Consider the following 115,343-nt stretch of genomic DNA (forward strand, 5'->3'; position numbering starts at 1 on the left):
AACTCTTCCTTCCGGGGACCCCGTCATTTTCAACTCGTTGTGGGCTGTATAATCGTACCAGGTTTCTCCACCTTCTCCATTTACTTTTTTGTAAACCAGAAAGTTTTCATCATAATGATATTCCTCGGTTTTATTGTTTTGCTTTGGATAGATAACTTCTGTGTAACCTTCCTCATCATGGTAATGAAGTCTTCCTTCCATATATCCATCCGTACCTTTGGTATGAACTACTCTTCCGTTTTTATCATATTCCCATTGATAGCTCATCCCGTTCCGGTTGGTTCTTTTCACAACATGGTTTTCTCCATCATAGTCAAACACAATGGCCTTTTTGTGAATATCCCAGACATGGGTAAGGTTGCCACGTTCATCATAGTCGTACCTAACCTGCAGATCTCTCTGGTTTTTATAACAATAGTAAACTTCTGTTACTTTTTTATATGTCGGGTGAATTACAGTTTCTATACTGCAGCCAGTTTTTACATCTTTTATACTTTTCAGTACAATGTTCCTGGCTTCATACTCATATTCCCTGATTGTTCCGTCACCATATTCAATACGGGTTACCTTATAAACAACTCCTTCCGAAATATGATGAAAACGTTTATATGTATAAACATCAGTTCCTTTACGAACAATCCAGATACTGCTATTGGGTCTGTACTGCCATATTTTCTGATCTCTGAAATAAGTCATTTCTTCTCCAATCTCCGGTGCAGGAATCAGCATTGCCATATTTTCGTCCGGATGCATCCAGCCTGCAAACTTATTATCTTCATCAGGAAGAATAAACAGATCATGATTATTGAAAACACCATTTCCAAGATGTCCGAAATCATAAGGTCTGTCGCTGTGCCAGATATTTTTCCAGCTTAATGGTGTACTGCCCTGAATTATAAAATCATCCCATTCGAAAACCATGGCACCGGTTGCAAAATTCACAGGTTCAAGGCCGTAATGACATAATTTTTTGGATAAAGCATTGGCTAATTTGAATTTATTGAAAGGAGCTTTTTTAAGAACACTGTTGTTTAGCTTTTTTAAACCGTTAGCACCAAGTTTTCCTAATTTCTTGGTTAAACTTCTCATTAAAAACATTCCGGCAAGACGCATCACCATTTCTCCGGGTGTATAAACATGGGGTACAAAAGCGCCTCCTACCAATACAGGTCCACCCGTATTGATCTGAATATACATGCTTGAAAAGTTATTGTAGAAAGCAAAATAGGCCAGCGGATTTTTCTTCGGCTTATCAGGCATTGCGGGCAGCATTGTCATTCCGAAAGGAAATCCCATACAGGTTAATACCTGCTGAGGCTGGTTACCGCTCATTTTACTTCCCTGCGCCAGAACGGTCTGCGAACCGTAATACACTTCTCCTTCGTGTGGAGCTTCCTGAGGAAAAGGAATGATATACACCGGAATAAGCGATGTGACATGTCTGAACGGAATGACCACTCCCATCACACTGGTCGTGGTGGTTGCTTTGTGTCTTCCATGAACATATATAGAGCCTCCCAGCGGAATAGTTTCCGGAAGAGAAGGCATCAGGTTTCTGGCAAATTGTGGAATTGTAATTTTAATGGTAATATAATCCATTATATCAAAAACAATCCCGATAAACGGATGGGGCAGCGGCAGTGGAATAAACATGAATGAAGGCGGCGGCGGAATGAGAGTCCAGTGGATATCAATGGCCAGTACGATATCAAAATGTTTACTTGTATGCTGAATGGCTGTGGAAGGCATTGCAGGATTATTGACCTTAATCAGTTTCACTTTGCTTTCCGGAGCGGCCTTTTCTACTGTCACGGCACTGTCACCACCTCCGCCTCCGCTGCTTTTTTCCGGCTGTCCGGCGTCTCCTCCCACTATGGATTTAGCCATGGAAACAGGATTCAGGGAATCGAAATTATTTTTCATTCCGTTCTTCCATCCCTGTTTGGTTTTATCCCAGCTTACCGAAGTAACATCTGTATTTACCTTCCATGAGCGGTCTGGGTTCATGTCCGGTTTTGCTACTTTAATGGGTTTTACTGTTTTTTTATTCAGATCTGCCATGATTCTTTTAATTTGAGATTACCCTGCTTTTGGTTTTTCCACGCTCACCTTCCAGTCATCACCAAAATAAGTCTTCATTTCACTATCCAGTTTTGTTTTTTTATCAGTATCGCCTTCATATTTGAGAATAAGCATTGAGGCAACAAACCTCAGACTGCTATGTTCTCTTGCTGAAGGATCCATCAGTTTTGCTATATCCAGACATTTTTCAAAATACCGGATCATTTTATCTTTTGTCAGCACCGTATCATTCAATGTAGCGATGATCCTGTAACACTCAATCGCCATTGCATATTCTCCTATTTTATGAGCCGTCTCTGCGGCTTTTTCAAATGCTTTTTCTGCCCTGGACTTTTTGGAGTTGCCTAATAAATGGCTGCCATAATTCATATACATCTGAACTTCCAGAGGAGTATCAGGTTCTACTTTTTCAAATATTGTCCGATAGGTATCTTCTGCCCTATCCTTCTTCCTGTCCGCTATATATGCCTGGGTAAGCATAAAATAGGCAGAAATTTCGCCCTGTTTATTTTTTTGTTCTCCGGCGAGCTTCACCGCCTTTTTCAATGCGTGCTCTGCTTCTTTGAATCTTTCTTTGCTTAAATGATTACTCGCTATAAGAATCTGCTGCTGGAAGTCTGTATCCGGGCTGTTCTTCTTACGGTTGGTATGAGCGGCAGTATTCTGCATTAACTGATGAATGTCTACCTCTATTCTGAAGCTATGGGCTGAAGAGATACCGGGCAGAGTCCTGTAATGGTGATGTTCCGCCCAAACCAGTTTAATATCTTTATTTCCCGTTGCTTCACAGATCCTGCACCATTCTTTCACCCATAAAGAAAGTTCTTCGGTATCATTAATCCTGAGCGGAGCAATGTAGATATAGATTTTAGAATCCTTAATATTCGGGAAGTTTTTCTTTAGTTCCAGCAAAGGGTAAAAAGCTTTGTAAGCATCTGTTTTAAAACTTTCATCCGGCTTTTCCAGATTCCAATGGGGAATATCTGCCTCGCTTTTCCTCAGCATTTCATAGAACTCAGTCCATTCATCCAATAAGGTTTGTCCGAAGGAGTTCATTCCGTTAAATTCCTGGTAATGGAGTAAAAAAACATCATCTCCTTCTTCATCTTCAGAAAGTTTCGACTTGATAAATCCATCAAAAAGATCGGTTTCATGTTTTTCTCCCAAACAGATCAGCATAGGCTTTTCTTCGTTTTTTGAAACCACTTTCTGCCATTGTCTTTTTAATTTTACCAACTCCAAATCTACCGGATTCATTAATTCAGCTTTACAGTTCCACTTACAATATTCGTCTCGCTTCCTCCACCGACATTGATTTTTCCTCCACTGCTGAGATTGGCTTCTGTATCACCTCTCATGGAAAGCGTATTGGTTCCGATATCCAGTGTATCAGATTTGATTCCGACACCTGAAGTAGGTTCACCGTCTTCAGGCCCTACTCCAACTCCGATACTCGTTGTGCCACCAACACCAATATTGACTCCCTGTACGAATATTTCTTTTCCTTTAATCTGAATATTTCCCTCTTTATCCATATAAATCGAGCTGCTTCCGCAATTCAGCGTAATGGAAATTTTGCTGTCTATGCTTATATTTCCTGCTCCATCCAGAAAAACAGAATTTTGATCTTTATCTTTTACGGTAATTCCTCCTGCATCATCCAGACTCATGGTATGTCCGCTTTTACTGCTTAAGCTTTTAATATTATTTCCGGCACCGCCGCCACCGCCAACTCCGCCATGGAACATTCCTCCCATCACAAACGGACGGTCAGGATGCTGGTGTGCAAAATTGACCACTACCTGATCTCCTTCCTCCGGAATCGCCATAAATCCACGATTTTTACTCACTTTTTCGCTGCCTCCGCCATCAGGAGTCATTACTCTGATATATTCTGTGGTAGTAGAACCATTCTGCCAGTCGAACTGTACTTTCACTCTTCCCTGGTTTAAAGGATCTGCATTGGAAATTACTTTGGCAAACTGGGCATCCGCTTTGGGGGTATGGAACTCCGGACGGGGAATAAATCCTGTATCAGAAGCTATTGCCTCAAAAGTGCCGGTATAATATCCTCTGGCATCTACCTCATGATACATGTCTGTAATCATCAGTTTGGTAAAATAGGTTGTTTCACTGCTTTCGGCTTTTCTCATTTCAATATCAGCGATACAGCCGGGATAAAGGAATGGTACTGTTGTAACTCCTGAAATAACAAAGACTTCAGCAGCCTTACTTCCGGCAGTTCCTTTCTGAGAAGTTTCCACATCCATGAAAGACACCGCTTTTATTGGAGCTACCCTCAGCGATGGAGTGGTAAATGTTTTTTCTGAAATTTCATAGGCTCTCTTCGCAATATCTGAGGTGTGATTAATCTTTGAGCTTCCAGCCGTTAATTTTTCATTTTTACTGCTGTTGTAACCGTAAAATGACGGATTCACGTGCTGTGCCTTCATTTTTATCTTGACATCACTCACACTGCTGCCATAGGTTAGCTTTACAGGTTTTTCCTGCGGTGGAAGTTTCCCGAAATGCAGTACTTCGCCATCATAATAAAACTGTTCACCGTAGGCTTCCGCAATTCGGGCCAGATAGTTATAATGAGTTTCTTCATATTGTGAGCTGTAAGAAACATTTCCATGGGCTGCGTCTACTCTGAAATCGAACGTATTTTGTCCCAGACCTTCTTTGATCACCTGATCTGCAATACTGTTCAGACTGATTTCCTGGGCTCCGCCAAAACTTTGAATATGGGGTGCTGCATCTAAAAGAACCGTAGGGCTGGATCCTGTAAGAACGATATTTCCCAGGCTTCCTTTTTCCTGGCTGAAACCTACTTCTGTGATGACTCCAACGAAATTTCTTTCCGGACCGTCTTCAACGTCTTTATATCTGAAAATAACCGTAATTCTTTTTCCCAGAAAGTTCTGAGCTTCTTCCAGATTGTGGTTTTCGGAATTTCCCAAACTATCGTGAGCCAGCATCAGATCAAATTCATGATGTTTTACAGCACTTTGTTTTAACTGAAAATGTTTGAAATGCTTAATGACCTTTCCGTCAATTACGATTTCAAGTTTTACCACACGGTTAATTCCGGCTACCTGATTTCCAGGTATCGTACTGGCATTATAAATTCCTGAAGTTGGCTGTTTAGCCCATACTTTATCTTCTACCAGTGTGGGAGGGTTGGATTGTTTAACCTGGTTCATAAACATTTGGGACCCGTTTTGAGCCATCCCTGTATAGGCCTGGGCCTGAGCCATTTTTTCTGAAGCTTTTTTAATGGTTCCACTCGATTTTTCCTGTACTTCCTGAGCAGCTTTATGAACGGCCTCATCCGTCAATGTTTGTTTAACATTCTTTACAGCTGAAATTTTATCTTTGGAAACAGGCAATTTGGGTGAATGATCGTCCTGAAACATAATGGTAATATTTTGATTGATTGGGTGTCAGATTTTTTTAAGCTGAAAGTGATCCGGACCATAAAGTTCAGATCATTTCACTATCCGTGCTTCATCTGTAAAGAGGAATCCGGATATTGAGATCGTAACAGGGTGTTAAAAGGAAAAGCACAACTATTAGTTTACTTTGTATCCCTGTTGAAATTCAGGATTTCACCTGATTTTATTGTTGTAATATGCAGATTGTAATCATTATTAATTTTTTGTAATTGGATTGGTGGTATTACAAAGATAAAGCGGTAATTGCTATTCAGGAAATTTTCAATGGATAATCTGAAATTTTGTCGTAGTTCTACGACTTTTCATCAATAATTCCAAAATAAATGATTAAAAAAAAAGAAATAAACACCTCTATATCAAATAAATATTTAACAATTTTTAATAAATGAAAATGATAAATTTATCACTTAAAATAGAAATAATATAAAATATTATTGTACTGTTAGAATAAAAAAACCAGCTGCAAACAATGAATTTACAGCTGGCTTTATGCGTGTGAAAAACTTTTTATTGTTTTCTAAGTTCTGCTACTTTTTTCAGATAAACATCGGTCTGATCAAGAAATTCCTGATCGGTCTGCTGTATTGTCACATGAGGAATAATCCCCTGTCCTCTTTTCTGATCAGGAAGATTTTGAGCATCCTGGATGACGTGAACAATAGAAAATCCGGTCTGGATTCCGGTATTGGGAAGTTCATACACTAATGGAAGATGGCCATTATGTTCATAATAGCCTCCTACCGTTTCTTTTCCAATCACAACAGCATTGGTATAGGATTTAATAAGGGAAGCAAGGTGTGAAGCTGCAGAAGCTACCCTTTGATCAACAAGCAGATACAGCTGTCCTTTAAAAGTTCTTTCATTAGGCAAAACGGATGGATTCTTGTCATCTGCCCAGTAATATTTCCCCTGAACACTTTTAGGGTAAAGCTGTTTCAGATAGGCATTAAGGCCATGTTTATCCTGTACTCCGTTAGAAAGAAAAAGAGGAGTTATAATGAGTTTTTCCTCCAAAGGAACTTCATTGAATTGGGTGTACGCATAGTGACTGTCACGGAAAGGTCTTTGTGTAAGATAAGAGAATACTTTTTCATAAAGAGCTCCTGTGCCTCCTGTATTTCCTCTGAGATCAATGATCAGATTCTGTATTTTTTCCTTTTCCAGAGTATCCATCATCTGATCAAGAAAAACACTGAATTTTTTATAGGCCGGATCTTCTTTTCCGGTGGCAAAATCGAATCCTCTCAAAGATAATCTGTAAATTCCTTCTCCTTCTTTGCTGAAGCTATATTTTTCAGACAGCAGTTTTTTGTCAAAGGCAAGCGAATATCTTGATTCCTGAAGTTTTTTGAAACTTTCCAATGGTATTCCTTCCAGAGAAACTTCTTTTACGGCTCCATTCCATTGATATCGGATCACATAATTTTTATGGTTTCCGAATTCCATATAAAATTTATCCAGCATTCCTCTTTCAAAACCTGTTGTTTCCTTGTAAGGCATGGAATAGCCATCAGAAAAATAGTATTGCGAGAAACGGCTGATCATTTCTTTTGCAGGAACTCCGTTGATGGAAAGAATTTCGGCACCAAGAGGTATTGCTGCCTCTTTTGAATCCTGAAGCAGGCGTCCGTCAATATTCTTCAGAGTGATGGGCAGATATTCAGGTTTCTGGGTGAGATAATAGGAGGCGTGATTAGGTAAATCCGTATAATTATGGCAGCTTCCTTCAAATCCGGTAAGTCTTGCAATGATTTTATAGAAATCAAAAATATTTTTACTGTTTCTGGCTTCTGCTTCCGCCTGCTGGTAGATGCTGTCTATCTGCTTTTTGCTTCTGTACACATAGAGTCCGGAATTTGCTTTTTCCCTGATCAGGCGGAATGTTCTGAGATCTTCCACAAACTGATCGGAACTGAACTGGCCGTTCAGAACAGGTACGCTTTTAGATTCGGCAATAGATACTTTTGCGATTTTACTTTTTTCAAGATAAGATTTAGCCCAGATCTTTACTTCATATTTCTTTCCTTTTTCAGGAGTAAAATACAGGCGCTCGATACTTTTTATTCCTCTGGAATCATCCTGTTCTTTCAGTTTCTTTCCATCCATGAACAAAGCAATTCCCAGATTAGCATCAGCCGACTGTACTGAGATCCATGATGGTTTGTAAGATTGTGGTGAATATTTCAGGGTGTCTCCCGGTTTAAGCTCCAGATGAGTCTGTGCATATGCACTGTTTAAGAATAGCAAAAGAGGGATGATAAGAGGTCTGGCCATTATTATTTTTTTGAATGGGCTAATATACAAATTAACCTCAACCGATTGAATATTCTTCGGCTATTCCCTTTCAGCACTATAGTTTCACACTCATATCCTGTACTTCTTCTGCAGAAAATCCATAGATCTGTGGCGTTTTTACATCCAGAAGGTTCAGATAGATATATAATTCTGCCCTATGGTGGATTTCATGTTCTATCATAGCCCGGAGCCATTTCCATACAGAAATTTCATGATTGGCAGGAGTAAGGCATTTCCTGGTAAGATCATCATCTGAAAGTCCTGCGATGATTTCAAGCGTCTGCCTATGCATTTCATTAAAAAACTTAACGGTATTCTCATAGCCGTCGGCTAGGTCTTTACCACAACCCGGATAAGCACTTTTCCTTCCTGATATAGTTTCCCCGTACATATACCTTTCGATGGCTGCAATATGTCTTATCTGATCTCCAATGGTAAATTTTCCCGGTTTATAGGAAAAATCAATATGCTCAGGAGGAACAACTTCAATAATGCGGTTGGTTCTCTCTCTTATTTTCTCATAATAATCAATGAATGAGTTCACCGTTTTTATTTCCATATCTTTTGCCTGATTTTTATATAAAGTGAATATAAGAAATCTGATTTAGTGTTTCATCATAAACCATTCAGAATATAAAAAAATCCCCGATAAGTGAGACTAAAATTTGGATGCCTGGCAAATAACCCATATTTTAGTTAAAAATAACCATGATGAAAAGAGGAATCTGCTTGTGTATTATTCTATTAAGCTTTAAAAATTTTACTGCCCAGTCTGCAAAAATTGATACTGAAAAACTTCTTGAGTATTACGAAACACAACGTTATGCTGATGCAGCTACTTATCTTCAGAGTATATATCCCGGAGATACACAGGATATAAAAGCTCTGTCACAAATAGCCTATTGTAATATGATGGCCGGAAAACTACCGGAAGCAGAAAAAAATTATCTGAAGATCAACACCATTCAACCCGACAGTGTGCCCACCTTATTCAGTTTGGCCAGTATCAATTCCAGACGGGGAAATGTTTCCAATGCCAAAACGTATCTTCAACAAATTATACGGCTGGACAGTCTTAATTTCAGTGCTTATAAACAGCTTGCTGCTTATGCAGAAACTCCTGAATCCAGACTTTCTTACCTCAAAAAAGCCAATACCCTTAATTCTGCAGATCCCGATGTAGCTTATGATCTTTCTGCAACTTACATCAGCCTCAAACAATACCAATCTGCATATGATATATTGAAAACAGCCATTGCAGCCGATACTGAGAACTTTACTTTACTGCAGGCTCTACTGCCGGCTGCCAACCAACTCCACAAATATCCGGAAGTGATTGAAACAGGTGAAAAGCTCCTGAAAAACCATGCTGATGTCAATGTAATGAATGATCTCGGACAGGCCTATTTTTATGTAAAGGATTATCAGAAGTGTATCACGCTTTATAAAATACTGGAAGATATGGGAGTACAAAATGAAGGTACATTATATTTTATGGCCCTGAGCTATCGTGAACTGAAAGATTATAACAATGCTGCCCTCTATGCACAAAAGACTATTGACGAAGCTGTTTCAGACCACACCAACCTTTATTATGCTGCACTGGCAGGCATTTATGAAGCTAAGAACCAGTATAATGATGCTGTGACAGCTTATAAAAGAGGATTAACTTTTGGTACCAGCAATATTATTTATTACCGTTTGGGGCTTCTTTATGATCTCAATCTGAAGCAGTCTAAGAATGCCGCAACATATTATCAGATGTACCTTAAAAACAATCCTGACCAAGACAAGGAAAAAGAGCAGATTGCCTATGCAAAAGGAAGAATTCCTGCTTTAAAATAGATAAGCTTTTGTGATTATAGTCACAAGAAGAATCTCCGGTGATCCGTTAATTTTGTATAGACAATAAACAGAATATTATGGACAATACAACGCAAAACATAGCAGAACGATTTATCCAATATCTAAACGAAGAAAATTTTGATAAGGCAGAAAACTGTCTTGATCCTGATTTTAAATTTATAGGGGTAATGGGAAAGAGAGAAGGAGCCTCTGTTTACATCAAAGATATGAAGCAGATGAAGTTTAAGTATGAGATTCTTAAGACTTTTACTTCCGGTGAAGATGTTTGTTTCTGGTACAATATTGATATGGGAGAAAAAACAATAGAATCTTCGGGATGGTATCACGTAAAGGATGGAAAGATCCGTACTTTAAAAGTTCTGTTTGATCCGAGACCTTTATTAAAAGAGTCTTAAATCCATCCTGTTTTTTTCCTCCAGGCGGTATATTCAGCGTCTTTGCCATCAATTTCCGGAATGTCCTGGACCTCCGGGATTTTATTGATATCTGATTCGGAAAGGACCCGCAGATTTACCTTTTCGCGTTCTGTATTTAAGTTTTCTTTGTTTTCTACGGGATAAATTATTCCTTCAGAGGTCAGCTGGGTACCATACTTTTGAGGTTTACCCTGAAAAACCTGAATCCTGTCGTATAAATAGGCTTTATGGATAGGATTAATATCATTGCAATGCTTTTCCATCATAGCGTAGCTTGTTTTCATAAATTCGGGTTCGCCGATAGCATGCTGGATGATCAGCCATGCTGCATCATTAGCTTCCTCACCTACTTTTGAGATGGTAGGATAACCGATTTCTGCTATAATTTCCCGCAGCCGTTGTGCATTGGCTCTATGAATAGTTTCCATTTCGGGATGATAACCTCCGGAAAGCGCTCCTGATTTCAATAGTTTTTCTCTTATGGACAGGTCTTTGTCAGCAAGTTCAATCAGTTCTTTTTCAAAAGGAAGATGGTTCATACTTGATAATTGATAATCGATGAGTGATAATTAATAGGTGATGAAAAATACTTTATATGAGCCTGTCAAGGATAAAACGGGCTCTGTTTTCTACTGAAATTTTTGGGACTTCTATGATATTGTAACCATATTCCTGATAAATTTCGTTCATACATTCAAAGGTAAGCATAGATTTCTCGAAGGTTTGTTTTCTTTCAGGGTCATTTTCGTAAATCTCTTTCCATGGCGGCAGAATGAAAACATTGTTATGATAAATCATTTCTCTTGCTTTAACCTCCATAGATTCCGGAACAGCAATATTTTCAAGTTTCATATAACCAAGTGTATCCAGTATTCCACGGTCAAAGAAAACAGGTTTTGCAGAAGTTGTCTGACTTATTCCCAGGTAGGTTTTTACGGATTCTTCGAACATCAGTTCTGCAAAAAGTTCTTTGTTAAGCCATGGAAGCCCTTCTCCACCGGAATCCATCTGTTCTTTAATGATTCTCCTTCCTTCTTCAGGTACAGTTATCAGTTCACGGTGGCTTAATTCATCCAGCAACGTTGTTTTTCCTGCTCCCGGACCTCCGGTAATGATATAGAATGTTGAAATATTCTGTTTCATGGGTTTGAATTATAGTATAAAACTCCACCATACAGCAGAATTTCATACTGCGGAGTTTATCTGTTATTTTTAATGATACTTTTATACGTGTTGATGCGGTCTTCTTCCCGGTACATATTACACAATATCAGGAGATCATCGGTATTGTACTTTTGGGCAATTTCATCTAATCTCTGGTTAACAGATCCCGGTGTTTCTATAATAATTCTGTTTAAAACCGTATAGAATTCTTCTTCATCCTTGGTTCCCAGAATCTTCTGTTCCACCACTTCCGGAGAAAGAACCGCATCCGGACTTTCTAATTTCCGGGACTGTAAAAACTGATAGGCCATTCCGTACGCATTCCGTCTGGCATCTTCTATTGTATCTGCTACTGATACCGATACGGCAACCTGCAGAGAAGGCCGGGAAAAATATTGTGTTATGTCAAATTCTCTGAGATAAGTATCTGTATTTTCCTTTCCGTTCTCACTATTCATAAAAGCAGCGAATGAATATCCAACTCCATGCTTTGCAGCTTCCCGGGCGGAGGTCATTCCTGAGCCCAGCCACATAATTTCCGGAATATGCTGTACATGAGTCGGCTGTGCAATAAGTCCATCATAAACTCCTTCTTCGTCCTTTATGAATTGAATGATCTCTTCCAGCTTTGTTTCCATATTGGATAAAACTACCGGTTTATGATTGTTCAGTGCCATGACAGCATCTTTTAAACCTCCGGGAGCTTTTCCCAGGCCGAGAATAAAGCGTTCAGGATATAGTGTTGATAACATTTTAGTCCATTCTGCAATCTTATAGGCAGAATAGTTTCTCATCATGATTCCGGCAGTTCCTATTTTAATCCGGTTTGTTTTGCTGAGAGCAATTGCAGCTAAAAGCTCGGGACTGGAACTTCCATAAGCTTCTACTCCATGATGTTCGGAATACATGATGCTGTGAAACCCTGTTTCTTCAGCCATTACAGCAAGATTAAGACTGTTTTTCAATGCAGATGCCGCACTGCCGCCCATGGTAGCGGGTGACTGATCTAATATCCCTAATTTCAGCTTCATACTGTTGGATCAATTTTATGGTGAAGGTATAAAAAAAGCTTTATGTAACAGAAAATGAAGTGTTATCATTCTTTAGGCGGGAAGACAATTCCCTCATCCTTAATCAGATCGTAACCAAATTTCATGATAGTTTCAATAACCGGAATGGCTTTCTCTCCTTTCTTTGTAAGACTATACTCTACTTTTGGAGGAATTACGGGAAATACTTCCCTGTGAATCATCTCTTTAGCTTCCAGCTCACGCAGCTGACTGGTGAGCATTTTATCTGTAATATGAGGAATATCCTTTTTAAGCTCGCTAAAACGGAGTGGCTTCTCCTGCAGTCTCCACAAAATCGGCATCTTCCATGTTCCGCCGATATGGCTTAACGCAAATTCAATAGGGGTATAATACAGTCTTTTATCATGGAAAAATTCAGGCATAACAACGTTTTTTAGATTTACACTTTCAGAAAGGTAAGTATAGAACTAAAAGGTAAGTATATAGTTTTCTGATAGTCTATTCTGCAAATTTGCAAAAAAATAATGAATATGAACAGAAATCTTTATGTACTGGCACTAGGTGTTTTCGGAATTACCACTACAGAGTTCGGAGTGATTGGAGTATTACCCGAACTTGCTTCCGCATTCCGGGTTTCCATTGAAAAAGCGGGATGGCTGCTGAGTGCATTTGCATTGATCGTTGCTGTTTTCGGGCCGTTCATGCTTCTTATATTGTCTTCTTTCAAAAGGAAAAACTTATTGATTTTTTCTTTATCGGTTTTTGTTGCTGCCAATATCCTGTCTGCATTTATTACCAATTTTTATCTCCTTCTCATCGTTAGAATGATTCCTGCATTTTTTCATCCGTTATACTGGTCCATTGCTTTATCTGTCGCCGGGCAAACCTCAGATCCTGCAGAGAAATCCAGGGCTGTTAGTATTATTTTTTCCGGACTTACACTAGCAACGGTTTTAGGAGTGCCATTGGCAACATTTATGTCTGACCTGCTTTCCTGGCAATCCTCTTTTTTACTTACCGCTTCCATTAATGGAGTTGCTCTGGCGGGAGTATGGTTTTATCTGCCATCCATTCAGAATCCGGAAACATCTTCAGGTAAATTTCCCATTAAAATATTCCGGAATAAACATCTATGGAACGGGCTTTTTCTGGCATTCTTCATCATTGCAGCCATGTATTCAACTTATGGTTATATGGCAGATTTTTTAAAGAATGTCACCCAAATGAACGGGAAACAGATCAGTATACTATTTTTTCTGTTTGGAACCGCAGGAATTGCAGGAAACAGAATTGCAGGAAAATATATGAGCAGGTTTCCGTTTCAGACTACTTTTGTGTTCCTGATTTTATTATCCGGAATTCACCTTCTGGTTGGGCATTACGGAAGTTATTTTACACCGATGATTTTTATTGTAACTTTTTGGGGGCTTATTCATTCCGGAGGTTTTCTGATCAGCAATATCAATGTAACGTCTTCCTCATCAGAGACCTCTGAGTTCATCAACAGTATTTTTACTTCCTGCGGGAATTTTGCGGTTACTGCAGGTACTCTTTTGGGAGGTTTTTGGATTGACCGTTATGGTCTAGAAAATATAATGTGGTCAAGTATTGCCGGTCTTGTTCTTGCCATGATTGTACTGCTTGTTAAAAGGAACAGACATTAAGTTGTAATAAAAAGCAAAGCTTTCCATGAAATGGAAGGCTTTGTTTATAGAAATAATTATGCACATAAAATATTTCCACAGCCGCCACCGCCACCGTTTCCATTAAGATAATAACAGATGGTTGTTGGACAGCCACATGCTATACATTCACTGGCTGCGGCAGGACGGCCACCCGTAATTGTTTTTAAACTTCCTCTCGCGATTTTCTTTAAATTTTTCATAATAAATAAGTTATTGGTTTGAAAGGACAAAATAGTGAAAAAATAGCAAAGCACATTTAGCACAAACTGTTAAATAGTATTAAATTTTATAATGAATAATTTTCCCCCCATAAATCGTCTGAAAAATATTAAAACAATAACCCTCGCTGTTCAGCAAGGGTCTATTATTATTGTATCATTGAAAAGCTTCTATATTACTCCTGCATAATCTTTTGAACTTCATGAAATTCACTTTCAATCACAGGATCAGGGTTATAAGTCAATAAAGAAACGATCACATTAGTTAGTAAAGAAAGTACAAACCCAGGAATGATTTCGTACCAGTCTTTCAGCGGATGTTGCAGATAAACCCAGGCTAACACTGTAATTCCCCCTACCATCATCCCGGCAAAGCCTCCCTGCCATGTTGCCTTTTTCCATAAAAGCGACAGCAGGATCAGGGGCCCGAATGCAGAGCCAAAGCCTGCCCATGCATTTCCCACCAGATTAAGAATACTATCCTTAGGATTAAGAGATAAAAGTACCGCAATGACAGCTACCAGTAAAACAGAAAGCCTGCTTGCTATTAATAATTGCCTTGAAGTTGCTTTTTTATTCAGAAAAGCTTTGTAAATATCTTCTGTTAACGAGCTTGAAGTCACCAATAACTGGGAAGAAATCGTACTCATTACCGCAGCAAGAATGGCTGTAAGTAAAAATCCTGCAATAAACGGGTGGAATAATATACGGGAGAAATAGATGAAAATAGTTTCTGCTTCCGTCTTTGATCCGTCAAACTTCATCATGGTATTCATATCGAACTTTTGCAAATAAGCGATTCCTACCAATCCTATGGCCAGAGCTCCTGCAACAGTAAATATCATCCATGTAATCCCGATGCGTCTTGCTTTGATCAGATCTTTCGGTTTATCAATGGCCATAAAACGTACCAGAATATGCGGCTGGCCGCAGTATCCCAATCCCCATGCCAATAAAGAAACAATACTTACAGTCGTTGTTCCTCTGAACAGATCCAGATATTTTGGATTTTTTGCTTCAATCAGAGAAAACGTCTCTCCCACGCTTCCGATCTGGGTAATGGCTACAATCGGAACGATCACCAATGCAAGCACCATGATGGTGCCCTGCACAAAATCAGTAAGACTTACGGCCAGAAAACCACCTAAAAATGTATACAGCACTACTACCAGACTTGTCAGGAGTAAGCCTGCCGTATAATCCATTCCAAAAGCTGATTCGAATAATTTTCCTCCGGATACCATTCCCGCAGAAGTGTACAGGGTAAAAAATACCAGAATGAAAATAGACGATGTAATTTTCAGGAGCTGATTTTTATTTTTAAACCTGTTTTCAAAAAATACAGGTAACGTAATGGCATTCTGTGCCACCTCGGTATAAATTCTGAGTCTTGGGGCTACAATAATATAATTGAGATAAGCACCAATGGTTAATCCTATGGCAATCCACGAACTTGAAATTCCGGACAGATACATTGCTCCCGGAACCCCCATCAAAAGCCATCCGCTCATATCGGCTGCTCCTGCAGACAATGCTGTTACGGCAGCTCCCATTTTCCGGCCGCCAATTAAAAATTCTTCTGAATTACTTGTTGATTTTCTATAAGAATATATGCCTATACCTATCATTAATAACAGGTACAACCCCACAGAAATCCCTTCATATACTTGCATATCATTATTTTTACGAAGCCGAATATAATGATTTTCTAATGAATGGAATTACGCAAAGCAAACTAAGCTTTTACTATTGCAGCTTTTTTCGAACTCTGCCAAACAACAAATGATAATATAAAACCGAGCCCCATAAACAGAACAGGAATATATTTACCCCAAACTTTCTGTAATACTGAAAGATCCAATAACAATCAAAAAGCAAACTATTGAAACTGTATATAAAAGCTGGTTATCGCTCATTTGTAATCAAACTATTTTTCCCTCGTTTTAAATTTTATAACCAGGTTTTCATCTTTCAGAGGGTATCCTTCTTTAGACCTGAAACTTTTATTGGTAAGTATAAATTCATATTCTTTGCCGGGCTTTACATCTACTCCCAAGACCAACGTTTTATCATTATTTTCCATTCCTTTCACTTTGGTCATCGGCATATATTCTTTTCCTTTATCTGAAAGATTGAAAGAATAGTATCCGGGTACCATTTCCTGTGAAAAAGTAATTTTAAGTTCTTTTATATCAGTACTTACGCTCGCAGAGCCATTTTCAGGATCTATTTTTACAACATATGGCTGTTTCTTACGATATTCTTTCAAAAGATCAGCGGTTTTTTCCTTGAAAAACTTTGATTTGCCCAGGAAATCTTCAACAGCTTTATTATCATCATAATTCAGCTCAATAATATCTTTGATGGCCTGCTTTTTATCTTTTGCATTCTGGTAGTACATTTTACTGATCACATAGCCTACATAATATCCTAAATCCGCACCCTCTCCTTTTTGTCTTCCATTATAAAACCAGTTGGGAAGATTACCGCTAAACATTTCTTTTTTAAACTGAGCTTTAATTTCAGCTTCGTGAGCCATTCCGTATGAAATATATTTCCTTTTCAAAGGTTCATTCATCACAAGTTCGGCAATCAGATCACATGATCCTTCCTTTATAGCCTGGTTTAAAACCCTGTTTTGATTTCCGCTCTGCTGGGTATGGATATATTCATGAATATTCAGGGAAACGATATTATCCGGAGACTGATTGGCAAAAACACCCTTCAGCCATTCATCTTTAAATTCTGAGACCTCTGTTGCTTCTGTTCCGCTGGCAAGTTCTGCACCTACCAATACCATATTTCCGCTCACAGTTCCGCCAGAGTTAAGTGCCCCAATTGTAAAATACATTTCGGCATCTTTAAGTTCAGGATACAATTGCTTCAGCCTGACAACACCAGCTTCCAACTCTTTGGTCTTGGTTTTTATTATTAAGGTATTCGGCCTTACTGAATTCCAGAATTTAGGGTATTTTTCTATGACTTTTACATATACACTATCGTTATAATCTCTGGCATCCATAAAAGCTTTTAAGCCTTTTGTTGCTTTATCAGTATAGAGTCGTTTGATAAGATCAAGCTTTCCGGAATAATCATTTGTTTTTTGAATGCTGTCATAAGCCATCCAAAAATTATCAATATCTGAAGTAAAAATCCTTGTTGATTTCTGTGAAAAAGCACTTGCAAATACAAGCAAAAGAAGAATAGTCGAAATACGCTTCATGGCTGTTTTTAATAAAACAATGATACATACAATTATTGTATTCTACAAATATCGTTTATCGTTTGCACACAATAGAATTAAAAGAATAACAGAAACATCCTCATCATAATAACTCCAAAAAAGTAAGGTGTAAATCTGCATTTTACTCTTTATTTATATTAATTCCAAATAATTTTAATTCTTTCCATCTTTTTATCACAAATATTTAATACTTTAGCTTAATAATTTGAACGAATGGGAATAATCCTTAAACCAATTGATATTGTAGATGACATTTCACAGGAAGATTTCCGTGAAAAATATCTAAAGCCATGTAAGCCGGTGGTAATCAGAAATATGGCAAGAAAGTGGCCCGCTTATCAGAAATGGACGATGGATTACATGAAAGAAGTAGTAGGCGATGTTGAAGTTCCTCTTTATGATAGTTCCAAAGCAGATCCTGCCGCTCCTATCAATACTCCGACTACAAAAATGCCTTTTCGTGATTATGTTGATCTTATCCAGAGAGAGCCTACTGATCTGAGAATTTTTTTCTTTGATCCTATAAAATTTGCTCCGAAACTGTTAGACGATTATGTTCCGCCAAAGAATCTTATGGGTGGATTTTTAGATAAATATCCCAGTATGTTTTTCGGAGGCAAAGGGTCTGTGACTTTCCTTCACTACGATATCGACATGCCGCATATTTTCCACACCCATTTCAACGGAAGAAAGCATGTACTTCTGTTTGAATACAAATGGAAAACACGTCTGTATAAGCTTCCTTATGCTACCTATGCACTGGAAGATTATGATATTGGCAATCCTGATTTTGAAAAATTTCCGGCATTAGATGGTATTGAAGGCATTGAATGTTTTCTGGAACACGGAGATACCTTATTTATGCCTACAGGCTGGTGGCACTGGATGAAATATCTGGACGGATCTTTCTCTATTTCCCTGCGTGCCTGGGATAAAAGCTGGGCGGTAAAAGCACATTCTCTCTGGAATCTTGCTGTTCAGCGTAATTTTGATAACTTTATGAAAGCCAGATACAAGAAAAGGTATATGGACTGGAAAGAAAGAAAAGCAGTAGAAAAAGCCCATATCGCTTTGAAAAAAGGACTACCAAAATAAAAACCTTTTAGATAAAAAAGTGGATGATTCCGAGCGAATCATCCACTTTTTTTATTCACTTTTGAGATGTATTGCAAAAAATAATTAAATTGCAAACGTTCCCTAAATACAAAAATACACATACATGTTTGAAAAATTAATCGATAGCTTTGAGAAGCTGTGCCTTCAGATTATTATTGAAATTTTACTGGTTCCTGTAACCATCTTCAAATTGTTTCAGGATCCCCGCCGATGTTATGACCTTTCTGCTCACGAGATGGAAAAAGAGGAAACTGAACGTTTTCACGACTACCTTTCTCCTATCAAACTATCTGTATATACCTCCGTGATTGTCTCTGTAATTTTAATGGATTATGGTGGTGAGCATAATATTATTTCAAAGATCAAAGGGCTCAGTATGGTAGAAAAAGCGCTCTTTATATTTTTGATGAATAATATTACTGCGGTAGTATTCACCGTTGCGATATTATGGTACAAAAAAGAAAAAGTGAATACCGTCACCTTCCGGACCTTATTATTTTCTTTTATTTATACAACCGTATACACCTCTACTCCTTTTTTTATATTAATCAGCTCGGCTATGTTTCTTGGAGAAACTTTGAATGTAGATGCTTATATAGAAAGCCTGGGAAAGATAAGCAACTATGGTACAAGAGAATACCTGTTCTTTCTGGTCTTTCTGGTTTTTATTATCATTGGAATTATCGGAATTTTCAAGCTTTTCAAAGCGTTGCATTATATTCTGAAAAATAACTTCACTTATCATCCTTATATCGTATGGTTTTTTACCTTACTTTTCTTTGTTATTCAGCTATATTATACAAAAGGATTTATTTAAAAACCAACACCTACCAGTCTGTTCATATTTTATTTACATTTGTAAAAATTTTACATCATGCCCAAACCTCGCGAAAGAATAGTAAGCACTGCTATGGTTCTCTTCCATAGACAAGGTTATAACAATACGGGCATCAATCAAATCATTGAGGAGTCTAACGTATCCAAGGCAAGCTTTTACCAGCATTTTAAATCTAAAGATGATCTTTGTATAGAATTTCTCAATAAAAGATATGATTACTGGGTGTCCGAACTTGAAAAATTCACAGCAGAAGCAGAAACACTACAAGAAAAGTTCCGGAAATCCTTCGATTTCCTGATCGACATGAATGAAAGAGAAGATTTCAGAGGATGCAGTTTTCTGAATATTTTGTCAGAAATTCCTGCAGATAAGGAAGAAATTCATAAAGTAATCCGTGATCATAAAATAAAGTTGAGAGAATCCTTCAATGAAGATATCCAAAACGATATGATTTCAGCCCATATCTATCTTCTTTTTGAAAGTTCAATACTGACCAGCCAGCTTTACAGATCGAATGAACTGATTGAAAAATCTAAAATGATCGTTGAGGATCTCCTGAACGACTCCCATTAATCCTTCAGCCATGTATATTCCGGATCTTCATTCTTTTTTGAAAGCTGACCTTCATTTATCCACTGAAGTTACTTATCCTGCTAAAACGATCCTGCTTGAAGAGGGAAAAATTTCTGATAAGATGTTCCTGGTAAAAAACGGAGCATTGAGAGTATTCTTCTATCAGGATGGAAAAGAACTTACCCTGGAATTTATAACAGAAAACCAGGCTGTTTCATCTTTTGACAGTTTCCTGAATGGCATTCCCAGCGATCTTGTCATTGAAACTCTGGAATCAACCACTGTTTATGAATTACACGCTGAAACTTTTCATAGACTCATGGAAAATGAGGAATTCCAGCACACTTTCCAGCCACTTTTTTACAAACGTTTCAGTGAAATTAATAAACGGCTGATTTCTTTTATCAGAGATTCACCTCAGGAAAGGTATCAGCAGCTTCTCAAAAACAGACCGGAGCTTCTTCTGCGCTTTCCACAGCATTATATTGCCTCTTATCTCGGAATCACAAGTGTTTCACTAAGCAGAATACGCAACCGTAAGTAATTTCTTTACAATTGTTATCGTTCAGTCATGAGTCTGTAAGGTAATTTTGCTTCAAAATAATAGAGTTATGAAGCATTTTATCCGGCAGTTATTCAACGATGTACTAGAAAATCCGGTATTTGACGAATTATTAATCGAAAAATATTTTTCAAAAGAATACATTCAGATTGTTGATCATTCTCAGCTTGCTTATGATGAATTTGTTCTTCACATCAGAAAACTGAAAGAAAAAGTGGCTGAACAAAAGCTTGATATCATCAGCCACGCTGAAAATGGGAATATCATATTTACCCACCACATAGCAAAATCCACCCTAAAAGATGGAAGTAAGGTGGTACATAAAGTATTGGCAGAATTTACCCTCCAGAATCATCAGATTATACGATGTAATGAATTGACTTTGCTTCTAGAGGGGAATACTGTTGAAAAGAATTTAGGATCTGAAAGGTAGAGTTTTTAATTGATTATATGCCATTATGGAAAACCGTAAAAAGACTATCGTTTTACTATTTAATTTTGACATGTAACCAATAAAACAATAATCATGGCTTGGAGCTATAGAAAAAGGATCAAGGTAATTCCCGGAGTACATCTTAATTTTAGTAAAAGAGGTATATCTACTACAATAGGTGTAAAAGGTGCCAGTATTAATTTCAACAAATCCGGTACAACATTAAGTACTTCTATCCTTGGCTTTTCTAGTCGACAAAAATTATCTACTCCTAAGTCAGCATCCAAAAGCAGTTCAAAATCCCAATATCAACCAATTTCACAGTATCCGGAAAATCCTATCAACAATTTTTATTATGACGAAAATATTTTCAGTGCTGATATTCATGAAATCACAAGTCAGAATATGCAGGGAATTAAAGAATCTATCATTTTAGCTCATCAACAAAAAAAGGAATTAATTACTGATCTTAAAAAAACTTCAAGAACGCTCTTTTTAACAAAGACAAAAAAAATTTTGAGCTTTGTATTTCTTTATGGTTTTATTAATAAGAATATTCCGCAAAATTCTGATAGAGATATAAAAGCTCAAAAGCAAGCTATTGAACAGATAAAAATGATGATTGAAAAATGTTATGTTAACCTTGAAATTGATTTTGATAATGAAATTAAAAAAAAATTTGAACTGGTGCATGAAGCTTTCAAGAAACTTACAACCTCTCACAAGATATGGGATATTACAAGTTCTCATTACCAAGACAGGGTGGCAATGCGCTCCTCAGCAAGTACAATAGTAAAGAGACGCGAAGTACATTTTGCATTGAAATCAATTCCTTATATCAAGTCAGATTACCAGGCATTATATCTGAAAAATGCAAATGGATCAGACTTTTATATCTATCCAACATTTATTGTTATGTATAACAATGAAAACAATTTTGCAATTATAGGGATTGACGAGCTTAATTTTCATCAAACCTATACGAGATTTACTGAAACATCAACTGTTCCCAGAGACTCTAAAATCATAGGCCAAACCTGGGCAAAAGTTAATAAAAATGGCAGCCGTGATAAAAGATTTAAAAGTAATTATCAAATTCCTGTCGTACGCTATGGAAACATTCGATTTTCCACTCAAACGGGTGTACTTGAAGAATACGAATTAAGCAATTATGAACTAACAGAAGAGTTTGGCAAAACTTTTAGAGAATTTCAAACCCAGTTCAGATAGCATTTTTTTAATTTAATAGATAAAATTTCGGATTTCAGGATCTGTATATTAACAATTCTTAAGAAAACCTTAATTTTCTCTTCAACTCCTTTGCCAAACAGACGTTTAATTTTGCTGTTATTTTTATCTAAAATATTAAAAGTGAAGAAAATTTTTACGTCTGTTTTATTTTGTGCCTCTATTTTTTTCTATGCACAAACCGGTTCTTTGTCCGGAAATATCAATGATGATTCAAAGATAGCCCTGCCTGGAGCCAAGATCTCTTTAAGCCCGGGAAATATATATACCACTTCGGATGAGCACGGAAACTTTGTATTTCTGAATGTTCCTCCTGGAAGCTATACCATGAAAATTGACTACCTCGGTTATGGTGTGCATGAGTATACTGTAACGGTAGAACCTGAAAAAAATACCCGTCAGAATATTATTTTCGACAAGAAAGAGACATCCATTGCAGCCATTGTAGTTTCGGGAGCGACTCTGAAAAATCAGGCAAGAGCCTTGAATAAACAAAGAAATAACGCCAATATTACCAATGTGATTTCTTCTGATCAGATCGGACGTTTTCCGGATGCCAATATCGGAGATGCTTTGAAACGTGTTCCGGGAATTACGATACAAAATGACCAAGGTGAAGCCAGAAACCTTATCATCAGAGGGCTTGCTCCCAATCTGAACTCCGTTACGCTGAATGGCGACCGGATTCCGTCTGCTGAAGGAGATAACCGTAATGTACAGATGGACCTGATCCCTTCCGATATGATTTCTACTATAGAAGTTAATAAAACCCTCACTCCGGATATGGACGCCGATGCCATCGGAGGTTCCGTAAACCTGATTACCAGGGCTTCCCCGAACGGACAGAGGATTTCCGCAACCGTTGCCGGAGGATACAATCCCATCCGTGAAAAAGGAAATTACACTGCCGGATTTGTGTACGGAAACCGTTTTCTGGATAAAAAATTAGGCGCGGTATTCAGTTTTTCCTATAACAACAACAATTTTGGTTCGGACAATATAGAACCCGTATGGAGCCAGGCCAATGATCTTGCCCAAACGGTTTATGTAAGCAAAATGGGAGTTCGCTATTATAATGAACACCGTATCAGACATAGTTTTGATCTCAACATGGATTATGAGTTCAATTCCAAAAATAAGATCTATGCTTCTGCGATGTACAACTTCAGGAATGATAAGGAAACCAGATTTGCTTTAGGATATAAAATAAAACCTGTTTATAATGCTGATGAAACTGAGATTACAGACTGGAAAGGAAGTATCACAAGACAAAATAAAGGAGGTGATGCCGATAATGACAATACCCGTCTGGAAAAACAAAAAGTTCAGAACTATGCTTTACGAGGAGAACATTTATTAGGATCTAAAGTTGACCTCGACTGGGCTGTCAATTACGCCATCGCAAGTGAAGATAAGCCTCATCAGCGTTATATAGAGTTTGAAAACAGCAAAATGAACTTCGCTCCTGACCTTAGCAATCCTGAAAAACCAATGTTCAATCTTCTCGCAGCAGACAATCTAGGAAGCTATAAGCTGAGTGATCTTTCGGATGCCAATAACTTTACTCAGGAAAAAGAATTAGGCGCAAAAGTAAATGTACGTTTTCCGTTTTCCGTGATTGATGGTCAGAAAGGAAGACTTCGTACCGGTTTCCGGATGCGTTTGAAGAAAAAGGAAAGAGAGAATGATTTCTACGCTTTTACACCTGTTAACAATATGGGAAGTCTTTTATCGGTGCCAACCATACACCTTAATGGTGAAAACTTCCAGCCGGGAAATTATGTTCCGGGAACATTTGTTGATCCTTCTTTCCTTGGCGGATTGGATTTATTCAATCCAACTTTATTTAACGGTAAGCTGAAACCTGAAAAGTATCTTTCCAGCAATTACAATGCAAAAGAGCAGATTTATGCAGGTTATATCCGCTGGGATCAGGATTTTAATGATAAACTATCGATGATCGTTGGAGCCCGTATTGAAACAACCCAGATTAATTACACCGGAAATTATGTCATGAATGAGAAGGATTTGGTAGGGCAAATCAATAATACCAATACATATACCAATGTCCTTCCGAATATTTCCTTCAAATATGTTCCAGTGCAAGATCTTGTACTACGTGCAGCATTTACTACCGCTCTTGCCCGCCCTAACTATTATTCTTTAGTTCCTTATCTGAATGTTATTTCAGAAGATGAAATTGTTGCAGCAGGAAATCCGAATCTGAAGGCAACCTATGCCTACAATTTTGATTTCATGGCAGAGAAATATTTCAAGTCTGTAGGGATTCTTTCCGGAGGTGTTTTCTATAAAAATCTTAACGATTTCATTTATACGTATTCCAAAAGAAATTATACCGCGAACGACTTTGCCAATGATTTTACGGGACAAACCAACCCAATTCCGGCCGGAGAAAGCAACTGGAAATTTACCCAGCAGCGTAATGGTGACAATGTAGATATTTATGGGTTTGAAGTTGCTTTGCAAAGACAGCTTGATTTCATTCCCGGAGCTTTCTGGAAAGGACTTGGAGTGTATGTCAACTATACTTATACTAAATCCAAAGCAAAAGGAATTACCAATGAAGAAGGCATTGAAAGAACAGATGTAGGGTTTCCGGGAGCTGCTCCTCATATGTTCAACGGATCTCTTTCATGGGAAAACAAACGTTTTTCAGCAAGAGTTTCCATGAACTATGCTTCTCATTATATTGATGAGCTTGGTGGCAAGGCATTTGATGACCGTTATTACGACAAACAGTTTTTCCTTGATGCTAATGCTTCCTACAAGATTACGACCCAGCTCAGAGTTTTTGCAGAAGCCAATAATCTGACGAACCAGCCGTTAAGATACTACCAGGGAATCCCAAGCAGAACCGCACAGGCTGAATATTACAGACCAAGGTTTACAATGGGAGTGAAATTTGATTTTTAAAATAAACATGAAAAACCTACATTATATACTGGCTCTTTCAGTTCTTCCTTTTGTGGTCAGCTGTACAGGACAGAAAGAAGTTATAGAAAAATTAAAACCTACCGTTATTACAGAAACAGTGGTTCATGATACAGATGATCCTGCCATATGGATCAATTCTCAGGATCCTTCAAAAAGTATTATCATCGGAACAGATAAAGATACGGATGGAGGTTTGTACGCCTTTGATCTTAACGGAAAAATCATCCATAAAGTATTAGGATTGAAGCGCCCCAACAATGTTGATCTTGAATATGGTTTTATTTTAAATGGAAAGAAAACAGACATCGCTGCCGTAACGGAAAGGGAAACGAACAAAGTAAAATTATATTCGCTTCCTGAACTGAAAGAAGTGGGAGAAGTCTCTGTATTTGAAGGAGAAACGGAACGTGGTCCGATGGGAGTTTCCATGTATAAAAATCCGCAGACAGAAGAAATATTTGTCATTGTAGGAAGAAAATCTGGTCCTGCTGACGGCTACCTATGGCAATATAAGCTTACGGAGAAAAATGGCTCTATCACCGGAGAAGTTGTCCGTAAATTCGGAAAATACAGTGGCCTGAAAGAGATTGAAAGCATTGCTGTAGATGACGAAATGGGCTATATCTACTATTCTGATGAGCAGTTTGGAGTTCATAAATACTATGCTGATCCGGAAAAAGGTAATGAGGAATTAGCTGTTTTCGGAAAAGGTGATTTTAAATCTGATGTGGAAGGAATTTCCATCTATCCTACTGATAAAGGGAAAGGTTATATTCTGGTTTCGAATCAGCAGAATGATACCTTCAATGTCTACTTAAGAGAAGACCAATCAAAGGGGAGAATTGCAGAAATTCCGGTTTCTACATTAGAAAGTGATGGTTCTGAAGTGACCCATGTTAACTTGGGTCCAAAATTCCCGAAAGGCGTTTTTGTTGCGATGAGCAATGGCAGAGTATTTCATTATTATGACTGGAGAGTGATTGAAAAAGCCATTAAATCAGCGGTAAAGGCTGGAAAATAAAAGAATCTTGAAACATTAAGGCTGATAAGGTTTTAGGAGCATTAAGTTGAACTGTCCTGTCATTGCGAACCATAGGTGAAGCAATCTCATGGTTTAGTTCAACTTAATGCTTTTCTTTTGTTTTTATTGGATATGTTTTCTCAAAAACTCTGCAGTGAATGATTTTTTATTTTTCAAAAGATCCACCGGAGTTCCTTCAAACAATACTTCACCTCCAAATTTCCCTGCGCCCGGTCCCATATCAATAATCCAGTCTGCCTGGGAAATAATATCAAGATTGTGTTCGATAACAATCAGCGTATTATTCTGATCTGCAAGACCATTAAAAAACCTAAGAAGCTTTTGAGTATCACTTGGATGCAGTCCTGTGCTCGGTTCATCAAGAATAATGATCTGATTGGTATTTTTCAGTTCTCTTGTCAGCTTCAGGCGCTGTCTCTCGCCTCCGGAAAAGCTGTCCAGTCTTTGCCCTAATGTCAGATAATCAAGTCCTAATTGTATCAGGAGGTCAAAATTTCTGAGCACCAATTCTTCCTTAAAAAAATCAGAGGCCTCAGAAACCGTCATGCTCATGACTTCTGCAATTGTTTTTCCGCTGTAGGTATATTGCAGTACATCAGGATCAAATCCTGAACCTCCGCAAACCTCGCACGGCTGCTCAATATCATCCATAAAAGCCAGGTCAATCTTTTCTATTCCCAAACCTTTACAGTTTTTGCAGGCTCCGTCACTGTTTCTGCTGAAGAGTTTATCTGAAACATGGTTAGATTGTGCAAAAAGCTTACGTACAATATCTGATATTCCGAGATAAGTAAGCAAATTGGAGCGGGCACTTGCAGCGAACAAAGATTGATCAATAATAGTTACATCCGAATAGAGTTCCGGGAGAATACGATTTATCAGGGTACTTTTGCCGGATCCTGCTACTCCGGTAACGACGGTCATTATTCCGGTGGGAATATTTACCGTCACATTTTTAAGATTATATCTGTTGGCATTTTTAATTTCCAGATAGCCATCAGGTTTTCTGAATTCTTGTTTGATGGAAGGTTTGGTTGCGAAATAAGAACCTGTTTTACCTACCGATTTTTTTAAATCTTTAAACGCCCCGTCATAGATCACTTCTCCTCCGTTTCTTCCTGAACCGGGGCCAATATCAATTACCCTGTCCGCCATTTTGATCAGATCCGGATCATGCTCAACAATTAAAACAGAGTTTCCTTTGTCTCTGATCTGCTGAATAATAGTGATGATATTCTGCAGATCCTTCGGATGAAGTCCAATACTGGGTTCATCAAAAATATACAACAGATCTACCAGGCTGTTTCCCAAACTCCTCACCATTTTTATACGCTGAGATTCTCCTCCGGAAAGCGTGTTGGTACTTCTGTCAAGAGTCAGATACTGCAATCCTATCGTAATGATATTCTGCAGCTTTGCGGAAAGCTCTTTGATGACGACTTCATATGCTTTTGAATCCAGTGAGGTAATAAATTCCAGTAATTCATCTACAGAAAGAGTCATACAGTCTGCGATATTCATTCCCTGAATTTTACAGGACAGGATTTTTTCATTCAGACGTTTTCCCTGGCAAGACGGGCAGGTTTTGGTAATCACAATATTCTTCAGAGCGTCTTTTCTTGTGATGTTTTCTTTTGAATCTTTTTTCAGAAATGCTTTTTCAATCCTTGGAACAATTCCTTCATATTTTACCGTTTTTCCCCATTCTTTATCAGGATGTTTCGGTTTGTGTTCCTGTGCATACAACAGGGTTTCCCATTCTTTATCGGTGAAATCCTTCAACTTTTTATCATTATCGAAATAACCGGACAAAGTATATCTTGTTAAACGCCATCCTCCAGGCTGAAATGTAGGGAAGCGAATGGCTCCTTCATGTAAGGATTTTTCACGATCAATCAAGGTATTCACATTCAAAGTTTGTACAAATCCTAATCCCTCACATTCAGGACACATTCCCTGCGGGTGATTGAATGAAAATACATTGGAATATCCTACAAACGGCTCTCCCATTCTGGAAAACAAAAGTCTTAAAGAAGCAGACACGTCCGCTGCCGTTCCTACCGTAGATCTGGCATTTCCGCCCAACCGTTTTTGATTGATAATGATTGGAACATTAAGGTTTTCAATTTTATCTACATCCGGAAGGCCATAATGCTGCAGGCGGTTTCTGATAAAGCTGTTCTGGGTCTCATTAATCTGTCTTTGTGCTTCAGCTCCAATCGTTTCAAAGACCAAAGATGATTTTCCGGATCCCGATACTCCCGTAAAAACCACGATCTTGTACTTTGGAATTTTTATGGAAATATTTTTGAGATTATTCTGACGAGCGTTCGTAATTTCTATATTTTCCATGATAAAAATGTTTAACTTTGTTAATATTTAACTAAGTTAAGCATATTTGTAATGAAACTCATTGAAAAAGAATTTTTTAACACATTTACTGATTTCCAATGCCTTATTCTGGCTCACATGAACCGGGGTGACATTAACGGAGTAACTGCTGCTCATTATAATATTATTGAATTTATTATGAGGAAAGGAACAGCAACAGGAAGGGAAATATCACTGGCTTTCAACATTAGCCAGGCAGCCATTTCAAAACAGCTGAAATTTCTGATCGGTCAAGATTTGATTGTCCGGGAACAAGAGAAAGCAGACCACAGGAAATTCAATCTTTCAGTAACGGATAAAGGAAGGTTTATTGTAGATAATTCTGAAACTTTCCGTAAGGCTATCACTCATCAGACGGCTTCCATACTTACCTCTGAAGAATTAAAAAACTTTAATTATCTGCTGGGTAAAGTTTTGAATAATATAAAACTGTAGTATCCATAGTTACTTATATGTCCCGAATAACCTGTCCCATATCGAAGTATAAAACCCAAAGTTTTTACTTTCATCCAAATGGTGCTGGTTATGAAACCTCGTTGTTCCCACAAAGAAACGGTCAAAAGAGGATGGAAAAAACTCTCTGTTCAAGTGTCCTATCGTTCCCCAGATGAGATTAAGCAAAAGATATATTGAAATCGAAATCACAGAAAAATCATGGCCTACAAGTAAAACCAGCATCATCAGTCCAAACCCTATGGTTTCCAAAGGATGCAGAACAAAAAGACTTAAAAAGTTGGTACTGATATGTTCATGGTGTTTTCCGTGTAGAACTTTATAGACCAAAGGTAAATGTGCTGCAAAATGAAATAAATACATCAGAAAATCCATTAAGAGGAGTAAAACAGCTACTTCCGCTATTATTCCAATTACTGATTCTGTCTGCCCCGGCACAATCCATCCTTTTTTCCATAAAAAAGCCCCCAAAAGCATAACAAAACTGTTACATCCTATGGTAAGCAGACTAAGATAAAAGTCAGATCGGGTAACAGGATGATTCTTCTCCTGCAACTGACTTTTACGGCAAGTCTTTTCGATAAAAATATACAACCCTATCGAAAACAGATATAGGAAAATATTAACGATCAGACTGAATATCAACCATTGTGGCCAGGAAAACTGCCAGAATACCTGTAAATAACCGGAAAGTTCTGTTGGGTTAAAATTCATAAGTTTTTCATCCTTCAGCTTAGTGGTCATAAAGATATGAATTTCACCGTAAAACCAACCGATAAAGTACATTCCGGGCTTTATTTCTGTCTATCCTTTCTTCTGAGCTCCCTAAGTCTTGACGTGAGCTTTTTTCTCAAATCGTTATGATAGGCACGGTAGTTTTTGATGCTGTTTTCCAAATTTTTCTTGTTAAGCAGATACTCTTCGTACAGATGTCCCAGTTCTGAAATCTGAGTAATAACCTCTGAAGGCTGGCTTTCAGGATCTTCTGCAGCTTCTATCAGCAGACGGTAATATTCAATACGGCTGGTCAGGTTCATGTGAAGTTTTGGTTCTATTCCCTGCATGATTTTATCATTTTAGTTATTTTGTGAATGGGTAAAGGATAAAGATATTTTTTATATTATTTTTTGTTTTTTGAATCCAGCTTATTTCTCCATCATAACCGGAGGCACGTCACTCTGAAATAAAATTTTGATATTTCCATTCTTTTCGTGGTCTGCTGATTTGAAATAACCTCCGTTAAGTGCAGAAGAAATAAGGGTTTCATTGGGATCTCCCAAAGGTAATAATGGCAGTCCGGCAAATTCATTGACATTGCTCTGCGGGGAAATTCCACTACTGTATTCTCCGGCTCCGCTGGCATTAAAGACTTTATAAATCACCGGATGAATCTGCCAGGAAATTTTTCTGGGTTTACGTTTGTCTTCCACAACAAATCCTGCCATATCTTTTCCCAGCGTAGTATCTCCTATCTGAATCACCTGCATATAAGGTTTGAGATTATTCACAACAATCTCGGCGGCAGATGCCGTACTGTTCGATGTGAGGATAAAAACTTTCTGCAATCCCAAAGCATTCGCACGCAAAGTTGTAAAGTCCAAAGCTTTGGGATCGTAAGCAATCTGTTGGGCAAATGTTCTTTTTACTTCCCCTCCGTTTTTATTTCCTTTAAAAATGATGAACGGTGAACCGGATGATAATCCTGAAGGAATCAGGGAGCAAAGAGCTGCAGCAGATGACACCGAACCTCCATAATTGTATCGAAGATCCAGAATTAATTCCTTTACTCCGGCGGCCTTCAATTCCCCAAACTTTTGATATAGCGTTTGAGTCATTCCGTCAGGGAAATCATAGATGTACATATAACCTACTTTTTTACCATTTTTTTCAAAAACTTTGGATAAAACAGGCTGTTCAAAAGAGAAACCATAGTAAACGGTGATGTTTTTTTCATCCGTAACGCTTCCGTTTTGCCACTTTCCAACGGTAAGCTCTACAACCGTCTGGTCTTTAATGAATGAAGCCATTGCTTCGGCATTCGCGGCTGTCATTACTTTTCCATTGACTTTGGTAATGATCATTCCTCTCTCCAGCCCTGCATTGAAAGCCGGGGAATTTTGGAGCACCAGCTTCACTACAGTAACCACTTCATTATTAGCAAGCTGAACAATGGTATAATCAAAACCGTACATATTCCTTATCGAACGTGGATAAGAAGAAGAATCTTCCGTATTCACCATAAAAGAAAACCGATCTTTGGGAGACAGCAGACTTTTGAAAAAATCTTTTACAGGAAGCTGATAATCCGGTTTTGCAGGCATCTCATCTGCCCAGTAATAATACCGTTTCATACTGTCCTGAACCCATAGATTCACAAATTCTGTACTTCCCTCCGGAAAAACGGGTGCGCTTTCGTCATTATTATTGGTACACGAAATAAGAAAGACTGCGGCCGCAATACATTGAAGTTTTAAAAAGCTTTTCATATGCAAATCACAGATACTCTGCTATATCGATATCTCCTTTTACCCCCCATTCTCCATTTTCCATTTTTTCCTGAAGTACAATCATATTAGCGCCCGTATGTTGTTTTAATTTTACCTGAATCATTTTAGATCCCGCATAAGGCTCCGTTGTTCCCGGCTTGTATAATTCAAGATATATGGGAGCTGTTGAGCTGAAAAAACTATAGATTTTCACTGCCGTAAAGTTGTCTTTTCCAATATTATCAAACTCGGCAAGCACCACTCCGTTTTCTCTTTTCAAAATACCTTTTACCTCTTTCAGAGAGGTTCCGGAAAATTCACCCAGGTTGGGAAAAATAAACTCAAAACCTACTTTCCCCAGATTCACCTGGGGTTTTACGGCATAGGTCTGCAGATAGATTCCGGGAAGATTAAAAAAGTAGAGGTTTTTATAATCATTTATATTGTCATAGGTAATATTGTATTTTGCAATTTCAGCGCCTGTTTCATGATTATAGACAGACAATTTATTAGTTTCTTCCTGATCCAGAACAAACTGAAGCTGGGTTTCAATTTTATTGGTGTAAGATGCTTTTCCATCAATAGATACAGGTTGCCCGTTCAACCTCAACTGAAGGACATCAGGTTTGGAAAATCCTTTGATATTTACCTCTCCGGGTTTCTGTACTTTATCATACAGCTCCATCGTATTGCTGTCTGTACATGAAAAAAGTGCAGTGAAAAACAGTAGTAATGCGAAGATTTTATTCATCTTTCTTCAATTATTTCTTGTAAAACTTAAAAATATTGCCCGGCCCGTGGGCCGGGCAATATATAATTATAAAAAAACTAGTTGGATATGTTCCGGATAGCTTTTTCAAAGACTCTCCGTTATTTATTTAAAATTTCATGGTGTTCCTAAAATCAGATTCCAAGGGGATAGAATGATTATTTTTTAATAAACTTCAGCCTTTCCGTAGTCTTTCCATCTGTAATTTCTGCGATATACGCTCCTGATGTAAGCCCTTCTGTGTTGATCGCTTTAGAATACTGAGTGGTAAGAACTTTCTGTCCTGCTGCGCTGTAAATGTTAACTACGGTTGTATTTTCTTTCAACGCCGGATTAAGCTGCAGCTGTAAAGATTCTCTTACCGGATTTTCTGCTATTTGTGTTACAATTTTGTTTCTTTTTACATCCTTAGTTCCCAAAAATGAAGTAGCATAAATTCCGATTTCATCAATATTGATGTTCTGGACATTATTTCCGCTTGTTTTTCTGTTTGACCACATTCCGATATAGATCTTTTTTCCCGCAAAAGCAGAAAGATCTACAAGAGATTCTACAAACTGGGTAAGATCTGCCGGAAAAGGATTGGCTGAGTCACCTACCTGTATTTTATAGATACTCTGAACATCATTTCCATCTGCATCTACCGTCATCGCCTGAAAGTCCGATAACGTTGGAACTTCTTTCTGCGGTGTGCTTACATAGATAAAAAGTTCTCTGGCAACAATCGTGTGAGTAGATCTCTGTCTCCCGATATAGGCGGCCAGTGTAATGGTTCCTGCAGTATTGGTAAGGTCAATCTGAGGAGAAATAATCCAGTCATTTTCTGTGGTGAATCCGTTAGCATTTCCAGTTGGAACCAAATTGATAGAATGGCGTAGAACACCTGCAGTTCCATAGGCCAAGGTAGTTCCGTTGTGATAGATGTTTTCTCCCTGTACCCATCCGTTTCCATTGCTATTAAGGTCATGAAAAGTCCAGCCCTGAAGATCGGCAGGAGTATCAAACGAATTTCCCCATACCAGAGACTGTGCTGCAGCCAGGTGGGATAAAAACAGAACAGATGATAAAATTATTTTTTTCATAATGCTGATGATTAAAATTTTTGAAGTAAAAGCAAGGAATCAGCATGTGCTGTTCCCTGCTTTTTAAAGTTTTTATTATTCTACAATGGAGAAGTTGTATTTTGTCCAAAGTCCCTGGAAGTTTCCACAGTTTCTTGGAGAAACATTCCAACCACCTTCGTTGAAGAAAGGCTGGCTCATACCCCATAGAGTTGCAGGAGTACCAGTCGCCAGGTTAGCTGCAGGGATTCCTGCTGTACCTGTACCTGTAACTGAAGTAGTAAATCCGTGAACCTGGATGGTGCTGTATGCTGAAGCTGAAGAAAGCTCAGAACCTGTACCTTCTACTTTGATACCCACAGGATAACCTGTAACGACAGCGTTATTTAATGTTAATCTTCCGTGTCTTCTGATGTGGATACCGTTTTCATATAAAGCACCTTTAGTAGAGTTCTTAGAACCAACGATAGTAAGGTTGTTGATCACCGGATGAGTCAACAATGTTGTAGAAGAACCTTCTGCGTTGTTATCAAGCTCGATACCGTTAGAATCCGGGCTTGATCCGCTAAGACTGTGTGTAGAGTTGTAATCTGCCAAAGCTAATGCACAAGTGATTGTTCCTGTATATCCGTTATCGAAGTCGAAGTTATCATCATCTGCAGCAAAAGAAACAAGGTTTGAAGCGTTTACAGTACCTCCGAAGAATTCAAAAGAGTCATCTTTCCCGAAAGAAACCTGAATATGATCCAAAGTAGTTCCGTTTCCTACTCCTCCTAACGTAAGACCGTTGATTTCGTTACCTGAATTCGGAGCTAAAAGATCATATCCTGCAAACTCGATACGAACATATTTTAATGTTCCTCCGTTATGGGAAGCATTGGTACCTCCGTAATAGAAATCAGGACCGGATAATCCTTCAATTGTTTTTGTGAATGGAGTGTTTGTAGGCGCATCACCTAATATAACAACACCTCCGAAGTCACCAGGAGCAGCAGTTGTATCTTCGTTTCCGTCTAACAATTTGTAGCTGGTGAAAATAATAGGCTGAGCCTCTGTACCCGCTGCATTGATTTTTCCTGTTTTAGCAATTACCAAAACTCCGGTAGCTGTATTGTTTGCGCTTGGCTTGGCTTTAATGAATGTACCCGGCTGGATTGTTAATGTAGCTCCATTTTTTACCGTTACAATTCCATTTAGTTCAACTACTCCACTCCATGTAGTATTTGAAGTAATATCACCACTTACACTGGTTACCGGAAGCGCAGAAGCTGTAAGGTACTCAGCAGAAGTAGATTTCATTTCGAATGGAGAAGATGAATCTGCCAGTTGATCATTTTGACAAGCTGTAAGAGATAATGCTGCCACTGCAATTAGAGTTAGTCTTTTCATTGTTATAATTTTTAATAAATCCGGCTGTATTATTTTTATACCAGATCAGTTTTTTATTCAGGAATATCTTCCTCTCTATTCCTTCGATTTGTTTTTTGGTGTTCATCCCATCGCTGCAGGAGGAACTGCATTGCGGGCGTTCCCATGAGAATCGTTAATGCCTGGGAAAAGCTGTTAACGTCCGGTTTTTTCAGAACTGTACTGCTGTGCGCATCATCAGTATTCTTCAGTTTTTGATCAGGTTCCCGAAACCTGTACGCTTCTATATTTAAGATATCTTTCTGTATCGCTGGTATACTTCTTTAAAAAGTATAATTCACACTCAGGCTGAACATTCTTCCACTGTATGCCCTGAACATGATCTTGTCAATATTTTTATCATATCTGTCTGTTGCTCCCGGAAGCAGATCCCAGGCTTCTCTTTCTGTCCCTACATTACTTCCTCCTCCATCTTTTGCAGCCAGATAAGAATTGAAATTGTTATAATATTCTTTTACCCTGTTAAAAATGTTTCTTACATTTAATTTTACTTCCAGATTTCTGTTACGAAGTAATTTATAAGAGATCTGAGCGTCTGCCACTGCATAAGGCCGCTGGATTTCTTCTCCTTTGTACGCATATCCTACTGTGATGTACTGGTCTCCTTTTGCGTTATACAAAAAACTCATCCCTAAACGGTTTCCATCATAGATCAGTCCAAGATTGTAAGCATAAGGAGTCTGTCCGTAAAGCGGGCGTTTCACTTCATAGGTTTCATCATTATCACCTGTTTTGTACAGATCTTTAAAAGCAACTACTTTGGTATGGTTATACGTAAAATTTCCGCTTATGAAAAGCTTTTCCAGAAAAGTTACGTCAGCAATAAAGCCTAAACTTTTTCTTACCTCAGCCTCTACTCCTATCAGTTTTGCATTTTTTGAATTTCCATTATACAGGAAAAGATTTCCCTCGCTGGAAATATGGCCTTCACGTTCGATAGGTCTGTCTATATTTTTATAATACAATCCTGCCGAAAATATTTCTCCCAATCCTGGAAACCATTCAAATTTGAAATCATAATTATTAATGACAGAAGAAGTCATTTCCGTATTGTAAATCAAACCGTTGGCCACCGGATCGAAATAAGGAAGTCCTGTTCTTTCATTGAACTGAGGGCGGATAACAGATCTGTTGTAAGCAAGCCTTAGATTAATTTTATTGGTAGGACTGTAGGTAAAGTTCGCTGAGGGCATCCATTGCCACGGTTTATCTTCAACGGCTGCTCTTTCCACATTCTTTGTATCATTTGGATCTAATTGTTGTGAGATAAGATCATATTTAAAGTACTCTGCACGAAGGCCCCAGACTAACCTTAATTTCTTCCAACGGTTATCAAACATGACAAAAACCGCATGTTGATTAACCTCTCCTTCATACTTGTCATTTTTATACAATGCTTTGGTTTCCCAGCCAATACCACCCGGAACATAATGGGAGCCATTAAACCAGTCAGCAAGTGAACCATACATCGTCAAATAGTTCTTCTCGCTGTTCGGAACGTCACGGTTTTCGTCAACACGAAGAAAAAACTTCTGTTGCTGGTTGGTATTGTTTTTTATAGCACCGGCATATCCTGTTTTAATGGTATTTTTAAAGCTTCCTGCATCCATATCCCACTTAACAGACGCACCGTAATTGTAATCTGTTTCTTTGTTTTCTATATATCCTCTGTAAAAATCGGCTCCGGAATTATAGATCTTATGAAATGTGAGAATTTCATTTCCGATAAAGTCGTACCTGGTAATATACTGTGTGTAGTCTTTAGTATCAGAAGCTACTCCTGTACGGGCCGCAAACCAACTGATCTCTGTATTTCCTATTTTATGGCTTCCTTCCAGTTTATTTTGTAAAAGGGTCTGAAAAATCGGGTAATTGGTATTATCGGTATAAGGCCTGTCTAAGTTTTTGATCTGAGCCGGATCATTATTGGGGATGACACCGTTATAAAAATAATTATAAGCTAATTCTGCATTGGATGCCATTCCACTACCCGTTGAGTATTCGTTCCAGCCTGTTACTCTTGTGAGCGTATTATCAAAAATATGGGTATATGAATTACGGAATGAGATTCTGTTTTTCCCAAGTTGCAATCCAAAATTAAGCATTCCTGCCAGTGTCGAATTGTAATTATAGGAGGCCCCACTGTTTTTGAAATTATAGAATGGAATCTCTCCGTTTGCATCAGGCATTCCAGTAGTATCCAGCCAGTTTCCTCTTCCCGTATGGTCAATATCCAGTTTATTCTGTTCATTTCTGATGACAAATGCTCCGGCAAATCCCCATTTATTATTGTTTTTAAGAGCATATGTCCTTCCTAATGCCAGCTGTATATTAGATCCCATATCACCTCTGGTTGTATAGGTGCTGAAATTGTCATTGGTAAACTGCCTGGACTGTTCAAAAAACCTTGGATCTGTCCAGTTCATCGGCTCCAGTCCTTTGGGAAAATCTCTTGTTCCGTCATCATATCCGAAATAATCGTACTTTCCTCGCTTGCGGGTCAGAAATTCTTTGAAGGCCGACTGATCGTTATATGAAGTTCCTAATGTAACGGTTGTAAAGTTTTCATTGGGAATATCCTTGGTTCTCACTTCTACGTAACCTCCTGCAAAGCTGGCATTCATATCAGGAGTGGCAGATTTGCTTACCACCACACTTTCTACCATTGCCGTAGGAATAATGTCAAATGAAAAGTTCTGATTATACGCTTCCGTGCTTGGCAGGTTGATTCCGTCCATGGCCGCGGTGTTCCAACGTTCTCCCATGGATCTTACCACTACATATTTATTATCAATGGTGGTAATTCCTGTTACCCTTTTCAAAGTTCCTCCCACATCGCTGTCGGGTGTCTTGGAAATCTGTTCCGCTGAAATACCATCACTCATCTGGGCTGCTTTCTTCTGCTGGGCAAGAAGTCCCGCCTGAGTATCTGCTTTACGGGCTGCCGTAATCACAACTTCTTTGATATCTGTAATTTTATCAGAAGCTTTATTTAAAGCAAATGAGACAGAACTGGTTTCGTTATTGATAACAGACAATTTTTCAACTCTCAGCGTATTATATTTAGGAGCTTTTATGGTCAGATTATAAGTTCCGGAAGGAAGATCTATGGTAAAGTCACCGTTATTATCAGTGACCACTGTTTTCTGAGCTACAGTGACTTCTGCTCCGGTAACGGGATTTCCTACTTCATCCACTATTTTACCGGAAATTCGTCCGTTTCCCAATGCGGAAATAGTAGAGCTTTCATATTTTATCGAAATAAGATCACCATGCAGTCGGTATATAACGGGAAGCCCGTTGGTAATGTCCTTCAGACAATTGTTGACAGAAGTATTTTCACATTTCGCTCCTTTTACCTTCAGCTCTTTAATATCCACTTTGGAATAAGCCAGTCTCATCCCCGTTTTTCCTGCAAATTCTTCTAAAACTTCAATCAACGGTCTGTTGGCAGGTACAGAAAATGTCACTTTCTGAACCAGCTCCTGAGCTTCTGCGGCTACAGTAAAAAATAAGGCTGCTATGGTAATCCCACATTTCAAACTTTTCATACTTAATAGTGTTCTCTTGATTATGATTATTTATTTTTTATAATGATTTATTTCTTAAGGATATAGGTATTTTCTTTTTTCTGTACTTCCAGTCCCAGGATGAAAGCCAGTGATTCAATATTTTCTCCGACCGTTCCTCCCGTAAAATCAGCAGTAATTTTTTTATCTTCAGCTTCCTTAGGATATTGAACCTTTGTATGATAATTGCTTTCCAGGACCGTCACTACTTCCTTTAAAGGAACATCGTTAAAACTCAGAGACAATATTGACGTAATTCTGCCTGCTGAATTTTTTACAGGTTTCAGGGAAATAACTGCTGTAGTATGAGCAACTCCGAAGTTGGTCCACTTCTGATTAGGCTTAAGGAAAGAAACCGGAACCCCGGGAGTGGATACAGCCACCTTTCCTTCGTAAAGATCAACCGCTTTTTTCTTACCTGACTGTGAAATCTTAAATACCGTTCCCAATACTTTGGTACTAAAACCATCCGCACGAACGATGAATGGATGTTTTTTAGATTTTGCCACAGAGAATATTGCATCGCCTTTTAAATCCACGACTCTGGTGGACGCAGGAAAAGATTTCTCTACAGTCAGTACAGCGCCTGGTAAAAGAGTAACCACAGATCCGTCTTCAAGACGAACAATACTATTTCCGGATTTTGCAAGATAAACATCTGGCTTAATGAATAAGGAGTAGGTAAAAACTCCGCCCAATGTTAAAAGCAGAATAATAACCGCCGCAATTTTATAAAGATGTGTTCTAAAGCTTTTTGTTGACGGGATAGATACAATATCTTTTTGAGAAAAGTAATTTTCCAGTCCGGACAATACCCTTTCTCTGGATTCTTTAAGATGCACAATATCCAGATCTTTTTCTGCAAGATTTTTCCACTGTTTTAAAAGTTCATTTTCTTTGTCAGAAATTGAGTCTTCCGAAACTTCCCGTTCCCAAAGTCTGAAAACAAAGGCTTCAATATTTTTATATGGTAAAAGTTTTTTCATAGGGGTCTTTCATGTATTCACAGATACTTCTATCTATAAGACAGTGAAAATGAAAAACTTCCCCGGGGCATTCTTAACGTTATATTCACATTACAACCAAATTGTTAATAATTTTCGTCATATTTCACATTTACTCAACATTAACGTTCAATTTTCGGTCTGTTTTTCAGAAATATTTAATCTTATCACACCCAAAGTTCACAAAAAGTTAATTTTCCTTTAGGTAATTTTGTATCACAATATGAGCCCAACAGACTATATATTATTAAAGAAAATAAAATCAGGCGACCGCCCTGCATTTATGCTGCTGTATGACCGGTATTGGGATAGTCTGTATCGCTTTGTTTATGTACGGACACGGGATAAGGAAGTTTCTGAAGAAATCCTCCAGAACCTGTGGATGAAGATTCTTGAGAATACGGATGCCATACAAACCGATGATACAGAAAGTGCCAAAGGCTACCTTCTCCGTCATCTTCATTACCGGATTATTGATTTTTATAACAGCTACAAAAAAGCGCCACCTACGCTGAGTATTGACGAGTTTGATATTCCGAATGAAATAGAAATAGCAGATTCCGAGTATTTTGAAATTCTTGAAGAAAATGAGATCAGTGCTTTATTGACTATGATTGATGAAGTCGTTTCCCAGCTTCCCTCAACGGAACAGCAGGTATACGATATGAGAATCAGGAAAAATATGTCTGTGAATGAAACAGCAGAAGCGCTGGGACTCAGCAATAAAACAGTAAGTAATAAATTAAGCAAAGCTTTGGGAGAAATCCGTGAACAGCTTAATCCGGAGTATAAGTCGTCTAAAAAGCTGGTTTCTATTCTGTTGCTGATGGAGGTTTTGACGAGGTATTGAGGTTGATATACGAGGTATGAGGTTCGGGATACGAGATACGAGATGCGGAGGTTCCTCAATAGTCAATTTGCTGCGCAGTCAATGGTCAATTTTTATAACACCTTTTAAATTCACAGTGAAGCGGATTCACCATTCACCATTCACTATTCACCAAATAACGGCAGAAAAACTGTATTAAAATCCAGGATTTTAAAATCGGCAAGGTTTGAATCTATATTTTCGTCATTATTGGTGAAAATTATAGTCTGCATTCCGGCTTCTTTTGCCGCTTTTAATCCTGACTGACTGTCTTCAATAGCAATACAGTGTTCCGGGGAAACTCCAAGATTTTTTGCAGAAGTAAGATATACGGCAGGATGAGGTTTTCCCTGAGTTTCAAACTCTGATGAGTGAATGGTATCAAACAGGTCATGAACCTGAAGCTTTTCAAGCACTGCATGTGCTACCCGTAAAGGAGCATTGGTAGCCAGCCCTATTTTGTAGTCTTTGTTCTTAAGATTTTTAATAAACTTCTCTACACCAGACATCGTACAGTTTTCGTTCTGTATCATTTCGATTACTCTTGTAACTACTTTATTTTCCAGATCAGAGGCATCAAAATTTTCCCAGGGAAATCTTTTATACCAGAATTCGGTTACTTCCTGAGTCGTCATATATCTGGTTTGTGCCGCAAGATCATCCGTAACCTGCACTCCATAAGATGAAAATACATCCAGTTCTGCCTGGGTCCAGAATTTTTCTGAGTCTACCAGAACACCGTCCATGTCAAATATTACTGCTTTTAAAGCCATTTTGAATGATAAATTATAAGCGATGAATGATTAATTATTGGCTGATTTTATACACACAACGCTGCCCTCCGGAAATAATATGATCTATTCTTTCCACTGTATACTCCTTTCCTATCAGGGATTGGAAATTGGATAGCTCTGCACGGCAGAAACCCTGGCATTCTGTTGCTGCAGCGCATATCGGACAATGATTTTCAATCAGATAATAGTCTTCCCCTTCTTTTTTCCATTCCGCCATATAGCCTTCATCACTACGTACTTTTGAAAGAGATTCGAGGCGCTGTTCCAGTGATTCTGCCTTTGAAAGTACTTTTTCATAACGCTCATGGGTATTTTTTTCCCGGTCACTGATTAATAAATCCAGAGCATTTTCACCCAACAGGTTTTTTACGGATTTCAAAATCTGAACCGTAACATCCGCATGGGTATCCGGAAACTGAGCCAATCCTTTCTCTGTTAGAGTATAGTACGTAGATGGACGCCCAACCCCTTCGCTCTTCACTGAAGACCGGATTAATCCTTCCTGAGCAAGATTCAGTAAATGCTTTCTTGCCCCTTCTTTGGTGATCGACAATTCTTCAGCTATAAGAAGTGATGTAGCCTCACCTCTCATCTTTAAAAACATCAGAATACGATCCGCAGCCGGCTTCTTCATTTGACAATATTTAGGTTGTTTTATTTTTCAACAACAAATATAGTCATTTTCTATAACCTTATAAAATCAAGGATAAAATAAAGATTTACAACATTTTACTTATACTCATCAGAAAATAAATAAAACAACCATAAAGTTGTTTTATTTAAATATATTTCTACCTTTGTGAGACATTAATCAAAAAAATAAATACAATGACTCCATTTACATTACCACAGTTACCTTATGCTTACGATGCTTTGGCGCCTTATATAGATAAAGAAACGATGACCATTCACCATCAGAAACATCATCAGGCTTATGTAGATAATCTGAATGCAGCACTGGCACAAACCAATGAAACCAATCCCGACCTTGATTCATTACTGCAAAGAATAAGTGAATACAGTCCTGCTGTCAGAAATAATGGTGGCGGCCACTATAACCATTCATTATTCTGGGAAATTATTTCTCCACAACCTAAGCTGAATCCTGAAGGCATGCTTCATGACGATATCACAGCCACTTTCGGAAGCCTCGACAATCTAAAAGCAGAAATGAAGAAGACAGGTTTGTCGCAATTTGGTTCAGGATGGGTATGGCTTTTTGTAAAATTCAACGGCTCACTGGCCATCAGTTCTACTCCTAATCAGGATAATCCGATGATGGATATTCTCTCCACCAACAGAGGTTTTCCGATTCTTGGAATAGATGTCTGGGAACATGCCTATTATCTTAGTTATCAAAATAAACGCGCAGATTATTTGGATGCTTTCTGGTCTGTACTGGATTGGTCTGCTGTTGAAAGAAAATATGAAGAAGCCTTGTCAAAAGTAAGATAAATAATACTGAAAGTAAACGAATTATGACTGAGGAAAATTTTATCAATAAAGCAAAGGCTTCAGGCATTATTGCTCTTGACCTTTCAGATTACAAACCGACAACGGAAATTGTAGAACTGGATATCAAAGAACATCTTTTCATGGGAATGATTGTTAAGGAGAAGGAATTTAAAGAATCAATTGCTGCGGTGGATTTTTCTGTTTACAATGAAAAAGCAGTAGCAATCATCTGTTCTACGGATGCTATCATTCCGCCCTGGGCTTATATGCTTATTATGGAAAAATTGTCTCCTTACGCTTCTTATGCTGATTTAAACAATGCAGAAACTGTTCTGCTGGATCTATGGAAACGCCGTCTCATCTATGCTGATCTGAAACAGTATAAAAATCAGAAAGTGGTTGTCCGCGCAAGTACTCATCATGATCCTTCATTGTATTTATTAGCAGCAGGATTACTGAAACCGCTGGTGAAAACACTGATGTATGGTGAAATAGGGTTACCCAAAGTAATTTTTAAACATTAAAAAATGAAAGCAATCATATTCAACGGATCGCTGGAAAGAAGAACTTTATCTACTTCCGGACTGATTTCAGATTATTTTTCTGAACGCCTGAAAATGCTGGGAATTCAGACTGATATTTTTACACTTGCTGACTCCGGCATTCCTCTATTCGATGTCACACTTACCAAAACTCCTTTGGCCGTAGAGCGTATGGCTCAAATGTTTACTGATGCTGATCTGCATATCTGGCTGGCTCCTCTTTATCACGGCAGCATTCCGGGAGTAATGAAAAACTGTCTGGATTGGCTTGAAGTAACCGCCAACTGGTACGAGCCTTATCTCACGGATAAAACTGTAGGGCTGGTATGCTGGGCTGATGGTCTTCAGGCCATGCAGGGAATTAACGCCATGGATTCTATAGCCAAATCATTGCGTGCCTGGCCATTGCCATTCAGCGTTCCGATTGTCAGGTCATCATTATTTACGGATGAGCAATCCACCCAAATTTCGGATCTGTATTCCAGTAAATTTGACAAGCTTATCAGCATTGCATCTTCTAAAAAAATTGCCATTAGTGACTAAGTACCGGCAGAAATTACTGCATATTAATGATTTAAATAAAAAATAGCACACTTTATGCTGCTTATTTTCAAAGAACAGTGTTAAACTGCTGTCATTTAAGTTTAGCAGGGATTTCAGAATCGTTCAACGTTGACGGAATCCCTTTTTTAAACCCTTTAAATTCAAACAATATGGCTATAAAAATAACAGATGCCTGTATCAACTGTGGAGCCTGTGAACCTGAATGCCCCAACTCAGCCATTTACGAAGGTGCTATCGACTGGCGCTGGAAAGACAAAACCAAGCTTTCAGGACATATTACATTCCCCGACGGCACAAAAGGTGATGCTGAGGCTTACCATCCTGCTGTCTCAGATGAAGTGTATTATATCGTATCCGGAAAATGTACGGAATGTAAAGGCTTTCACGAAGAGCCTCAATGTAAGGCTGTATGCCCTGTAGACTGCTGTGTGGATGATCCTGATCACAGGGAAACGGAAGAAGTACTATTGGACAGACAAAAATTCATGCACAGTGCTTAATCAGCTTCTATCTTTTATATTTAATTTTCAATGGAGGCGGGCTAAAGCCCGCCTTCTTATATTTTCTTTCCCATCAGCTTTCACCTACACTTATTTTGCTTTAATCTCAGTGTAAATTTTTTGAGTAAAAGGAGTTTCTACAGCTGTTTCAGTGCCATATTTCAATACAGCACCTGCAAACAATTCCAGCTCATTATCCTTTTTTCCGGAATTAATATCAAGCTGTAAGGAAGTTGGAGTCTCAAAAGGAAATGTTGAGGCTTTTTCAAATGTTTTAGCGATGATATCTTCCTGAAGATAGATTCCTTTCTTATCAGCAATCTGTTTGATTTCTTTCATAATTTCAGCCGCTTCTTTCTGCTGCTGTTCATCGGTACATACAGTTCCAATAGATGAATTATGCTTTGCTGTTACCAATCCGAAGCTGGCAATAAAAATAAATTTCGTCCAGATATCTGATAATGAATTATCTTTAAAGTCAAAGTCAATTTTACTTTTACTCAATAGCTCTGTAATCCATTCTACCGGGGCAGAAAAATGCTCAGGATCCCTTCCCACAATCATTTTTCCAGCTTTTCCTTTATGTTCCACTACTCCTTTTTCTTTAATATGGGAAGCTACGTAGATACAGGTTGGAAGAATAGTGTGTTCCGGAATTATTTTACGGATTCTGTCATAAATATCTGCTCCGTTCATCATCGGAAGCAATACAGTATCTTTATTAATAACTTCCTGCAACTGTTTACAGACATTTTCAAGATCGTACTCTTTTACACAGATCAAAACCAGGTCAGGATTTTTGATCTCACTGATATTCTGCACGATATCATCAGGACGGGTCTGTGAATCAGAATGCTCGGGAGATAATAAAGTCAAGCCGTTTTCTTTCACTTTCTCATACGTTTCTCCACGGGCAACAAAAGAAATGGTATATTTTTCCGTGGTTTCATTATTCTGATTTATTTTAAATCCAAAATAACCGCCTACACCACCTAATCCTACTACAACAATATGTTTTTTGTTCATGAAATTATTTTTAAGCAAAGATGAGCGATGATTTCTGAACTATCACTTGACAAATGAAAAGAAATTACAATTTATGAATATCCCTTCTGATCCTGCTCAGGGAACTGTCCTTGATACCAAGGTAAGAAGCAATCACCTTCAAAGGAACATGTTGAAAAATATCCGGATCTTTTTTCATCAGGTTAAAATATCTCGTGGAAGCCTTCTGACTCGCCATTTCGATGAGCCGGTCATGGATCGTATAATAATTAAGAACAAAAAGAAGCCTGCTGAACTCTCTGAATTCAGGAATATTATGAAAATTATGCTGGACATTTTCCAATCCGGTCTCCCAAAAGACACATTCGGTGATCGTCTGATATATTTCTTTGGTAGGCTGCTGTCTGAAAAAGGACAGAAAATCATTAACGAAGCAGGGAGCTGTATAAATATTGGTGGTAATCTCCTCATTATCTTCATTCAGGATATAAGACCGCACATAGCCTTTTTCCAGGAAGTAGGTTTTGGTACTGATCGTATCTTTATCCAGCAAAACAGTATTTGCTTTTACCTCAAAATGACTGAATTTTTCAGTAATTTTTTCAACTACTTCAGCTTGGATACTGAATAAAGAATGGAAATAGGTGTTAAGTGATGATTTGTCCATAAAGTAAAAGCTGCAGCATATTTGTTTTTAAATCTCTCCTGACAAAAATAGCATTTATAACCTATTAAAATAAACTATATTCTTTTTTAATAGATCAGATGTATTTTGTAATTTTCTTCTTTAAAAAACACAAGGCATTACTATGGAGAATGACTTCACTTACGTTTTCATAGAACCTGATAAAGAGATTGCAGATTTCGTTGAAAATCTGGGCACTTTTCAGAATCTTTCGGATGAAGCTAAAGAGGTTGTGATTATTCCTGACGGAAGAATTGATTTATTTTTCTCACAGTCGGCTTCAGAATCTTTTCATATTACCCTTCTCGGATTGGAAACTTATCCTGAACAAAGATTTATTGCTCCGCATACGAACGCTTTTGTTGTAAGCTTCAAACCTCTTGCAGTTGAATACATTCTGAATACCTCCATTGCTGATTTATTGAATATCGGAAAAGAGCTTTCTCCTGATTTCTGGAATTTTAAAGCTGATGATATAAAGGATTTCAGCCATTGCTGTACGAAAGCAACCCAAAAAATAAAAGAACTGCTCCCACTGAAAGTAGATGAAAGAAAACGGAAACTTTTTGAGCTGGTATATACCTCAAAAGGAGAAATGAGCGTGCAGGAAATTTCTGAAAAAACAGGCTGGAGCAGCAGACAAATTAACCGGTACTTTACCAAACAACTTGGCCTGTCATTAAAAGCCTACTCTACTATTTTGCGTTTCAGAGCATCATTGGAACATATTGCCCAAGGGAGGCTTTTCCCGGAACTCAATTATACAGACCAGAACCATTTCATCAAAGAAGTAAAGAAGTTTTCCGGGGTTGCTCCCAAAGAATTATCCAAAAATGAAAACGACCGATTTGTACTATTATCCGTGTTGAAAGGAAGGTAAATTTGCCTTGTAAAATTTAAATCAACAATGCTGATAGACAATAAATCAATAGCAATCGTTGGTGGCGGTCCGGCAGGACTTACACTGGCAAGACTTTTACAATTGAAAGGCGCAGATGTAAAAGTATATGAAAGAGACTTCAACAAAAATGCACGCGTACAGGGTTCTCCACTCGATATGCATGAAGATTCAGGTTTGGCAGCCATCCGTAAAGCGGAACTTCTGGAAGAGTTTAAACAGGCTTTCCGTCCCGGCGCAGACAGAACGCTGATCATGAATGAAAAGGCAGAAATATTTTTTAATGATCACGAGACGAAACCTGAAGAGGATTTTGGTCATGAACATTTCCGCCCTGAAATAGACCGCGGCCCGTTACGAAATATGCTGTTAGAATCTTTGCATCCTGAAACGGTAATCTGGAACAGTCATTTTCTTTCTATGGAACGCCAGAATGAAGGATGGCTGCTGCATTTTAAAAACGGGAAATCAGTGTATGCTGATATTGTGATTGCTTCAGATGGTGCCAATTCTAAAATCCGTCCGTATCTCCATACCCATAAACCTGTTTACTCCGGAATCATTATGCTGGAAGGAAATGTTTCAAAAGAAAATGCACCTCAGATTGATGCATTGATTAAAGGTGGAAAAATAATGGCATTCGGAAATTCTCAAAATATTTTAATGGGGCAAAAAGGCAATGGGGATCTCGGATTTTATGCAAGCTTTAAAGCTGATGAAAACTGGCCTGCCACCAGCGGTCTTGATTTCTCTGATCAGGCGCAGATGCTGAAATGGTTCAAAACAGAATATTCCGAATGGGCTTCTATCTGGGAAGAATTGTTTGAAAATGCAATGACTCCTTTTATTCCGCGCATGATTTACTCTATGCCCTTGGATCAGACCTGGGAAACACAGCCTAACCTGACACTGATTGGTGATGCAGCACATGTAATGCCTCCTTTTGCAGGAGAAGGCGCCAATATGGCGATGCTGGATGCCCTGGAACTGAGCGAGCATTTAACAGGTAACAATTATACTATTGTAAAGGAAGCTATTTCCGCCTACGAACACCACATGCGTAAGAGAGCCGCCGCTGCCACACAGGAATCCCTTGAAAACGGAGAACGGATGCATTCTGAAAAATCATTACCCACCATGCTTGATTTTTTTAACGGTCATCTGACATCAAACTAAAACAAAAGGCTGTCTCCAATCCAGAGACAGCCTTTTTTAAGTTTAATAAACTCTTTTTCTCTCCGCTTTTAGATCCGGGTGCGGAGGTTCATGTGTGTTATTTCTTGATCAATTTGGTATTATAAGTATTTTTGTCATCTTTTATTGTAATCACATACATTCCTTTGACCAGAGAAGCTACATTGATTTTTCCATCAATCTTACCTTCCTGAACCAGTCTTCCATCTGCACTGTAGATTTTATAGTCACCTTTACCTTTAAGGTTTTTCACTTCTACAAATGTATCTGCAGGATTAGGATAAACAGAAACCTCTGATGATTTTGTATCTACCGTTTCTCTCACAGCAAGTGTACTCGCAGTAATTTTCACAGGAAGATCCATAATACCTCCAGCCTGGCTTGCCAACTCACCACATACGCTATTCAAGGCACTCGTTGCGAATTTACCAACGACTCTCATTCTTAATGTCTTATCTCCGGAGTAAGTGGTAGCAGGAACGGTGAAGTTAAAACCTGGTAATCCTATATTACCTGCATTTGCTGTCGCTGAAGTCTGTCCTACCCTTTCTGTAGATTCAAATACTCCGTTTCTATTGTAATCAATCCAGGCAGATACATTTACCGGAAGTCCGTTTTGCAACAAATTCCCTATTCTAGGTGTAAGCGTATAGCTACTGCCTTGTGTCAAGTTAACAATTTTAGTAAGATCTTCGCTTAAATCTTTATAGGATTTTGCTGTAAGATCACTATAATCAAGATTCGCAACGGTAACTTTTAAGATGGCTCCTACATAAGGTGAACCTGAATTTAAAAGGCAGTAATCAGCTCCTGTCTTTAATCCTTTTGTTTTAAATGTATAATTATTAGAGAAAGTTCCGGGAACTGAATTTACCACAGCTGCTACCTGAACTTCGTAATTGGTTTCATCTTCTAAATTATTCAGAACTACAGAATTTGCCTGGCTAGCAACATTAGACCAGCTGGCCGTTCCTGCTTTTCTGTAATTAACAGAGTAAGCAGCTCCGGGAACACTATTCCAGGATACCCTTGCTGTTGTTTTGAAAACCTCAGTATCTATCGTGGAAACTCCTGTAGGCGCTGATGCAGTCGAAGTAGGTGCACTTCCCACAGTAACAGCAGGAGACACTGCATAAAAGATATTCCCTATAGCTGACACTCTTAATTTTACTGCTCCGCTTATATTACCCGGCATTTGTACACTATAGCTTCCGATGTTTGGAGTTGAAGCTACAAGATTTGTCCAGGTTGCACCGTTATCTGTAGTATAATCTATTTTCACGCTCGCTGTATTATAAGGGGCTGCATTTGTATTGGCAACCTCCCAATAGATAGTGTTTAGTGCATCATTATACAATACTGAAGATGTGGTCAGTCCGTTGAATTTGAATGGCCCGTCATTCCCTACAGTCACTGTGGTTGTTGAGCTTGAAACCATAGGACGCTGAGCGTTCAGATCCCGTACCGTTACTGCATAGTTCAATGTGCGCGGGATATATGATACTGTTTCCCATCTCTGTTTGTCTGTCAGGATTCCATTCATCACACTTGCAAAGTTGGGAAAATACCTTCTTCCGTTTGCTGTTCCGGGAACTGATCTTGCCAAAGCTCCTTTTGGATTGTATCCCCATCCGCTGTCGCCGGAAATGGTAGAAAATTCATCTGTACTGTCATTCTGTTCCCAGGAATAGTTCACAGAATCATTTTCAGCATCTGTAGCTGAAGCTTCAAGATAATAAGCAGTTCCTTTAGGAATACTATAAGCAGCTAAAGGATTAATGGCTGGAGCAGTATTGTTGATAATATTTTGAGAGGCTCCGCAATTAACTTTACTTTCTAAATTAGTTAATACCTGATCAATGGATTTATAATGGAAGTATCCATCAGCGTTAGCCTGCACATTATCATAGGTAATTCCGGCATAGCCCATAATAGTAGTACCTCCTCCAGGCTCTACATTGGCTCCCTGATTGGCATCTGTGACAGAAGTATTTGAAAATGTGTGATTAGCTCCCAATTGATGTCCCATTTCATGAGCTGCAGTAAAGTCAAAAACTTCACCTACAGGAACAGGTCCCTGGGTATAAGCTGAACCTTTTTTTATTTCAGTATTAGTGGCCGGATCTACACAGACAATTCCGATTCCCCCTGCATTTCCGCTTCTTTCTGCATTTTGATTAAGAACATGCCCGATATCATAATTGGCATTTCCTACTACAGAAGTAAGGGTCTGTTGCAACTGTAAATTTAAATTATTAGAATAAGGATCTGTAGCCGGATCAAGATAGATGATATCCGGAAGATTCTGAACGGTCAGATGAGCTCCGAAATCACGTTCAAAAACTCCGTTTATGCGGGTCATCGTATTATTCATGGCGGCCAGTACAACACCTTTTTTTACGTCGTCGGTCGCATTGGCCGGAGTTCCTGCCGCTGTTAACTGATATTGGCTGTATTCTCCTGTAACGGACAATGCCATTCTAAAATCTCTGTATTTTGTATTGGTAGGTCTGCTGGCAATCCCCACTCCGGAAAGCATTTTTTTACCATTCTCTACCAATTTATTAATACTCTTAAAATCATGTTCTCCTGTATCACATTTAAAGCCGTGTTCTCCTTCATTCTTTGATTTATAGAATACACCGTAAGTCTGTTTATCAGCACTTATTGGTTCTATAAACTGAAATATACCATTTTTAATGATCATAGACTGCATATCATAGGGAGAGGTACTGAATCTCAAATATTTAGACGGATCATCTACGCCCACTCCTACATATGACCCAAGCTGATATCTTTCGGCCAGGGATTTATCAAGTACAGGATTGCTATAAACAGCAAACTTTTCAATCTTTCCTTCAACCGTGGGTAAAGAAATAATAACCGGCGTTGCTCCTTTCCCGGTTTCTTCAGCATTTTTCAGCATTTCGCGAAGAGATTTCAGATCCACTCTATAAGAATGTTGTACTTCTACTCCTTCTCTTATCTGTGAAGTTTTCTGAGAGACAGCTTCCCACCTCTGAGCATTGAAAACTGTAAAACAAGATGCTAATGCACAAACGAATAAAATTCTTTTTTTCATAGATTTATTTAAAATTACTTTGGTTGTATGATTCTAGGTAGCTCATTTTTTATCAAAAGATCATTTTGGATTCTGATAAATCCACTCAAGTATTATCATAAGTTCAACAAAATCAAATCAATGATGAAAAATTCACAACAAATCGCTTCACAAAACTTGTATATTCCCAATAAAAAACAAAAATAAATGATACTACTCGTATACAACAGCATTTACAATTAATTAATTATCAGCCAATTACATTTTACACTCAATTTTATCTTGCTAAATTCTGTTTTTATAAGTAAGGATGAATACAATTCCAAGCTAAAAAACGGATGAAAAACATATTGAAAATCAACTAAAAAAGAAGAAGTAAAAAAGAGAAATAATCAGAAATACAGTATAAAAAAGGAGAAACGTCCAAAGAACTACTGCTATTTTTCATAAAAGGATTAACAAATTAAGAAAATATCATAATTATTTAAATATCAGATATTTAAAATCAAAATATAACATGTAGTATCCGTGTAGTATCGTATTTTTTCATGTTTCCGTCAAAAATTTTCATATTTGAGCACTGAGACCACTAAAAAAAGACCGGGTGGTGAAAAGAGAATATTTCGAGTACTGTCTGACCTGATGAATCAGACAGTTTTTTTTTGATTATTGTAAGGTGTCAAAGAAATGATAAATATCTGTTTCCCCGGGAATATTCAATTTTTTTCTGATCCTGTATTTTTTCTGCTGAATACTTCTATGCTGAACCATCGTATAGTTTGCTATTTCTTTAGAAGAAAAATGTAATTTAAGCATCGCACAGAAAACCAGTTCGGAATTTTCAAGGTTGGGGTTAATCATAAAAAGCTGAGCGATAAATTCAGGGTAAGTTTCTTTAAAACGATCCAGAAACTCAGGATCATTCTTTTTACCAAGTTCTATAATTTCCTCCTGCTTATTGTCATTCATTCTTATTTTCAGATTTTCAGCTTCCCGGGCAAGAATTTTTTTTCGTTTTCTCAAGGCAATACTAATTCTCCAGGCATATACCCCCAGCAGGCAAAGCCCCAAAAACGACAGGGAAACAATCCAGTATATTTTGCTTTTATGCTGATCCGCATCCTGTTGGCTGACTGTAATAAAAGACTCCATATCCTGATTAATGGTAGCCAGCAAAGAGGTGTTGGTTCTGTCGAAAGCCTCTGTATAGGCTTTCAAATAAAAATAGGCCTTCTCTTTATCTCCGGTACGTTCATATAACATTCTGAGATCGTTATAGATATACTTACCATAATAAACATAGATACGTTTTGTTTTATTATTGATTTTCAATGCTTTAATCAGAGCCTGTTCCGCCTTATCATATTGTTTATCATAAAGAAAATATTCCCCCAAAATGGTATTGGCATAGAGGGCTATTCCATCTTCTTTACCTCTTAGATTGGCTTTATTATAAGCAATGGTTATATACTTATATGCAGAATCTTTGTCTTTATGCATATAGACATAATCGCTTATTGCACAATCTGCAAGACCGGTATCGTCCAGCCGTTTTGCTTTATGGAAATACCCGAGTGCTTTTTGGTATTGCTTTTTTTGAACAAGATAAATAGCCTGTCTGAAATAAATACTGAAAAGGATATCGTCTTTAAGTGGGGAATGATCACTTTTCCTGATAAGACTCATTGCTTCATTATTATACTGAAAAGCTTTATCAAGCCTTCGGAGCTCTACATTGAAGCGGCCATACACGTTGTAAAATCTTGCTTTGTGCAGGTTGTCTTCCGAATCATCCAGAATTTCCTTTGCATTATCAAAAAGAATCTGCGCCTTCTGGAAGTTTTCAAGCGATATATTAAGTTCTGCCAGATTGATATAGCACAGTGCCTTCCCATCCGGATAATTCATTTTATCAGCCTGTTTGTAATATTTTTTATTAAGACTAATGAGTGAATCATATTCTCCACCAAGTCTGAACTTTTCATTCTGTTTCAATAAAGCAACGTCAAATTTCTTTTCAGCCTCTTTCTTTGAATGGGAATGGCACGAAACTAAAACAAAAAGTAACACAAAAAGAAAAATACGCATCATATGTCTCTCTAATTAAGCTAAATTCATGTATATATTATGATTAAATAATGATTTCTCCAGAGAAAAAACAGTCTGTATAATTTTAAAATTCTCAATGGTTATTTCTGCTGAGATCAACAATAAATCTTTTCATAAAACAGAATCATTCTGCTTTTATTGTGATGTATTTCTTTATTCTGCCAGGTTATCAAAAAAATCGTAAATATCTGTTTCTCCGGGAATATTCAGTCTTTTTCTGATCCTGTATTTCTTTTGTTGAACAGATTTATGCTGTACAAAAGTATAATCTGCAATCTCTTTGGATGAAAAACGTAATTTCAGCATTGCACAGAAAGCCAGTTCTGAATTTTCAAGATCCGGATTGATCGCCAGCAGCGATTTAATAAATTCAGGAAAGAGCTCTTTAAATTTCAGCAGGAAAGAAGAATCATTTCTTTTAGCAAGTTCAGTCACCTCCTGAAGCTGTTTTGTCTGAACGTGATTTTTAAGTGCGTCGGTTTGTTCTTTTAAAGTATTCTTCTTCTTTTGTAATCTGTTAATCATTTTCCGTACATATACTCCTGAAACAGTAAGTACTGTGATAGACAATGCAATAAACAACGGAAGATCATTTTTATGCCAGTCCGATTCCTGCTTCATTTCCGAAATAAAATCTTCGGTAGCTTTATTCATGACGGCAAATCGTTCTGCATCAAATCTTCCCTCCTCCTCCATATATTTCTTCAGATAAAAATAGGCCTTCCCTCCGTCATTTTTTTTCTTATATAATTCTGCAAGTGATTTATAAACTTCTTTGATATGTGAAGAATAGGTCCGTCTTGTCTTAATATTGATTTCCAGTGCTTTTTTTAGTGCTTTTTCAGCCTGTTCGCTATTTTCAATTTCATTATAGTAGTATCCCATTGTATAATACACCCAAAGAGATTCCACATCTGTAGTTTTCTGACTGATCATTTTTTCATCTGCTTTGCTGATGTATATACCGGCAGAATCAGGTTTATGGGTAAATAAATAGTATTGTGACACCATACAATTGGTGTACGCCGAATTTTCCAATACATTTGCCTTTGTAAAGCATTTCAGAGAAGTTCCCAGCCATCCTTTCCATGCATAGTAAATTCCTTTGTTTACATAAAGTCTGGGTAGAAGTTTTTGGCTAAGCTTCGTTTTTCCGGCCTGTTTGAGATAATAAAATGCCTTGTTGTTGCATTCTATAGCCTTATCGTTTAATTTAAGATGAGAATAATAGAGACTGTAATCATCATAGAATACTGCTTTATGGTAAGCATTTCCTGAATTAATCAGATCTTTTTCTGCTTTATTGAAAAAAAAACGGGCTTTTTCATAATTTCCTGCAGAAACATTTACGCCTGCCATATTCAGATAGCAGAGACCTTTTCCTGCTGTATATTTTATTTTTGCCGCTTTCTTCAGGTATTCTTTATTAAGCTTAACAAAAGCCTCATATTCACCAGACAGCTGAAGCTCAGAGCTTTGGGTCAACAGGGATATATCAAAATTTTCCCGGTCTGTATTATCAGTTTCCTTATGACATGAAAACATAACCAGAAGCAGCCCCACGAAGATTGTAAAGGCTATTATCTCTTTGATAGCCTTTGAGCGGATCGTTTTATTTTTAAAAATGATTACATTAATTTTTCCCATCAGCACCACTTTTCCCTGTATATCTACATATCTACCTATTCACTTACTTAAAAATAAGTTGATAATTTTCTATCGTTATTCTAATATTATTCCCCAATCAGTGTTATAAATATACATAAATTATCATGTTCATTGTGAAATAAACAGGTTATTTCGCAAAAATGTAACATTCAGATAAAATATTGTAATATTTCTCATTTAAACAAACACTTTTTACCATTTAAAGACTGCTTTTATGAACTTTCTGTCAAAAAGTATATGCTTTATTTTAATAAGACTACCTGAAACGATATTTGTTACAAGCAGATAAGGTTGTTTTATAATTTTTGATAAATTATTTTGACAAACAAAATTATCTCCATATTTGTATATTGATCATATGAAAAATCTTATCAGCATGAATAATATCAGCTATCGCAAACTTCTTCCTGAAGAAAGTAAGGCATATCGGGCAATCCGTCTGGAAAGTCTGGAACAGTTTCCTGGGTCATTTTGCGCAACCTATCAGGAAGCCCGGAAAATTGAAAAATTTCAGATGGAAAACGACATTGAAGAACAGACTTTTGGAAAATTTGTAGTGGGTGCATTCGCAGATGATCTGCTTATAGGAATCTGTGCTTTTGTTAAAAGTAACGAAAACTCAGGTACCCTTTACCAGATGTATGTAAAAAGAGTGTTCCAGGGAAAGAATATTGGTCAGGGATTGATTGAAGCTGTTATTCATGAAGCAGGCAGACAGTTTAATGATATTGAAATTTTCCTGGAAGTTACACCCGGAAATGACAAAGCGTACAATTTATACAGAAAAACAGGATTTCTGGAAGTAAAAAATACCTCTGCCAAAGATCCCAGTAATTATATTGTAATGAAATATACACCTGAATAAAAGCTGGATAACTTTCAAAATCATGATACAGAAACCTGGTACTGCATAGTTAAATATGATAAAGGAATCAGGGGATTTATTAAATTTAACAGAGAAAAGGGATACAGTTTAATTTATAACGTATCATTAATTTTTTAAGTTAAATTGAAACATGAAAACGGAAAATTTTGAAACAGTATGTGAAGACGGTGTAAAGCTTAAAGGCATTCTTCTTATTCCGGAGCATCCGAAGGCAGTGATCCAGTTTAACTGCGGCACCGCAACTAGAAAAGAATTTTATCTGTCTTTCCTCACCTATCTTGCTGAACATGATTTTCTGTGCTGTCTTTGGGACTACAGAGGAAGCGGAGATTCTTCTTCCTGCAATCTGAGATCCTGCGAGTTTACTTTTTCAGATTATGGAGTAAAAGATATGCCCGCCATCAAAAATTTTCTGAATAACAGATTTCCTGATCTTCCGTTTATGATTGTTGGGCACAGTGCCGGCGGACAGCAAATAGGATTTATGAAAAACCTGGAGAATGTAAAAGGAATGGTCAATTTTGCGGTATCAGCAGGTTATTACAGGAATATGCCGCCTTATTACAGGATGAAGGCTTATTTCTATTTTTACATTTTTGCGCCGATAAGTGTTTTCATGACTGGCTATGTGAAAGCCAAAACCTTTGGATTAATGGAAAACCTACCCAGGAATGTAGTGTTTGAATGGCGTACCTGGCTTGAAAAGAAAGATTATTTTTTCGATGCTCAATTTTATGGTACAAGTGTACCTGTAGGGCATTTCAAGAATTATACATTCCCCATTCATTTATTCTGGACTACCGATGATACTATTTCAAGCCAGAAAAACACAGAAACGTACTGGCAGCATATTGACAGTAAAAAAGAGATCACCTTCACAAAATTAGTTCCTTCGGAATTAGGATTGAAAAAAATTGATCATTTCGGTTTTTTCAAAAAAAATATGAAAGACAGGCTTTGGGCTAATGTGGTAGAAAAGTTAAACGGTTTTCTTTAAACCATTTAACCCTGATCATTTTTTAAAGTCTTTACAAATTTCTCAAACTGTCGATCTGTATTTCGTAAGACCGGTCCGTGGCCAAAGCAGATAGTAGCCGGATTCAATTCTGCCAGTTTCTGAAGCGATTTGATATTGCGCTGCTGATCTGTGGTGAACATATTGGGAGGAAGCCGAAGTCCCGGCACTGTCGTAAGCAGGTTCATATTGGTAGCGGCATCCCCAATGATCAGTAATCCATCCTGCTCACGGAACAAGGAAATATGACCTCCCGCATGTCCTGGGGTTTCTATTACCTGAAAATTTCCGATTTTATCGTTTTCAACGATGGTCTGCCCTACTTTATGTCCCTGACCTGCCCAGTATTTTTGCTGAAGCTTTGCCAGCCAATGCTGCGGAGCCGGATAGTCGTTGGTTACGAGACCTGTTTCAGTCCTGAAAACTTCATTGGGATGGCAGAGCAGGGGTATATTGAACTCTGCACATATATGATCACTGCAGCCCTGGTGGTCTGCATGGGCATGGGTTAGTACATGTTGATGGACGGGGAATTTCTGCAGGACTTTCTTTATGGTTGTGTACGAACTTCGTATTCCCGAGTCTACCAGAACACCTTCAATAATATAGCAATTGATACTGTTTCGCGGCATGAGTGGAATATGGAATACTTCAGGAGCAATTTGACGTAGCATAATTTTTTTCTGCAAATCTACATTGCCGATCAGTATGGTATAAGGACATTTGTCCTATAATATGCCGGGTCTGTGGATTTGTCCCTTCGCCCTGGTAAGCGATCGCTGTGTGATTCCAAGATATGAAGCCAGATCCTGTGTCGATATCCGTTTTACGAGCATCGGTTCATCAAATAAGACATGACGGTATTTGTCTACAGCGGATTTATTATTGTAATTCAGAAGATAACGTTCCTTTTGAATATACTCCTGTTCAATCACCGATTTTATAACTCCGTTCAGAGCAGCCACCTTTTCCAGCAGCTGCTGATAGTCTTGATAACTTATGCTATAGATTATGCTATCTTCTAAAGCCCTGAAGCTTTTTCCGGATTTCTCCTGCGCTATAAACCCGGGAAATGAGGTGACAAATTCATTTTCAAACTTGAAGCAGGTTATATTTTCCTTACCTTCTTGATCGGTAGCATATGCTTTTACAGCGCCACTGGCAATAAATCCGATATAACGGCAGATTTCATCTTCATGAATAAAAAAATCACCTTTTTTTAAGTGAACCGGTTTGAAGAACTGTGAAGAAAAGTTGACTTCATCGGGTGATAACCCTCCTGTTGAGGACAGATAATTTTCAAATATATTAGTCATCCTGCAGTCTGTTTAGTCTTTATTTTCCTGCAAATCACACATCAGATCCGGTAATTTTGAAGGAATTAATTATAAAAATAAGGTTCGGTTAATTATCATTTTTAAATATTAAGAACCCTTAAATACATACTCATCATACACCGTATTGATCAGCTCATCAGGATTGATATTCCGTGAAAAAATAGGATAATGAAAGCGATCCAGTTTATTAAGAATACGGATCAGTTCCATCTTCTCGTAATGGTTGAGATTTCCGGCAACGATATTGGTAGCCTGCCTGATCTTTTCCATCTGGTTTTCCAGAACCTGTAATCCTCTTTCGGTAATACGGATTAATTTACTGCGTTTATCTAAATCAGAATCTGTCTGTTCTATAAGTCCCTGACGCAAAAGTCTTGCGATAATAAGCATTCCCACCGGCTTATCATGGATATTTTTTTTGATAAGCGCCATTTTTGACATTTCCCCAAAAGCTTTAAGATTAATCAGATAAATAAAATCTTCCTGAGTCGAAAATTCAGAATGTGAGATGGCAGACTTTGAATAGGTTTTTGCATACCGGTTAAGATGAACAAGTAATGTACTGATGGCACTCTCCGGCGTTCTTCCATTCTCCTTGCCTTCCCAGTAGGGCTCTTCAGGATGATGTGCTTCAATATTCCCTTTACCAGAAATCCATGCTTTAAAGCCCTGAATAGTCACCGGATAAGACTCCGGGCTATTACTGACTTCTGTTTCAAACTCTTCCAGCAGGTCTATATAATCTTTAATAAGCGTGTAATTCATTTCTATTAAATAGTTTACAAATATACTAAATCTACCTCATACATAAGCAAGATTAAAGCAAATAGAATAGATTCTGTGAACAATGGTGAACGGGTATTTCCTGTATAATACTTTGTTTTTTATCTTCTCCAAATCTGGAATAAAAAGAAATGATAATCTGATCATTTTGGTTATCAAAGTTTTCCAATCAATTGTTGTGTGGTATTACGATATAACACGGTATAATAATTGTTGGAAAATAGACAGGAGTAAAATAAGCGTATGGATCATATAGAAACCGAACCAATAGATTTGGTAAGAGATAAAGATTATGTTGATAAATACTTCAGTTTAACTATAAAAAAGGAATTGAATATAGACATCAATGTGAGCAGTGAGTATATTACTGCACAAAATATTGTTTCCCGAAAATTAATTCTGGTGAAAACATTTTCAGATGCTGTCATGGGAAATCCTGAGCTGTACCTTTTATTGGCTTCTCTCATTCATGATGTCAATACCCACTCTTTAACAAAGGGACAGATCATCAGAGCACTGGAAAAAGAATAAAGATCTCTCAAAAGCCTGAGAGATCTTTTATTTTTTAATGTAACCGGATATTATACCTGTTCTTTCAAATGTTTCGCAACCATTGCTTCCAGATCATCAAGATTAAAAGGTTTTGAAACATAATCATCGGCTTTTGCTTCTGAGGCCAAAGCAACAATATCATTATTGGCTGTAACATAAATGACCGGAATATGTTTAAATTCTTCGGTGCTTTTAAGAAGTTTTGTAGCTTCTACCCCTCCTATTTTAGGAATCCAGTTATCCATGAGAATAACATCCGGCTTGTAGTCTGCCACTTTCTCAAGGATATCGTGTGAAGTTTCTGAGATTCTGACATCATATCCGTTTTCTTCAAATATGATGGTGATCACTTCTAAGATAGCCGCTTCATCATCAAAAATTAAAATCTTCTTTTTACTCATATTATGTAGATTATTCTATTCTGAAATATTATAATTGTTTTATATAATCCGCTAAACCGGCGGGCGTGATAATTAAATCATATTCAATTTCTTCTATGGCATGTTTCGGCATAAATTCCACTTCTGCTGTTTCCGGATCCTGAATCCATACCTGCCCGTTATTTTTTTTAATATAACTTAAGCCTTCTACTCCATCGGCATTAGCTCCCGATAAAAGGATACCGATCAGATTTTCCCCATAAATTTCTGCTGCAGACCTGAAAGTAACATCTATAGAGGGACGGGAATAATTCATTTTTTCCGAGCTGTCCAATGACATCCATTGCATATTCTCAAACAACAAATGATAGTCTGCGGGAACAATATATATGGTGTTACCAGCAACCTCCGTTTTATCTTCAACCTCTATGACAGGTATTCTGGTAAACTGCTGCAGTAAAGTGCGCAGAATATCTCCCGATTGAGCTTTACGATGCATCACCAGTACAATGGGAGCAGGGATGGTATTACCCAGGTTTTTGATCATTTCTATGATGACCTGCAAACTTCCTGCTGATCCGCCGATAACGATTAATTCTGTATTGGTCTGTGATTTCATTCCGCTCATTACTAGTGGTGATCAATTTTTTTCCAGATTTTCTGATCTTCAACCTGATGGTAATTTTTGTCGATAGCAGAAAACCGAAGAGTTTCTTTTGCTCCCAATGCGAGAAAACCTAAATTTTCCAGGCTGTTATCAAAAAGTCTGAATACCCTTTCCTGAAGTTCTCTGTCGAAATAAATCAGTACATTTCTGCACACAATCAACTGAAAACTATTGAAAGAGCTGTCTGACACAAGGTTATGTGTTGATAAAATCAGTTTTTCCTGTAAGCTTTTATCAAATCGTACACTATCATAATTGGCAGTATAATAATCCGAAAAGTCTTTTAATCCGCCTGAAAGCATGTAGTTTTCCGAATACAACTTCATCTGCTGCAAGGGGAAAATACCAGCTCTGGCTGTTTCAAGAACAGCGGGGTTCAAATCGGTTCCATAAATCAGAGACTTACTGTAAAGACCGGCTTCTTTCAGCAGAATGGCTATAGAATATGCTTCTTCTCCTGTTGAACATCCTGCAATCCAGACCCTGATGAGCGGATAGGTTCCCAACTGAGGCAATATATTATCCCGCAGTGCTTTAAAAAAGGAAGGATCCCGGAACATTTCCGTAACATTTACTGTAACTTCTTCTACAAAACGTTTTAAGTACTCTGTATCATTCATCACAGTGTATCTGAGCTCTGCAAAACTGGTAAACCTGTCTAAAAGACATATACGGTTAACTCTTCTTTTAAATGAAGCCCTGCTATAACCTGAAAAGTCATAGCCATACCTGTCATACACATCTCTAATGAGATATTCTACTTCTTCATCTTTTATGATACTTGGTTCCAGCATCTATGAAAGTTTTTCTATTGCCGTTATTAAAAGATCCACATCAATGGGTTTTGTTACGTAATCATCAGCTCCGGCTTCCAGACATTTCTGGCGGTCTTCGGGCATTGCCTGTGCGGTGACAGCAATCACCGGAACATGTTTGATTTCCTGAGTATCCCTTATCATTTTTACAGCTTCATATCCGTCTATGCCAGGCATCATCATGTCCATAAGAACAACGGAAAACAGAGGATCAGACTTCATCATTTCCAGGGCATCCTGTGCCATTGTACATGATTCTACTGTGTATCCACGGGCTTTAAGAGTTAGTTTTAAAGCAAATATATTGCGTGGGTCATCATCCACGATTAAAATTTTCTTATTCATCAGAATTTTATCTGTTTAACTTTCATACAACCAAACACGAAGGAGTGATAATAGCTGATCTATATCGACAGGTTTTGAAATATAGTCTGAAGCTCCTGCTGTAATACATTTCTCCCTTTCTCCAATCATTGATTTGGCGGTAATAGCTATAATAGGCAGTCTTTTAAATGCCGGCATTTTTCTTATTTCCTTAATTGTTTCATAGCCATCCATTTCCGGCATCATCATATCCATCAGAATAACATCTACATCCGGATTGTGGCTGATTTGCTCCAAAGCATGTTTTCCATCCATCGCTACAATGACCTCAACTTTATATTTTTCCAGTGCTTTGGTTAAAGAAAAAATATTGCGGACATCATCATCAGTAATGAGTACTTTTTTACCACTCAGCACTTCTGTTAAAGAACCCAGCATTCTGCCTGTATTACCTTCGGCCGAACTGTTTTTTTCTTCCACCAAATGTAAGAATAAACCAACCTCATCTAAAACTCTTTGATAGGAATGTGCAGTTTTTACGACAATAGAATCTGCATATTGCTTTATTTTCAGTTCTTCTTCTTTGGATAAATGATGTTCCGTAAAAATAATGATTGGTAGATTTTCCAGTCCTTCATAGCTTTTGATTGATTCTATGACGTGATAATCATTTCCTTTTGCGCTTCCGGTGTCCAGAATTACACAGTCGACAAGGTCTGAAGTAAGTGCTTTTACACTATCCTCCACATTATGTTCCACTGATAAGGAAATATTAAAATTACTCAGGAAATAAGACAATGCGCTGGCATGTTTGGCATTTTCTTCGACAATTAAAACTTTTTGATGTCCTTTTTGTAATGCTTCTTCAATTTTCCTGAATACATCCGTCATTTTGTCCAGAGCCACAGGCTTATTGATAAAGTCTACCGCTCCTTTCATCAGGCTTTCTTTTTTCACATGCAGGGCAGACATCATATGTACCGGAATGTGTTTTACCTGAGGATCAGACTTCAACTCATCCATGACTTCCCAGCCATCTTTTACAGGAAGCTGAATATCCAGTAAAATGGCGTGAGGATGATATTTCTGAGCCGCCGAAAGACCATAATCTCCTCTTACGACCACTACCCCTTTATAGTTCTGTAAGCGGGCATATTTCAATAGAGCTTTTGCAAAATTGGTATCATCTTCAATGATAAGGATGATTTTGTCCCCTTCCTGAATATTCTCCCTGTCGTCCTCCACATCTTCAGGAATTTCCAATGTGTTCGTTTTAACAGTTTCTCCTTCATCAAGGATATTCTGAATTTCTTCAACATCTTCCCGTATAATTTCCACCAGATCCTGATCCGTTTCGGAATAAACAACTTCAGTAACCTGATGCACAGGAATAATAAAGCTGAATTCACTTCCTTTATTGAGTTCACTTTTCAGAACAAGCTCACCTCCTAAAAGTCTTGCAATTTCACGGCTTATAGAAAGTCCCAGACCCGTACCTCCAAATTTTCTTTTTGTAGATCCGTCAGCCTGCTGGAATGCTTCAAAGATAATTTTCTGCTTATCCTCAGCTATTCCGACACCGGTATCTTTTACAGAAAATATAATAAAATCAGGTTTTTCAGAATGTTTTTTGATCAATAAACTGATGCTTCCTTTTGTTGTAAACTTTAAAGCATTGGACAGCAGGTTCCTTAATACCTGATCTATTCTGAGACGGTCACTTTCAATAACAGGCTGTACGTTTGAATCAATTTCTATATTGAAAGGAAGGGCTTTTTCCTGAAATACAGGATTAAACAAACTCTTCAGATCTTTTACAATTTCTTCAATAACGACTTCCTGATATTCCAGGGTCATTTTACCGGATTCTATTTTGGCCAGGTCAAGAATTTCATCTATTAACGTTAATAAGCTTGTTCCTGAACTTTGAATAACTTTAGCAGATTCCACCTGGTCTTCGTTAAGGTTTTCATCCGGATTTTCTGCCATTAACCGCGATAACAGAAGGATTGAATTAAGCGGTGTACGAAGTTCATGAGACATATTGGCTAAAAATTCAGACTTGTATTTGGTGCTGAGTGCCAGTTCCTCTACTTTTTTCTGAATCTCATTATTACGTTCAGCAATCAAATGATTCTTTTCTTCGAGCAATCGTGAGCGTTCCTCCAATTCGGCATTGGCCTGCATCAGCTCTTCCTGCTGTACCTTCAATTCTTCTTCTGAAGCCTGAAGCTTCTGCGTTTGTGCTTCCAGTTCAGTATTGAGGTTTTCAAGCTCAGAATGCTGTACCTGTAATTCTTCAGACTGTGCCTGGGTTTCTTCCAGCAGCTGCTGTTCTTTTTCTCTTCCTTTTGCCGCATTCAGGGCTATTCCTATATTGATGCAGCACTCTTCAAAATAGCTGATTCTGTCTTCTTCAAAATTAGAGGTAGATCCTAATTCCAGGACTCCTATGGCATGGCCGTCTGAAAAAACAGGTATCAGAATAATGCCATAGATCTTAATGGTACTGCTGGCAAAGGTTACTACAAAATCATCTTCATGAAGATTATTGTACACCTGTGTTTTAGCATTCATAAAAGCCTGCCCCACCATTCCTTCACCCGGCTCAAAAGTCTGTTTCATATTGGCTTCCAGACCAAATGCTTTGTTGAGCTTCAGGACACCTTCGTCAAAAAGATATAATGAACCGTTGATACAGTTTCCGTATTCAATCAACTGATGTAAAGCCCTGCCGGCAACCTCTTTTACTGATTTATTTCCGACAAGGGACTCATTCAGTAAAGCAAGACCTTTCTGGCGCCAGTCGCTTTTATTAATTTTTTCAAAAGATGTTTTAAGAGATTCGGTCATGTGGTTCAATGATTCTACAAGATCTCCGAGATCATCCTCTGCATTATCCACAGCTTTCTCACTGTAATCACCATTGGCTACTCTGTTTGCAATTTTTTGAATGGCACTTACACGGCGCGTCATTTCCTGATCTTTATCCCTCAGCATTTTTTCCAGCTCATCTCTTCTGATGAGATCTGCCCTCATTTTAAAATAGAAAAATGTGGTCACAACTACCGCAGCCAGTGCAGAAAAAACAATAAAAAGAACGGTCGTTTCTGATGAGCGTGTTAAATCTTTGTTTTTGATTTCAACTTGGCTCTCTTCATACTGCACAAAATCTTTTACAATTTTACGGCACTCGTCCATATAAGCTTTACCGGTAACGATTTGCTGCTGGGTCATCACAATACCCTTCCGTCTGTTTTCCACAAGATTTTTCAGGTTATCCATCACCTGGCTCACCGCTACTTTTAATCCGGCAAGTCTTTCCTGTTGGTTTTTATCCTTCAATCCCAATGATTCTGCAAGCACCAGCGCTTTGGAGTATTCTCTTAATCCGCGTTTATAGGGTTCGAGAAAATCTTCTCTTCCGGTCAGCTGATAGCCCCTGTTTCCTGTTTCAGCATCCAGCAAGGCTACCAGAACATCCTTAACAGCTGTTACAGAACGCCTGCTTTTGGAAAGACTCTCACGGTGATTCATTTGATTTTGAATACTCCAGTATGAAGCTATCGAACTGGCTATCAATATCAAAAGCGAAAGACCTATTCCAAACTGGAGATTTCGTATAATTTTTTTCGGCATGAAAATTAATTTAATGGTAAGGTAAAATAAAACGTAGATCCTTCATCTACAATACTGGAAACACCAACACTTCCGTGGTGCTGTTTGATGATTTCAGAGCATATAAACAGACCGATTCCCATTCCCTGGAACTGCAGTGAAGATTCTTCCACACGATAGAACTTCTTGAATACGGCCTCCTGTTTAAAGTCAGGAATTCCGATTCCAAAATCTGTAACATTCACTCTCACCTCCTGAGCTTCTTCATCCACAAAGGTGGTTACAATCACCTGGTTATTATGAGGGGAATATTTGATCGCATTGGTCAGGAAATTAATCAGCACCTGCTCGATACGGATTTCATCCAGGGGAATTAAAATATCAGGTTTTACCCCATGGCGTTCAATTTTCACCTGCCGTTCATGGGTTTGTTTTATGGTTTCAATGGCATTACTGATCACATTTTCCAGATTCACCGGCTTTTTATTGATTTTCAGTTTTCCGTTTTCAATTTTTGAAACATCAAGAAGATCCGTGATGAGTGTATTCAGCTTTTCAATCTGGCTCTGGACTTTTGTAACAAATCCTGCTTCGGAGCTGTCTTTATCTAATTTCAGCTTTCTTTCCAATAGCTGAACATAGGCTTTAATACTGGTTAAAGGGGTTTTTAATTCGTGGCTTGCAATACTTAAGAATTCATCTTTTTCTTTTTCCACTTTTTTCTGATCGTCAATATCGGTAAATGTTCCTACCCAGTTTTTAATACGGTGTTCATCATATACAGGGGTTACCCTAAGCAAATGATAACGGTAATGGCCCGAAATAACATTTTTAATTCTGATCTCCAATTCAAGAGCTTTTCCTTTTTTTCTGCATCTTTCCAGTTCTTCGCTGATCTTATGATCATCAGGGTGTGTTTCCGGAAAATCCTGTTCATTGTCTGAATATTGGTACCACTTACCATTAACAAAATCAACTGCACCTTCTTCATTCAGAGTAAATGCAATCTGTGGAAGAGACTCCAGCATAAGATGAAAATGGTCTATCTGGGATTTCATGGTCACCTGAGATTCCCGTCTTCCTTTTACTTCCAGTTCCAGATTCTGCTGTGTTTTTTTCATAGCAATATTCTGCTCCTGGAGATTATAAAAAGTTTTCACTTTAAGCAGAAGAATTTCAGGATCCACGGGCTTGGTTACGTAATCTTTACCACCAGAAGCGTAACCTTGGGTAATGAATTTTTTATCGGTATTAACAGCGGATAAAAATATAATAGGAACATCTTTGGTTTTACTGTAGTCTGCAAGTGTTTCTGCAACTTCAAAGCCATCCATATCAGGCATCTGAACATCTAAAATAATTAAGGCATAGTCATTTTTCAATGCTTTGCCGAGAGCCTCTTCACCGGAGCTGGCCGTTTCAACCTGGAAATCTTTAGATTCAAGTAATTTTTGAAGCGAATAAAGATTACTTTGGTTGTCATCAACAATTAAAATCATAGAAGTTAAAATCAATAATTAGTTACGGATACTTTAGCTTCAAAAATACTCACAATATTTGAAAAAACAGTAATTTTTAAAGGTTTATGCATAAGGATTTCGTACCACATTTTTTAAGAAAAACAGCAATGGCATAATGATTGAAATTATTTACAATATTTTTAAAGATTCTCTCTAATTTTCAGAAAAACCATAATTATGAAAAAAACAATAAGCTGTATGAATATCGATCAGGAGATCCTTTACTCGTTCGGGGGTGAAAAAGTCATCTATAAGGCTAAAGAGTTTATTTTCAAAGAAGGTGATTATTCACAATATTATTTTCAGATTATCAGCGGAAAAGTAAAGCTGAACACCTTTACTGAAAATGGAAAAGAATTTATTCATAATATATTAGGTAAAAATCAAAGTTTTGGAGATCCGCTTCTTTTTATTGAAAAAGTATATCCTACCAATGCCATCAGCTTACAGATCACAGAAATTATAAGAATGCCTAAAGATAATTTTATGCAAATGCTTAAAAGTAATCCGGATATTTCCCTGGATATGAACATGTGTTTATCACAAAGACTGTATTATAATAATTTAATGGTCCGCAATCTGGCATTAGCAGATCCCATTCAACGGCTGAAAGGTGTAATGGATTATCTGAAAAGCTACCATGACGGAGACTGCCAGCACTGTTTTCCTATAGAACTTACCCGTCAGCAAATTGCTGATCTTACAGGGCTGAGAGTTGAAACCGTCATCAGAACGATAAAAAAAATGGTGAATAATAAAATAATAAAACTTGAGGGGCGCAGGATTTTATACTAACTGTATATTGATTGCATTATCATAAACTCATCTTATTTCTTTAAATATAGATTATAAATAAACCATAAAACAAAACAGATGGCCGGAATTTAAAAATTCTGGCCATCTGTTTTAAACTAACCTTAATTTGTTTTTTTCCTCCATTCTGCCTTCACATCTTCAGCGGCATCCTTCGTGCTTTCCCATGCTTCATCTGCCTTATCCTTGATATCTTCCCACGCATCTGAGACGTTTGATTTTACTCTGTCCAACCAGTCTTCCTGAGTTGCTTCCTGATCATTATTTCTTTTTTCATTGATATAATCTTTAGCTTTATCCGCTAATTCACTGATTTTCCATTTTGCATTATCAGCTGCATTTTTTAAAGAGTTTTCTGTTTGGTCTACTGCATTTTCTGCTTTGTTGTAATCTGAATTATTCATAATATAATATTTAGGTATTTGGTATATAAATAAACAATGTTCATGCCTAAAAAACAGACATTATGTTAAAATATTCTTAAAATTAAGATTTTTTCTTCCCGCTAAGGCTTCTGATCATTCCTTTGAAGATAAATCCATGAAATGGCAGCACCATGAACCAGTACAATCTTCCCCAAAGACCTTTTGGACGAAATACAGCTTTTTGCCAGATCTTATTTCTGTAAATTTTAAACATCAGCCAGGCTTCTCCGGGCAGTTTCATCTCAGCGAATAATATAAGCTTGCCTTCTTTACGGTCAGCATATAAAACCCGCCAGAAGTCTAATGCATCTCCATCTTTAAGGTCTGAAGGATGCCTGCGCCCTCTTCTCAGTCCAGGACCACCAACAAGTTTATCAAAAAGGCCTCTTATTTTCCAAAGATTCTGCCCATACCATCCATGCTCGCCTCCCAACTGAAAGACCCGGCTCATACAGGCTTCCCTGTCATCATACTCTTCACTCCGGAGGTCCGTAAAACAACCGTATTTCGGTACATCCTGGTATTCTTTCAAGGTTGAATCATGACGGCTGCTGATGAAACTGTCTTTCCAGCTGGAAATGATTTCATTGGCCTGAATTTTTGCAAGAGTTCTCTTCAGTGCTGTGTCATATGAAAACGGCTGCACACCGGTAATTAATTTGATCTCAGCAAGACTTTCGGGACGGCAGACCACCTCTACCTTCATGCTTCCAACCAAGGCTTTGGCCAGATTATAGGAGGTTGAAGTAATAAAATAGAGCCAGTACGAAGACAGTCTGGGCGTCATTACAGGCAGTGTAAAAATCGTTCTTTTAAGGCCTCTCACTTGTGCAAACTGCAACAGCATGTCTTTGTAAGTCAGTACATCATCACATCCAATGTCAAAATTTTTCTGATAAGCAGCTTCTTTAAACAAAACAAAAATCAGAAAATCCAGCACATTGGCAATTCCTATTGGCTGACATTGGGTATACAGCCATTTGGGAGCCACCATGACAGGCAGTTTTTCAACGAGATCCCTTATAATTTCAAATGATGCACTTCCTGACCCGATGATAATTCCTGCGCGAAGAACTGTTGCGGGAACCCTGCATTCCATCAGAATTTTTTCAACTTCGTACCTTGAATTCAAATGCTTTGACAGTTCTTTTTCATTCACCAGCCCCGAAAGATAGACAATATGTTTACATTGTGTCTTCTCAATATAATCAGAAAAGTTGGCGGCACATTTTTTTTCCGAGTATTCATAATCAGCAGTATTGCTCATGGAATGCATCAGATAGTAAGCACCTGCAATATCTTCGGGAATATTTTTAAGTGTTTCCGGCTTTAGAAAATCAACTTCAATAACTTCAATGAGCTGGTCGTCGATATCCATGTCTCTTGTAAAACGACCGGTATCCCTGCAGCAGCAAACGACTTTATATCCCTGTGCGGCAATCACACTGATCATTCTTTTACCGATATAGCCGGTTGCTCCTGTAAGCAGTATTTTTTCCATAATAATTGGATTAAACAGATCAATACATATCCTGACGTCTGAAATCTATTATATTTTTTCTAAGAAATGGCCAAAATAGTCTTTCTTTTTAATAAGATAACCTGCATTGATCTCATTGGAATCAATTTCCAAAGGAATCCTGCTTTTGAGAATGATGCTGCTGTTCTCAACAGATTTAATCTTGTCAGGATTATTGGTTAACAGATTGATTTCTTTCACATCCAGCAGATTCAGCATTTCCACGGCAACATCAAAATTTCTTCCGTCAGCGGGCAAACCAAGTCTGAGATTAGCTTCAACAGTATCTAATCCTTGTTCCTGAAGTGCATATGCTTTCAGCTTATTGATGATCCCAATATTCCTTCCCTCCTGGCGGAGATAAACGATCATTCCTCCTTTTTCAGACATATATTTCATCGCTGCATCAAGCTGCTGACCGCATTCACATTTTTTAGAATGAAAAACTTCTCCGGTAATGCACTCAGAATGAAAGCGGACATTAACAGTCTTATCATAATCTGTATTTTCTGCTACCAGAACCAAATGCGGACTCCAGTCTTTTTCATTTTCCGAGAATGCATATATAGTGAATAGTCCGTAATCTGTGGGTATTTTTGATTGCGCCTGTATTGTAAGCATACGTTTCGATTTTAATTAAATTTGAGAATTTATTTATCAAAAGGACTTTTCTTATCCTGCTTCACCCAGATGAGCTTAGAGGTATCATACCCTATTTCCTGCGCCTTGCTGATAAATTTCTGCTTTATATTTTCAGGAATAGTTTTTTCACGGGAAAGAATCCAGAGATAATCCAGATTTTTTCCTGCAATCAGTGCATATTTGTACTCTTCAAGAGCAACTACATTATACCCGGCATAAAAAGGTCCGAAAAAACTCACTTTCAGAGCTGCCACATTTTTTTCTCCTCTGAATTTAGCAGTACCATTGGCGGAAACCCATTTATCCTTTTTAAAATTATATCCGCTGTTGACTACGTTTACATTTCCGTCTTCAGTAAGGCTATACTGGGCGATTGCATTGTCAAGGTCTTTTTCAAAGCGATAATCAAATCTGGCAATCTCGTACCATGTCCCCAAATACCGGTTCACATCAAACTGATCAACAGGCTGCGCTTTTTCGGGCATGGAAGAACAGGAAGTCAAGCTGTTTAACAGCCCTAAGCTTAGTAATAATGTAAGAATGATTCTATTTTTCATTTTTAGTTATTTTTTTAAAGAAGTAAATATTGAGTAAAAACTGACTGTAACCATAGACAGCATCTTCAACAGGAATAGTCCCCATTCTGACGCCTAAAAAGTCACCAGGATTGTAGTTCACAACAGGGGACGGAATAAAAGATCCCGTCAGGATTCCATTCACTGCAAAAAATCCGGGCATCAAAACCAGATATACAAAACTTGCTTTACCGATCCATTCTTTTTTGGCAATAAAATGCAGGTAAGAAAGGGTAAGCACTGTTACAATAACGGTCAGCAAGGTATAGATTCTGTCGTAATAAAGAAGTCCCACAACACTGAGAACAATAAGAGATGTAAAAACAATCAGATTATTAAAGAGGTCTGCCCGATTGAATGTAAAAAATTTTTCCAGGCAGTAGTATGTAAAAACACAGGCAAAAGGAATACAGTAAAAGAACAGCCATTCTTCCAGGGGAAGGCCTGCCATTTTAAATCCTAATGTGTAACGGTAATCAAACCACCACACTCCTTTTGCGGTGAACCATATATCCCATAGTATAAAAGGAACTGCTACAATAGTGGACGACAGGAAAAACTTCAGGAAAAGCTTATTAAACTGTATCCTACGGTCAAAAGAAGCCAAAAAGCAGATGATGACGGTGAAAAAATTGATCAGTATGTAAGTGTATTGCATCATTTTTTATTGAAATACATTTTAAAATAAATCATAGGAACCCACAAAAATCCGAAGCACTCTCCTTTTTCTTTCTCCAAATGTTTGTGGTGCTGTTTATGGGCACGCCTGATGGCAAGAAAATACGGATTTTTTGTTTTGGTAAAAACTTTTGCTCTCTGATGAATAAAAATATCATGAACAAAGAAATAGGCCATTCCATAAAGGCTTATGCCTAAACCGACAAAAAACAGATAATTGAATTCCTGCCTTACTCCTGCATATAACAAAGCAATAGCAGGGCTGGCAAAAATGAAAAAGAACAGGTCATTTCTTTCAAGTTTCCCTTCGTTGCTATGATCATGATGATCCTTATGCAGATTCCACAGAAAACCGTGCATAATATACCTATGAATAAGCCATGTGGCTCCTTCCATGGAAATAAAAACGAGTAAAACGATCAGGAAATTCATGTTAATGATGTTTACGGTTAAAAAGATTATTCAGAACGCTGTATCTGAAATCGAAAATGTTTTTGAGCTTTTCTTTAACAAATAAACCATGAGCAGCCCTTCCAAGAACCCCCAACGGAAGTTCATAAAATACAGTATCTTTCATTAATACCCCGTTCTGATCAGGAATGAACTCATGAAAATGGTTCCAATGCTTATAAGGTCCTTCTTTCTGATAATCTGTAAAGCTTCTGCCTTCTTTTACCTGGCTGATAATCGTTTTCCATTTCATCGGGATTCCCAATACCGGAGAGACGGTATAATCTATTTCCATTCCTTCAAAAATAGGTTCGTCCTGTATATCTGAAAGCACCACAAAATTCATGCTTTTTGGTGTTATTTCAGATAAATTATGAGGAGAGGAAAAGAATTTCCATGCGGTCTCGATATCACAATTCAAATGTTGTTCTCTATATAATCTGTACATCGTTATTTTTTTATTGATTTATAAATTCTAAAGAATCTTCCAAACAAATGAGTGATCAGAAATAAGCAGATTTGTATCTTATATAGCTTTTAAATGCTACCAATAATTTCTGTGAATTGGCAATCCTGATTCTTTGCTGCAAAATATGCTGCGAACTTGTTTTCTTGATCTTTTCAAATAATGACAGATAGTACCTGTATGCGAGATACACTCCAAACTTAGAAGAACCCGGAAGTTTCCTGATACCCTGCAATGCTTCTTTAAATTCTTCTTCAATTTCTTTTTCGATCTGAGCTTTAACGGTATTATCAAAGACAGACATATTCAATGATGGAAAATAAGTTCTGCCCAAAATCTGGTAATCATCTTTCAGATCACGTAAAAAATTAACCTTTTGAAAAGCGGAACCCAGTTTCATAGCGAATGGTTTAAGTTTTTCAAATTGCTGCTTATCACCTCCTGTAAATATCTGCAGACACATGAGTCCCACTACTTCAGCAGAGCCGTAGATATATTCATTATAGAGATCTGAATTGTAGTCTATTTTCTGCAGATCCATTTCCATGCTGTGCAGGAACTGATCGATCAATTGAATATTGATATCATACTGACGCACGGTTTCCTGAAAAGAATGTAAAATAGGATTGAGTGATATTCCCTGCTGTAATGCATCATACGTTTCTGCTTTTAATCTTTTCAATAGCTTTTCTTTATCATATCCATGAAAGCTATCAACAATTTCATCCGCAAGGCGTACATACCCATAAACAGCATAAATGGCAGGTCTTATAGAAGGCTTCAGAGCCAATATCCCTAATGAAAAACTGGTACTGTATTTTTGAGTAGTGCACTTACTGACCTCGTAAGACAATTCATCAAACAACTTTTTCATATTATTTTATTTTAGTTTATTAACCTCTTGCGCTACAATCTTCCCGGAGATAACGGATGGAGGAACTCCGGGCCCGGGAACCGTTAACTGCCCGGTATAAAAAAGATTACTGATCTTTTTGTTTCTTATTTTAGGTTTCAGGACAGCAGTCTGCGATAAAGTATTGGACAGTCCGTATGCATTCCCCTCATAAGCATTATAATCCGAAATAAAATCACTTACACAATAGCTTCTTTTGTATTCAATTCTGGAAATAAGATCATTTTCTCCTGTATGCTTTTCGATTCTTTCAAGCATTTCCTTCAGGTATTTTTCTCTTACAGCTTCCTCATCGTGTATTCCTGGTGACAGAGGCAATAGTAAAAAGAGATTTTCACAGCCTTCCGGAGCGACACCGGGATCTGTTTTTGAAGGACAGCACGCATAAAAAAGGGGTTTCGAAGGCCATTTTTTATTGACATAAATACAGTCTATATGATTATCAAGTTCATTTTCAAAGAACAGGGTATGGTGTTTTAAATCAGAGATTTTCCCTTTGATTCCGAGGTAATAGATCAGGCATGAAGGAGCAAAGGTTTTTGTCTTCCAGTAGGCATCATTATAGTTTCTGAGAGATTTAGGAATTAATGTTTCCGTATGGTGGTAATCTGATGAGGCAATAACTACATCAAATTCATAGTCTTTATCCCCAGCCGTTACTGACACTACTTTCCCAGCTTCTGTATTCAGCTTCTGAACATCCTGATTAAAATGAAAATTTACTCCCTGCTTTTCGGCTACGTCCTTCATGGCCATAACAAGCTGATAAAAACCTCCCATAGGGTATTTTGTTCCCAATACATATCCTCCATAATTCATAAGGCTGTAAAGTGCGGGAATATTACGGGGCGAAGCACCCAGAAATATCACCGGAAATTCCATCAGAGATCTGAGTTTCGGGTCAGAAAAATATCCTGAAACGTATTTCCTGAAATTACTTAAAAGATCAAGCTTCAATGCACTGCCCGCTATTTTTAATGAAGCAAATTCCAGCCAGCTGTAACAGGGCTTTGTCACAAAATCTTTCATCCCGACCTCATACTTAAACTGAGCAGACTGCATAAATTGATCATACTTTTTACCTGATCCGGCCTCTGTATTTTCAAATAACTCACGGATGTCTTCATTTTTTTCAGGAACTGAAATCTTTTCTTCTGAAAAAACCATTTCAAACTGAGGGTCTAAGGATACCAGTTTAAAATAATCAGCTGCTTTACAGTCAAAATCATTGAAAAATCCTTCAATGATGTCAGGCATCCAATACCAGCTCGGCCCCATATCAAACACATAGCCTTCTTCCGTTTTAAATTGCCTTGCACGTCCTCCCGGTTGATTATGTTTTTCAAAAACATGTACTTCATTTCCGGCCTTTGCCGCATAAGCAGCCGCAGAGAGCCCGGAGAACCCTGAACCTATTACCGCTATTCTTTTTCTTGATTTTTCAGTACTCATCATCATTTTTTTAACAGTTGTTTAAAGACATTTTTCACTACGCAATCAGTTTAACTTTTTATATACGGTGTTCAGTAGATCCCTTGTTTCCAGATTCATACGGTAAAAAGAATCATGAAATTCATCTAATTTGGAAAGTACTGCGATAAGAAGCATTTGTTCAGCATGTGTAAGATTTCCTACGACAGCCCTGGAAGCCCTGCGGATTTCCTCCATATGTTCATCCAGTATTGCAAGCCCTTTCTCTGTTATCTGTATATTTTTTGTTCTTTTATCTTTTGGAGAAACTGCCTGTTCAATCCAGCCATTATGGAGCAACCGGTTAATAACAAGTATACCTGAAGATTTCTCATGTACATTATGCTTTATCAATTGCATTTTTGACATCGCTCCCATATTCTTCAAACTGATAAGATAGATGAAGTCATCCTGGCTGGAAAAAACTGAACTTCCGACTGCTGATCTTGAATATGACTTTGCATATCTGTTCATTCTGATCAGCAAAGTATTAATAATACTATCTGAACTTCTTCCTGATTCCTTCCCTATCCAGTCAGGATTTCCAAGATCCTGCTGATGAGCAGCATTGATCCATTCTGTAAAACCATGAAGATCATTGCTATATAGAGCCTTACCTTCATTTTGTTCCATAAATTGCTGAACGAGTTCCACCACTGATTTTATAAGTTCAAAATTCATATCAAACAAATTAGTACACAAATATACTTATATAAGTTTATAAATAAACTATTTTTTGTTTTTATTTTAACTTTTTACATTTTGACCAGCATTTAACGGCAATAAAAAACGACATTATTTCAGTAATACACCTTTAGATCTCCATTATGATTCTGCTCATATCACTGTCAGGGTTAAATACCGAAATTTGGCTTCACTCTATACACAAAACAAAATCCTATGAAAAAATTAGTTTTATCAATAGCAGCAGCCAGTTTTATGATTTTGGCCTGTAAAAAGAAGGACACAACAAGTAGTACCCCCGTTGCCGATTCAGTCAACATGCAAAGAAATTATTCTGATACAGCAGCATCTGCGGTCAGGGATACTCAAGACAATACAACAGGTAATGACAGTATTAATACAAAAAATCACGTTGGGGGAAGAAAAACGAGCAATAATAATACGGGTAATGGCACAGCCAATATCAATGCAGCAGTTTCAGACAGTGCGCACAATACGCAGGGAAGATCCGGCAATGTAAAAAAGTAGTTATTGGACCACAATAGCATTACAATATACAACCGATATAAAAACAAAAATTGCTATTTATATCTGTTGTATGATGTTCGTTATGGATGCTTTTATTATTAAAATATCGTGGAATAGCTTCGAATTGCAACATACATTTGGCAGACAACAAATAACGAAAAATAAAAAGGACAAACCATTCATAAAAATGATTTGTCCTGTTATGTGACCCGGCTGGGATTCGAACCCAGGACCCATACATTAAAAGTGTATTGCTCTACCAGCTGAGCTACCGAGTCGGCCCTTACTTTTTCAAGTAAATCCCTTTCTGTAAGGGACTGCAAAGATAGAAACTTTTTCTTTATTTACAATACTTTCCGGACATTTTATGCCTATGATTCCGCTAACTTTTACAATATCAGACACAAAAATTTCACCTATCTGAGCAGGTTCTTACTATAAATCTCAAAAACGAATCAAAAGCTTCAATAAAAAATTGAGAATTGCAGTAAATCCTTTGTTACCCGTGGTCCGATCAGTAAATCAGTTTTATTTTTTTTAAATTTGAAACATCCTTATTATCAATAATTTGTTTTTGTCAAATAAATTCACTATATTGATACATGAAAAAAAATGAACGTCAGGACAATATAACACACGCTGGCAAAGTTAACGAAAGAACAAAAGCATTGGAGGTCCTTGAAAAAGCAAAAAAAGTACAAGGAAAAATTACATTTCTCCGTCAGGGAGTAGGGAGAAACTTTAAACCCAAAAATGAAGAGTAAAGATATTGCTGACTTCAATGGCAATAGAACGAGAACAATCAAACGGATCAGTTAATTCAAATTTATAATAACCGGCCATTTGAAACATTATAGCAAACACTATAAATAAAAAAACCTGCAAAAATAATTTGCAGGTTTTTTTTGTATTTTTCTGATGCTTTATTTTTGCATCTTTAAGATTGTGACCCGGCTGGGATTCGAACCCAGGACCCATACATTAAAAGTGTATTGCTCTACCAGCTGAGCTACCGAGTCGGCCACTTACTTTTTTAAGTAAATCCCTTTGTTTAAGGGACTGCAAAGATAGGAAAACCCTCTTTAAATCCAAATTTTTCAAAGCTTTTTTATTATAAAATTTGCATCAAAAAAGTCAAACACCTGTTTATAAATTAATTACGTCGTTATTTTTTTTAATTCAAATTCCCAGCATTAATAGTAGCTGACGGATAATATCATTTTTTGAGCAAAAAATTTATTTTGATAAATCAAAAAACAATAATATCTTAGCAACTAAGATAATTATAAAATAATTTAATTAATGACTAAAAATAATATACAAAATTTCCGTGAAGCAAGCAGAGCCTATTCTGACGCTTCAATCTTTATGCATGAGGCCATTGCCAGAAAAGCAGGGCTTTCCAGCACAGATCATAAATATCTGGGACTTATTCTGCAGTACGAATCCATAACAGCAGGTGAAATATCTAAGCTGACAGGTCTTACAACCGGCGCTGTTACGGGTTTAATTGACCGGCTGGAGAAAAAAGAACTTCTTAAAAGACAGTTTATTAAAGAAGACCGCAGAAAAGTAATGATCATCCCGAATACAGAAAACAGCATGAAATTACTCGGTCCTATTTTTGAAGAGCTGCAGCAAAAAACCATGAAACTCGTTTCCACTTTTTCTAAAAAGGAAATAGAAACTATTGAACGTTATTTCAGGGAAGCCACAGTTCTTATGAAAGAAACAACAGATCATTTAAATAACCCATAAATCAATACACGACCATGGAAAGTTTAACTGCTACTTATATAACCCGCGCAGAAATATGGCTTTGCATTACAACATTACTTTATTTTCTTATGAACGGGGCACAGATTTTCGAAACCCTCCTCTTTGTACCCAAATGGGCTTCTTCCCCACCCGATACATTGAAGCTGCTTCAGGACGGAAATGGAGTAAGCCTGAAGTTTTTTTGGATCATCCTTCACTCTTTGCATGAAATAACCTTTATCCTTGCGATTGCTTTTTGCTGGAAAATTGATCCGGTAAGGAACTGGCTTTTGATTTTACTCATTATTCACGCAGCTGTAAGAGCCTGGACATTAGCTTTTTTTGCTCCGAACATTATACAGTTTCAGAACTTGGCATCCACCACTTCTGTTTCACAGGAAATCATAACCAGAATTTCACTTTGGAAAACCCTTAACTATATTCGGGTTGCTGTTTATATTGCGGTATCAATTGGTTTCATTCCTCTTTGTATTAAAGTACTCAGTTTTCGTCAGTAGACCACAATCTAAAATATAAATTTCGCCGATCAGAGATCGGCGAAATTTGCAAATCAACAGATTCTCGTTTACGCTAAGTTTCCAGATTTTACATTCTGATATTCAAAAATCTCTATAATGGTGTTCATTGTTTTCTGTCCGAGATGTTTACCAACCAGATAAAGAGCGGCATCTATCCCGGCTGTGATTCCCGCCGTAGTTATCAGGTTGCCCTGGTCAATATACCGTACATTCCGGATTACATTGGTTTCCGGATTATGCTGTTCAAGGGCATCCAACAACATATGATGCGTAGTAACATCATAATCAGCAAGCATTTCTGTCCCTGACAGAAGCATACTTCCGGTACATACTGTAAATACTACTGTTCCTGCATCATAATGATTTTCAACCCATTTCAGAACAGTTTCCCGAAAATCCCTGTCCTGAATATATTTCATAATGTATTCAGGGTTTGCCCCCGGAACGACAATCATATCCGGTTGAGGGCATGTATGGATATCGTAGGTAGGAATAAGAGCCATTGTGTTCGCCTCCATATATACCGGATCTTTTGTTTTCCCAACTGTAAAGCAATTGTAGCTGCCCGGTTCCAGGACATTCGCTTTAACAAAAACATCTAAAGGGCCATTTAAATCAAGGGCTTCCACCTGATCATAGATTAAAAATGCTACATTCATTGTCTTGCTGTTTGGTACGTGATTCATAATTTTATTATTTAAGATTATTATTTTCAGATCATGGCACAGGTCTTCCCTGCTGACAATTGATGATTGCCAGTTTTATGTAAAATCAATAAGAAAAAGCTATTATCCTGTAGTCTTGAATGCCTTCCTGTACTGTGCCGGAGAGAGGGAAATGTTTTTAAGAAATAAGCGGCTGAGAGAAACAGCATTACTAAATCCGCATTTATCAGCTATCATATCGATGCTCATATCAGTATATTCCAGCATATTTTTAGCCTGATCCAGCCTCATTTTTTCGAGAAATCTGCCGGGAGTCATTCCTGACTCTTTTACAAATACCCTGGAAAAGTTACGGACACTCATGTTCAGGAACTCTGCCATATACTCTACCGTAATAGCTTCTCCCAGCTTATCTTTCAATAAATCACGGATTTGTTTTGTAAATGGAGACATTATTTCATATTCCGGCAATGCATTTCCAAACTGAGACTGTGCTCCGGATCTTTTTAAATACAGGACGAGATGACGGGCAACTTCGGCCGCCAAAGGTTTTCCAAAGTCTTCTTCCAATAGAGCCAATGCAAGATCCATCCCTGAAGAAACACCTCCTGAAGTATAAATTGGCCTGTCACGGATAAAAAAAGGATTAATATTCACATCCAATTTTGGATAAGATTTCTGTAAAGTATCTGCGAACTTCCAGTGAGTAGTTACCTGTTTGCCATCCAGCAGACCCGCTTTGGCAAGGATGAACGCCCCTACACAGACAGATCCCATTCGTCTCACGCCGGGAGCTATATTTTGAAGGTAGTGATAAATGTCCGGATTGACCTCATCCAGCACATTCAACGTGGTACCTGCTACCAGTAAAGTGTCTACGGAAAAATCAATATCATAAATAGTATGGCTGCATGATAAAGGCATTCCTGAACCTGAATATATTATTTTTTCTGAAGTTCCTGATACCAGATACACATGATAACCGGAATCCTGTTTATCATTTAAAAAACGGTTTGCTGATGTAAAAACATCCCATGGTCCGGCAATATCAAGCAGCTGTACCTCCGGCAATGCTAAAAGCACTATATTTTTCATTGCTGTTTTTCGCCCTTCTTTCTTCATATCTCGTTCTGTATGAGTACAAATGTAGAAAGAAAGGATTTTGTCTGCAATGACAAAAAACATACAATTCCGGCCAGAAGTAATTACTATTCTTTATCAAAATAAAAGAGACTGCCTTATCAGACAGTCTCAGCACTCTACTATAAAATTAGCTGCAAGCTATACTTTTTCGATGATTAACATTAAAATTCTCTTTACGCAGGAGATAATCTGCGTGATTTTAAATAAAGAGCAGTGCGGTTAAGATATGGGAAAAGGAAAATCAATAACAGTGAGGCGGCAAGAAGCCATACCATCATTTCATAATAATCCATCGCAAAACGGACATGATCCTGAACATTCATTCTGCCAATCAATAGCTTATTGGCAGCTTTAACAGCCTTATCTTCCGGCATTCCGCGAGCAATAAGCTTAGCAGTCTGCTGATGGAGAAAGCTTTTAACTTCCGGATCGACAGCACTTAAATGATCCTGAAAGGCATTATAATGACGGCTTTTCTCAAACAGTTCAAAAAAATTGATCAGGGCAATACTGATACAAAATCCAAGATACCGTATTGCTAATGCTGTTGCCGCAGCAGAAGGGCCAATGGCTGCAGGAACTGACGAAATAATAAAGATAATCGTCGGAACCATAATCAATCCCACACCCAATCCCTGAATAAATAACGGGATATAATAATTAAACTCATCAGCCTGAACATCAAAGGAATAATACATGACCGCATGAAAAATGAGCAGCATTAAAAAACCCGGTCCCCAGATATACCGTATATTTTTCTTCTGCAAAACCATACAGCAGGCAATAATGACTCCCATAACCAACCCTGTAAGATTGAAAATATTAATATAGGAAATATGAAATGGGTCCAGATGCAGCTCCGATGCAAAATAGGTATTGACAATTCCTGAAGCAAAACGGCATATATACATCACAAAAAGAATCAGCAGACCTACTTTAAAATTCCGGTATCTGAAAACACGCAGATCAATATAAGGCCTTTTAATAGCCTGCTGGCGAAATACTGATATTCCACCCAGGACAATAATTCCAATGACACTTCCCAAAATCCTGTTATCCTCCAGCCAATAATATTCCTGCCCGAAAATGGTTATATATCCTATGAGCACCAGCATAGTACTGAACAGTCCAAAACTCTGCCAGTCGAGTTTATAGAGATGAAATCTTGCATGGGTTCTGTAATTGCTCATCGCCAGGGTGAGGAAAATAAGTCCCGGAAGATAGGAGAAGATGGCTGTTTTATAGACAATATTAAAATTATACGAATCTATGAGGTCGGCGGTTATAAGGTTATTAAACGGCAAAGCACAAATTAAGATCCCGAAAAACACTGAAAAGCTGATCTCCCGGCCCCTTTCACTGCTCAGCCGGGTGAAAATAAGGGTTAGTGACAGGTTTACATTCCCGGCAAACAACATTCCCTGCATAAAACGCACCGGAAACAGGATATAAATTTCACGGGTAGAATAGCATAGCAGACAGGCCAGAATTTGCAGTGTGGTAAAAAGAAGAAAATATTCTTTTGCAGCCAGAAAACTGAAAAATCGTCTTTCCAGGCTATAAAAACCTACATACCCGGCATAAAATAATGCTACCGAAAACTGAATGTCTGCCGGCTCACTTCCGTAATATCCTGCTGCTGCATTTATATTGGCTAAAGGGAGAAAAAAGATAATAATTCCAGGAAGTGTCATTGAAAAAAGAATGATTTTCACCAACCATTCCGGAGCCCATTTTTTGAAATAGGGCATTTGTCTTTTAGCCATTGGAATGCTTTTTATTAGCATAAACATTTACATTCATTCCCACTTTCAGAACATCAATCTGGCTTCTTTGCCCATCCAGTCTTATTCTCACAGGAATACGCTGTACAATCTTGACATAATTCCCGGTAGAGTTATCCGGTGGAAGCAAAGAAAAACTTGAACCTGTTGCAGGAGAAAGGGAAATAATCGTTCCCTGGAATTCTTTGTCCGGATAAGAATCAGCAACAATTTTCACATGATCGCCGATATGCATATCCCTGATCTGGGTTTCTTTATAATTAGCCACTACCCATTTATCAGTTTCATTATTGACAATGAATGCCAGCGTTTCTCCGGCATCAATCATCTGCCCTACTTCTACGGTTCGTCGTCCCATTCTTCCATCATAAGCAGCAGTAACAGCGGTATAGCTTACGTCTAGTTTGTGACGGTCCAGCAATGCTTCCAGTCTTGCAATTTCTGCCAGAACAACGGCTTTTTCTGCCCTTATATCATTAATCTTGGATACAGAAGCTGCATAATTATCCTGCGAAGATTTATAATCACTTTCGTTGACATCCAGTGTTGCTTTCACATCTTCAAGTCGCTGTCTGGTAGCAGATTCTTCATCATACAGCTTTTTATACCTGTTATAATCAAGCTGCTGTTTCCAGACTTTTGCTTTATTGGCATCCACCTGGGCCATCGCTGCGGCAGCTTCCTTTTCTGTAGTTCCTGTAGTACTTTCCAATACTCTCAGCTGGGCACGGGCTTTCTGAAGGGCTGCCTGAGTCTGTTTTTCCTGAAGGACATATTCACGGTTATCAATAATTAAAAGAGTATCGCCCTTTTTTACTTCCTGATTTTCTTCAAATTTCACGGCAACAATAAATCCTCCGGCTCTTGAAATAATAGGATTTACATATTCCTGAACCTGCGCATCATTAGTCTGCTCATAGGCATAATAATTTTTTAAGGTAAACCCGCCCCACACTGCAAGTGCAGCAACGATTACAACTGAAATCCATCCTGTGATCTTCGTGATCATTCTATCGGTGGGAGTGTATTTTTTTTTCATTGTTTTATAAAACGCCTGTAATATTTTGTAATAAATAATAATTGTTCTGTGCCATAATTTTAGCCGCTTCCAGTTCAAATTTTGTCTGAAGCAGCTGTATATCTGCATCCAGCAATTCTGTAATAAGAGAAGTCTGGTTGAAGTAAGTATTTTTGATAATACGTGCATTTTCCTTTGCCTGAGCGACATTGGCTTCTGCCACTTTTATCTGTTCCAAAGCTTCCTGGTACCTTAAATAAGCTTCTTTCACCTGCTGTCTTACTTTATCCTCCGTATCCCTGTGCACTTCCTCTTCTTTTTCAAATTCAAGCTGGGCTGCCTTTACTTTGTGGGTATTGTGGTAAAGGGAAGAGATGGAAAATGATGCTTTAATTCCAACGATTCCCAGCGAATACCAATAAGGATTATAGGGATAAAGGAAAATCTGCGGATTGGCGTAATAAAATTCGCCATACATCCCTACCTTAGGTCTTACATTCGCTTTTACCTGTTTCAATTTGATAATACTCAGCGCTGTCTGCTGTTCAGAAACATGGTAATCAAAAGAATGATCCAATGCCTGTTTCAGATATTCATCATACGTTGTATTCTCATTCCATTGATTAAACGGCGCTTCAGGAATAACAACCTGTTCATCCGGAATTCCAAGAATAATATTCAGTTTCTGCATGGCGATGAGGATATCATTTTCTATGGTCACCAGTGCCATTTTTCGTTTTGAAAGTTCAAGTTCAATCCTTAAAACATCACTTTTTAAAACCACTCCGTTTTTATAAAGAGTCTGTATTTCTTTTAATTGTGTTTTCTGATCATCAATATCCTGCTTGATAAGATCTCTGAAAATTAAGGTTTTCTGTAATTCCAGATAAAGTGATGCTGTTTTGTAGTGAATATCTGAAACGGACTGTTCTTTCCGGATATCCTTAATTTTCTGAAGCGTTTGATTTTCCTTAATCTTAAGATTCAGTTTGTTTCCGTTATAAATATTCAGATAAAAATCTGCTCCGGCTCTGTAAAGCGTATGGATAACTTCATGCTGGGTTGGTTTGGAAAAGATTCCGTTTTCATAGATAGGAATGTTGGAAGCTTTTTCTGCAGAACCTTTAATTTCTATTTCCGGGAGGCGCTCTCTTTTAGCGTCTTTTACTTCGGCTTCGGCAATGTCTACGTTGATTGTATTGATTCTGATATGGCGGCTGTTTTCCTCCGCTTTCTGCCATGCTTCCTTCAGGGAGAGTCGTATGGTATCCTTTGCTGGACTGCCGGTCTGCGCTGATACGATGGAGAAAACTCCAAACATCAGCAATCCGGCGACATAAATTTTCATTTGAATTTTTGAATTATTGCACTGCAAATTTATTGGCAATCCGGAAATTTTATTTATCTAAAATAGTCAACTTTTACATGATTCCGGCCAAATGATTATATTTGTATTCTTATTGGTATTTTAAATTTTTATGGGATTAATTGCTGCGCTTCCTGATATTGATAAAGACGATAAAAGTGTATTTGTCATGCACGAAAAATCTGAAAAACTGATTCCTTTTCACAAGCATACAAAAGGACAGCTGAGCTATGTGGAAGGCGGCATCGCCTATATAACGATTGATAACAGAACCTATGTGGTACCGGCAAGACACTTTTTCTGGATTCCGCAGGGAATGGAACATATTTTAGAGATCGGACATACAGCCACAGTCCTGCGTTCCCTTTATTTTTATGCCCACGATGATTTTTCAGATCCTTTTTATAACAGATTAGGAATATACCCTGCATCCGAACTGCTGATTCAGATGATCAAATATTCTGAAATATGGGATGAAAAGCATGTAACTGCAAAAGATGAAAACTTTGAATTTCTGGTAGCATTAAAAAAGATCCTTCCCAAAACCCATCAACAGCCATTACCTATTATTCTTCCTGCCACTCATAACAAACAGATGATGAAAATCGTATCTTATCTGGAATGGAATATCGGAGAAAAACTGACTCTGACTAATGTAAGCAGTAAATTTGGTTTGAGTGAACGCTCTTTGTCCCGCCTGTTCAAAGCGGATATGGACATTTCTTTTCTGCAGTACCTGAAAACATTAAGAATCATTAAAGCCATTGAACTGCTTTTAAATACCGATAAGCCTATCAATGAAATAGCGGATGATGTTGGATATAGCTCAATAAGTGCCTTTAGCGACACCTTCCATGAGTTTACCCAATCCAGACCTTCTGATTTAAGGAAGAGCAATAAAGCCATTCAGAATTTTACAGATTAAATTGGACACCCTGAATTAAATAAAAGCCTTTAAACATTATGCTTAAAGGCTTTATCACTCATTATTACTGTGTCACTTTTATCATCGCATTGGTAATCTCAATTTCTTTTTTTCTGGAATAGGTGGAATCAAAAGGTTCCATAACATTAAACAGATACTGATAAAAGGGAGCAATCTGGCGTACATTTTCAGCTTCTTTCCCTGCTCTTTCTTTGTCCATCTGCTGCAGACCTTTTATGAAGATATTGAATTTTTTGTCGATAGGCTCCATTGCTTTTAAAAGATATGCATGTGCTTTTTCATTTTGCCCAAGCTTTTTGTAGCCTTCAGTAACAGCAGAAACCACCAATGCATATTCCATCGGCTTGGACCTCATCTGTCTTTTCGCCATTGCTTTAAATGAAGGAGAAAGATTCTGGTAATAATCATATTCTTCAAATATTCCTTTTTTGAGCATTTCTGCAAGCTGAAGACCTTTTTGCTCCTGCCCTGCAACAATATATCCGGTAACCATGGCGCTCAGTGAACGTGGATCGTTGTATTTTTCAGCAGGAATTTCTTTTGCTGCAAGTTCCAGTAACTCGAGTGCTTTCGCTTTCTGCCCGCTTGCCACAAGTGCAGATACAGCTCTACTCACCGACATTCTGTAGCCCAAAATATTTGACGTAGCTGTTTCATCATAATAAATACTCAGATCTTTAAAATTTCCCCATCTGAAATTTTTCACCACCTGATAAAGAGATTGGGCATCTACCCTTCCTTTGTCTCCATCAGGCCCCTGAGGCGTATGAATGGGAACCAATCTGTAGCTGAAACCGTCAAACTGCAGATATTCATCCAGATAAAAAATATTTTCGCTTTCATACATTCCGCCTGAAGAGAAACTTATCGGGCGCTTCCAGTCGAAATTGGCCAGCATATCCAGCATCATCAGATTGCTTTTATAAAGGGTATTCGCTTCATAATTGATTATAATCTGATCCACAGTACCCGGAAGATCGGACTGATTAATAATTCCTGCTTTTACGGCATTTTCTTTGTTGACGGGAAGGATAAATTTACTGACTGGAATAATATTGTATTTTTCATATTGTTTTTCGCCGAAGTACATTTTCAGCAGTTCATCTTTTTCAGACGATTGTAATTTCAGGAATTTCATAGCATCCTTAAGGGTCATTGAATCCTGAGTCAGATATTTTCTGAATTCCTGGAAAGCCGTTTCCGGCGCTCCCTGTTCTTTCAGCATCTGGAAAAGCCCTTCCCAATCTTCTTTTTTCATCAGATACACCTGATCATTGACACCGTCTCTATATTCTTCATGGGTCAGCTCACCCGGAATTCCCATGGCATTGTAGGTTCTTCTTTTCACCTGATCAATATTCCATGGAGTGGCTAAAAGGGTAAAATTGACCGTTTTCACATCATCCCTGAATCTTTCTGTTTCCTGAATAGCCCACACCGGAAAAGTATCATTATCACCATAAATAAAAATGATATCATCTTTAGGCAATGACCGTAAAAATGAATAGGCATAATCGCGGGCTGCAGTTTTTTTGCTTCTGTCATGGGAAGTATAATTCTGGAATCCCATCATAAAAGGGATTCCCAGCAATACAGCTCCCAGTATAATGTTGGCTGCATTGGATTTAATCTTAGACTGAATCAGCCAAAGGATCGCTCCGGCTCCCAGACCAATCCACACGGCAAAGGCATAGAATGAACCTACCATGGCATAGTCTCTTTCCCGCACTTCAAACGGTTTTACTCCGGTATAGAAAACAATTCCCACACTGGTCAGAATAAACAGTGAAAGTATGGCATAAAATCTTCCAAAATCTCTGTTCAGCTGGAAAAAGAAACCAATCAAACCCAGAATCAATGGTAAAAAGAAAAACTTTACGGTACTTTCATTTTTAAATTGAGCAGGCATATGATCCTGATCACCCAACAGAGCATTATCAATAAAAGAAAATCCTGAAATCCAGTTCCCGTTGGTATTTTCCATATGTCCCTGAAGATCGTTCTGTCTTCCAACAAAATTCCACATCAGGTATCGCACAAAGTAATATCCGTTCTGGAAAGAAATAAAATAATCCATATTCTGAGCAAATGAAGGGCGCTGTACCTTAATCAGATCATAAGGTTTTACTTTCAGATAATCTTCTGCAGTGATAGAATCTCCTTCATATTTTGCTCTCAGTTCTTCAAAAATACGTTTAGCCTCAGGATTGTCTGCCACATCTTCATTATCGTAATTGAAGGTAAAATCAGGAGCTCCATACAATGAGATATAATTAGCCATCACTTCTTTATCTTCATTGAACATCCTTGGCATAAAACTTATGTGAGATTTATTAAAAACATAGTTGAATCTTTCTCCGGTTTTTCTGTAAGTTCCGGTTTTTTCATCTTTTTCATAAATATCTCCGGTGATGTCTCTTTTATAACTTCCGTCTTCCTCTTTTTCCAGCCCGTTTTTGTCGAGAAAAGCGGTATAATTCTGCCCGTAAATCGTAGGCCAGTCACCATATTGAACCCTGTTATAATAATCTCTCATTCCGATCGCGGTATCCGGATCATTAAGATTCATCGGTGGATTCGCATTGGCTCTGATGGGAATCACCAGCCAGCAGGAGAAACCAATGATCATGTAAACAAGGGATAAAACCACAGTCTGGTATACCTTCTTTTTTGTTTTTCCAGCATACTTAATTAAGAAATAACTTATTGCGGCCATAAGAACAAACGCCGCAATTGTCCCTGAATGGAAAGGAAGCCCTAAACCGTTCACAAAGAAAATTTCAAGCTGTCCAAAGAGGGTCATAATCAAGGGGAAAATAATCTTGAACACGAAGGCAAGAATTCCCAAAGTAACAAGATTCGCTATGATAAAACTTTTCCACGAAAAGGTATAATTCCGGGCGTAAAACACCAGACATATGGCCGGAAGAGCCAGCATACACATCATATGTACTCCTACGGAAAGACCTGTGATAAAGAAAATAAGGATGATCCATCTCTCACTGTCAATCGCTTTATATTCGTTTTCCCATTTTGTAATGAGCCATACTAGCAACGCAATAAACAGCGAAGCCATTGCATACACCTCACCTTCTACAGCCGAAAACCAAAAGGTATCTGAAAAGGTAAAGCATAAGGCCCCGATAGCTCCTGCAAAAAGGATAGAGATTTCCTGATGTTTTGTAATCTCTTCAAAGTCTCTATGCAAAAGCCGTCTTAAAAAATGGGTGATCGTCCAGAACAGCAACAGAATGGTAAATGCACTGAATAACGCTGACATGGCATTGATCACCACAGAATAATTTTCAGTATTTCCCAATGCAAAAATACTCGCTGCCGCTCCCACGATCTGGAATAAAGCGGCTCCCGGAGCATGAGTTACCTCCAGCTTTACAGCTGAAGAAATATATTCCCCGCAGTCCCAGAAACTCAAAGAATGTTCTATCGTTGAAAGATAAGTAATAAGCGCAATAGCGAAAAGGAACCATCCCAGTACGGTGTTCCATTTTTTAAAAGACCAGTTTTTCATATCATATTTTCCAATATGTATATGACAACTGGGGGAAAGGGTTTATTACATTTACCTTATTTTATTCTCAAACCACAAAAGTCATAAAAGTCTTAGCGTAGTTTAATTAAGTTAAAAAACAATGCTGCAAAAAGTTCATATAAGAAGAAGTAAAGCAAAGATTTCAAATAACTTAAGTGTACTTTAACACTCAAAATAGAAAGCTTAGAAACAAATTCAAAAACTTTTGTGACTTTTGCGGTTTAAAAGAATTTATATTTCCTAAATGGTAAAGTTTTAATACGTATTATTCAATCCTCCATCCAAAGGAATACTTGTTCCGGTAAGATAATTTGAATATTCAGAAGCCAGAAAAGCCACGAGATGTCCATATTCCTCAGGCTGTCCGAATCTTTTCATCGGAATCTTATTTTCCCTCGCCTTTTTTATTTCTTCTTCAGCATTACCACTTTGCTGAGCTTCATGAGCTACCAGTTTCTGAATTCTTTCAGTATCAAAGTATCCTGTTAAGACATTATTTACCGTGATATTGTGTTGTGCAATTTCGTTGGAAAGCGTTTTGGCCCAAGCAATTACTGCTGAACGGATAGAATTGGACAAGGCCAGATTTCCGATCGGTTCTTTTACTGAAAGTGATGAAACATTAATAATACGCCCTTTTTTCTGTTGGATCATGTGAGGCAAAGCCAATAATGTTGTTTCGCAAACAGTTTTAAACAGCAAATCAAATGCTTTCTGATAATCATCGGCATTTTTATCCAGTGCTAAACCAGGTTCAGGACCATTGGTATTATTCACCAGAATATCTATCGAATGATCATAAAAAAATCCTCCTATAATTTTCTTATAACTTTCAAAATCTGAAAAATCTGCTACCAGATACCCATGTTTCTGATCAGTATTGATAACCGGCAGAGATGAAACAAAGTCTTTAAGTTTGGCTTCATTACGGGCCATAACGGTAACATTAGCACCACATTTTGCCAGTTCAACAGCTATTCCGGCACCGATTCCCTGGGTTGCCCCTCCTACTAAAGCATTTTTTGAAAAAAGTTGGATATTCATAAGATTTTTGGATATTGTAATTGGTATAGATAAATGTAAGAAAAAACCTTCAGATTATATTTTGAAGGTTTAATTTTTAAGTTCAATGATCATTTATTTTACGACGGTAGCTTCAAGCTCCACTTTTAAAGTTTCAAACAAACCTTTCACTTCAAGCATCGTTACAGCCTGCTGAATTGCATGTGTGGCAATCCACTCCTGAAGAATAGGAAAATGTGGCCAAAGCTCTTCCGTAGAAGTTGTATAAATATTTAATCTTACAATACCGCCACATTCATATCCTGCAGTACTGATTACTTCTTCCAGATTGGCAATAGCCTGTTCCAGCTGCGATTTCATATCCTTATTACTGGATGTTCCATCGGGGTCAATAGCTGCCTGTCCCGAGCAATATAAAGTACTTTGCACATTTTTTACCTCTACCGCCTGTGAATAGCTTCTTTCATCCTGCCATTTCCAAGGATTAACCGTTTTTTTTTCCATTGTCTTGAATTTGTTATTTGTTACTGTACAAAATTGCAGAACAAATACAGCAAATTCCTGTGATACGGATCACGATTATAGTGTGAGTTTGATCACAGCGTTACAGAGGCAGACGGCTTAAGGTTTCTCTGGACACCCCTAAATAAGCAGCCAAAAGAGATTTCGGAACACGCTGAACAAGAGAAGGATATTTTTCCAAAAGCTGCTCATAGCGTTCTTTTATTCCTGTTGTCATCATGGAAATGGTACGCTGTTGAGCCGTAATAAATCCCATATATGCTTTTTCAAGGAAGAAATGCTCCAGCTTTGGAAGTTGAGCGCAAAGTTTTCTGTAATCGTCCAGCTTAATACACAGTACTTCCGTATCTTCAATACATTCCAGAGACATTGTTGCTGCCGTTTGCTGATAATAAGCGGGAAAATCTGTTTCCCACCAGTCTTCCATGGCAAATCCAACAATATGTTCTTTTCCGGTTTCGTCAGAATAAACCAGCTTCAGCAAGCCTTTCAGGACAAAATAATTATAGGGAACCGTTTCCCCTTCCTGTACCAGAAACTGATGTTTCTTATATTTTTTATAAGTAAAGCAGGATGATATGAATTCAAATTCATCATCATTAAGAGGAATTATTTTTTCAATATGGGTTCTTAGCTGATGCAGCATATTCTGTTTCTTATGGTAAAAGTATTCTTTTTTCACTTAGACATTTACATTCATTGCTGATAAAACCAGCGTTACAATGTAAACGGATACACATCACTTAATGTGGGATGAATCGTATTCAGGGTTTTATAGAACTCCAGACGAACCGGCTCAGTGATATGGTCATATTGATCAAAACATTGATCCAACTGACGGATAATGATTGCCATTTGCAGCCATTCTTCAAAATTAATATGCATCGGCTTCAGCTTCCCGTCATCATCATGATCATAGAAAAAAACCTTCTGATCCCTGTCCAGAAACCATCGGTCACCTTGTCCGTTGCCAGCAAAACACCAGTACTCCGGCAAGTTAAATTCTTTATTTTCATTGACTGCATCCACTGAATTGTACAGAATGGTCTCAGAAGAGATTTCTGTTGTTTTTATTTGAGTAACCAGCGTTTTATAGCTTTCAGAGAAAGGAAATACTATAACCTTTGGAAAATTCTGCACGGTGCTTTTTTCTTTAAGGATTTCAGTTTCTATTTCTGCAAGAACAGGCAGTATAAAGAGAATCATCATTATTAAAAATTATGGCTTTTCGTTCAACAGTTCATCAATCTGTTTATAAAAGGAATCTTTGCTATAATCTGCCACTCCTGTATGCTGCATGCGGATTTCTCCTTTTTTATCCAGTACAACAGTGGTTGGTAAAGATCCGCTATACAATATATCAGGAATATTTCCAGCCGGTGTAAGAAAAGGAACCGTAAAGCCTTTCTCTTTTAAATAAGATTTTCCCAGACTGACATTATCATCCAGATTTACTGTAAGAAATACCATATCCGGATTATTTTTATACTGATCATACAGCTTCTGCACAGATGGAAATTCAGCCCTGCAGGGAGGGCACCATGACGCCCAGAAGTTAATAAAGACCACTTTGTTCTGTAAAGCAGAAGTATCTACAATCTTTCCTTCTTCATTTTTCAGCATCAGCCCGGTATAGGAAACTTTGGCTGCATTATTCTGTTTTTTTTGTGGTTCTGATATGCTGGAATTGAGAATTCCGGTGGAAGCCACCTGCCTCATCAGCCATGCCTTTGCATCTTTATTCACCAAAACGATAATAAATAATACGGTAAGTACTGCCGTAGAAGCATTTTTTCTTAACCAAATTTTCAGATTTTCCATATTCTTCCGCTTAATTCCCAGCCAATATAAGGTTAATATTCCGATCAATATTCCCAAAAAGATAGTTTTTAATGTAAAAAAGCCTTTAAATTCTAAGATTTAAAAGACTTTCCTCTCCATTTATTTCAAGTTAAGATCATAGTCATATTTTTTATAGCTAAATCCTGTTCAGCAATTTCTTTCTGAAAAAGAAAAGCAGTGAACTGAAAAATGTCAGATAGGCAATATTGAATATGGCACCTCCTACCCATCCTGAAAAAGGAAGCGGTAAAAGATTTTTTATAGGAATGATAAACAAAGTAAGGGCAAATGGTGTCAGCAGAGCCATCCACCCCGGCAACAGAGTTTTATTGAAAAGAATACAAACAGCAAAGGAAATCCATCCGACTGCCAGTACACCAATAGCTGTTCCCCAGGCAATGTTAAGCATTTTCATAAAACCTCTTCCCGTCTCCAGAAGATAAGGGTGAGAGGCAGAGTCTGTATGATAAACTGCTTTATAAATCTCCCCAACATAGAAGAATCCGGCATGTCCTAAAGGTGATAAAACCGCTCCTGCCAGTAAGACCCAATACACAAAGACTGCATACCATTTTTGAGTATCTTTGAAAAACTGATACACCAGCCACGTAGCAGGAAGCAGTAAAGGCCCCGTAAGAGCACCAATCAAAGCACCAAACATCAATCTCGGAGTGGAACCTTCCAGCATTAAAGTTGCAAATTCCAGATTTACCTGATCTGCATAGGTTTTTGAAAACAAAGGATAATCTGATGGATCCGGATCAAATCCGGCAACGTAAATATCACCAATAATCCAACATATTGACACTGCTATTGCTGCCGCAAAAGACCAGTTTATTTTACCTGAATATTTCATAATTTTTAATAATTAATTTGTATAAGATGCACATCGTTTCATTATTTCTTTCTTTTATTTAAAAGTAATTTAATTATTAAGAATGATTCTAAATAATTATTACCTTTGTGCAAACTTACTCTAAACATTCAACAGAAAGGGTCTGTAAAACGGAATAAAAAGTCCGTAAAAAGGAAATTCAAACAAACAAAAGGAAATGACAGTACGGCTATATGATGAAAACTTTGGAAACATGCTTATGGAGCGGGATTATCCTTCCTCTTATTTCTTAGATGATGGAGGCATCCAGGAATCCATTACCCAGCTGACTCCTCCTTATGGAAATGGTTTTTATCACGAAATAAGCTTTACCCATGTCCACATCAGTTTTGGGAATATTGTATTGAATAAACCGCTTCAATTGTACCTTGAGAGTGATTTTGATTCGGTAGAAATGCATTTTACCCTGAAAGGAAAAAGCAAAGCCATTTCGGGTAACTTTCAAAAAACAATAGTGTTTGATAACTACCAGCACAATATTATTTATGCCCATCATATGGAAGGCAGGATGGAATTCGAAGGTCCGGAAATGTATGTATTCGAAATCAATCTTGCTCCTGAGTTCTTTAAAAAATTTCTACCTGAGTATTCAGGACTGTTTGAAATATTCAGAAATTCGATTGACAAGCAGAATTCATCGCTCATACAGGCCGGGCATAACCGCATTACCCATGATATGTATCAGGTTCTGAACGACATCATTCTTTGCAACAGAAAAGGGACTTTCAAACGAATTTATCTTGAAGCTAAAGTAAATGAACTCCTTCTGTTGCAGCTTGAACAGTTTTTTGACAGTGAATCCTCATCTTCTTCTCTTCAGAAAAAAGATATAGAGAAAATGTACGCGGTGAGGGATTATATTGTAAAGAACCTGAATGCAGATAGTTCCCTGAATGATCTTGCCCATCTGGTAGGAACCAACGAATTTACTTTAAAGAAAGGATTCAAAGAGATCTTCGGGACGACCGTTTTCGGATTCTGGAATGATCTCAAAATGGAGCAGGCCAAAAAAATGCTTCTCGACAGCGACCTGAATATCAGTGAAATTTCTGATCATATCGGCTATAAAAATCCGAGACATTTTTCATCAGCATTTAAACGAAAATTCAATATCCTGCCAAGCCAGATCAGAAGCAGATAGCATCGTGCAGTTTTATAAAAGCTCATTTGTGTCTTTTTTAATACCGTATAATAATAAAAATTAAATAACGGTCGTTAATAATTTGTTTTTCAATAAAATCTACCAAAAAACAACAATAAATTAATATACAATGCATAATACTGCTTTTTATCTGACAGTCCTCTTTTATCCTTGCCATTATCATTTCCGGAAGTCTGCTTTTCCCATGGATTTATTTCATAATTAATTTGTTACCTGTAACAAATCCCCTATTCATCCAACTCATTGAACATCATCAAAACATTAACTCATAGACAAGAGATCTACTACTTTAAAATAAACTAATGCAAACATCCTTTCTAAAAATTACCGCTGCCACCGCTGCGCTCTGCTTCAGTACACTGGCAATGGCCCAACAAACGTATTCCGTAAGTGGAACCGTGAAAGACAAAAAAAACGGGGAATTGCTCATCGGAGTCTCTGTAAAAGTAAGCGAAGATCCCACCATCAATGTTGTTGCCAACGAATATGGATTTTATTCCCTTTCATTACCCGAAGGAAATTATACCCTGGTTATTTCCTACCCGGGATATCAGGATTTTGAGCAGAAGATCAATGTAGATCAGAATATAAAACTCGATCTTCCGCTGCTTCCATCAGAATCTGTAGAAAAAGCCATTGATGAGGTGGTGATAACCGGTATCAAAAAGGATAAAAACCTGACCTCAGCTCAAATGGGAGCAGAAACGTTAAGTATTAAAAATATAGAGAAACTTCCTGTACTTTTTGGTGAAAAAGATGTCATGAAAACCATACAGCTTTTACCCGGGATCAAAAGTAACGGTGAAGGAAGCAGCGGGTTCAGTGTAAGAGGAGGTGCTACCGACCAAAACCTGATCCTGCTGGATGAAGCTCCTGTTTATAATGCCTCTCACCTTCTTGGTTTTTTCAGTACATTCAACAGTGACGCCCTGAAAGATGCCAGCATTATCAAAGGAAACAGCCCCGCACAATACGGAGGACGTCTTTCTTCTGTATTGGATGTTAAAATGAAGGACGGAAACAACAAAGATTATAACGTTAACGGAGGAATCGGACTTATCAGCAGCAGGCTGAGTGTGGAAGGGCCTATTCAAAAGGAAAAATCATCATTCATTGTTTCGGGAAGAAGAACGTATGCGGATCTTTTTCTTAAAGCCAATAAAGATTATAAAGACAACAAATTATATTTTTACGATCTGAATCTGAAAGCCAATTATCAGATCAACGAAAATAACCGTATTTACCTGTCCGGGTATTTTGGAAGAGATGTTCTGGGATTGGGAGATACTTTCAATACAGACTGGGGAAATACGACGGCCACTTTGAGATGGAACAGCATCATCAGCAGTAAGCTATTCTCCAACACTTCATTTATTTACAGTAATTATGATTATAAAATCAGTCTGAAAAATGATGATACTGTATTTGATTTAAATTCAAAAATCCGTGACTGGAATCTTAAGCAGGATTTTACCTGGTTTGCCGGAAATAAGCATTCTGTACGTTTCGGTCTGCAGTCTATTTATCATACCTTAACTCCGAGCAGTGCCTCCGGTACCACGGTGAGCAGTTTTGCCAGAAATCCCAGATACTCGTGGGAAAATGCAATTTACATCAATGATGATTATAAGGCAACGGAAAAACTGACCATCAATTATGGAGCAAGGCTTTCCATGTTCAGTATACTGGGAGGTGATACATTCAATACTTATGAGAATGGCGTACTAACCGACAGTAAATTTTTAGAGAAAGGAAAATTCGGGAAGACCTATGTGAATATTGAACCGCGTATCAGCGCCAACTACCGCATTAATGAAGTGAGCAGTGTAAAAGGAGGTTATTCCAGAAACACCCAGAATCTTCACCTTTTAAGCAACAGCAACAGTGGAAATCCTACCGATCAGTGGATAGGAAGCAGCTATACGGTAAAACCGGAAATCGCAGATCAGATCAGTTTAGGGTACAGCAGAAACTTCAACAACAATAATTATGAATTGAACGCTGAGGTTTATTACAAAGACATGAAAAACCAGATCGACTTTAAAAACGGGGCTCAGATTGGCTTTGACACGGGAGCCGACGTAGAAAGTGAACTGTTATTCGGAAAAGGGAGAGCCTACGGTCTGGAACTTATCGCCAAAAAGAAGAGCGGAAAACTGACAGGATGGATCTCCTATACCCTTTCTAAAACAGAAAGAAAGATCAACGGAATCAATAATAATGAATGGTATAACGCCAGAATGGATAAAACCCACGATTTATCCGTCGTTGCAACGTATCAGCTTAATCCGAAATGGAGTTTTTCAGGGCTATTCGTATACAGTACCGGAAATGCAGTTACCTTCCCTACCGGAAAATATGAGCTGAACGGACAAACAGTCTTCCAGTACAGCAACAGAAATGCTGACAGAATGCCTGCATATCACAGAATGGATCTGAGTGCTACTTACGAACCAAGTTCCAATAAGCGGTTCCGCGGTTCATGGACCTTTGGTATTTACAACCTGTACGGCAGAGAAAATGCTTATACCATCAATTTTGAAGACAATCCTGACCGCCCGGGAACAACACGTGCCATGCAGACCTCTTTATTCCGATGGGTCCCTAATATCACTTATAATTTCAAATTCTAACTCATGAAAAATACTTTTTATATCATAGTTTCCCTCTTTGCCTTAACCTCCTGTGAAAAGGAAATAGACCTGGATCTGAACGATCAGAGCGGGAATATTGTCATTGAAGGCAATGTAACCAATCAGTCAGGACCTTATACTGTAAAAATCACAAAGTCCGTTGGGTTTTCAGAACCTAATCAGTATCCGGCAGTAACCGGAGCCCAGGTGGTTTTAAGCGATGATACAGGCCAGACTGAAACGCTTCACTATACAGGAAACGGAATGTATCAGACCACTACTTTTGTAGGTACGCCCGGCAGAACGTATACATTAAAAATACAGGCAGAAGGAAAACAATATACTGCTCAGAGTACAATGCCTGAGGTAGTATATTTTGACGGACTGGAACAGAGTTCTTTTAAATTTGGTGACAAGACTACCTATACTCTTTTACCACTCTTTACAGATCCAATGCCATTAGGAAACCGTTATCTTTTTAGTTTTACGATTAATGATCTGCCTAAAAAATACATGAATACTTTTTCAGACAATGTCAATAACGGCTTACCGAACCAACAGCCTCTGATTCTTCCCAATGACGATAACAAGGGCCGCGACCATGAAGTAGTGCCGGGAGACAAAATCCATGTGGAAATGCAGTCTATCGACACCAATGTGTTCACTTATTACAGTGCATTGCTTCAGATTTCGGGCGGCAACGGCGGAACTGCTACTCCAGCTAATCCTCCGAGTAATATCAGCAACGGAGCATTAGGCTATTTTTCAGCCCACACAACAGATACGGAAACTTTTGTGATCCAGCCTGTAACGCCATAAATTTAAAAAGGATATTCCCAACAACGGAATATCCTTCTTTTATTGTATTCTATCTGAATTTCCTTTTTAAAGCGTAATACCGGTACAGGAACTTATCATACCTGATTACGCCAAAGAGCAATCCCGCAGTTACAAGCAGCGTTTTAAGCTGAATCATGCTGTACACAAAACCGCCAATCATACATCCTGCAAAAAAGCAGGCGATAATCACCAGTTTCAGGGCGATATTTTTTTTAAGCTGCCTCTTTTCGTTTTCCCTTTCCTTAAAAAAAAGTTTTGAAAGCTCTATTCCCAGATCAGTAAATAACCCCGTAAGATGAGTAGTTCTTACCACAGATTGTGATACTCTTGTTACCAGTGAGTTCTGAACCCCCATTGCAAAAAGCAAAAGTCCGGCAATTGCATAATGAGATATTGAGATTTTCAATGTTTGGTCACCTGTTATTCCCACAAAACCTAAAATCAGAATTTCGGTGATCAAAGGAATGAGATGCGGACGGAACATTTTGTGTCCGGACGAAAACTCAACCATAAAACTGGATGAAAATGCTCCTCCCAGAAAACATATAATAAAGATAAAATAAGTGAGTGCCTTGTTGTAATGATCGATAAGAATTTCTTCAGAAAAGAAGGCAAAATGTCCGGTTATATTCGTAGTAAGCACTTTCACAGATAAAACACCTGCAATATTCACTATCCCTGCAACAAATGAAAGTACTGATGCAAGCTTAAGATTGTGAAAATAGGTTCTGTTTTTCCCTCTGTGTCTGAACATTTTAAATTTCTATAGGGGCTTCTCCTTCAGGAAAAGAACAACCGGATAAAATAAATAAGTAAAAAAAATAATTAGAAATGTCAGCGTCAAACTGTGAAAAACATGTCCGCTTAAATATTTATCCAGTGTTCTTTATAGGTCTACTATTTCCCCTTTAACGTAAAATCCTATTTTTTAGTAATAAATAATGATTCTGAAAAGGCTTCAAGGCCTCTGTGAGATCTTCTTTTTCTTATTTCAGAATCAATTTCATTACTTTTGTAAAAGTAATTCGTTCAGGAAAAAAATCTTGTGATTTAGATCGGTTTAAAATGTGATTTAAGTTAAAAACTGAACATACACCCAATATCCTGTATAGAAAAATTATGATCTCAAAATTTATTTTTAACAATCAGTATCTTTTTGATGAACTCCCTGAGTATGATAAAAATCTTCTTACAGGAGCTATGAAAACCAGGAACTATCGTAAAAATGAACCCATATTTACTGACGGAACGAAACCCAATGGCGTTTACTACCTGAACGAAGGTAAAATAAAGAAATACAAGGTTGATAATGACGGAAGGGAGCAGATTATTTACATTTACAGTTCCGGTGAATTTTTCGGATATTCTGCTATTCTGAGCAATGAATCTTACGGAGATACGACCTCAACCCTTGAAAATTCTGTGATCTCATTTATTTCAAAAGACAGTTTTCTGGATATTCTGAGTCAGTCATCAGTGCTTTCGAGGCTGCTGCTGAAATCTTTAAGCCATGAATTCAGCGTAATGGCGAACCTTATTGCAGTTTTATCCCACCGTACAGTCCGTGAAAGAGCTGCTCTCAGTTTACTGATTCTTCATGATAAGTATACATCAAATGACACACCTGACCATGAAGTATTCATTACCCTTTCCCGTGTGGATCTTGCCAATATGGTGGGAACAGCAAGAGAAACCTTAGCCCGTATCATCAATGATTTCAAGCAGGAAAAACTGATCAGATCTGAAGGACGGAAAATACAAATTACTGATATTAAGCGATTAATTCATATCGCTAATTTTTATTAATTTATCTTTTTGCTTTCAATTTTTTCCTGCTCTTGTTTGATTTTCATGAGCATATCAATAGCATCCAGATTTTTAGGGTTAAGGGATAATGATTTACCATAGTTCATAATAGCAGCCTTATAATCTTTTGCCATCCAGTAAGCCTCTCCCAGACTATCAAATAAATTAGCATTTTCAGGGTACATTTCTGTAGCAAAGGTAAAAATCTTAATAGCCGCGCCTATTTGTTTTTTGTCCCGCATCCATTCATATCCGATATAATTGCTGAGCCAGGCTAAACCTGATGTAGCTTTATAATTTTCGATTTCTTCTTTGGTTTTACCAGCTGTTCCTTTTGCCCAGATATCCTGAAGGTATCCCGCAGGATTATCTGCATTATTATATTTTTTATAAAATAATACTCCTTCTGAAGTGGCAGGAAAAAGGTCTGCCATCATGTAGGAATGGGTATCTTTTTTCAATTCTTCCTCAAGATTAATCTCGACTGACTGAGAGAAATCATGATGGAGAAAAAGTTGTATTGTTCCTTTATTCAGATCATAGATATTGGTATACTGTGTATCTTTCACCTGCATCTGATCCATCACTGAAGAACAGAAAGCTGGCGTTCCGTCGGGTTTCCGGGCTTTAAGAAAGCTGACACCTTTCATATAATAATCCAGCTTTTTCTTATCTTCATCAACGGTACTTTTTGTAGGATTAAAATTCGACTGGATATAGTATTCCTGATTTCCAAGAACCAAAGCTCCGCCTTCTACAAGTAAATATTCTCCTGTTTTATCAACAAACATCATCACACTGGAAGTCAGAAAACTCATATCTACGGTAAACAGATAGTCTTTTACCTGATGAACTGTATTAAAATTTGCCATCACATAATGTACAATATCCCGAACCGGCTTTTGAATCTTTCCTTCCTGTTTGGGAACTGAAACTTCCGGAGTGGCAAATCCATCAAAAACTAACCCGGCTTCGTTCATGGCTCCCTGAGGAAACCGATTGATAAAACCGACATAGGCTACTCCGTATTTATCCTGCTGTTTAGGCTCAAACCAGATTTCAGCATTGGGACTTACCCAATCTTCATTATTTCCAACGATTGTCTTTCCCTTATGGGTCATTTTAAACATACTGCAGCCATAAAAGGCATGACTAAGGAAAAGAAGAAAAAGAGTTAATACTTTGATTTTCATAGGTTATGATTTTGGCGCTATCAAATTTAATCAAAAAAAATAAAGACTGTTAATGGCTACTGACAATTTACTGTCATAACAAGCTCATACCTTTGTTTTTAAAAATTTAAATAAATATTCTTATGAAACTTACCTCATTAAGACTCATTAGTAAGGACATTAAAGCAGCAGTACAATTTTATGAACAGATTACCGGATTTTCTGCCACATGGTATACAGAAGATTTTGCAGAACTCTCTACTGATTCTATCACAATTGCTATCGGAAGTACCCGGACCATGCAAATGTTCTCAGAAGATCTTACAGATTTCGCAGGAACAAAATCAACCATTATTGAATTTATGGTTAAAAATGTTGACGAAGAATACGAAAGGATTAAAAGTATGACTTCCCGAATTATTCAGGAGCCGACAACGATGCCATGGGGAAACAGATCTCTCCTGTTCTGTGATCCGGATGGCAATATGATTAACTTTTTTACTCCGGTAAGTGAAGAGGCTGTGAAGAAATTCGGCTAAATCCTGATATCAATAAAAAAAGACTCGCTGTTCATCAGCGGGTCTTCTTGTTATAATTTTTTAAGAACATATTTATTTTCCAAGGAATTCTGTAGCTTTCGCAACAAATGTATCGTGATATTGATAAAAAGAAGCGTGTCCTGAATCCGGGAAGATCACCAGTTCTGCATGGTCTAAATGCTGAGCCATATTTTTTGCATTCTGAACAGATACCGGAAGATCATTTTCACCATGCACAATCAGTACGGGATTTTTAATCTTCTCTATTTCTGTAAGCGCATCAGCATCAGGCTGAGCCCAGCTCAATACTGCAGTAAACTGAGCACCGGAGGCAGCATCACTTAACGGAAGATCTCTGTCCGTCGTACGAAGCTGAACTCTTGCAAAAGAAGCTTTTCCTTCCGCAATACTCTGAGCTGATTCTGTAAAACCAAATTTCAGGAATGAAGCTTCTGGGCTTAAGCCAGCAGTTCCGGCAATAATATTGGGCAGATTAGACAATCCTATGGCTCCCTGAGGCCCTGTACCTGTTAAAATCACTTTATTAATCAGTGACGGATTGGTAAGTACTATTCGCTGTGCGACAAATCCTCCCATAGAAAATCCCATGATATTCACTTTGGTCAGGTTCAAAGCCTTAATAAAGTCTACCGCATCGTCAGCCATCGCCTGAACCGTATTGGGAGTGGTTCCTTTTGAGGAAGAGACTCCTTTGTTATCAAAGATAATGACTTTATAGTTTTTAGCCAGTCCATCTGTCACTGCAGGATCCCAGTCATCCATTGAGCCGCCTAATCCCGGAAGGAGAACCAAAGGAATCCCGTCTTCTTTTCCTAAAACACGGTATGCGATGGCATTTCCTTTAACGGTTATGAATTGGGTTTTGGCAGTCTGGTGGTTTCTGTTTTGTATCTCCTGCGCCGTGGGAGGCTCATTTTCCTCAGTACAGGAAACTGTTACTACAGTAAAAAGAGTTAAACATAATAAGCTTAAGGCTGAGATTTTTCTGATTGTTTTCATTGTTGTTTATTTTTGTATGATTATGGTGCAAACATAAAACACAAAAACAGGCAGAACACTCAATTTCATTATCAAGAGGACATTTTAGCAGCTCAATCAGACATTTTAAAAGGTGAAATAAAATTTCTCCAAAAAAATTATTTTACAGCTCCTGAGCTGATCTCAATGCATAAAGGGCTTCCATTGCTTTTTCAGCATCTTTTCGGGCAACAAAAATATGATCATGGAAGTAAGCGGCAACGACATTACAACTGATATTTTCCTTTTTCAAAGCATTGGCAAAAGCTGCAGTAAGCCCCACAGCTTCCAGAGAAGAGTGAATAGTAAGGGTAATCCATGAAGAAATATAACTGTAATCCATATTCCATTCATCTGCTACTGTTTTTTCTACCACAATGGTAACGGCTTCATTTTCCCGGAAAAAAAACAGAACCTTTTCGAGATCCGGTATTGCTGCTAAAATTTCAACAGTACAAAATACATATTCTCCGGTATTCAATACTGGTTCCATATTCTGAATCAGTATGGCCAAGTCTTTCTCTCCTGACATCTTTTTTGATACAAAACTAAGGGATAGATGGCAGTATTTGTTTATCATTTGATAAAAAACACAATGGTTCTGTTGAAGTGAGAAAATATATTTCTTGCCCAAAAACACAAAAGGAGGCTGTATGCCTCCTTTTTGTGTTTGTACTGTAACCTGTTAACTGAACCTCACTATATGTGTTTGTGTTTTTTTCTGATCATTTGGCTTTTTTAAGAAGTCCGTCTAAGGTTTTTCATACACTTCTTTAATTTCATCAGTGTTTTTTAATTTTTCATCATTTGTGTTTCTAATAACCACCATTTATTGAGTTATCATCATTTGTTGTTTTTGCTTGTGAAACTTAAGAAGTTAAAAAACATTTCTCAGTTGTTTTTCATTACTTAAATTTTACATTACAAAGGAACAACATTTCCAAATAAAATTCTCTATAAACCCCATCGATACATGTCGATCGACTTATAGATATTTATCGATGAAATATAATACCCTGACAATAAGAAGTGGAGATCACCTTAAAAAACACTATAGTTTATGGTGGGTTTTGACAAGGTCCACAAGCTCAACCATATTTTCAATCTTGAGTTTTTCAAAGATATTTTTTTTGATTGTGCTTACTGTATTTTGTTTGATATTCAGACTGTTTGAAATTTCCAGGTTTCCATATCCTTCAGCATAAAGTTCTGCAATCTGCATTTCTCTTTTGGTTAAACTGTTGAGCGGGCTTATCAGATCCGGATTGTAAACAAACTGTACCAGCAGGTTTCTCAGAAGATCAGAGAAGTACTCTCCTTTTTCGATGAAGGTTGTAATTGCTTTTCTTACGTCTTCTTCCTCACTCAGTTTACTCAGGTAGCCATCAGCACCGGCTTTAATAAATTTAAGGCCGTGCAGCTCTTCTTCAAGTCCTGTAAAAATCAAAATTTTAATATCAGGATTTACGCTTTTCATCTGTGGCAAAATATGAAGACTGTTTCCGTCCGGGAAATGGGCATCAATAACAGCGATCTCGATTCCTTTCGATTCTATCAGTTCCAATACCTGATGTAAGGATGAAGTTTGATAAACTTTAGCGTTAGGAACAATATCGCTGATAACAATCTCCATTCCCTGGCGTACAATGCTGTGATCGTCTGCCAGAAGGAATATAATCTCTTTATTTTGTATTGGTGTTTCCATTATTATTAATATTTAAATTGATCCTGAATGTCACTTTAGTTCCTTTATGTAATTTGCTTTCAACCGATATATTACCGTCAAAAAGCTCTACAATTTCTTTTACAAGGTTAAGCCCAAGTCCTGCTCCCAGATTATCTACTTCATCAGAAACCATCCCCTGATAATAAGGATCAAAAATTTTACCAAGATCAGATTCTGATATTCCTACTCCCGTATCTGCTACTGTTGTGATCAGGCAAATTTTATTTTCTCCAAGGGATTCTGTAGCCAATACAAGATCAATCTGTCCGTTTTCTGTAAACTTGTTGGCATTCCCCAGAATATTCATAAAAATCTGATTGATTCTGATATTATCCGAATAGACCACCAGATTTTCAGGGATTCTGTCTGTCACAGCAAACCTGTTGTTTCTCGTTTCCAGATAAGGGGTAATGACCTTTACAATAGAGCTGATTTCATCTTTAAGATTGAAGACCGACTGTATAAGCTCTTTTTCAGCATTCTCGTTTTTGGTATATTCCAGAATCTGATTAGACTGCAGAAGCAAGGTACTGTTGGTGAACTTGATGGATTTAAGATAATCCTTTATCGTTTCATCTTCGGTGGTTCTGTGGATTTTGTCAATGAAAATATTGATGATTTTCAAAGGAGACCTCAGGTCATGACTTAACATTCCCAGAATCCTGTTTTTGAAATTAAGATTCTTTTTAATCTCTTTATTGGCAGCATCCAGTTTCTGTTCATAAATAAACGCCATTCTTGTAAAATACATAATCAGAATAGAAACAATAAACATCAGAATCATCAGTCCCAATACCAGATAGGTTCTTATCTTGTTATTATTAGAGCTTTGGTCGTTGTATTCTTTTTCCAGTTCAGATTGAAAATCCTTGATGGCATTTTCGTAAACCTCTATTAAGTTATTACTATATACCAGCAGCTTACTGAAATTGCTGTAAAACTGTAAATTATTCTTCTGACTAATGGCCGCAAGCAGCTGAACTTTTTTTACCTCGGCAGCGTAATGCTTGTCCATAGATTTTAGGGTATTGTCCATTTTGGATTTTACCTGAGAAATATCCAGAGTCTTGTTATTGGTCATTGTGATTACAGTACTCTCCTTCTGAACATCCACTTTCCCTGTTACCGCATCTTTCAGACGCCCGAAAAAGCCTTTCTTTTTAATGGTATCCGCATAAGTACGGGTCTGAATATTGAAATCTTCAAAATCGTTTTTATACTTGGCAGGTTCATACTGTTTGTCCTCAATTTTTGCCGGCGGATTGAGGGATGTCTGGTACACTGAATCTATTAACGTCTTCAGTTTTGCAGTCTTTAAGGTATCCTTACTACGAATAGCCAGAGTTTTTTTCAATCTTGGACTTGTATTTTCATATTCACCAATTTTATCAAAATTAGTTTTAAGTTTTCTCAGCGACTGGAAATAGAGCTGCAGATCATCGTTATTCTGAGTAGCCATATATTTCTGAAGATGATCCTGTGCATCCATGAAATCTTTCCTGGAATTATCCGTTAATCCTCCCAATGCACGGCTTTCTTCAAGCTGATCTTTTATAAACTTCAGCTTTTTCCCGTTGACAAATTCGTTGTAGAAAAATATGGCAATAATCACCTGTATCAGTAAAATACAAAGGATCAAGGAATAATGAACAAGTTTTCTCAATTTAAAATTTAAGAATTTATTTTTCATATTTGTTTATCAGTTAAATTAATTTCCTGACCAGATAAGCCCATTAGATATTAGTCTTCAACAATATAGCATTATTTTCAGTAATTTCATAATAGCCATATATTATCTAACTGGCAAAGTTAAAGTAATTTTTGTCTTCTTACTAATAATGAATATTTGATAAAACACACAGAATTTAATTCTTTTTACAATTAAAACTGCTTCTCAACATTCAGTTTTATGTATGTAAATCTATTTTTTTAGATCAATAGCAAAAAAGCAGGCTTCCGGCAAAATGTTCTTTTTCTGTTTATTTCATTCCAAAAAACAATTCAAACATTTGAAAATAAACACATTAGAAACTCACAAAACTTTGATAAAGTTCAGATGTAAAATTCACAGTAAGCAAAAAAGCCCAGAATTATATTTCGATTCCATATTATAATCATTAGTATTTTCTATTTTTCTAAGGGAATCATGAGGTGATATTTTCCTAACTTTTCAGTTTGAAAGGAATTAAAGAATACTTCAGACCATTCACCGAATTCTCTGAAATGTTCAAAAGCAATTAACTGCAAAAACCGCTTTATCATCTTATGACAGATAAAAATTTCAATCCCGGAAAAGGCTTGATATTCAGCAAACATGTGCCGGAGGAATTATCACATTTTGAGCGTGTCTTTGATGTTTTCAAAGATCTGCTTACCCATACCTCCGGAGATATTGAAGAAGCCTTCGACTGGCTGGACATGCTTGATCAGGAATATGATATTTTCAATGATGAGTATACCCTTCAGGATTTTGAAGAGGATTTGAAAAAACGAGGTTATATCAGGGAAGAAGACCCTGAAAAAGGCAATACGGGAAGTGGAAAAGGTAAAAATATATTAACCCCTAAACTGGAAGCTGCCCTTCGTGAATATGCGTTGGATCAGATCTTTGGTAAACTGAAGAAAAACGGAGCCGGAAATCACCGTACCCATAAAACAGGAATCGGAGATGAACGTGATGGTGAAAACCGTTCTTTCCAATACGGGGATGATCTTGCTGCTGTGAACATGACCGAAAGTTTAAAGAATGCACAGATCAACAACGGAATCTCAGACCTTCGTCTCACAGAAGATGATCTGATCGTAGAGGAAACCAAGCATAAGGCACAGATGAGTACTGTTCTGATGATTGATATCAGCCATTCAATGATTTTATATGGTGAAGACAGGATTACTCCGGCCAAAAAAGTAGCCATGGCACTCGTGGAATTGATTAAAAGAAAATATCCTAAAGATTCCATTGATATTATTGTTTTTGGAAACGAGGCATGGCCCATTAAGATCAAAGACCTTCCCTATTTAAAAGTTGGTCCTTATCATACCAATACCGTAGCAGGTCTGGAACTCGCCATGGATATCCTTCGCAGAAAAAGAAATACCAACAAGCAGATTTTTATGATCACCGACGGAAAACCCAGCTGTATTCAGTTGCCCAGCGGTGAGTTTTATATGAATAGCTTTGGGCTGGATGAAAAAATTGTCAACCAGTGTTTCAACAGAGCAGCACAGGCAAGAAAACTGAAAATTCCTATCACGACTTTCATGATTGCCCAGGATCCTTATCTGCGTCAGTTTGTGGAAGAGTTTACAGCCCAGAATAAAGGAAAGGCCTTCCTGACCGGACTATCAGGATTAGGGCAGATGATTTTTGAAGATTACGAAAAAAACAGAATAAGAAGAATATAAAGATCAGATTTTACATTATTTAAAAATAAAAATCTCATCAGATAAATAGTATTACAAGACAATGAAAAACGATATTACATTCAAAGAATTAAAAAAATCCGGTTATACTCACAAAACGATTAATGAGGAAATCCAGGCCAATCTGATTGCCAGAATTAAATCTAAAGAACCTGTATTTGAAGGGCTTTGGGGCTATGAAGACACTGTTGTTCCCCAACTGAAAAAGGCAATTCTTGCCGGACACCACATCAATTTACTGGGACTGCGCGGCCAGGCAAAAACCAGGATTGCAAGAAGCATGGTAAATCTTCTTGATGAATATATGCCTATCGTAAAAGGGTCTGAAATCAATGACAGCCCGTTTCATCCCATTTCAAAGTTTGCCAAAGATCTGCTTGCTGAATTAGGAGATGAAACTCCAATTTCGTGGGTACACCGTTCTCATCGTTTCTACGAAAAACTGGCTACTCCCGATGTGAATGTTGCAGATTTAATTGGTGATATAGACCCTATTAAAGCAGCTACCTTGAAACTACCCTATTCCGATGAACGTGTTTTACATTACGGAATGATTCCACGTGCCAACCGTTCTATTTTTGTTTTAAATGAATTGCCGGATCTGCAGGCCAGAATCCAGGTTTCCCTGTTTAATATTTTACAGGAAGGAGATATTCAGATCCGTGGATTCCAGCTGAGAATGCCGCTTGATATTCAGTTTGTTTTCACAGCCAATCCGGAAGACTATACCAACAGAGGAAGTATTGTAACACCGCTGAAAGACAGGATCGGGTCTCAGATTTTCACCCATTATCCAAAAACTATCGCTCTTGCAAGACAAATTACAGAACAGGAAGCATTGATTTCTGCTGAAGATAAAGCACAGATCCAGATTCCTGATCTGGCGAAAGATCTCCTGGAAGAAGTTGCTTTTGCAGCCCGTATCAGCGAATATGTGGATGCGAAAAGTGGTGTCAGTGCCCGTCTTACCATCAGTGCTATGGAAAATTTAATGGCAGCAGCCAAATTACGTTTAATTGAATCCGGAGCAGAGAGAACTACTGTACGTCTGCTTGACTTCATGTCGATCATTCCATCAATCACAGGGAAAATCGAACTGGTCTATGAAGGTGAACAGGAAGGTGCTGATTACGTAGCCAAAATCTTAATTGATAAAGCCGTAATTACCCAATTTGAAAGCCTGTTCCCACGTATTTCAAAACTGGAAAAAGAAGGGATCAAAACACCGTACACTGACCTGATCAGGTGGTTCAACAAAAATCATTTAGAACTTAATTACAATGATACAGATGAAGAATTCTATGCTAAACTTGATAAGATAGAACCTCTGACAACTGTAGTGGAAGAAAATGCTTCCGAATTGAGCAAAGAAGATCAGAACTTCTGCAAAGAACTGGTGCTTTGGGCATTAACGATCAGCAATAAAATTGACAAATCTGAAAATCAGAATGCATTCACTTTTGATTCTCCCGGGATTGGCCAATTCTTACGTAACTAAAAATCAGTAAAATAATATAAAAGTAAAACCTTCAGTTCATCTGAAGGTTTTTTATTTGTTTCTGAAAGACTTTATACCAGATTGTCATTTTTAAGCACAGCAGAACCGAAAGGATTGTCAACCAACCATAGCCACTCTCCTTCTTCATTTCTTTTCATGATACAGGAAGTATTGCCTGTCATATGAATAGAATGCCCATCCGGAGCAGTTCCCGTTATTTCCCACTGATCCTGCCACATCGCCAGATCATTTACAACAGTGATATGTGGAGTTTCACCTTGAATATCCAGTTGTAAGCGGCAAATCTCATTCATTGCCCTTTCTATCTGCTCAAACCCTCTCCACTCTCTTCCATCGCGGTCTATGTAGACTGCTTCTGGATGAAAACAACTTAATGCTCCTTTTACATCTCCGTTTCTGATGCAATGCCGAAAATAGGCTACAGCACCAGTTTCTGTTTTTCTGTTAAATTCCTGCATTACTTCACATTTCTGGAGTCCATTTCCCTTTTCAAGCCTTTCTTACCTTTATTCCAGCTGTTGGCCACAAAAAAAGCAAGAAGTATCGGTAAAAAAGTAGTGAAACTGATCCCTTTGGTTATGGTACTATAAATAGCAATTCCAGCCAATACTCCCAGGATGATAGCATTCACAACATTTCTGGCTTCAATAGTTCTTTTTTTCTCTATCAACTCCTGATCCGTTAATTCTGACAAATCTTTTTCCATATTTAATAGTATTTCTTGGTTTTTCGTTTTAGAGCGGTAAAATTCATTTTTTTAAAATCTATTTTTACCGAAAGCTAAATTACAATATTGTCAAGATATTTTTTTTATTTCTTTTATTTGTAATTTATTTCATAACACCAGTTTCGGAAAAATTTCAATGCTTATGGAAGACAACCTGAATTGTATTTACAGAGTTATCAATTTTATGGAGAAGAATTACGACCAGCCTGTTTCTGTAAAGGAACTGGAAGACATTTCTCATTATTCTTACCGGAATATCCAGCGCATTTTCAAGTACAGCTGTGGGGAGACAATAGGTGCTTTCCAGCAAAGATTAAAAGTAGAAAATGCCTATAAACGCATTCTTTATACCCAGGAAAATCTTACCTCCATTGCCCTTGAAGTTGGTTTTGCCAATATCGCTTCCTTTTCCAAAGCTTTTAAACAACATTTTGGGATTTCTCCTAAAGCTGCAAAGCAAAGTAAGGAACAACTTCTTTGTGGAGATGCCATCATTCCTGTTACCTCAGAGGTCTTGCTGGAACCCGAAATTGTTTATCTGAAACCTGTCCAGGTATATTATCAGAGCATTAACACCTGTTATAACAATGAAGAGATTGAAGTGCTGTGGGAAAAGTTCATGGAAAATGATTTTCCTGACCCCGGGATAGAATATTTTGGAGTTATAGCCGATGAACCATTAATAAAAACAGAAATCAACTGCCGCTATGATGCATGCTCATCCGTTCAGTCCGGAAATAAAAAGCTACCTTCAAAAATGATATTCGGAGGTAAATATGCCCGTTTTACCCATCATGGAAGCTACGAAACAATAGACGACACGTATACGAAGATCTATTCACGCTGGATTTTCAATTCAGGTCTTGAGTTTTCACACACTCCTATCATTGAAAAGTATGAAAATCATGCTGAAAACGAAGATGATCAGGAAAAACAACTGACCTATATTTTATTACCTTTGAAGTAAGTTGTCAGTTTAGGACAACTTTCAAAACATTTGCTGATCTAATTTTGCCCTGTTAAAAATAGATCAGTTATGCAAAAAAAGAAAATTATGTTCCCTTTATTACCTCTTCTTTTATTTTCATGTTCTGCTGCAGAGCTATCAGAAATTCCGGGCACTGCAAATCCGGAAACAGCTATTTACAAAATGCCTGAAGAATCAGCTCCACATGAAGGAACCTGGCTTCAATGGCCTCATCAGTATCAGTATGGAGTGACTTACCGCAACAGACTGGATGCCACCTGGGTAGCGATGACCAAAGAACTTGTACAAAGTGAAAAAGTTCACATTATTGCTTATGATGGTGCAGAAAAGAATCGTATTATAGGCCTGCTCAACAATGCTGGAGTTTCCCTCACCAATATCAACTTCAAAATTTATCCAACGGATGACTTCTGGGTAAGAGACAATGGTCCTATCTATGTAAAAGACCAGAACGGGCAGTTATTCATTCAGGACTGGGGATTTAACGGTTGGGGAAACAAAGCCGATTACAGCAAATGTAACGTAATACCTTCTAAAATAGCAGCCGATACCAATATACCAAAAATCAATCTTAACTCAGTGATGATCAATGAAGGCGGAAGTGTGGAAATTGACGGAAACGGAGTGTTGATGGCTTGTAAAAGTTCTATCCTGAATAATAACAGAAATCCGGGAATGACGCAACAACAGGCAGAGGCTATATTTACTAAAAACCTAGGAGTAACCAAATTTATCTGGCTGAATGGAAAAGCCGGTCTTGATATTACCGATATGCACATTGATGGTTTTGCCCGGTTTGCCAATTCTTCTACCATTATTACAATGAGTCCTGATGATCTGGCCTACTGGCAGGTACCGGACGGAGATATTGATAAACTGTATGATGCTACTGCGAAAAACGGTTCTCCATATCAGTTTGTAAAAGTGCCTTTAACAAGAAATGATGTGATTACTACGTACGGAAAAAATGTAGGGCGTGCTTCTTACATCAATTATTATATTGCGAATAACCGTGTATTGGTTCCTAATTATAACGACCCTAACGATGCAGTTGCCAACAATATTATCCAACAGCTTTATCCTGGCAAACAGGTGGTTGGTATAGACTGCCGGAATTTATTTGCCAATGGCGGAATGGTACATTGTGTCACCCAGCAACAACCTCAATAAAATAATCGTAAGAATAAAGCCTGCTCATTTCAGCAGGCTTTACTGATAGACAGCTTCAGTCGTCAAAAAAATAGCGTAAATTTGCCCTGTCCATCCCGAAAAAGATGGTTTTCTATTATACGTATTATGAAAAAAACAGCACTTTCTTTATTGGTTCTTCTGAATATGGTTTGCCAGGCACAGAATTTTGATGTAATTCCCTTAGGAATATATGGTGGTGAGCAGGAAGACAATTTATCAGCCTATCTGGTAGGCGCTCCGAAAGACAATGCATTTCTCTGCCTTGATGCCGGTACGGTAAATGCCGGAATCCGGAAAGCAATCGAAATGAAAAGCCTTGAAGGAACTACAGAAACAGTTTTGAAGGATCAGATCAAAGGATATTTTGTATCTCATGGCCACCTGGATCATTTATCAGGGCTCATCATCAATTCTCCGGCTGATTCGAAGAAAGATATTTTTGCGATAGCTCCTGTGATTCAGATTCTTCAGAATCACTACTTTATCACGGATACCTGGATCAATTTTGCTGATCAGGGGCAAAAACCTATCCTTGGAAAATACCATTATAATGAACTGCAGGAAGGAAGTGAAATTCCCGCCCCAAAAACCCCTTTTTTTATAACCGGCTACGAACTAAGCCATGTAAATCCTTATAAGAGCAGTGCAGCCTTGGTAAGAAGAGATGATCACTATCTGCTTTATCTTGGAGATACGGGTGCTGATCGTATAGAAAAATCTGACCGCCTGGATCAACTTTGGAACGCAGCAGCTCCACTTGTTAAGAAAAAACAGCTCAATACGATATTAATTGAAGTTTCCTTCCCTAACAGCCAGCCGGAACATCTGCTGTTCGGACACCTTACTCCTAATCTGCTGACTGAGGAATTGAGTAAACTTAAAGAAAAGACCGGACAAAGCAGCCTTGAAGGCCTTAATATTGTGGTTACTCATAGAAAGCCGACAGGTGATAATCCAGAATTGATCAAAAAGGAATTATTAGAGAACAATCCTCTAAAAGTGAGGTATATCTTCCCGGAACAGGGTAAAAAAATTAGTTTACCCTAACAATAAATTAAAAGATGAAGCGGAAACAGGCTTCATCTTTTTTGATTTACAACTGTATCATTCATAACAAAACAATTTTAATATACTGAAATTCAATAATTTAATTTTATTTATCTGAAATTAATAAGTTTTTTCATGGTTATATTAATTTATCATCGTAATATTGCAATATAAAATTACAACAATGGGAGTTACTAAAACAGACTTTTATACTGAAGAACAAAATAAGCTGGCTTCTCTGCTTAAAGTTTTGGGACATCCGGCAAGAATCGCTATTTTACAGTACATCATTAATCAAAAAGCGTGTATCTGTAATGATCTTGTTGAAGAACTAGGATTGGCACAGGCCACTATTTCGCAGCATTTAAAAGAGCTTAAGAATATAGGAATCATCAAAGGTTCCATTGAAGGAAAGTCTGTATGTTACTGCATTAATGAAAGTACATGGAAACAGTTTCAGAATGAATTCAACCTGTTTTTTAATCAGGATGTTACTATAAAACAATGCTGTTAAGGCATTTTTTGAACACAAACATCGTAATATTGCAATATGTCATTACAAAATTATAACACTAAATTTTAATCTACTATGAGACTATCAGAAATCAAAGAAATTCTTCCTGCATTGGAAAATGTTGAATTTCAATTAGAAAACGGAAATTTTGTTCCAGAACATTTCCACGTAACAGAAGTGGGTCAGATCACAAAAAATTTCATCGACTGCGGCGGGGTCATCAGAAATGAAAAAGTGGTTAATTTTCAACTTTGGGATGCTGATGATTACGAACATCGTCTAAAACCTGGAAAGTTACTTCATATCATTCAGCTTTCCGAAGAAAAGCTTGGAATAGAAGACTCGGAAATTGAAGTTGAATATCAGGGAGAAACCATTGGTAAATATGACCTTGAATTTAACGGAAAAAACTTCGTACTGAAAAGCAAAACAACAGCATGTCTTGCTCAGGACGCCTGCGGAATTCCTTCCGAAAAACAAAAGAAAAATCTGTCTGAACTATCTGTAACCCCAACATCGGCCTGCACTCCGGGATCCGGCTGCTGTTAATTTTTATTAATTATGTATCAGGAATTATTAAACACGATTCAATCTCTGAAATGGGAAAGTATAGATGCCGACAGAAAAGAAGTTCTGGAGCCTTTGATCAGTTTTATCCAGCAAAAGGTGGATGACCGCAAAGAAATCAACCTGAATTTTATCTGTACCCACAATTCACGCCGGAGCCATCTGGCACAAGTTTGGGCACAGACAGCGGCTTCTTTGTTTGCCATTCCGGAAGTTCACTGCTATTCCGGAGGCACGGAAACAACGGCATTATTTCCTAAAGTCGCGGAAGTCCTGGCGAAACAAGGCTTTTCGGTTTTCAGCATTGCTGAGACCACCAATTCTGTATATGCTGTAAAATATGATGACAACAGTCTTCCGGTAATTGGTTTTTCAAAAAAATATGACAGTCCGTTCAATCCTGTATCTGATTTTGCAGCAATTATGACCTGTTCGCAGGCAGATGACGGATGTCCTTTTATCCCTGGTGCGGAAAAAAGAATTCCGATCACCTTTGAAGATCCAAAGATTTCAGATAATACACCGGAACAGTCAGCAATATATACTGAAAGAAGCTTACAAATTGCAGAAGAAATGTTGTATGTTTTTTCTAAAATCAAAAAATAATCATGCAGCCCAGACTAAAATTCTTAGACCGTTATCTTACCTTATGGATCTTTCTGGCTATGGGGACAGGGATTGCTTTGGGGCATTTTTTCCCGGCTATACCTGATATTATCAATTCACAGTCTCTTGGAACCACTAATATTCCTCTGGCCATCGGTCTCATTCTGATGATGTATCCGCCACTGGCAAAGGTTGATTATACTCTCCTGCCCTTGGCTTTCAGGGATAAAAAAGTAATCGGCATTTCTTTATTGCTCAACTGGATTATTGGTCCGGTTCTGATGTTTGTTCTCGCTATTCTTTTTTTAAGACATGAACCTGATTATATGTCCGGATTAATCCTCATTGGACTGGCCAGATGTATTGCTATGGTGATTGTCTGGAATGACCTCGCTAAAGGAAACAGAGAATATGCGGCATTGCTGGTTGCTTTAAACAGTATCTTTCAGGTATTCACCTATAGCTTCCTGGTATGGCTGTTTATCAATGTCCTTCCCGATCAGTTAGGTCTTGCAAGCTTTAATGTGAGTGTTTCTATGCAGGATATCACAGAAAGTGTATTGATCTACCTTGGAATTCCTTTTCTTGCAGGTTTTCTTACCCGATATGTCCTGATCAAATCAAAAGATGCTGAGTGGTACAACAGAAAATTTGCACCTAAAATTTCTCCTGTGACATTGTACGCTCTGTTATTTACCATCGTACTCATGTTTAGTTTGAAAGGCTCTAAAATACTGGAATTGCCAATGGATGTCATTAAGGTAGCAGTCCCCTTGGTAATCTATTTTGCTCTGATGTTTTTTGTAAGTTTTATCATCAATAAAACATTAAAAATTCCTTATGATAAAAATGCATCCATAGCCTTTACTGCTACCGGAAATAATTTTGAACTGGCTATTGCTGTGGCCATCTCAGTCTTTGGTATTCATTCGCCTCAGGCATTTGTAGGGGTGATTGGTCCATTGGTAGAGGTTCCGGTATTAATACTTCTCGTAAAAGCCAGT

General features: G+C 37.7%; 109 protein-coding genes and 2 tRNA genes (2 of these 111 only partly in view). 42 read left to right on the forward strand and 69 right to left on the reverse strand.

From position 1 onward, the window contains the following. The 5 genes from AB1278_RS14565 to AB1278_RS14585 form a co-directional block, all read right to left on the reverse strand. On the reverse strand, positions 1-2,061 hold the 5' portion of the coding sequence (locus tag AB1278_RS14565) for an RHS repeat-associated core domain-containing protein (protein ID WP_429815277.1). Its footprint begins 2,673 nt before the window's first position; 2,061 of the gene's 4,734 nt are visible here — the first part of the coding sequence; its start codon is at positions 2,059-2,061; its stop codon lies beyond the left edge, outside the window. Between the two features lie 18 nt (positions 2,062-2,079). Next, the gene (locus tag AB1278_RS14570; protein ID WP_429815280.1) at positions 2,080-3,339 is read right to left on the reverse strand and encodes a tetratricopeptide repeat protein; all 1,260 of its coding nucleotides are present in this window, start codon (positions 3,337-3,339) and stop codon (positions 2,080-2,082) included. Beyond that, positions 3,339-5,501, reverse strand: a complete 2,163-nt coding sequence (locus AB1278_RS14575; RefSeq protein ID WP_411413849.1) for a type VI secretion system Vgr family protein — start codon at positions 5,499-5,501, stop codon at positions 3,339-3,341. The genes AB1278_RS14570 and AB1278_RS14575 overlap by 1 nt, the downstream gene beginning before the upstream one ends. 546 nt (positions 5,502-6,047) lie before the next feature. Then, the gene (locus tag AB1278_RS14580) at positions 6,048-7,814 is read right to left on the reverse strand and encodes a S41 family peptidase (protein WP_429815283.1); all 1,767 of its coding nucleotides are present in this window, start codon (positions 7,812-7,814) and stop codon (positions 6,048-6,050) included. 76 nt (positions 7,815-7,890) lie between these two features. Next, the gene (locus AB1278_RS14585; RefSeq protein WP_429815286.1) at positions 7,891-8,394 is read right to left on the reverse strand and encodes a DinB family protein; all 504 of its coding nucleotides are present in this window, start codon (positions 8,392-8,394) and stop codon (positions 7,891-7,893) included. Between the two features lie 149 nt (positions 8,395-8,543). Between AB1278_RS14585 and AB1278_RS14590 the strand changes: the two genes are divergently transcribed. Together AB1278_RS14590 and AB1278_RS14595 are read left to right on the forward strand one after the other, a co-directional pair. Beyond that, a complete protein-coding gene (locus tag AB1278_RS14590; RefSeq protein ID WP_429815289.1) occupies positions 8,544-9,680 on the forward strand; it encodes a tetratricopeptide repeat protein in 1,137 nt (378 codons plus the stop codon). Between the two features lie 77 nt (positions 9,681-9,757). Beyond that, positions 9,758-10,096: a nuclear transport factor 2 family protein gene (locus AB1278_RS14595; protein WP_202842974.1), complete on the forward strand. Its 339-nt coding sequence runs from the start codon at positions 9,758-9,760 to the stop codon at positions 10,094-10,096. On the opposite strand, the gene AB1278_RS14600 is transcribed toward AB1278_RS14595, so the two are convergent. The 4 genes from AB1278_RS14600 to AB1278_RS14615 form a co-directional block, all read right to left on the reverse strand. Continuing rightward, entirely contained in the window at positions 10,093-10,656 is a 564-nt protein-coding gene (locus AB1278_RS14600; RefSeq protein WP_202842976.1) for a DUF6624 domain-containing protein, read from the reverse strand. The two genes, AB1278_RS14595 and AB1278_RS14600, sit on opposite strands and share 4 nt — an antisense overlap. A 52-nt stretch (positions 10,657-10,708) precedes the next feature. Further along, a complete protein-coding gene (locus AB1278_RS14605; protein ID WP_202842978.1) occupies positions 10,709-11,260 on the reverse strand; it encodes an AAA family ATPase in 552 nt (183 codons plus the stop codon). A 56-nt stretch (positions 11,261-11,316) separates the two neighbouring features. After that, positions 11,317-12,312 carry an MsnO8 family LLM class oxidoreductase gene (locus AB1278_RS14610; RefSeq protein ID WP_202842980.1) on the reverse strand — a complete coding sequence of 332 codons (996 nt, stop codon included), beginning with the start codon at positions 12,310-12,312 and terminating at the stop codon, positions 11,317-11,319. 65 nt (positions 12,313-12,377) lie between these two features. After that, positions 12,378-12,734: a winged helix-turn-helix transcriptional regulator gene (locus AB1278_RS14615; protein WP_110009755.1), complete on the reverse strand. Its 357-nt coding sequence runs from the start codon at positions 12,732-12,734 to the stop codon at positions 12,378-12,380. A gap of 108 nt (positions 12,735-12,842) precedes the next feature. Between AB1278_RS14615 and AB1278_RS14620 the strand changes: the two genes are divergently transcribed. Further along, entirely contained in the window at positions 12,843-13,976 is a 1,134-nt protein-coding gene (locus tag AB1278_RS14620) for an MFS transporter (protein WP_238349690.1), read from the forward strand. 56 nt (positions 13,977-14,032) lie between these two features. On the opposite strand, the gene AB1278_RS14625 is transcribed toward AB1278_RS14620, so the two are convergent. From AB1278_RS14625 to AB1278_RS14635, 3 genes are all read right to left on the reverse strand, one after another. Next, positions 14,033-14,197, reverse strand: a complete 165-nt coding sequence (locus tag AB1278_RS14625; protein ID WP_202842984.1) for a bacteriocin-like protein — start codon at positions 14,195-14,197, stop codon at positions 14,033-14,035. A gap of 194 nt (positions 14,198-14,391) precedes the next feature. Beyond that, entirely contained in the window at positions 14,392-15,888 is a 1,497-nt protein-coding gene (gene putP, locus AB1278_RS14630) for a sodium/proline symporter PutP (protein ID WP_202842987.1), read from the reverse strand. 254 nt (positions 15,889-16,142) lie between these two features. Further along, complete coding sequence (locus AB1278_RS14635) at positions 16,143-17,438, reverse strand: Ig-like domain-containing protein (RefSeq protein ID WP_202842989.1); 1,296 nt, start codon at positions 17,436-17,438, stop codon at positions 16,143-16,145. Between the two features lie 234 nt (positions 17,439-17,672). Between AB1278_RS14635 and AB1278_RS14640 the strand changes: the two genes are divergently transcribed. From AB1278_RS14640 to AB1278_RS14675, 8 genes are all read left to right on the forward strand, one after another. Further along, on the forward strand, positions 17,673-18,554 hold the full coding sequence (locus tag AB1278_RS14640; protein WP_429815296.1) for a cupin-like domain-containing protein: 882 nt from the start codon (positions 17,673-17,675) through the stop codon (positions 18,552-18,554). Positions 18,555-18,678: 124 nt separating this feature from the next. Continuing rightward, positions 18,679-19,392 carry a hypothetical protein gene (locus tag AB1278_RS14645; RefSeq protein WP_343640396.1) on the forward strand — a complete coding sequence of 238 codons (714 nt, stop codon included), beginning with the start codon at positions 18,679-18,681 and terminating at the stop codon, positions 19,390-19,392. 57 nt (positions 19,393-19,449) lie between these two features. Next, positions 19,450-19,986, forward strand: coding sequence for a TetR/AcrR family transcriptional regulator (locus AB1278_RS14650; protein WP_343640398.1), 537 nt, complete (start codon positions 19,450-19,452; stop codon positions 19,984-19,986). Positions 19,987-19,996: 10 nt separating this feature from the next. Then, complete coding sequence (locus AB1278_RS14655; RefSeq protein WP_343640400.1) at positions 19,997-20,530, forward strand: Crp/Fnr family transcriptional regulator; 534 nt, start codon at positions 19,997-19,999, stop codon at positions 20,528-20,530. 67 nt (positions 20,531-20,597) lie between these two features. Beyond that, a complete protein-coding gene (locus AB1278_RS14660) occupies positions 20,598-20,981 on the forward strand; it encodes a hypothetical protein (protein WP_429815300.1) in 384 nt (127 codons plus the stop codon). A 93-nt stretch (positions 20,982-21,074) separates the two neighbouring features. Beyond that, a complete protein-coding gene (locus tag AB1278_RS14665; protein ID WP_343640403.1) occupies positions 21,075-22,211 on the forward strand; it encodes a DUF4236 domain-containing protein in 1,137 nt (378 codons plus the stop codon). Between the two features lie 141 nt (positions 22,212-22,352). Beyond that, positions 22,353-25,163, forward strand: a complete 2,811-nt coding sequence (locus AB1278_RS14670; RefSeq protein ID WP_429815303.1) for a TonB-dependent receptor — start codon at positions 22,353-22,355, stop codon at positions 25,161-25,163. A 7-nt stretch (positions 25,164-25,170) separates the two neighbouring features. Further along, positions 25,171-26,205: a phytase gene (locus AB1278_RS14675; RefSeq protein WP_429815306.1), complete on the forward strand. Its 1,035-nt coding sequence runs from the start codon at positions 25,171-25,173 to the stop codon at positions 26,203-26,205. Positions 26,206-26,328: 123 nt separating this feature from the next. On the opposite strand, the gene AB1278_RS14680 is transcribed toward AB1278_RS14675, so the two are convergent. After that, the gene (locus tag AB1278_RS14680; protein ID WP_343640409.1) at positions 26,329-28,578 is read right to left on the reverse strand and encodes an excinuclease ABC subunit UvrA; all 2,250 of its coding nucleotides are present in this window, start codon (positions 28,576-28,578) and stop codon (positions 26,329-26,331) included. Between the two features lie 51 nt (positions 28,579-28,629). Between AB1278_RS14680 and AB1278_RS14685 the strand changes: the two genes are divergently transcribed. Further along, positions 28,630-29,052: a MarR family winged helix-turn-helix transcriptional regulator gene (locus AB1278_RS14685; RefSeq protein ID WP_062670438.1), complete on the forward strand. Its 423-nt coding sequence runs from the start codon at positions 28,630-28,632 to the stop codon at positions 29,050-29,052. Positions 29,053-29,061: 9 nt separating this feature from the next. On the opposite strand, the gene AB1278_RS14690 is transcribed toward AB1278_RS14685, so the two are convergent. The 8 genes from AB1278_RS14690 to AB1278_RS14725 form a co-directional block, all read right to left on the reverse strand. Beyond that, positions 29,062-29,814: a sterol desaturase family protein gene (locus tag AB1278_RS14690; RefSeq protein ID WP_343640413.1), complete on the reverse strand. Its 753-nt coding sequence runs from the start codon at positions 29,812-29,814 to the stop codon at positions 29,062-29,064. A 50-nt stretch (positions 29,815-29,864) separates the two neighbouring features. Next, positions 29,865-30,134, reverse strand: a complete 270-nt coding sequence (locus AB1278_RS14695) for a hypothetical protein (protein ID WP_202843012.1) — start codon at positions 30,132-30,134, stop codon at positions 29,865-29,867. 81 nt (positions 30,135-30,215) lie between these two features. Next, positions 30,216-31,556, reverse strand: coding sequence for a S41 family peptidase (locus AB1278_RS14700; RefSeq protein ID WP_343640416.1), 1,341 nt, complete (start codon positions 31,554-31,556; stop codon positions 30,216-30,218). Positions 31,557-31,563: 7 nt separating this feature from the next. After that, positions 31,564-32,307: a hypothetical protein gene (locus AB1278_RS14705; protein WP_238349692.1), complete on the reverse strand. Its 744-nt coding sequence runs from the start codon at positions 32,305-32,307 to the stop codon at positions 31,564-31,566. A 176-nt stretch (positions 32,308-32,483) separates the two neighbouring features. Continuing rightward, positions 32,484-33,407: a T9SS type A sorting domain-containing protein gene (locus AB1278_RS14710; RefSeq protein ID WP_411413830.1), complete on the reverse strand. Its 924-nt coding sequence runs from the start codon at positions 33,405-33,407 to the stop codon at positions 32,484-32,486. Positions 33,408-33,482: 75 nt separating this feature from the next. Next, positions 33,483-34,775 carry a hypothetical protein gene (locus AB1278_RS14715; RefSeq protein WP_216444871.1) on the reverse strand — a complete coding sequence of 431 codons (1,293 nt, stop codon included), beginning with the start codon at positions 34,773-34,775 and terminating at the stop codon, positions 33,483-33,485. A gap of 302 nt (positions 34,776-35,077) precedes the next feature. Continuing rightward, a complete protein-coding gene (locus AB1278_RS14720; RefSeq protein ID WP_343640425.1) occupies positions 35,078-38,365 on the reverse strand; it encodes a TonB-dependent receptor in 3,288 nt (1,095 codons plus the stop codon). A 47-nt stretch (positions 38,366-38,412) separates the two neighbouring features. After that, the gene (locus AB1278_RS14725; RefSeq protein ID WP_395973183.1) at positions 38,413-39,369 is read right to left on the reverse strand and encodes a FecR family protein; all 957 of its coding nucleotides are present in this window, start codon (positions 39,367-39,369) and stop codon (positions 38,413-38,415) included. 241 nt (positions 39,370-39,610) lie between these two features. Here AB1278_RS14725 and AB1278_RS14730 point away from each other — a divergent pair, with 241 nt between their 5' ends. Beyond that, the gene (locus AB1278_RS14730) at positions 39,611-40,237 is read left to right on the forward strand and encodes an RNA polymerase sigma factor (RefSeq protein WP_395973181.1); all 627 of its coding nucleotides are present in this window, start codon (positions 39,611-39,613) and stop codon (positions 40,235-40,237) included. 143 nt (positions 40,238-40,380) lie between these two features. Here the strand turns inward: AB1278_RS14730 and hxpB are convergent, their stop codons facing one another. Beyond that, complete coding sequence (gene hxpB / locus AB1278_RS14735) at positions 40,381-41,028, reverse strand: hexitol phosphatase HxpB (RefSeq protein ID WP_429815315.1); 648 nt, start codon at positions 41,026-41,028, stop codon at positions 40,381-40,383. 34 nt (positions 41,029-41,062) lie between these two features. Then, positions 41,063-41,683 (reverse strand): helix-turn-helix transcriptional regulator, encoded by a 621-nt coding sequence (locus tag AB1278_RS14740; protein WP_429815319.1) that lies wholly within the window; start codon positions 41,681-41,683, stop codon positions 41,063-41,065. A gap of 194 nt (positions 41,684-41,877) precedes the next feature. On the opposite strand from AB1278_RS14740, the gene AB1278_RS14745 reads away from it, so the two are divergent. The 4 genes from AB1278_RS14745 to AB1278_RS14760 all read left to right on the forward strand — a co-directional run bounded on the left by AB1278_RS14745 (position 41,878) and on the right by AB1278_RS14760 (position 44,110). Further along, positions 41,878-42,504 carry a superoxide dismutase gene (locus AB1278_RS14745; protein WP_429815322.1) on the forward strand — a complete coding sequence of 209 codons (627 nt, stop codon included), beginning with the start codon at positions 41,878-41,880 and terminating at the stop codon, positions 42,502-42,504. A gap of 23 nt (positions 42,505-42,527) precedes the next feature. Further along, complete coding sequence (locus AB1278_RS14750) at positions 42,528-43,028, forward strand: DUF2480 family protein (RefSeq protein WP_110009731.1); 501 nt, start codon at positions 42,528-42,530, stop codon at positions 43,026-43,028. A gap of 3 nt (positions 43,029-43,031) precedes the next feature. After that, on the forward strand, positions 43,032-43,589 hold the full coding sequence (locus tag AB1278_RS14755; protein ID WP_411413823.1) for an NADPH-dependent FMN reductase: 558 nt from the start codon (positions 43,032-43,034) through the stop codon (positions 43,587-43,589). Positions 43,590-43,759: 170 nt separating this feature from the next. Continuing rightward, positions 43,760-44,110, forward strand: a complete 351-nt coding sequence (locus tag AB1278_RS14760) for a 4Fe-4S dicluster domain-containing protein (RefSeq protein ID WP_062670462.1) — start codon at positions 43,760-43,762, stop codon at positions 44,108-44,110. A 90-nt stretch (positions 44,111-44,200) separates the two neighbouring features. Here AB1278_RS14760 and AB1278_RS14765 read toward each other — a convergent pair whose 3' ends face one another. Together AB1278_RS14765 and AB1278_RS14770 are read right to left on the reverse strand one after the other, a co-directional pair. Next, positions 44,201-45,136: a ketopantoate reductase family protein gene (locus tag AB1278_RS14765; RefSeq protein WP_429815326.1), complete on the reverse strand. Its 936-nt coding sequence runs from the start codon at positions 45,134-45,136 to the stop codon at positions 44,201-44,203. Between the two features lie 64 nt (positions 45,137-45,200). Continuing rightward, on the reverse strand, positions 45,201-45,782 hold the full coding sequence (locus tag AB1278_RS14770) for a Crp/Fnr family transcriptional regulator (RefSeq protein ID WP_343640444.1): 582 nt from the start codon (positions 45,780-45,782) through the stop codon (positions 45,201-45,203). A gap of 142 nt (positions 45,783-45,924) precedes the next feature. Here AB1278_RS14770 and AB1278_RS14775 point away from each other — a divergent pair, with 142 nt between their 5' ends. Together AB1278_RS14775 and AB1278_RS14780 are read left to right on the forward strand one after the other, a co-directional pair. Further along, complete coding sequence (locus tag AB1278_RS14775; RefSeq protein ID WP_429815329.1) at positions 45,925-46,680, forward strand: helix-turn-helix domain-containing protein; 756 nt, start codon at positions 45,925-45,927, stop codon at positions 46,678-46,680. A 27-nt stretch (positions 46,681-46,707) separates the two neighbouring features. Then, entirely contained in the window at positions 46,708-47,874 is a 1,167-nt protein-coding gene (locus AB1278_RS14780; RefSeq protein WP_429815332.1) for an FAD-dependent oxidoreductase, read from the forward strand. Between the two features lie 97 nt (positions 47,875-47,971). Here the strand turns inward: AB1278_RS14780 and AB1278_RS14785 are convergent, their stop codons facing one another. The 3 genes from AB1278_RS14785 to AB1278_RS14795 form a co-directional block, all read right to left on the reverse strand. Next, positions 47,972-50,974: a reprolysin-like metallopeptidase gene (locus tag AB1278_RS14785; RefSeq protein ID WP_429815335.1), complete on the reverse strand. Its 3,003-nt coding sequence runs from the start codon at positions 50,972-50,974 to the stop codon at positions 47,972-47,974. Positions 50,975-51,619: 645 nt separating this feature from the next. Continuing rightward, on the reverse strand, positions 51,620-53,044 hold the full coding sequence (locus AB1278_RS14790) for a tetratricopeptide repeat protein (protein ID WP_202843066.1): 1,425 nt from the start codon (positions 53,042-53,044) through the stop codon (positions 51,620-51,622). A gap of 171 nt (positions 53,045-53,215) precedes the next feature. After that, positions 53,216-54,709 carry a tetratricopeptide repeat protein gene (locus tag AB1278_RS14795; RefSeq protein ID WP_429815339.1) on the reverse strand — a complete coding sequence of 498 codons (1,494 nt, stop codon included), beginning with the start codon at positions 54,707-54,709 and terminating at the stop codon, positions 53,216-53,218. Positions 54,710-55,088: 379 nt separating this feature from the next. Between AB1278_RS14795 and AB1278_RS14800 the strand changes: the two genes are divergently transcribed. Together AB1278_RS14800 and AB1278_RS14805 are read left to right on the forward strand one after the other, a co-directional pair. Further along, the gene (locus AB1278_RS14800; RefSeq protein ID WP_238349693.1) at positions 55,089-55,595 is read left to right on the forward strand and encodes a GNAT family N-acetyltransferase; all 507 of its coding nucleotides are present in this window, start codon (positions 55,089-55,091) and stop codon (positions 55,593-55,595) included. Between the two features lie 151 nt (positions 55,596-55,746). Next, a complete protein-coding gene (locus tag AB1278_RS14805; RefSeq protein ID WP_202843070.1) occupies positions 55,747-56,613 on the forward strand; it encodes an alpha/beta hydrolase family protein in 867 nt (288 codons plus the stop codon). A gap of 5 nt (positions 56,614-56,618) precedes the next feature. On the opposite strand, the gene AB1278_RS14810 is transcribed toward AB1278_RS14805, so the two are convergent. The 3 genes from AB1278_RS14810 to AB1278_RS14820 form a co-directional block, all read right to left on the reverse strand. Beyond that, a complete protein-coding gene (locus tag AB1278_RS14810) occupies positions 56,619-57,305 on the reverse strand; it encodes an MBL fold metallo-hydrolase (RefSeq protein WP_202843072.1) in 687 nt (228 codons plus the stop codon). A 54-nt stretch (positions 57,306-57,359) separates the two neighbouring features. After that, positions 57,360-57,947 carry a Crp/Fnr family transcriptional regulator gene (locus AB1278_RS14815; RefSeq protein ID WP_429815343.1) on the reverse strand — a complete coding sequence of 196 codons (588 nt, stop codon included), beginning with the start codon at positions 57,945-57,947 and terminating at the stop codon, positions 57,360-57,362. Positions 57,948-58,055: 108 nt separating this feature from the next. After that, the gene (locus AB1278_RS14820) at positions 58,056-58,733 is read right to left on the reverse strand and encodes a MarR family winged helix-turn-helix transcriptional regulator (RefSeq protein ID WP_202843076.1); all 678 of its coding nucleotides are present in this window, start codon (positions 58,731-58,733) and stop codon (positions 58,056-58,058) included. Positions 58,734-58,994: 261 nt separating this feature from the next. Here AB1278_RS14820 and AB1278_RS14825 point away from each other — a divergent pair, with 261 nt between their 5' ends. Then, entirely contained in the window at positions 58,995-59,282 is a 288-nt protein-coding gene (locus AB1278_RS14825) for a hypothetical protein (protein ID WP_202843078.1), read from the forward strand. Positions 59,283-59,332: 50 nt separating this feature from the next. On the opposite strand, the gene AB1278_RS14830 is transcribed toward AB1278_RS14825, so the two are convergent. From AB1278_RS14830 to AB1278_RS14855, 6 genes are read right to left on the reverse strand one after another with little or no spacing between them, the layout of a single operon-like run. Then, positions 59,333-59,704, reverse strand: coding sequence for a response regulator (locus AB1278_RS14830; RefSeq protein ID WP_343640463.1), 372 nt, complete (start codon positions 59,702-59,704; stop codon positions 59,333-59,335). Positions 59,705-59,732: 28 nt separating this feature from the next. Beyond that, the gene (locus tag AB1278_RS14835; RefSeq protein ID WP_202843082.1) at positions 59,733-60,311 is read right to left on the reverse strand and encodes a chemotaxis protein CheB; all 579 of its coding nucleotides are present in this window, start codon (positions 60,309-60,311) and stop codon (positions 59,733-59,735) included. 2 nt (positions 60,312-60,313) lie between these two features. After that, the gene (locus AB1278_RS14840) at positions 60,314-61,144 is read right to left on the reverse strand and encodes a CheR family methyltransferase (protein WP_110009717.1); all 831 of its coding nucleotides are present in this window, start codon (positions 61,142-61,144) and stop codon (positions 60,314-60,316) included. Beyond that, complete coding sequence (locus tag AB1278_RS14845; RefSeq protein ID WP_202843084.1) at positions 61,145-61,510, reverse strand: response regulator; 366 nt, start codon at positions 61,508-61,510, stop codon at positions 61,145-61,147. It abuts the gene before it with no gap. A 15-nt stretch (positions 61,511-61,525) separates the two neighbouring features. After that, positions 61,526-65,128, reverse strand: a complete 3,603-nt coding sequence (locus AB1278_RS14850) for a response regulator (RefSeq protein WP_429815349.1) — start codon at positions 65,126-65,128, stop codon at positions 61,526-61,528. Between the two features lie 5 nt (positions 65,129-65,133). Continuing rightward, the gene (locus tag AB1278_RS14855) at positions 65,134-66,606 is read right to left on the reverse strand and encodes a hybrid sensor histidine kinase/response regulator (RefSeq protein WP_202843091.1); all 1,473 of its coding nucleotides are present in this window, start codon (positions 66,604-66,606) and stop codon (positions 65,134-65,136) included. A gap of 198 nt (positions 66,607-66,804) precedes the next feature. Here AB1278_RS14855 and AB1278_RS14860 point away from each other — a divergent pair, with 198 nt between their 5' ends. Next, entirely contained in the window at positions 66,805-67,422 is a 618-nt protein-coding gene (locus AB1278_RS14860; RefSeq protein ID WP_228406490.1) for a Crp/Fnr family transcriptional regulator, read from the forward strand. Between the two features lie 122 nt (positions 67,423-67,544). Here the strand turns inward: AB1278_RS14860 and AB1278_RS14865 are convergent, their stop codons facing one another. From AB1278_RS14865 to AB1278_RS14910, 10 genes are all read right to left on the reverse strand, one after another. Then, complete coding sequence (locus AB1278_RS14865; RefSeq protein ID WP_202843093.1) at positions 67,545-67,844, reverse strand: hypothetical protein; 300 nt, start codon at positions 67,842-67,844, stop codon at positions 67,545-67,547. A gap of 82 nt (positions 67,845-67,926) precedes the next feature. Continuing rightward, positions 67,927-69,366: an SDR family oxidoreductase gene (locus tag AB1278_RS14870; protein WP_429815354.1), complete on the reverse strand. Its 1,440-nt coding sequence runs from the start codon at positions 69,364-69,366 to the stop codon at positions 67,927-67,929. A 48-nt stretch (positions 69,367-69,414) separates the two neighbouring features. Then, the gene (gene ribA / locus AB1278_RS14875; RefSeq protein ID WP_429815357.1) at positions 69,415-70,005 is read right to left on the reverse strand and encodes a GTP cyclohydrolase II; all 591 of its coding nucleotides are present in this window, start codon (positions 70,003-70,005) and stop codon (positions 69,415-69,417) included. Positions 70,006-70,034: 29 nt separating this feature from the next. Further along, positions 70,035-70,583, reverse strand: coding sequence for a lipocalin family protein (locus AB1278_RS14880; RefSeq protein WP_202843099.1), 549 nt, complete (start codon positions 70,581-70,583; stop codon positions 70,035-70,037). Next, positions 70,573-71,262 (reverse strand): lycopene cyclase domain-containing protein, encoded by a 690-nt coding sequence (locus AB1278_RS14885; protein WP_343640482.1) that lies wholly within the window; start codon positions 71,260-71,262, stop codon positions 70,573-70,575. Before AB1278_RS14885 ends, AB1278_RS14880 begins: the two co-directional genes overlap by 11 nt. After that, entirely contained in the window at positions 71,259-71,711 is a 453-nt protein-coding gene (locus AB1278_RS14890; RefSeq protein WP_343640484.1) for a beta-carotene hydroxylase, read from the reverse strand. Before AB1278_RS14890 ends, AB1278_RS14885 begins: the two co-directional genes overlap by 4 nt. A 1-nt stretch (position 71,712) precedes the next feature. Then, on the reverse strand, positions 71,713-72,177 hold the full coding sequence (locus tag AB1278_RS14895; RefSeq protein WP_429815362.1) for an SRPBCC family protein: 465 nt from the start codon (positions 72,175-72,177) through the stop codon (positions 71,713-71,715). A 55-nt stretch (positions 72,178-72,232) separates the two neighbouring features. Further along, positions 72,233-73,069, reverse strand: a complete 837-nt coding sequence (locus AB1278_RS14900) for a phytoene/squalene synthase family protein (protein ID WP_110009706.1) — start codon at positions 73,067-73,069, stop codon at positions 72,233-72,235. Between the two features lie 6 nt (positions 73,070-73,075). Then, complete coding sequence (locus tag AB1278_RS14905) at positions 73,076-74,560, reverse strand: phytoene desaturase family protein (RefSeq protein ID WP_343640493.1); 1,485 nt, start codon at positions 74,558-74,560, stop codon at positions 73,076-73,078. Between the two features lie 45 nt (positions 74,561-74,605). After that, positions 74,606-75,259: a MarR family winged helix-turn-helix transcriptional regulator gene (locus AB1278_RS14910; RefSeq protein WP_343640489.1), complete on the reverse strand. Its 654-nt coding sequence runs from the start codon at positions 75,257-75,259 to the stop codon at positions 74,606-74,608. A gap of 219 nt (positions 75,260-75,478) precedes the next feature. Here AB1278_RS14910 and AB1278_RS14915 point away from each other — a divergent pair, with 219 nt between their 5' ends. Beyond that, the gene (locus AB1278_RS14915; RefSeq protein WP_202843118.1) at positions 75,479-75,790 is read left to right on the forward strand and encodes a hypothetical protein; all 312 of its coding nucleotides are present in this window, start codon (positions 75,479-75,481) and stop codon (positions 75,788-75,790) included. 205 nt (positions 75,791-75,995) lie between these two features. On the opposite strand, the gene AB1278_RS14920 is transcribed toward AB1278_RS14915, so the two are convergent. Beyond that, positions 75,996-76,068 (reverse strand) — tRNA-Lys (locus AB1278_RS14920). Positions 76,069-76,392: 324 nt separating this feature from the next. Between AB1278_RS14920 and AB1278_RS14925 the strand changes: the two genes are divergently transcribed. Beyond that, a complete protein-coding gene (locus tag AB1278_RS14925) occupies positions 76,393-76,554 on the forward strand; it encodes a hypothetical protein (protein ID WP_171006229.1) in 162 nt (53 codons plus the stop codon). A 182-nt stretch (positions 76,555-76,736) separates the two neighbouring features. Here AB1278_RS14925 and AB1278_RS14930 read toward each other — a convergent pair. After that, a tRNA-Lys gene (locus AB1278_RS14930) sits at positions 76,737-76,809 on the reverse strand. Between the two features lie 283 nt (positions 76,810-77,092). On the opposite strand from AB1278_RS14930, the gene AB1278_RS14935 reads away from it, so the two are divergent. Both AB1278_RS14935 and AB1278_RS14940 read left to right on the forward strand, forming a co-directional pair. After that, on the forward strand, positions 77,093-77,548 hold the full coding sequence (locus tag AB1278_RS14935) for a MarR family winged helix-turn-helix transcriptional regulator (protein WP_343642952.1): 456 nt from the start codon (positions 77,093-77,095) through the stop codon (positions 77,546-77,548). Between the two features lie 14 nt (positions 77,549-77,562). Then, positions 77,563-78,066 carry a transposase gene (locus tag AB1278_RS14940; RefSeq protein WP_343642954.1) on the forward strand — a complete coding sequence of 168 codons (504 nt, stop codon included), beginning with the start codon at positions 77,563-77,565 and terminating at the stop codon, positions 78,064-78,066. 68 nt (positions 78,067-78,134) lie between these two features. Here AB1278_RS14940 and AB1278_RS14945 read toward each other — a convergent pair whose 3' ends face one another. From AB1278_RS14945 to AB1278_RS14965, 5 genes are all read right to left on the reverse strand, one after another. Continuing rightward, a complete protein-coding gene (locus AB1278_RS14945) occupies positions 78,135-78,773 on the reverse strand; it encodes a DJ-1/PfpI family protein (protein WP_343642956.1) in 639 nt (212 codons plus the stop codon). Between the two features lie 102 nt (positions 78,774-78,875). Next, on the reverse strand, positions 78,876-79,874 hold the full coding sequence (locus AB1278_RS14950) for a GlxA family transcriptional regulator (protein WP_429815371.1): 999 nt from the start codon (positions 79,872-79,874) through the stop codon (positions 78,876-78,878). A 194-nt stretch (positions 79,875-80,068) separates the two neighbouring features. Then, positions 80,069-81,661: a beta-carotene 15,15'-monooxygenase gene (locus tag AB1278_RS14955; protein ID WP_238349694.1), complete on the reverse strand. Its 1,593-nt coding sequence runs from the start codon at positions 81,659-81,661 to the stop codon at positions 80,069-80,071. Then, entirely contained in the window at positions 81,654-82,718 is a 1,065-nt protein-coding gene (locus AB1278_RS14960) for an HlyD family secretion protein (protein ID WP_202843129.1), read from the reverse strand. Before AB1278_RS14960 ends, AB1278_RS14955 begins: the two co-directional genes overlap by 8 nt. Positions 82,719-82,722: 4 nt before the next feature. After that, positions 82,723-84,045 carry a TolC family protein gene (locus AB1278_RS14965; protein WP_411413804.1) on the reverse strand — a complete coding sequence of 441 codons (1,323 nt, stop codon included), beginning with the start codon at positions 84,043-84,045 and terminating at the stop codon, positions 82,723-82,725. Between the two features lie 130 nt (positions 84,046-84,175). On the opposite strand from AB1278_RS14965, the gene AB1278_RS14970 reads away from it, so the two are divergent. Beyond that, on the forward strand, positions 84,176-84,988 hold the full coding sequence (locus AB1278_RS14970; RefSeq protein WP_429815376.1) for an AraC family transcriptional regulator: 813 nt from the start codon (positions 84,176-84,178) through the stop codon (positions 84,986-84,988). Between the two features lie 64 nt (positions 84,989-85,052). Here the strand turns inward: AB1278_RS14970 and AB1278_RS14975 are convergent, their stop codons facing one another. From AB1278_RS14975 to AB1278_RS15005, 7 genes are all read right to left on the reverse strand, one after another. Then, the gene (locus AB1278_RS14975; RefSeq protein WP_429815379.1) at positions 85,053-88,538 is read right to left on the reverse strand and encodes a glycosyltransferase family 117 protein; all 3,486 of its coding nucleotides are present in this window, start codon (positions 88,536-88,538) and stop codon (positions 85,053-85,055) included. A 276-nt stretch (positions 88,539-88,814) separates the two neighbouring features. Beyond that, on the reverse strand, positions 88,815-89,603 hold the full coding sequence (locus AB1278_RS14980) for an SDR family oxidoreductase (RefSeq protein ID WP_343642978.1): 789 nt from the start codon (positions 89,601-89,603) through the stop codon (positions 88,815-88,817). A 93-nt stretch (positions 89,604-89,696) separates the two neighbouring features. After that, a complete protein-coding gene (locus tag AB1278_RS14985; protein ID WP_110009693.1) occupies positions 89,697-90,086 on the reverse strand; it encodes a RidA family protein in 390 nt (129 codons plus the stop codon). A gap of 100 nt (positions 90,087-90,186) precedes the next feature. After that, a complete protein-coding gene (locus tag AB1278_RS14990; RefSeq protein ID WP_110009809.1) occupies positions 90,187-90,750 on the reverse strand; it encodes a Crp/Fnr family transcriptional regulator in 564 nt (187 codons plus the stop codon). A gap of 71 nt (positions 90,751-90,821) precedes the next feature. Then, positions 90,822-91,313, reverse strand: a complete 492-nt coding sequence (locus AB1278_RS14995; RefSeq protein ID WP_202843139.1) for an SMI1/KNR4 family protein — start codon at positions 91,311-91,313, stop codon at positions 90,822-90,824. 9 nt (positions 91,314-91,322) lie between these two features. Next, complete coding sequence (locus tag AB1278_RS15000; protein ID WP_343642984.1) at positions 91,323-91,925, reverse strand: TlpA family protein disulfide reductase; 603 nt, start codon at positions 91,923-91,925, stop codon at positions 91,323-91,325. A gap of 157 nt (positions 91,926-92,082) precedes the next feature. Continuing rightward, on the reverse strand, positions 92,083-92,802 hold the full coding sequence (locus AB1278_RS15005; protein ID WP_411413801.1) for a DUF6796 family protein: 720 nt from the start codon (positions 92,800-92,802) through the stop codon (positions 92,083-92,085). A gap of 196 nt (positions 92,803-92,998) precedes the next feature. Between AB1278_RS15005 and AB1278_RS15010 the strand changes: the two genes are divergently transcribed. The 3 genes from AB1278_RS15010 to AB1278_RS15020 all read left to right on the forward strand — a co-directional run bounded on the left by AB1278_RS15010 (position 92,999) and on the right by AB1278_RS15020 (position 97,455). Then, positions 92,999-93,982, forward strand: a complete 984-nt coding sequence (locus tag AB1278_RS15010; RefSeq protein WP_429815387.1) for a helix-turn-helix transcriptional regulator — start codon at positions 92,999-93,001, stop codon at positions 93,980-93,982. Positions 93,983-94,305: 323 nt separating this feature from the next. Beyond that, positions 94,306-96,636: a TonB-dependent receptor gene (locus AB1278_RS15015; protein ID WP_429815390.1), complete on the forward strand. Its 2,331-nt coding sequence runs from the start codon at positions 94,306-94,308 to the stop codon at positions 96,634-96,636. 3 nt (positions 96,637-96,639) lie between these two features. Then, positions 96,640-97,455 carry a DUF4249 domain-containing protein gene (locus AB1278_RS15020; RefSeq protein ID WP_137904268.1) on the forward strand — a complete coding sequence of 272 codons (816 nt, stop codon included), beginning with the start codon at positions 96,640-96,642 and terminating at the stop codon, positions 97,453-97,455. A 49-nt stretch (positions 97,456-97,504) separates the two neighbouring features. Here the strand turns inward: AB1278_RS15020 and AB1278_RS15025 are convergent, their stop codons facing one another. After that, a complete protein-coding gene (locus AB1278_RS15025) occupies positions 97,505-98,230 on the reverse strand; it encodes a YoaK family protein (protein WP_202843151.1) in 726 nt (241 codons plus the stop codon). A 365-nt stretch (positions 98,231-98,595) separates the two neighbouring features. On the opposite strand from AB1278_RS15025, the gene AB1278_RS15030 reads away from it, so the two are divergent. Further along, the gene (locus AB1278_RS15030) at positions 98,596-99,282 is read left to right on the forward strand and encodes a Crp/Fnr family transcriptional regulator (protein ID WP_202843153.1); all 687 of its coding nucleotides are present in this window, start codon (positions 98,596-98,598) and stop codon (positions 99,280-99,282) included. On the opposite strand, the gene AB1278_RS15035 is transcribed toward AB1278_RS15030, so the two are convergent. Beyond that, a complete protein-coding gene (locus tag AB1278_RS15035; protein WP_429815394.1) occupies positions 99,279-100,475 on the reverse strand; it encodes a hypothetical protein in 1,197 nt (398 codons plus the stop codon). The genes AB1278_RS15030 and AB1278_RS15035 overlap by 4 nt on opposite strands. 122 nt (positions 100,476-100,597) lie before the next feature. Between AB1278_RS15035 and AB1278_RS15040 the strand changes: the two genes are divergently transcribed. Next, on the forward strand, positions 100,598-100,993 hold the full coding sequence (locus AB1278_RS15040) for a VOC family protein (protein ID WP_343642996.1): 396 nt from the start codon (positions 100,598-100,600) through the stop codon (positions 100,991-100,993). 72 nt (positions 100,994-101,065) lie between these two features. Here AB1278_RS15040 and AB1278_RS15045 read toward each other — a convergent pair whose 3' ends face one another. From AB1278_RS15045 to AB1278_RS15060, 4 genes are all read right to left on the reverse strand, one after another. Then, positions 101,066-102,013 (reverse strand): alpha/beta fold hydrolase, encoded by a 948-nt coding sequence (locus AB1278_RS15045; protein WP_429815397.1) that lies wholly within the window; start codon positions 102,011-102,013, stop codon positions 101,066-101,068. 142 nt (positions 102,014-102,155) lie between these two features. Then, complete coding sequence (locus AB1278_RS15050) at positions 102,156-102,563, reverse strand: ACT domain-containing protein (protein WP_429815400.1); 408 nt, start codon at positions 102,561-102,563, stop codon at positions 102,156-102,158. A 519-nt stretch (positions 102,564-103,082) separates the two neighbouring features. After that, entirely contained in the window at positions 103,083-103,736 is a 654-nt protein-coding gene (locus AB1278_RS15055; protein WP_202843166.1) for a LuxR C-terminal-related transcriptional regulator, read from the reverse strand. Continuing rightward, a complete protein-coding gene (locus tag AB1278_RS15060) occupies positions 103,714-105,447 on the reverse strand; it encodes a sensor histidine kinase (protein ID WP_429815404.1) in 1,734 nt (577 codons plus the stop codon). The genes AB1278_RS15055 and AB1278_RS15060 overlap by 23 nt, the downstream gene beginning before the upstream one ends. A gap of 575 nt (positions 105,448-106,022) precedes the next feature. On the opposite strand from AB1278_RS15060, the gene AB1278_RS15065 reads away from it, so the two are divergent. Next, complete coding sequence (locus AB1278_RS15065; protein ID WP_202843170.1) at positions 106,023-107,162, forward strand: vWA domain-containing protein; 1,140 nt, start codon at positions 106,023-106,025, stop codon at positions 107,160-107,162. A 61-nt stretch (positions 107,163-107,223) separates the two neighbouring features. Continuing rightward, positions 107,224-108,678 carry a sigma 54-interacting transcriptional regulator gene (locus AB1278_RS15070; RefSeq protein WP_343643003.1) on the forward strand — a complete coding sequence of 485 codons (1,455 nt, stop codon included), beginning with the start codon at positions 107,224-107,226 and terminating at the stop codon, positions 108,676-108,678. A 71-nt stretch (positions 108,679-108,749) separates the two neighbouring features. On the opposite strand, the gene AB1278_RS15075 is transcribed toward AB1278_RS15070, so the two are convergent. Continuing rightward, positions 108,750-109,157, reverse strand: coding sequence for a YybH family protein (locus AB1278_RS15075; RefSeq protein WP_110009681.1), 408 nt, complete (start codon positions 109,155-109,157; stop codon positions 108,750-108,752). Next, positions 109,157-109,405 carry an FUSC family protein gene (locus AB1278_RS15080; protein ID WP_110009680.1) on the reverse strand — a complete coding sequence of 83 codons (249 nt, stop codon included), beginning with the start codon at positions 109,403-109,405 and terminating at the stop codon, positions 109,157-109,159. The genes AB1278_RS15075 and AB1278_RS15080 overlap by 1 nt, the downstream gene beginning before the upstream one ends. A 163-nt stretch (positions 109,406-109,568) precedes the next feature. Here AB1278_RS15080 and AB1278_RS15085 point away from each other — a divergent pair, with 163 nt between their 5' ends. The 7 genes from AB1278_RS15085 to arsB all read left to right on the forward strand — a co-directional run. Further along, positions 109,569-110,393 (forward strand): AraC family transcriptional regulator, encoded by an 825-nt coding sequence (locus tag AB1278_RS15085; RefSeq protein ID WP_343643007.1) that lies wholly within the window; start codon positions 109,569-109,571, stop codon positions 110,391-110,393. Positions 110,394-110,462: 69 nt separating this feature from the next. Further along, positions 110,463-111,584 (forward strand): agmatine deiminase family protein, encoded by a 1,122-nt coding sequence (locus tag AB1278_RS15090; RefSeq protein ID WP_343643009.1) that lies wholly within the window; start codon positions 110,463-110,465, stop codon positions 111,582-111,584. 126 nt (positions 111,585-111,710) lie between these two features. Continuing rightward, positions 111,711-112,652, forward strand: coding sequence for a 3',5'-cyclic-nucleotide phosphodiesterase (locus AB1278_RS15095; protein ID WP_429815410.1), 942 nt, complete (start codon positions 111,711-111,713; stop codon positions 112,650-112,652). Positions 112,653-112,836: 184 nt separating this feature from the next. Continuing rightward, on the forward strand, positions 112,837-113,166 hold the full coding sequence (locus AB1278_RS15100) for an ArsR/SmtB family transcription factor (RefSeq protein WP_110009677.1): 330 nt from the start codon (positions 112,837-112,839) through the stop codon (positions 113,164-113,166). Positions 113,167-113,241: 75 nt separating this feature from the next. Further along, positions 113,242-113,715 carry a DUF6428 family protein gene (locus AB1278_RS15105; RefSeq protein ID WP_110009676.1) on the forward strand — a complete coding sequence of 158 codons (474 nt, stop codon included), beginning with the start codon at positions 113,242-113,244 and terminating at the stop codon, positions 113,713-113,715. A 12-nt stretch (positions 113,716-113,727) separates the two neighbouring features. Continuing rightward, complete coding sequence (locus AB1278_RS15110; protein WP_137904255.1) at positions 113,728-114,339, forward strand: low molecular weight phosphatase family protein; 612 nt, start codon at positions 113,728-113,730, stop codon at positions 114,337-114,339. 2 nt (positions 114,340-114,341) lie between these two features. Beyond that, positions 114,342-115,343, forward strand: partial view of an ACR3 family arsenite efflux transporter gene (arsB, locus tag AB1278_RS15115; RefSeq protein WP_343643017.1) — the 5' portion only. 30 nt of this gene lie beyond the right edge of the window; the window shows 1,002 of its 1,032 coding nt (coding positions 1-1,002); the start codon lies at positions 114,342-114,344; its stop codon lies off the right edge, out of view.

It is taken from the genome of Chryseobacterium sp. NRRL B-14798 (assembly GCF_050470705.1).
GTDB lineage: Bacteria > Bacteroidota > Bacteroidia > Flavobacteriales > Weeksellaceae > Chryseobacterium > Chryseobacterium cupriresistens.

Excerpts from the sequence above, each read along its gene's own strand:
- AB1278_RS14570 (WP_429815280.1), bottom strand. The coding sequence starts at position 3,339 with ATGAATCCGGTAGATTTGGAGTTGGTAAAATTAAAAAGACAATGGCAG.
- AB1278_RS14575 (WP_411413849.1), bottom strand. The coding sequence starts at position 5,501 with ATGTTTCAGGACGATCATTCACCCAAATTGCCTGTTTCCAAAGATAAA.
- AB1278_RS14580 (WP_429815283.1), bottom strand. The coding sequence starts at position 7,814 with ATGGCCAGACCTCTTATCATCCCTCTTTTGCTATTCTTAAACAGTGCA.
- AB1278_RS14585 (WP_429815286.1), bottom strand. The coding sequence starts at position 8,394 with ATGGAAATAAAAACGGTGAACTCATTCATTGATTATTATGAGAAAATA.
- AB1278_RS14590 (WP_429815289.1), top strand. The coding sequence starts at position 8,544 with ATGATGAAAAGAGGAATCTGCTTGTGTATTATTCTATTAAGCTTTAAA.
- AB1278_RS14595 (WP_202842974.1), top strand. The coding sequence starts at position 9,758 with ATGGACAATACAACGCAAAACATAGCAGAACGATTTATCCAATATCTA.
- AB1278_RS14600 (WP_202842976.1), bottom strand. The coding sequence starts at position 10,656 with ATGAACCATCTTCCTTTTGAAAAAGAACTGATTGAACTTGCTGACAAA.
- AB1278_RS14605 (WP_202842978.1), bottom strand. The coding sequence starts at position 11,260 with ATGAAACAGAATATTTCAACATTCTATATCATTACCGGAGGTCCGGGA.
- AB1278_RS14610 (WP_202842980.1), bottom strand. The coding sequence starts at position 12,312 with ATGAAGCTGAAATTAGGGATATTAGATCAGTCACCCGCTACCATGGGC.
- AB1278_RS14615 (WP_110009755.1), bottom strand. The coding sequence starts at position 12,734 with ATGCCTGAATTTTTCCATGATAAAAGACTGTATTATACCCCTATTGAA.
- AB1278_RS14620 (WP_238349690.1), top strand. The coding sequence starts at position 12,843 with ATGAACAGAAATCTTTATGTACTGGCACTAGGTGTTTTCGGAATTACC.
- AB1278_RS14625 (WP_202842984.1), bottom strand. The coding sequence starts at position 14,197 with ATGAAAAATTTAAAGAAAATCGCGAGAGGAAGTTTAAAAACAATTACG.
- putP (WP_202842987.1), bottom strand. The coding sequence starts at position 15,888 with ATGCAAGTATATGAAGGGATTTCTGTGGGGTTGTACCTGTTATTAATG.
- AB1278_RS14635 (WP_202842989.1), bottom strand. The coding sequence starts at position 17,438 with ATGAAGCGTATTTCGACTATTCTTCTTTTGCTTGTATTTGCAAGTGCT.
- AB1278_RS14640 (WP_429815296.1), top strand. The coding sequence starts at position 17,673 with ATGGGAATAATCCTTAAACCAATTGATATTGTAGATGACATTTCACAG.
- AB1278_RS14645 (WP_343640396.1), top strand. The coding sequence starts at position 18,679 with ATGTTTGAAAAATTAATCGATAGCTTTGAGAAGCTGTGCCTTCAGATT.
- AB1278_RS14650 (WP_343640398.1), top strand. The coding sequence starts at position 19,450 with ATGCCCAAACCTCGCGAAAGAATAGTAAGCACTGCTATGGTTCTCTTC.
- AB1278_RS14655 (WP_343640400.1), top strand. The coding sequence starts at position 19,997 with ATGTATATTCCGGATCTTCATTCTTTTTTGAAAGCTGACCTTCATTTA.
- AB1278_RS14660 (WP_429815300.1), top strand. The coding sequence starts at position 20,598 with ATGAAGCATTTTATCCGGCAGTTATTCAACGATGTACTAGAAAATCCG.
- AB1278_RS14665 (WP_343640403.1), top strand. The coding sequence starts at position 21,075 with ATGGCTTGGAGCTATAGAAAAAGGATCAAGGTAATTCCCGGAGTACAT.
- AB1278_RS14675 (WP_429815306.1), top strand. The coding sequence starts at position 25,171 with ATGAAAAACCTACATTATATACTGGCTCTTTCAGTTCTTCCTTTTGTG.
- AB1278_RS14680 (WP_343640409.1), bottom strand. The coding sequence starts at position 28,578 with ATGGAAAATATAGAAATTACGAACGCTCGTCAGAATAATCTCAAAAAT.
- AB1278_RS14685 (WP_062670438.1), top strand. The coding sequence starts at position 28,630 with ATGAAACTCATTGAAAAAGAATTTTTTAACACATTTACTGATTTCCAA.
- AB1278_RS14690 (WP_343640413.1), bottom strand. The coding sequence starts at position 29,814 with ATGACCACTAAGCTGAAGGATGAAAAACTTATGAATTTTAACCCAACA.
- AB1278_RS14695 (WP_202843012.1), bottom strand. The coding sequence starts at position 30,134 with ATGCAGGGAATAGAACCAAAACTTCACATGAACCTGACCAGCCGTATT.
- AB1278_RS14700 (WP_343640416.1), bottom strand. The coding sequence starts at position 31,556 with ATGAAAAGCTTTTTAAAACTTCAATGTATTGCGGCCGCAGTCTTTCTT.
- AB1278_RS14705 (WP_238349692.1), bottom strand. The coding sequence starts at position 32,307 with ATGAATAAAATCTTCGCATTACTACTGTTTTTCACTGCACTTTTTTCA.
- AB1278_RS14710 (WP_411413830.1), bottom strand. The coding sequence starts at position 33,407 with ATGAAAAAAATAATTTTATCATCTGTTCTGTTTTTATCCCACCTGGCT.
- AB1278_RS14715 (WP_216444871.1), bottom strand. The coding sequence starts at position 34,775 with ATGAAAAGACTAACTCTAATTGCAGTGGCAGCATTATCTCTTACAGCT.
- AB1278_RS14720 (WP_343640425.1), bottom strand. The coding sequence starts at position 38,365 with ATGAAAAGTTTGAAATGTGGGATTACCATAGCAGCCTTATTTTTTACT.
- AB1278_RS14725 (WP_395973183.1), bottom strand. The coding sequence starts at position 39,369 with ATGAAAAAACTTTTACCATATAAAAATATTGAAGCCTTTGTTTTCAGA.
- AB1278_RS14730 (WP_395973181.1), top strand. The coding sequence starts at position 39,611 with ATGAGCCCAACAGACTATATATTATTAAAGAAAATAAAATCAGGCGAC.
- hxpB (WP_429815315.1), bottom strand. The coding sequence starts at position 41,028 with ATGGCTTTAAAAGCAGTAATATTTGACATGGACGGTGTTCTGGTAGAC.
- AB1278_RS14740 (WP_429815319.1), bottom strand. The coding sequence starts at position 41,683 with ATGAAGAAGCCGGCTGCGGATCGTATTCTGATGTTTTTAAAGATGAGA.
- AB1278_RS14745 (WP_429815322.1), top strand. The coding sequence starts at position 41,878 with ATGACTCCATTTACATTACCACAGTTACCTTATGCTTACGATGCTTTG.
- AB1278_RS14750 (WP_110009731.1), top strand. The coding sequence starts at position 42,528 with ATGACTGAGGAAAATTTTATCAATAAAGCAAAGGCTTCAGGCATTATT.
- AB1278_RS14755 (WP_411413823.1), top strand. The coding sequence starts at position 43,032 with ATGAAAGCAATCATATTCAACGGATCGCTGGAAAGAAGAACTTTATCT.
- AB1278_RS14760 (WP_062670462.1), top strand. The coding sequence starts at position 43,760 with ATGGCTATAAAAATAACAGATGCCTGTATCAACTGTGGAGCCTGTGAA.
- AB1278_RS14765 (WP_429815326.1), bottom strand. The coding sequence starts at position 45,136 with ATGAACAAAAAACATATTGTTGTAGTAGGATTAGGTGGTGTAGGCGGT.
- AB1278_RS14770 (WP_343640444.1), bottom strand. The coding sequence starts at position 45,782 with ATGGACAAATCATCACTTAACACCTATTTCCATTCTTTATTCAGTATC.
- AB1278_RS14775 (WP_429815329.1), top strand. The coding sequence starts at position 45,925 with ATGGAGAATGACTTCACTTACGTTTTCATAGAACCTGATAAAGAGATT.
- AB1278_RS14780 (WP_429815332.1), top strand. The coding sequence starts at position 46,708 with ATGCTGATAGACAATAAATCAATAGCAATCGTTGGTGGCGGTCCGGCA.
- AB1278_RS14785 (WP_429815335.1), bottom strand. The coding sequence starts at position 50,974 with ATGAAAAAAAGAATTTTATTCGTTTGTGCATTAGCATCTTGTTTTACA.
- AB1278_RS14790 (WP_202843066.1), bottom strand. The coding sequence starts at position 53,044 with ATGATGCGTATTTTTCTTTTTGTGTTACTTTTTGTTTTAGTTTCGTGC.
- AB1278_RS14795 (WP_429815339.1), bottom strand. The coding sequence starts at position 54,709 with ATGGGAAAAATTAATGTAATCATTTTTAAAAATAAAACGATCCGCTCA.
- AB1278_RS14800 (WP_238349693.1), top strand. The coding sequence starts at position 55,089 with ATGAAAAATCTTATCAGCATGAATAATATCAGCTATCGCAAACTTCTT.
- AB1278_RS14805 (WP_202843070.1), top strand. The coding sequence starts at position 55,747 with ATGAAAACGGAAAATTTTGAAACAGTATGTGAAGACGGTGTAAAGCTT.
- AB1278_RS14810 (WP_202843072.1), bottom strand. The coding sequence starts at position 57,305 with ATGCTACGTCAAATTGCTCCTGAAGTATTCCATATTCCACTCATGCCG.
- AB1278_RS14815 (WP_429815343.1), bottom strand. The coding sequence starts at position 57,947 with ATGACTAATATATTTGAAAATTATCTGTCCTCAACAGGAGGGTTATCA.
- AB1278_RS14820 (WP_202843076.1), bottom strand. The coding sequence starts at position 58,733 with ATGAATTACACGCTTATTAAAGATTATATAGACCTGCTGGAAGAGTTT.
- AB1278_RS14825 (WP_202843078.1), top strand. The coding sequence starts at position 58,995 with ATGGATCATATAGAAACCGAACCAATAGATTTGGTAAGAGATAAAGAT.
- AB1278_RS14830 (WP_343640463.1), bottom strand. The coding sequence starts at position 59,704 with ATGAGTAAAAAGAAGATTTTAATTTTTGATGATGAAGCGGCTATCTTA.
- AB1278_RS14835 (WP_202843082.1), bottom strand. The coding sequence starts at position 60,311 with ATGAGCGGAATGAAATCACAGACCAATACAGAATTAATCGTTATCGGC.
- AB1278_RS14840 (WP_110009717.1), bottom strand. The coding sequence starts at position 61,144 with ATGCTGGAACCAAGTATCATAAAAGATGAAGAAGTAGAATATCTCATT.
- AB1278_RS14845 (WP_202843084.1), bottom strand. The coding sequence starts at position 61,510 with ATGAATAAGAAAATTTTAATCGTGGATGATGACCCACGCAATATATTT.
- AB1278_RS14850 (WP_429815349.1), bottom strand. The coding sequence starts at position 65,128 with ATGCCGAAAAAAATTATACGAAATCTCCAGTTTGGAATAGGTCTTTCG.
- AB1278_RS14855 (WP_202843091.1), bottom strand. The coding sequence starts at position 66,606 with ATGATTTTAATTGTTGATGACAACCAAAGTAATCTTTATTCGCTTCAA.
- AB1278_RS14860 (WP_228406490.1), top strand. The coding sequence starts at position 66,805 with ATGAAAAAAACAATAAGCTGTATGAATATCGATCAGGAGATCCTTTAC.
- AB1278_RS14865 (WP_202843093.1), bottom strand. The coding sequence starts at position 67,844 with ATGAATAATTCAGATTACAACAAAGCAGAAAATGCAGTAGACCAAACA.
- AB1278_RS14870 (WP_429815354.1), bottom strand. The coding sequence starts at position 69,366 with ATGGAAAAAATACTGCTTACAGGAGCAACCGGCTATATCGGTAAAAGA.
- ribA (WP_429815357.1), bottom strand. The coding sequence starts at position 70,005 with ATGCTTACAATACAGGCGCAATCAAAAATACCCACAGATTACGGACTA.
- AB1278_RS14880 (WP_202843099.1), bottom strand. The coding sequence starts at position 70,583 with ATGAAAAATAGAATCATTCTTACATTATTACTAAGCTTAGGGCTGTTA.
- AB1278_RS14885 (WP_343640482.1), bottom strand. The coding sequence starts at position 71,262 with ATGATGCAATACACTTACATACTGATCAATTTTTTCACCGTCATCATC.
- AB1278_RS14890 (WP_343640484.1), bottom strand. The coding sequence starts at position 71,711 with ATGAATTTCCTGATCGTTTTACTCGTTTTTATTTCCATGGAAGGAGCC.
- AB1278_RS14895 (WP_429815362.1), bottom strand. The coding sequence starts at position 72,177 with ATGTACAGATTATATAGAGAACAACATTTGAATTGTGATATCGAGACC.
- AB1278_RS14900 (WP_110009706.1), bottom strand. The coding sequence starts at position 73,069 with ATGAAAAAGTTGTTTGATGAATTGTCTTACGAGGTCAGTAAGTGCACT.
- AB1278_RS14905 (WP_343640493.1), bottom strand. The coding sequence starts at position 74,560 with ATGAGTACTGAAAAATCAAGAAAAAGAATAGCGGTAATAGGTTCAGGG.
- AB1278_RS14910 (WP_343640489.1), bottom strand. The coding sequence starts at position 75,259 with ATGAATTTTGAACTTATAAAATCAGTGGTGGAACTCGTTCAGCAATTT.
- AB1278_RS14915 (WP_202843118.1), top strand. The coding sequence starts at position 75,479 with ATGAAAAAATTAGTTTTATCAATAGCAGCAGCCAGTTTTATGATTTTG.
- AB1278_RS14925 (WP_171006229.1), top strand. The coding sequence starts at position 76,393 with ATGAAAAAAAATGAACGTCAGGACAATATAACACACGCTGGCAAAGTT.
- AB1278_RS14935 (WP_343642952.1), top strand. The coding sequence starts at position 77,093 with ATGACTAAAAATAATATACAAAATTTCCGTGAAGCAAGCAGAGCCTAT.
- AB1278_RS14940 (WP_343642954.1), top strand. The coding sequence starts at position 77,563 with ATGGAAAGTTTAACTGCTACTTATATAACCCGCGCAGAAATATGGCTT.
- AB1278_RS14945 (WP_343642956.1), bottom strand. The coding sequence starts at position 78,773 with ATGAATCACGTACCAAACAGCAAGACAATGAATGTAGCATTTTTAATC.
- AB1278_RS14950 (WP_429815371.1), bottom strand. The coding sequence starts at position 79,874 with ATGAAGAAAGAAGGGCGAAAAACAGCAATGAAAAATATAGTGCTTTTA.
- AB1278_RS14955 (WP_238349694.1), bottom strand. The coding sequence starts at position 81,661 with ATGGCTAAAAGACAAATGCCCTATTTCAAAAAATGGGCTCCGGAATGG.
- AB1278_RS14960 (WP_202843129.1), bottom strand. The coding sequence starts at position 82,718 with ATGAAAAAAAAATACACTCCCACCGATAGAATGATCACGAAGATCACA.
- AB1278_RS14965 (WP_411413804.1), bottom strand. The coding sequence starts at position 84,045 with ATGAAAATTTATGTCGCCGGATTGCTGATGTTTGGAGTTTTCTCCATC.
- AB1278_RS14970 (WP_429815376.1), top strand. The coding sequence starts at position 84,176 with ATGGGATTAATTGCTGCGCTTCCTGATATTGATAAAGACGATAAAAGT.
- AB1278_RS14975 (WP_429815379.1), bottom strand. The coding sequence starts at position 88,538 with ATGAAAAACTGGTCTTTTAAAAAATGGAACACCGTACTGGGATGGTTC.
- AB1278_RS14980 (WP_343642978.1), bottom strand. The coding sequence starts at position 89,603 with ATGAATATCCAACTTTTTTCAAAAAATGCTTTAGTAGGAGGGGCAACC.
- AB1278_RS14985 (WP_110009693.1), bottom strand. The coding sequence starts at position 90,086 with ATGGAAAAAAAAACGGTTAATCCTTGGAAATGGCAGGATGAAAGAAGC.
- AB1278_RS14990 (WP_110009809.1), bottom strand. The coding sequence starts at position 90,750 with ATGCTGCATCAGCTAAGAACCCATATTGAAAAAATAATTCCTCTTAAT.
- AB1278_RS14995 (WP_202843139.1), bottom strand. The coding sequence starts at position 91,313 with ATGATGATTCTCTTTATACTGCCTGTTCTTGCAGAAATAGAAACTGAA.
- AB1278_RS15000 (WP_343642984.1), bottom strand. The coding sequence starts at position 91,925 with ATGGAAAATCTGAAAATTTGGTTAAGAAAAAATGCTTCTACGGCAGTA.
- AB1278_RS15005 (WP_411413801.1), bottom strand. The coding sequence starts at position 92,802 with ATGAAATATTCAGGTAAAATAAACTGGTCTTTTGCGGCAGCAATAGCA.
- AB1278_RS15010 (WP_429815387.1), top strand. The coding sequence starts at position 92,999 with ATGACAGTACGGCTATATGATGAAAACTTTGGAAACATGCTTATGGAG.
- AB1278_RS15015 (WP_429815390.1), top strand. The coding sequence starts at position 94,306 with ATGCAAACATCCTTTCTAAAAATTACCGCTGCCACCGCTGCGCTCTGC.
- AB1278_RS15020 (WP_137904268.1), top strand. The coding sequence starts at position 96,640 with ATGAAAAATACTTTTTATATCATAGTTTCCCTCTTTGCCTTAACCTCC.
- AB1278_RS15025 (WP_202843151.1), bottom strand. The coding sequence starts at position 98,230 with ATGTTCAGACACAGAGGGAAAAACAGAACCTATTTTCACAATCTTAAG.
- AB1278_RS15030 (WP_202843153.1), top strand. The coding sequence starts at position 98,596 with ATGATCTCAAAATTTATTTTTAACAATCAGTATCTTTTTGATGAACTC.
- AB1278_RS15035 (WP_429815394.1), bottom strand. The coding sequence starts at position 100,475 with ATGAAAATCAAAGTATTAACTCTTTTTCTTCTTTTCCTTAGTCATGCC.
- AB1278_RS15040 (WP_343642996.1), top strand. The coding sequence starts at position 100,598 with ATGAAACTTACCTCATTAAGACTCATTAGTAAGGACATTAAAGCAGCA.
- AB1278_RS15045 (WP_429815397.1), bottom strand. The coding sequence starts at position 102,013 with ATGAAAACAATCAGAAAAATCTCAGCCTTAAGCTTATTATGTTTAACT.
- AB1278_RS15050 (WP_429815400.1), bottom strand. The coding sequence starts at position 102,563 with ATGTCAGGAGAGAAAGACTTGGCCATACTGATTCAGAATATGGAACCA.
- AB1278_RS15055 (WP_202843166.1), bottom strand. The coding sequence starts at position 103,736 with ATGGAAACACCAATACAAAATAAAGAGATTATATTCCTTCTGGCAGAC.
- AB1278_RS15060 (WP_429815404.1), bottom strand. The coding sequence starts at position 105,447 with ATGAAAAATAAATTCTTAAATTTTAAATTGAGAAAACTTGTTCATTAT.
- AB1278_RS15065 (WP_202843170.1), top strand. The coding sequence starts at position 106,023 with ATGACAGATAAAAATTTCAATCCCGGAAAAGGCTTGATATTCAGCAAA.
- AB1278_RS15070 (WP_343643003.1), top strand. The coding sequence starts at position 107,224 with ATGAAAAACGATATTACATTCAAAGAATTAAAAAAATCCGGTTATACT.
- AB1278_RS15075 (WP_110009681.1), bottom strand. The coding sequence starts at position 109,157 with ATGCAGGAATTTAACAGAAAAACAGAAACTGGTGCTGTAGCCTATTTT.
- AB1278_RS15080 (WP_110009680.1), bottom strand. The coding sequence starts at position 109,405 with ATGGAAAAAGATTTGTCAGAATTAACGGATCAGGAGTTGATAGAGAAA.
- AB1278_RS15085 (WP_343643007.1), top strand. The coding sequence starts at position 109,569 with ATGGAAGACAACCTGAATTGTATTTACAGAGTTATCAATTTTATGGAG.
- AB1278_RS15090 (WP_343643009.1), top strand. The coding sequence starts at position 110,463 with ATGCAAAAAAAGAAAATTATGTTCCCTTTATTACCTCTTCTTTTATTT.
- AB1278_RS15095 (WP_429815410.1), top strand. The coding sequence starts at position 111,711 with ATGAAAAAAACAGCACTTTCTTTATTGGTTCTTCTGAATATGGTTTGC.
- AB1278_RS15100 (WP_110009677.1), top strand. The coding sequence starts at position 112,837 with ATGGGAGTTACTAAAACAGACTTTTATACTGAAGAACAAAATAAGCTG.
- AB1278_RS15105 (WP_110009676.1), top strand. The coding sequence starts at position 113,242 with ATGAGACTATCAGAAATCAAAGAAATTCTTCCTGCATTGGAAAATGTT.
- AB1278_RS15110 (WP_137904255.1), top strand. The coding sequence starts at position 113,728 with ATGTATCAGGAATTATTAAACACGATTCAATCTCTGAAATGGGAAAGT.